Raw genomic sequence first — 106,333 nt, 5'->3', positions numbered from 1 at the left:
TGCAGGGGGGACCCTGTGGGAGAGTAGGACACCGCCGAACAAATCTTGAGAAAACCCCCGCATCGAAAGATGCGGGGGTTTTCTGCGTTCGGGGTCCTTTATGGTCGAGGCATGCGCTACGACCTCATCATCTTCGACAACGACGGCGTGCTGGTGGACAGCGAGCCGATCTCCAACCGGCTCCTGGCCGCCTATCTCACCGAGCTGGGGCACCCGACGTCGTACGAGGAGTCCATACGGGACTACATGGGGTCGGCGATGCACCGGATCCACGATCTCGTCCTGGAGCGGACCGGGAGGCGGCTGCCGGACGACTTCGACGACGTCTTCCACGCGCGCGTCTTCGCCGCCTTCGAGCGGGAGTTGAAGCCTGTGGCCGGCGTCGGGGGCGTGCTGGAGAAGCTGGCCGCGGACGGGGTGCCGTACTGCGTGGCCTCCTCGGGGAGCCACGAACGGATCAGGGTGGGACATCGGACGACCGGGCTCGACCGGTGGTTCGTGAAGGAGCGGATCTTCAGCTCGCAGGATGTGGGGCGGGGCAAGCCGGCGCCCGATCTCTTTCTGTACGCGGCCGAGCGGATGGGGGTGGCCCCGGAGAGGTGTTTGGTGGTCGAGGACTCGCCGCTGGGCGTCCAGGCCGCCGTGGCGGCCGGTATGGACGTGTACGGGTTCACCGCGATGACGCCGGCGCCGAAGCTCGCCAGGGCGAACCAACTCTTCTCCCGCATGGGGGAGTTGGCTGACCTGCTGGTATGACCCGAGCCATCGCTCTGTGCCTGACATTTGTCATGCGGACCTCCGGACGATCGTTTCTACTGGCGGACCCCCGCCGGCGGCGAAGCTGAGGGCATGACGAAGAACACGGGGACCCGGGGCCGGAGCGAGCAGCAGGAGCAGCGCCCCAGCTTGATGGACAACTTCAAGCCGCTGCTCGTCGACGTGGCGGTGCCGCTCGGCTCGTACTACCTCTTCACGGACGGCTTCGGGATGAGCACCTTCGCGGCGCTCGCCTGGAGCAGCGTGGTGCCGGCGGCGCGGACCGTGTGGGGCCTGGTCAAGGAGCGCAGGACCAATGCGCTGGCCGGACTCATCCTCTTCGTGAACGTCGTCACGCTGCTGCTGAGCTTCGTCTCGGGCGACCCGCGGCTGATGCTGGCCAAGGACAGCGGCGTCAGCAGCACGGTCGCCATCGGCATCCTGATCTCCGTCCGGCTCGGCAAGCCGATGATGACCGCTGGTATGAAGCCCTTCCTCATCAAGGGAGACACGGCGAAGGAGGCCGCCTGGCAGCGGCTGGCGAGCGGGGCGGCGGCCGGATCCGAGGCCTTCCGGCGGAAGGAGAACGCGTTCTCCGTGGTCTGGGGGCTGGTGCTGCTCACCGAGTGCGTCCTGCGGGTGGTGGGCGCGTACACCATCCCCGTGGACACCATGGTGTGGCTCGGCACGGTCATCATGATCGGTGCGGTCGCGATCGCCATCGTGCTCAGCGGCGGCCTGGCCATCGAGCCGATGGAGAAGATGCTGGCCGCCGAGGTGGATGCCGAGGGCGGCCAGACCGAGGCGCCCGTGGTGGTCGCCACCGCCTGAGGCCCGACCCGTGTGGGCGGTAAAGCTGAAGGAAACTCACCTTTGGCTGGATCTACCCACAGGTAGTCAGGGGCCCTACGCTCGCCGCCATGACTGATGTGCTGCGGCGCGGTAGGGCCTCGCTGGCGTTCGGCTTCTTCGCCCAGGGCGTCACGTTCGCCCTCCTGGTCACCCGTATCCCGGCCGTCCAGGACCGCTACGGAGTCTCCGACGCGCTGCTGCCGGTCTTCCTTGCCGCAGTGCCGATCCTTGCCGGTGTCGGCAGCGTGACCACCGAGCAGCTGGTGAAGCGGGCCCGGCCCAGCAGCGTGCTGCGCTGGTCCCAGCCGCTGGTGCTGCTGGCGCTGCTGGGGGTCGGAGCGGGCGGCCACGGGCAGGTGGCGGCGCTGGCGGTGGCGCTGGGCGCGTTCGGGCTGGCCGTGGGGGCGTTGGACGCCTCCATGAACATGCTCGGGGTCAGCCTGCAGCGGTCGTACGGGCGCAGCATCATGCTCGGTCTCCACGCCGCCTACAGCCTAGGCGGGATCCTCGGGGCCTCGCTGGCCTGGGTGGGGGCGCACTGGCATCTCGCGCTGGGAGTGTCGTATCTGCCGGTGGTGCTCGTTCTGCTGCCGGCGGTGCTGGTGGGGAGCCGCTGGTACGTCGACGGGGACGCCGTACCGGCCAAGGAAGAGCAGGCGCGGGGGAGCCGGGTCGCCTTCAGGCTGCTGTTGCCGCTGTGTCTGGTGATGACCTTCGCGTACATCGGGGACTCGACCGTCTCCAACTGGAGCGCGAAGTACCTGGAGGACGTGCTGGGCGGCTCCGAGCAGCTGGCGACCGTGCCGTACAACGTGTACATGGTGACGACGCTGGTGGGGCGGGCCGTCGGGGACTTCGGGGTGCGGCGGTTCGGCGCCGTGACGGTCGTACGGCTGGGGACGCTGGTCGCGGCCGGTGGATTCGCGGTGGTGGCCTCAGCGGCGGGCGCGTGGGTGGGGATGTTCGGGTTCACCCTGCTGGGGCTGGGGCTGTGCGTTCTGGTGCCGCAGACGTTCGCGGCGGCCGGGCGGTTGTTCCCCGGGGCGTCGGATGCCGCCATCGCGCGGCTCAACATCTTCAACTACCTCGGTTTCCTGGTGGGTTCGCCCTTGGTGGGGGCGCTCGGGGATGCGTGGAGCTACCGGGGCGCCATGCTCGTGCCGATGGTGTTGGTGCTGGTGACACTGGTGTACGCCAGGTCGTTCGCCGCTCAACCGGGCCGATACGGTGGCGGGCATGAGCGGCCGCGCACAGCTGATGTGGGACGAGGCAGTAACGGGCTATGACTTCGGCCCGGACCATCCGATGGATCCGGTCCGGCTGGAGCTGACCCGGAAACTGGTGGGTGCCTTCGGGCTCGACCGGGAGATGCAGGTCGTCTCGGCGAAACCGGCCGGGGAGTCGACGCTGCGGCTGGTCCACCGGGAGGACTACATCGACGCCGTCAAGGCCGCGTCCGCCGATCCGGCGGGGGCCCGGGGGGCGTACGGGCTCGGTACGGTCGACGATCCCGCGTTCGCCGGGATGCACGAGGTGTCCGCGCTGATCGCCGGGCAGTCGGTGGGGGCTGCGGAGGCGGTGTGGCGGGGGCACGCCGATCACGCCGTGAATTTCGCGGGTGGGCTGCACCATGCGATGCCGGGGGGTGCGTCGGGATTCTGCATCTACAACGACGCGGCGCTGGCGATCGCCCGGCTGCTGGAGCTGGGGGCCGAGCGGGTCGTCTATGTGGACGTCGACGTGCATCACGGGGACGGGGTGCAGGCGGCGTTCTGGGAGGATCCGCGGGTTCTGACGATCTCGCTGCATGAGCATCCCCATACGTTGTTCCCGCAGACCGGGTGGCCCCAGGAGACCGGGGCGGGGGCGGGCGAGGGGGCCGCCGTGAACGTGGCGCTGCCGGCGGGGACCGGAGACGCGGGGTGGCTGCGGGCGTTTCACGCGGTGGTGCCGGAACTGCTGGCCGAGTTCCGGCCACAGGTGGTCGTCTCGCAGCACGGGGCTGATACGCACTTCGAGGATCCGTTGGCGCATCTCGCCGTCTCGCTGGATGCGCAGCGGGCGGTGCAGGTGGCCTGTCATGAGTTGGCGCATGAGTACGCCGGGGGGAAGTGGGTCGCGCTGGGCGGGGGCGGCTACGCGGTGGTCGACGTCGTACCACGCTCATGGACGCATCTGGTGGGGATCGCGGCGGGGCGGCCCGTTGCTCCGGAGGCGGTGATTCCCGAGCAGTGGCGGCAGGCGGTGTTCGCGCGGACTCGGCAGTGGGGGCCGCAGCGGATGACCGATGGGCGGTGGCCGGTGAGTTGGGACTCCTGGGAGTCCGGGTACGACCCCGCCGACCGCTTGGATCAGGCCGTACTGGCTACGCGGCGGGCGGCGTTTCCGTTGCGGGGGCTGTTGCCCTAGCGGCCGCTCGGTGTCGGTGTCGGTGTCGGTGCCGGCCGGGGGTGGGGTCGCTCGCCCGCGCCGGCGGGGTGCCGCCTTCTTCGGGGCGGGTGCCGCTCCAAGCGGCACGACCGCCCGCGGCTCCGTTGGACCTCCATTACGCCAACCGTGCGGTAATTCCGTGTTCCGGCATCGCCTGCCCACCTGATGGGTCACCATCACACGCGTGTCGACCCCCGCGGAGCTTCGTGCGCATCTGCTGGCCGTTCGGCTGGCCGGGGTCGTGGGGACCTCGCGGGAGGACAGTCTGCGGAGCTATCGGCTGTTCGCGGCGCGGGATCCGCGCGTGCTGATCGGAATTGATCCTGAATGGCCTTGGGGCCAACGGGACTTACTCGCGCTGATGGCGGAGAAGTGTGGGGTTTCGGCCGATCCTCGGCACACTTCCGGCCCGGATGTGATCGATCCGGAGCGGACGCTGGCCGCGCTGGATGCCTTCGCGGAGCGGCTCCGCGAGGTCGCCCGGCGGGGCGCGCCCGTGCTGTTCGGCACCGGGCATCCGCAGCGGCTGCTCGGGTTCTACGCCGGCCTGGCGGACGCGCTCTCGGCGGCGGGATGTGAGGTGCTCACCCCGGCGCAGGGTCGTTGTGTCGACATATTGACCCGGTTCGGTCTACGTACACACCAGCTCGACTACCTACGAGGGGTTGCCTTGGTGCGGGAACCAGGGGCCGAGCGCCCCGGTTGTGAGCCGGGTGTCCACAGTCATTCTCCGCTCCCGGTTCGGATCGCGCTCGAGGCCGCGGCTCGGGGCGGGGGGCCGCTGCCCGAGCTGGTCGTCGGGGACCACGGGTGGGTCTGCGGTGCTGGTCAGCTGGGGTTCGAGGCGATCGGCCTGGCCGACACCAATGATCCCGCGCTGTTCGTGGGGGAGGCGGAGGGGCACGTGTCCGTCGTCGTTCCGGTTGATGACGCCGTGCGATCCGACCACTACCGCCCGCTTACCCGCTACGTACTCAAACGAGCGCGTCTGTCGCAGTAGGGCGGTGATGGGTGCACCTCTTCCCCACTCGCATCACCCGCCCCTACATTGGGGAGTGAGCACGCAACGACGAAGAGTCACCGGAAGGGGAAGCCGGTGGCCGTCGAGTGCGGAAGGTTCAGGTGTGTCATGGCTGCAGCTGGCGAGAGGCCTCTGAACGAGGTTCAGTTCCTTACCGTGGCGGAGGTCGCCACGGTGATGCGAGTGTCGAAGATGACCGTGTACCGGCTGGTGCACAGCGGTCATCTGCCCGCGATCCGGGTGGGGCGGTCCTTCCGCGTCCCGGAGCAAGCGGTACACGAGTACCTCCGCGACAGCTATGTGGGGGTGGAAACGGCCTGACGGCGCGCTCGGAAGACCCTGGAGCACCCCTCGATTACGACCTCGGCGCTCGGTTGGGTAGGCTAGCCCCTCGTAGGTCGTGTGGGCCCATGGCGCCCAAACAACCGAGTGATGAGAAGTGAGCGAGGGTAGTCGTGGGCTCTGTTATCAAGAAGCGGCGCAAGCGGATGGCCAAGAAGAAGCACCGCAAGCTGCTCAAGCGCACGCGCGTTCAGCGTCGCAACAAGAAGTAAGCGGCGCCGCCAGGGCGTGTACCTGTGGCCTCCCACCAGCAGTGGTGGGGGGCCACAGGCATGTCCGCGGGCGGTCCCCGGGTACTCGGCGTATTCCGATGGGGGACATTCGGTCACCTCGCGCAGCGGGCGGTCATCACAGCGCGACGCCGAACCGCTAAGTTGGCCGCACACGGGGAACGCGGGATACCGGTAACGCGGGAAGGAAGGCGCTGATCTTGGCGAAGGTCGTGCTCGTCACCGGAGTGGCCCGGCAGCTGGGCGGCCGGTTCGTGCGGCGGATCCAGCGGGACCCGGAGGTCGACCGTGTGATCGCCGTCGACGCGGTGCCGCCCGCGCACCATCTGGGCGGGGCCGACTTCATCCAGGCCGACATCCGGCAGCCGACCATCGCCCGGGTGCTCGCCGAGACGGGCGCCGACACGGTCGTGCACCTGGACGTGACGGGCACGGCCCTGGGCGGCGGCAACCGGGCCACGGTCAAGGAGACCAACGTCATCGGCACCATGCAGCTGCTGGGCGCGTGCCAGAAGTCGCCGACCGTGCAGCGGCTGGTGGTGAAGTCCAGCACGAACGTGTACGGGTCGGCGCCGCGTGATCCCGCCGTGTTCACGGAGACGACTCCGCCGAAGTCGCTGCCCAGTGGCGGCTTCGCGAAGGACGCCTGCGAGGTCGAGGGGTATGTGCGCGGGTTCGCCCGGCGGCGGCCGGACGTCGCCGTGTGCGTGCTGCGGTTCGCCAACATCCTCGGACTTGCCGCGGACACCCCGCTCGCCTCGTACTTCGCGCTGCCGGTCCTGCCGACCGTGTTCGGCTACGACCCACGGCTGCAGTTCGTACACGAGGACGACGTCATCGAGGTGCTGCGGATCGCCTCGCACGAGCCGCGCCGGGGCACCCTCAACAGCGGCACGTTCAACATCGCCGGGGACGGGGCGCTGCTGCTCTCGCAGTGCTCCCGGCGGCTGGGCCGCCCCACCGTGCCGCTGCTGCTGCCCGCGGTCACCTGGGCCGGCTCCCTGGTCCGTACGCTGGGAATGACGGACTTCTCACCCGAGCAGATCCGGTTGCTCACCCACGGGCGGGTCGTGGACACCGTGCAGATGCGCGAGACGCTGGGCTTCACGCCCAGGTACACGACGGCGGAGACGTTCGAGGACTTCGCGCGCGGCCAGGGCCCCGGGCTGCTGCCGCCGGAGGCTCTCGCGAGGGCCGTCGACCGGGTCGCCGCGCTGGCCGCGCCGGTCAGCGGCCGGCCCACGACGCACAGCGCCAACTGAGGAGCGCAGCAACGATGGCGGACGCCAAGGTCATTCCGTTCGACGACGACCGGTCCCGTGGGAACGCCGCGCAGCGCCCGGCGCGGCGCCGGGGCACGGGGAGCCGGCGCAAGGGCGGCGAGAGCGCGACGGTGCGCGCGGCCGGGGAGGCCGCGGAGATCGGCGAGGTCCAGCCTCTGCCGGGCCGGGCGCAGGCGCACCAACATGGCGGTGTGAGCCGCGAGGAGGAGCCGCCGGGGCAGTCGGGGGCCGGCGGGCGTGACGGCGCCCTGGAGCGGCGTGTGGCGGCCGGGCTGGCCTTTCTGCGGCGCCGGCTGACCGGGGAGTACGAGGTCGACGACTTCGGCTACGACGAGGAGCTGACCGACCAGGTCCTGATGTCGCTGCTGCGGCCGGTGTACGAGAAGTACTTCCGGGTCGAGGTGAAGGGCATCGGGAACATCCCGGCCGAGGGCGGGGCGCTGATCGTCGCGAACCACTCCGGGACGCTGCCGCTGGACGGCCTGATGATGCAGGTCGCCGTGCACGACCACCATCCGGCCGGCCGGCATCTGCGGCTCCTCGCCGCCGACCTGGTCTTCGTGCTGCCGGTGGTCAACGAGCTGGCCCGCAAGTTGGGGCACACCCTGGCCTGTACGGAGGACGCCGAGCGGCTGCTGGAGCAGGGCGAGTTGGTCGGTGTGATGCCGGAGGGCTTCAAGGGCATCGGGAAGCCGTTCAGCGAGCGGTACAAGCTGCAGCGGTTCGGCCGCGGTGGTTTCGTCTCGACCGCCTTGCGGCAGGGCGCGCCGATCATCCCCTGCTCGATCGTCGGAGCCGAGGAGATCTACCCGATGATCGGCAACGCGAAGACGCTCGCCCGGCTGCTGGGCTTCCCGTACTTCCCGCTGACGCCGACCTTCCCGTGGCTGGGCCCGCTGGGCGCGATCCCGCTGCCGACGAAGTGGACGATCCAGTTCGGTGAGCCGATCCCGACGGACGGCTATCCGCCGGAGGCGGCCGAGGACCCGATGCTGATGTTCAACCTGACCGACCAGGTCCGCGAACAGATCCAGCACACGCTGTACAAGCTCCTGGTGCAGCGGAGGTCGGTCTTCTTCTGAGAGGTGCGGTGGTACGACGATGGGGGCGCCCCGCTCGGGAGGGGCGCCCCCACTGTCATTCGTTGCCGTACGGCTTAGTCCGCGTCCTCGCCGTCGATGTCCAGGCGGGGCAGCAGGCCCGGGAGGAGCGGCGGCAGGGTGACGTCCGGTTCGCTCGTCGGGAGCTTGCTGGTGGACGGCGTACTGCTGCCGGTGCCGGTCCTGGGCGGGTCGAGCAGGCCGCCGGTGTCGCCGCCGATGAGGCCGTCGCCGGCGCTGCCGGTGGCCGAGCCGCTCGGGGCGCCGGTGCTCGTGTGCCGACCGGAGGACGGGGTGTCCCCGGAGCTGGGCGCGGTCGGCCGGTGGGTGTCGGAGGAGCCGGTGGACGCCGGGCCGGAGCCCCCGTGCCGCTTGCCGTCGCCGGGCTGGGCCGACGGCTGCGGAAGCAGGGACTGCAGCGGGGCGACTTCTTCGTCTATGGCGTCGAACGCCGACGACACCTGCTCTTTGACGTCCCCGAGCTGCACGGGCAGCCTGTCGCTGAGAGCGCTCCACATCTCGCGGTGGGACCGGGAGAAGGCGGAGAGCGCCTGGATGGGTCCCAGGGAGTCGGGGTCGGCCGCGTAGGCCGCGTGCAGCAGGCGGTGGCCCTCGGCGACATCGTGCCGCATGCCGGACAGGGTGCGGCGGATCTCGCCGATGGACTCGTGGTCGAGATGGCCGCCGCGGCCGCGCTCCATCAGCCGGCGGGCCTCGTTGAGCCGGGTGGAGGCCTGGTCGAGGTAGTTCTGGCCGCGCTGGTCGTCACCGTCGGCCAGGTAGTTGAGTTTGAAGTCCTCGATGCCGCGTTTGAGGCCGTACAGCGAGTCGCCGGGCAGGGCGTCGGAGCTGGCGGCGGCGATTCCGCCGAAGGCCCCGGCGGCCACACCGACGCTCAGCCCGCCCGCGGCGAGCCCCTTGGTCAGCCTGGAACGCGGGCGGAGTTTGCCCAGTGGGCTCGCCCGGTGGGCGCCCTTGGCCCGATGGGAACGCTGTTCCGGCACCGACGCATCCGCCGCCCCTGCCCCCTCCTGGAGCATGGCCTCCATCGCGGCCACCAGCTGGGCGCGCTGGACGACCTTGACCTCGGGGTCGAGCTGCGGCCTGGGCAGCGCGCCGAGACCCGCCGCCAGGGCCAGCAGCGGGCCCTGCTCGGTGTGTTCCTCGGCGGCCGGCGGCGATTCCGCCGGTGCTGCGGACTGCTCGGCCGCCGTGTCCCGGTCGGACTGCTCCTCCAGGGCCTGGGCGAAGGCGTTCGCCCGCCGGTGCGCCGATACGTTCGCGATCACTGGCGGCACCTCCTCTCGTCATGACGGTCGACTCCCCAGGGGGTCCTGAGGGTTGCACGTCCACGACCATTTCCCCCGATCGAGTGATCAGGGTCGGCCAGGACGTGACCACAGGGAGCCTGTATCCCGCACAACGACTGGCGTGGCACTTGGGTTACGGATGGCGGATGATCGGTTCAGAAAGGCAACCGGCGTTCACGCCGCGTGAGTTGAGCGTTGTCCTGCGTGGCGTGCCGGGTCGCCCGGTTCAGCGCGCGTCCTCCGGCAGGAGCCGGGCGAGGGTGCGCACGGCACGGTACTGGAGGGTCTTGATGGCGCCCTCGTTCTTGCCCATGACCCGGGCGGTCTCGGCGACCGAGAGGCCCTGGAGGAACCGGAGCGTCACGCACTCCTGCTGCTGCGGGTTGAGCCGGCGCACGGCGTCCAGCAGAGCGGCGTTCGACAGGGACTCCAAGACGGAGTCCTCGGGGGATCGCTCGACCTCGTTGGCGTCCAGCATCTCGCCGGTGGTGATCTCGAGACGGAAGCGGCTGGACTTGAAGTGGTCGGCGACGAGATTCCGGGCGATCGTCACCAGCCACGCCCCGAAGTCCCGCCCCTGCCAGGTGAAGGTGCCGATCCTTCTCAGGGCACGCAGAAAGGTCTCGCTCGTGAGGTCCTCGGCGGTCGCCCGGCCACCGACGCGGTAGTAGATGTACCGGTACACGGTGTCGCTGTACTGGTCGTAGAGGCGCCCGAAGGCCTCGGCCTCCCCCGCCTGGGCGCGTTCGACGAGGTCCATCATGCGGGCGCTGTCGCTGTCCGCGGCGGGGCGGCGGGCGGCGGGGGCGCCGGCGGAGCGCCCGCGTCTGCCGACCGCGGCGCCGCCGTCGGCCAGTGCGTAGCACGGGCCTACGGGCGCGGCGGTGGCGAAGGCGGGGACGGCGTACGCGGTGGGGACGAAGCCACGCAGCGTCTCTTTGACCGTTGCGCGCAGCGTAGCCAGGCCCGAGGCGTCAACCCCGACGTGTGGGTACACGGGACTCCCAGAGGCAGAGCTTCCATCACGTGCAGTGCGGGACCGTTCACCCGTCGTAGCGACGGAGGGGTACCGGTGTGCATTTGAGGAGAATAACGCTTCGTGCAGGCACTGCTACACCGAGTTGCTCAAATCATCGATTGCGTCGCTTCTGTAACCGATTGACGCCCTATCGAGTGCCGCAAAGTGATCGGTTGGTGAACGGAAAAAGGCGGGTTTCGGTGAACTACGGGGCGTGTTGAGGTGGCCGCGGCATAATCCGTGCGCGTGGGGCGGAGGCCGGGCGAGGGCCCCGAGGGGCGCGGTGGACTGCGCGACCACCCGGACGGGGCCGCGGCCGGAGGACGGGTGGCAGCGCCGGGGCGATCGGCCCCCCGCCCACGCGCCGAGCTATCGGCGGCGTCGGCTCAAAGCGATCGCGGCCGCGGTGCCACCGGCGACCGCGCCGACGCCGGCCGCCGCCGGGATGCCGACCTTGGCCGCCTTGCGCCCGGTGCGGTAGTCGCGCAGGCGCCAGTCCTTCTCGCGGGCGTGCCTGCGGAGCTTGGCGTCCGGGTTGATGGCGTAGGGGTGGCCGACGAGGGACAGCATGGGGATGTCGTTATGGCTGTCGCTGTAGGCCGCGCAGCGGGAGAGGTCCAGTCCTTCCGCCGCGGCCAGGGCGCGGACCGCCTCCGCCTTCGCGGGGCCGTGCAGCGGTTCGCCCACCAGCTTGCCGGTGTAGACGCCCGCGACCGATTCCGCGACCGTGCCGAGCGCGCCGGTCAGGCCGAGGCGGCGGGCGATGACCTGGGCGATCTCGACCGGGGCGGCCGTCACGAGCCACACCTTCTGGCCCGCGTCCAGGTGGGCCTGGGCCAGGGCGCGGGTACCGGGCCAGATGCGGCCGGCCATGTACTCGTCGTAGATCTCCTCGCCGATCGTCTCCAGTTCGGCGACGCGGTGGCCCTTGACGATGGACAGGGCGGAGTCGCGGGCGTCCTGCATGTGCTCGGGGTCCTCGACTCCGGCCAGCCGGAACCACGCCTGCTGCCAGGCGAACCTGGCCAGGTCGCGGGTCTCGAAGAACTTCCGCTTGTACAGGCCCCGGCCGAAGTGGAACAGCGCGGCACCCTGCATCACGGTGTTGTCGAGGTCGAAGAAGGCGGCCGCCTTGTCATCGCCGAGAACCGGGAATTCCGGCTCCTCCGCGGCGAGCCGCGGGGTCTCCTGCACTTCCTGCGAGGACTTGCGGGCAGCCTCCGCCGAGGCCTCGCCTGCCAACACGCTCCGCGCCGTGGCGGAGCGCCTACGGGGAGTGAGCCATCCGAGAGCGGCCATGTCGTGAGCATAGCCAGTCTGTTCGGTGCTTCCGGAGCCGAGAGGTCGGAAGGGTGTGAACTCTCGGTGGCGGGGCCGTTGACGAGGGGCGGGAAGCCGCGGGATGCGCGGTACCGCACGCGGGACAATGGCCGGTATGAGTCCCCTCTTCAGGCGTAGGACCGAGCCCCGTGAGCGGCTGGTCACCCTCATCCGCAAGCCCGGTTGTCATCTGTGCGACGACGCCGAGCTCGTGATCGACAAGGTCTGTGGCGAGCTCGGCGTGTCCTGGGAGCAGAAGGACATCACCGAGGACCGGGCCCTGTACGACCGGTACTGGGAGCAGATCCCGGTCGTGCTGATCGATGGTGAACAGCACACCTTCTGGCGCGTGAACGAGGAGCGACTGCGCCGGGCACTGACCGAGTAGTCCAAACTGGCCCGGAAAGTCGCTTAGGATCAACGGCGGTTTGGTCTCGGGGGCGGGATTCGTGAGGAGAGTGTGCGGTTTTGCCCCCAGTAACGAAGGAACGACGGTGCGTTCGTGCCGGTTCCTGTCGCGGGCGCCGAAGGTGCGTGACCCCGGTCACTTCTGCCGGGCAAATCGGACACCATCTTTGTGCACGCGTTCACAAAGACATAGCCTGCTGTCGACGGGGCGGTCTGGGGACGTATGACCGCCTGCAGCCCCGCTCTACCCGCAGGAGCACCGTGGCAACTGGCCGAACACACCGACCGGCGACCCGTAGCCGAGGGATTCCCGAGGCCACCGTCGCCCGGCTTCCGCTGTACCTCCGAGCCCTGACCGCACTGTCGGAGCGCTCGGTCCCCACGGTCTCCTCCGAGGAGCTGGCCGCGGCGGCGGGGGTCAACTCCGCCAAGCTGCGCAAGGACTTCTCCTACCTGGGCTCCTACGGAACGCGCGGTGTCGGCTACGACGTGGAGTATCTCGTCTACCAGATCTCCCGCGAACTCGGCCTGACCCAGGACTGGCCGGTTGTGATCGTCGGTATCGGCAACCTCGGCGCGGCCCTGGCCAACTACGGCGGCTTCGCCTCCCGTGGCTTCCGGGTCGCCGCCCTCATCGACGCCGACCCGGCGATGGCCGGGAAGCCGGTCGCGGGCATACCCGTCCAGCACACCGACGACCTCGAGAAGATCATCGAGGACAACGGGGTCTCCATCGGTGTGATCGCCACCCCGGCCGGTGCCGCCCAGCAGGTCTGCGACCGGCTCGTGGCCGCCGGGGTCACCTCGATCCTGAACTTCGCGCCGACCGTGCTGTCCGTCCCGGACGGCGTCGACGTGCGCAAGGTCGACCTCTCCATCGAGCTGCAGATCCTCGCCTTCCACGAGCAGCGCAAGGCCGGCGAGGAGACCGCGGCCGGCGACGGCGCCCTGCCCGCGGCCGCCACCCGTGAGGATTCCGCCGACCAGGGCCCCGAGGGCGACGTACCCGCCGTGATGCCGGCATGAGCCTTCTCGTCGTAGGCCTCAGTCATCGCAGCGCCCCGGTCAGCGTGCTGGAGCGGGCCGCGCTGAGCGCGGACGCCCTGACCAAGCTGCTGCACGACACGGTCGCCGCCGAGCCCGCAACCGAGGCGGCGGTGCTCGCCACCTGCAACCGCATCGAGCTGTACGCCGACGTGGACAAGTTCCACGCCGGTGTCGCCGAGCTGTCCACGCTGCTCGCCCAGCACAGCGGGGTCGGCCTCGAGGAGCTGACCCCCTATCTCTACGTGCACTACGAGGACCGGGCCGTCCACCACCTGTTCTCGGTGGCCTGCGGGCTGGACTCGATGGTCGTCGGCGAGGGGCAGATCCTCGGGCAGATCAAGGACTCGCTGGCCAGGGCGCAGGAGCTGCACACCGCCGGACGGCTGCTGAACGACCTGTTCCAGCAGGCCCTGCGGGTCGGCAAGCGCGCCCACTCCGAGACCGGTATCGACCGCGCCGGGCAGTCCCTGGTCACCTTCGGGCTGGAGCAGCTGGCCGCCGGCGCGGAGGTCGCCGCCTGGGCCGCGGGCAAGAAGGCTCTGGTCATCGGCGCCGGATCGATGTCCTCCCTGGCCGCTGCCACGCTCGCGCGGGCCGGGGTCGCCGACGTCGTCGTCGCCAACCGGACCTTCGATCGCGCCGAGCGGCTGGCACAGATCCTGACCGAGGGCGACGACACCGCCGTGACCGCCCGCGCGGTGACGATGGACGCCGTGCCCGGCGAGCTGACACGTGCCGACGTCGTCGTCTCCTGTACCGGGGCGACGGGCCTGGTGCTCACGGCCGAGTCGGTCGCGCAGGCGGTAGAGGGCCGCACCGGGCAGCCCGTCGCCGGCACCGGTCCCACGGCCGTGACGACCGAGGAGCCGCTGCCGCCCACCAGTGTCGGCACCGAGGAGAACTGCCCGCTGGACCTGGCTGCCGTGCAGGGCGCGACCGGCTTCTCCGTGCTCGGCGAGGCCGCCGTGGCCGGCTTGGACGCGGCCACGCTGGAGCAGCACGCGGCCTGGGTGGACAACGGGGCCGTCGACCGCCGGGAACGCCGTACCCCCGAGGCGGACGCCGAGCTGATCACCGCGCTCGCCGCGACCGCCGCCACGGTGGGCCGCATCCCCGAGCGGCGGAGGCCCGAGCCGGTCGCCGTGATCCCGCGTCCGGCGCCCTCCCTGTTCCTGCTCGACCTGGCCATGCCCCGCGACATCGACGCGGCCGTGCACCGGCTGGCCGGGGTGCGCCTGGTGGACATCGAGTCGCTGGCGGAAGCTTCCGCCGACGCTCCGATGGCGGCCGACGTCGACCTGGTCCGGCGTATCGTCTCCGACGAGGTCGCGGCCTTCGGGGCGGCCCAGCGGGCGGCGCACATCACGCCGACCGTGGTCGCGCTGCGCACCATGGCCGCCGACGTCGTCGCCAGTGAGATCGCGCGGCTCGACGGCCGCCTGCCCGACCTGGACGAGCGCCAGCGCGGCGAGATCCGGCAGGCCGTGCACCGGGTCGTCGACAAGCTGCTGCACGCGCCGACCGTACGGGTCAAGCAGCTCGCGGCCGAGCCCGGCGGCGCCGGGTACGCGGACGCGCTGCGCACCCTCTTCGACCTCGACCCCGAGACGGTGGCCGCCGTCTCCCGGGCCGGGGACAGCACAGAGACGAAGGACCGACCGGCATGAGTGAGAACGCTTTGAGGCTGGGGACCAGGCGGAGCAAGCTCGCCATGGCCCAGTCCGGGCAGGTGGCGGACATCGTCCGCCAGGTGACCGGGCGGCCCGTCGAGCTGGTCGAGATCACCACGTACGGCGATGTCTCCCGCGAGGCGCTCGCGCAGATCGGCGGCACCGGCGTGTTCGTCACGGCGTTGCGCGACGCGCTGCTGAAGGGCGAGGTCGACTTCGCGGTTCATTCGCTCAAGGACCTGCCGACCACGCAGCCCGGGGAACTGGTCCTGGCCGCCGTACCCGTGCGCGAGGACCCGCGGGACGTGATCGTCTCGCGCGATGCCCTCAAGTTCACCGATCTGCCCCGCGGGGCCCGCATCGGTACCGGCTCCCCGCGTCGCATGGCGCAGCTGAACGCGTACGCCCGCGCCCACGGCCTGGACATCGAGATGGTCCCGATCCGCGGCAACGTCGACACGCGGATCGGATACGTCCGCGGCGGTGAACTCGACGCGGTCGTCCTGGCCGCCGCCGGACTGAACCGGATCGGCCGGATCGACGAGGTGACCGACTTCCTGTCGGTCGACACGGTTTTGCCCGCCCCCGGCCAGGGGGCCCTGGCGATCGAGTGTGCCGCGGACAACGCGGACCTCATCGCGGCGCTCGGCGAACTCGACGACCCGTTCACGCGGGCCGCCGTCACCGCCGAACGGTCACTGCTCGCCGCCCTGGAGGCCGGTTGCAGCGCCCCTGTGGGCGCGCTGGCCGACCTGCTGGCCGACGGGCAGATTGTCAAGGAAATGCGCCTGCGCGGCGTCGTCGGCACGACCGACGGCACCCGCATGGTGCAGCTGTCCACCACCGGTCCCGTGCCCCAGACGCACGACCGGGCAACGGCACTCGGTCGCGAACTCGCCACCGAGATGCTCGCCCAGGGCGCGGCCGGTCTGATGGGGGAGCGAGCACAGTGAGCCCCACCACTCTTCCCGCCGCCGGTCCGGAACACGGGCACGTCACCTTCCTCGGTGCCGGACCCGGGGATCCGGGACTGCTGACTCTGCGCGCCGTGGAGGCGCTGTCGAACGCGGATGTCCTGGTCGCCGAGCACGAGGTGCTCGACGTGATCCGGACGCACGCCCGACAGGGTGTTTCCGTCGTGCGGACAGACGTCGTGCCGACAGATACAGCTCCCTCCGCGGTCTCGCCGCCGGGCACAGGCACGCCGCAGCTCACGGTCGTTGACGGCACGTCAACAACCGCCGCTGCCCCGGCACCTGCCCGGGATGCCGCTCATCTTGTCATGCAGGCCGCGCGGGGCGGCAGGCGGGTCGTCCGTGCGGTGTCCGGGGACCCGGGACTTGATACGTACGCGGCCGAGGAAATGCTCGCCTGCGCCGCCGCCGGTGTGCCCTTCGAGGTCGTACCGGGCGTGGCGGCCGCGGTCGGTGTGCCGGCGTACGCCGGTGTGCCGCTGCGGGACGCGCAGGGCGCGGACGTCCGGTTCGTGGACGCCCGCACCGCCTCCGACCGCTGCTGGACGGAGGTGGGCGTCTCGGACGGCACGGTCGTCGTCTCGACGACGCTCGATTCCGTGGCCGCGGCGGCGGGCGAGCTGGTCTCGGCGGGCCGTAAGCCGGACACGCCTCTGACGGTCACCATCGCCGGTACGACGACCCGTCAGCGCACCTGGACGGCGACCCTCGGCACGATCGCGCAGACGCTGAAGCAGGCGAAGGTGCTGCCGTCGCCGGACGGCGGCCGGCCGGTGATAGCCGTGGTCGGTGAGCGTTCCGCCGCCCGGCGCGACCAGCTGTCGTGGTTCGAGTCCAAGCCGCTGTTCGGCTGGAAGGTGCTCGTGCCGCGTACGAAGGAGCAGGCGGCGTCGCTCTCCGACCAGCTGCGGTCCTACGGTGCCGTGCCGCACGAGGTCCCGACGATCGCCGTCGAACCGCCGCGCACGCCCCAGCAGATGGAACGTGCCGTCAAGGGCCTGGTGACGGGCCGCTACGAGTGGATCGCCTTCACCTCGGTCAACGCGGTCAAGGCGGTGCGGGAGAAGTTCGAGGAGTACGGCCTCGATGCTCGGGCTTTTGCGGGTATCAAGGTGGCTGCGGTGGGTGAGCAGACCGCCAAGGCGCTGATCGCCTTCGGCGTGAAGCCGGACCTGGTGCCCAGCGGGGAGCAGTCGGCCGCCGGTCTGCTGGAGGACTGGCCGCCCTACGACCCGGTCTTCGACCCGATCGACCGTGTCTTCCTGCCCCGCGCCGACATCGCCACGGAGACCCTGGTCGCCGGGCTGATCGAGCTGGGCTGGGAGGTCGACGACGTCACGGCCTACCGGACCGTGCGGGCCTCGCCGCCGCCGGCGGAGACGCGGGAGGCGATCAAGGGCGGCGGTTTCGACGCCGTGCTCTTCACGTCGTCGTCCACGGTGCGGAACCTGGTGGGTATCGCCGGCAAGCCGCACAACGTGACGGTGATCGCCTGCATCGGCCCGGCCACGGCGAAGACGGCCGAGGAGCACGGGCTGCGGGTCGACGTCATGGCACCGGAGCCGTCGGTCCACAAGCTGGCGGAGGCCCTGGCCGACTTCGGCATGAAGCGCCGCGCCGCCGCGCTGGAGGCCGGCGACCCGGTGACGCGGCCGAGCGAGCGCAGGCCGGGTGCGCGGAGACGCCGTACGTCGACGTGACCTTCGGCTGACACCGACTTCGGGGGTGCCCAGGCTTGTCCGGGCACCCCCGAGGCGTTCAGTGCCGTCCGTGCCCGGAGGCGTACGGCAGGAAGGTCGCCCAGGTGGTGGGGGAGAGGGCGAGGCGGGGGCCGTTCGGGGTCTTGGAGTCGCGGACGAGGATGCGGGTCTCGTCCGGGGTGGCCACCTCGACGCAGTCCGGGCCGCTAGACGTGCTGTAGCTGCTTTTTATCCACTCCAGCTTCATGTCTCTCCAAGCACTTTCTGGATGAGGGCCGTCGACTCCCGTGGACTGAGAGCCTGCGCCCGGATGATCCCATACTGGATGTCGAGGAGTTGCACCTCTTTCGGATCGGCGATCACGCGACTGACGTGCACCACCTCGATGTGGCCGACCGTGGTGCCGTCCCTGAGCCTGAGCAACCTGAAGGATCCGTCGAGCCCCGAGTTCTCCTCGCGGCTCAGGGGCAGCACTTGGAGGTCGACGTTGCGGAACTCGGAGACCTCCAGCAGCCGTTCGAGTTGCCCGCGCATGACCATCTTGCCTCCGATGAGCCGGCGGAGCGTCGACTCACACTGGACAAAGCTGAAGACAGGTCGCGCCGCCGTATCGTCGAGAATTTCCTGTCGTGCCACGCGGGCGGCCACCTGCTGCTCCAGCTCGTCGGCAGTGAAGGATGGGCGACGGGCGCTGAGCACCGCACGCGCGTACTCCTTCGTCTGCAACAACCCATGAACGACCGAGATGTTGTACGCACACAGCTCAACGGCGTGCGTCTCCAGCTTCTTAAGATCCCGCACCTTCTTCGGGTACCGAACCTCCGCCACATCCCCCTTCATGGCAGCGATCTTGCCGCCCGCGCCCAGCACCTCGTCCGCCGCGTCCAGGTACTCCGGCCGGGGAATCCGCCGCCCCCGCTCCACCGAGGAGACCAACTCCTCCCCGTACCCGATGGCCGCCCCCAACTCGGCCTGGGTGAGGCCGGCCTCCTCCCGCCACAGTCTGAGTTGCCGTACGACCGTGCGCATCACGGCCCCAGCCTCGTCGTCTTCCAGCCCCGCGTCCCAGTCGCTCACGTTCGCTGTCCTCCCGCCGCGCCCTTCCTGGCCCAACCGGTCCCGCCCGTCACCGGTCACTCCGTACGACCCGGACGGAACCGGTCACCGCACGGACAGCCGCCGGTCGCACGGGCCGCCATGCTTCACAGGCTACGCACGCATGGACACGCTGAGTGATGTGAATGGGTGAATCTCCACCCCTCACACCCCGACGCACGAGTTCTTCGTCCCTCTCTCCGCGACCTGTCGTGGCGCCCGCCTCGGACGGTTGCTCGCGGCCGGGCAACTGCGTGCGCGGGCCCTGCCGTTGGACCCGGCCCGGCTGATCGTCGCCGTAGTTTCCGCCTCACGCTGCCGGTTCACCGCGCGGAGTGTCCTGCGCATCGAGGTGACCGACATCCAGGGTGATCACCTGCCGGTCCGAGGGCCGCGGCCGACGTGCCCGCCGAGTCCGGCTACGGACTGCTGCTGGTCGAGGGGCTGGCGGACCGCTTGGGGCGTGTGCTCGGGCTGCGGAGGGGGAGGGGCGTCAGACGCGTTCCAGGGGCCGGTGCGGTCCGCTGGGCAGCTCTGCCTCGATCATGTCGCCCGGACGCACCGTGCCGCCCTCCCTCACGATGCTCATGATCCCGGCCTTGCGCACGATGTTCCCGTTCTCGTCGCGGCCGACGACCCGCTTCAGCAGCCCGTCCTGGAAGTCGTCGATCTGCTGGCAGGGATTGCGCAGGCCGGTCACCTCCAGCAGCGCGTCCTCGCCGATGCGCAACAGCGTGCCGACCGGCAGGCCGAGCAGGTCGATGCCGCGGGTGGTGATGTTCTCACCGAGGTCACCGGGCGTCACCGTGAACCCGTCCGCGCCGACCTCGGCGAAGAGTTCCTCGTGGATGAGGTGGACCTGGCGCAGGTTCGGCTGGGTGGGGTCCTGTGCGACCCGCGAGCGGTGCTTGACCGTCACACCGGCGTGCACGTCGCCCTCCACACCCAGCCCGGCGAGCAGCGTGATGCTGTCCCGGTTCGGCTTGGTGAACGAGTACACGCCGTTGCTGCTGGCTGCTGACACTGTCCCGGTCATCCCGGAGCCCCCTCCTCGGCGACGACGTCTGCCACCCACGAGCCTATGTCCCGTCCTTCCGGAGCGCAGCGCCCATGTCCCTCCGGGCCCGACAGGGCGTCGGCAAAGGCGGGGGTCGGGCGGGCGTAGCGTAGAAGGCATGACGAAGTACGGATCCTTCCCCGGTACGCGTCCTCGGCGGCTGCGGACCTCGCCCGTCATGCGGCGGATGGTCGCCGAGACACGACTGCACCCCGCCGACTTCATCCTTCCTGCGTTCATCCGGGAGGGCGTCAGCGAGCCGGTGCCGATCGCGGCGATGCCCGGTGTCGTGCAGCACACCCGGGACAGCCTGAAGAAGGCCGCGCTGGAGGCCGTTGAGGCCGGGATCTCCGGGATCATGCTGTTCGGCGTGCCGGAGGAGCCCAAGAAGGACGCGCAGGGCACGGTCGGTACCGATCCGGACGGCATCCTGCAGGTCGCGCTGCGCGATGTGCGGGCCGAGGTCGGTGACGACCTGCTCGTCATGTCCGACCTGTGCCTGGACGAGTTCACCGACCACGGGCACTGCGGGGTGCTGGACGCCCAGGGGCGGGTCGACAACGACGCCACCCTGGAGCGGTACGCCGAGATGGCGCAGGTGCAGGCCGACGCCGGTGCCCATGTCGTCGGCCCTAGCGGCATGATGGACGGGCAGATCGGCGTCGTCCGCGACGCGCTCGACCAGATCGGGCGGGAGGACGTGGCGATCCTCGCCTACACCGCCAAGTACTCCTCCGCCTTCTACGGGCCCTTCCGCGAGGCCGTCGCGTCCTCGCTGCAGGGCGACCGGAAGACCTACCAGCAGGACCCGGCCAACTGGCGGGAGTCCCTGCGGGAGTTGGAGCTGGACCTGGCCGAGGGCGCCGACATGGTGATGGTGAAGCCGGCCGGGCCGTACCTGGACATCCTCGCCCGGGTCGCCGACAGCGTGGACGTACCCGTCGCCGCCTACCAGATCTCCGGCGAGTACTCGATGATCGAGGCCGCCGCCGAGAAGGGCTGGATCGACCGGGACCGGGCCATCTTGGAGACCCTGACCGGCATCAAGCGGGCCGGGGCGCGCACCATCCTTACCTACTGGGCCACCGAGGCGGCTCAGAAGGTCCGCCAGGCGGGCTGACCTTCACCCCGGGCGGGCCGGGCGCCGGGCGCCCGGCCCACCCGGCGGGACCGGGCCGGGCCCCGGGTCGGCGAGCGCGTCCCCGGGATCGCCGCCTTCTCGGGGACGCGTCGGTCGATGCTCACCCGGCCTCAGCCCCACCGGGCGGTCCGGGCCGGTTCGCCGATCAGCCCCTTCACGTACGCGCCGAGGGCGGCCTGCTCGCCCTGGAGGACGCGCGCCGGTGCCAGGAGCCGGCGTCGGATCACGGGCTGCCGGACTTCCATCCCAGGTACGTGCCGCTGGTGGCGGTCTTGTAGTGGGGCTTGAAGCCGATCGCGCCGTTGGGTGCCGCGTCCGTCATCCAGACGCCGCCCCTGCCGTCCGACAGGCCCACGTGCCAGTAGGGGCTCTGCGTCTTCCAGAACACGAAGGCCGCGGTGGGCGGGGTGCCCGTCGTGTGCCGGGCCCCGTCGTCGGACTGCCAGTGCTCCTTCGCCGAGTAGTGGACGATGTGGCGGTTCCAGGCCGCAGCCACCGCGTATTCGCAGCGGCCGTGGTAGGAGGTGTCGCCCTTGTGGGACACGAACCAGTTCATGGCCTCGATGACCGGGGATCCCTTGGGGAGCCTCGGAGCGCTGACGACGGATCGCGGTGCGGCGGCCGCCGTTCCCTCGGTCGCCGTTCCCCCGGCGGCCGATGCCACGCCGGACGCCGATGCAGTCAGCGCCAGACACAGAACGGTGCCGAACACGGCACCGTTCAGGCGGTTCTTGAGTTGTCTCGAGGTGTGCAAGAGTCCCCGTTTTCGTACAGGTCCGATGGTGGTCGCGCATCCTGGGATGCCTGGCCAGTATGACCGTTCACGCATACGGCCCGGGAACTTTTTTTCCAACTGCGGTCGTGGGCGGTGGCTTTGCCGGGTTCCACGGCACGGCGTCCGGATCGCGGAATTACCAGTGTAGATGGCACGTACTTATCTAGTGTGACGGGACCCGGAGCCAAGGAGAGCCGTGCCATGACCGTCACCGAACCCGCGCCGCCCGCTGCCCCCGTCCCGCCGCTCGCCGCCCGCGCCCTCGGCGTGGGCGGTTCGCCGGTCCGGGACATCCTCGCGGTCACCGCACGCCCCGAGGTCATCAACTTCGCGGGCGGGCTCCCGGCACCGGAACTCTTCGACCGGGACGGCATAGCCGCCGCGTTCCAGGAGGTGCTGGCGCAGTCCCCGGCCCAGGCGCTCCAGTACTCCACCACCGAGGGCGAACCGGCGCTCCGGGCGGGGCTGGCGTCCCGGATCACCGCCGAGGGCCTGCCCACCGGCCCCGACGACCTGCTGGTCACGACCGGTTCGCAGCAGGCGCTGTCCCTCCTGGCGACGGCCCTGCTCGAACCCGGCGACACCGTCCTGGTCGAAAGCCCCTGCTATCTCGCGGCACTTCAGGTCTTCGGGCTGGCCGGAGCACGGGTGGTGGCCGTGCCGGGCGACGCGGACGGAGTGGACCCGGAGGCTCTGGCAGAGGCGGTCCGCCGCGAGCGCCCGAAGCTGCTCTACCTCGTCCCCACCTTCCAGAACCCCACCGGCCGCACGATGCCCGCGCCGCGCCGCGAGGCGATCGCCGCCGTGGCCGCCCGCCAGGGCCTGTGGATCGTCGAGGACGACCCGTACGGCGAACTCCGCTACGACGGCGGGCGCGTCCCCTGGATCGCGTCCTTCCCCGGCGCCGGGGACAGGACGGTCCTGCTCGGCTCCCTCTCCAAGGTGATGGCTCCCGGCCTGCGCCTGGGCTGGCTGCGCGCCCCCGCCGGACTGCTCCGGGCGTGTGCGGTCGCCAAGCAGGCGGCGGACCTGCACACGCCGACGGTCAACCAGCTGGCAGCAGCCCGCTACCTGGACGTCCTGGACGCCCATGTCGAGAAGGTCAGGGCCGTCTACGGCGAACGCCGGGACGCGATGCTCGCCGGGCTGGCCGATGCGCTGCCCGAGGGTGCGTCGTGGACCCGTCCCGAGGGCGGCATGTTCCTGTGGGTCAGGCTGCCGGAGACGTACGACACCACGGCCCTGCTCCCGAAGGTGGTGGAGCAGGACGTGGCGTACGTCCCCGGTGCCCCCTTCTACGCCGGTGACCCCGACCGCTCGACGCTCCGCCTGTGCTTCGTGACGCAGACGCCGCAGGAGATCCGGGAGGGGCTGCGGAGGCTGGGCAGGGGACTGGGCTGACGGGGTGGGCGGCCCTGCTCTCGCAAGGGAAGCGGCAGTGCTCGCCGCCGCCCGATGCCGATCGTCGGATCGCCGGTGATCCAGCCCTGTCGCTGCCACCAGCCGATCGCCTTGCGCGCGATGGACAGCTCCCGGTTGACGGTGTCGGCGCCCATCTCGTCCGCCCGCGCCGCCGCCAGCCCGGCCGGCGCCTCCGGCGGTGCCGGGGCGTCGATCGCGGCGAAGCGGAAGACGGGCGGCTTCGCGCCCCGGCGGGCGGGACCGGTCGGCGCGGGCTCGACGGCGAACATCCATCCCCACGCCGTGAGCGAGATCCGGTAGACCCACGCGGAGGACTTCGCGATGCCCGCACCGGTGAGATACCGCTCGACCGCTGCGATGTACGACGACGGCGGGACGGACAGGAGCACCACCCGAGCGCGCGGCAGCCGGAGCGCGGCCTCGCTGGTCCGCCGCAGGTCGCGGTGATCACGGCAGGGGCTCCGCCGCAGTAGATCCGGCATTCACTGCGGCACCATCCTGGTGAGCCATCCGGCGCCGAAAGTCCGGTAAGCGGACCTCGAAGGGGAAGCCCTGCTACCGCCAATCGCTGTACCGCCGACCCTCGCGCCCGGTCCAGCCCCGAGCATCACCCTGCGCTACACGTCCGTTCGCCGTAGCCAAACGAGAACAGGGCCTGGGCGGGTCAGTCCCACCAGAAGTGCCAGACGCGCTCGCCGACGAGATCCTTGGCGTAGTCGCCCAGACCGCCCGAGCCGCTCTGCGTGACGTTGTCCGGGCAGAACGCGAAGTGCTCAGCCGCCAGCGCCTCGGCGCCGGCGAGGTCCGCGGGCGGGGCGGCCACGGACACCACCAGCGTGTCGAAGCCGAGCGCGACGACCCGTATGCCGAAGCGGTCCTCCCAGGAGCGCAGGACCGCGCAGAGGCGGGCCACGTCGTACTCGTGGTTGAGCGGGCCGGACCAGCCGATGGCGGCGGGGATGTCGGCGGAGCGCCGGGCCGGTACCAGGGCCAGCAGCGGCCCGCCCGTCGACCGGGCGGGGGAGCCGTCGGCCAGCGAGTCGGCCAGCCGGGCGGCACAGGTGTCGGGGTCGACGGTGAGGGGGCCGGCGGGCGCGAGGCCGGGCCAGTCGAAGCCGAACGGCGCGAGCAGCCCGGCCAGTTCGTCGTCGTGCCCGTACGCCTCCGCGTCCTCCTCTCCCGCAGGGGCCTCGTCCTCCCAGTACTCCGCGAGCACCTCCTCGGCGTCGTGGTCTCCGGGGTACGAGGTGCGCCCGGGCCGCAGCTGCCAGTCCTCGGGTCCGCCCTGGGAGCCGCCCGCGTCGATGAGCACCGGGAGCAGGCCCGCCCGGCGGGCCGGTGCGCCCAGGGCCGCCCAGTGCCCGGGCGCGGCCGCCCCGCCGGCATGCCACAGCAGTGGCTCCCGCCACGGACCGTCGATCGTCGCGTCGATCAGCCGCCCGGGCGGGAGCTGGAGCCCGGCGGAACGCCCGCTCGGGTCGGCCGCCAGTGCGGGCAGGGGGTTGGGAAGAGTCGCCATGAACGTGACTGTAGGGGCAGGCACTGACATGAGAGGCCGGTGTTCGCCCTGGACGCGCGACCGGGATCGAGGCCCGTCGGGCGATCGGCCGAGAAGGGCGCGCCCGCCTCTCACCGGCCGAGGCGGGTTCGTTCGGCCTCAGACGAGTGTGGTGATGCAGAACGGGTGGCCCGCGGGGTCGAGCAGGACCCGCCAGCGATCCGGGGCCGGCTGGAAGTCGGGCTTCTTGGCGCCCAGGGCCAGCAGCCGGGCCTCCGCGGCCTCCAGGTCGTCGACGCCCAGCTCGATGTGGGCCTGCTTCTCCTGGGCGGGGTCCGGCCAGGTGGGCGGGCGGTAGTCGGCCAGGCGGTTGAAGCCGAGCCCGGCCGCGCCCTCCTGGCCGAGCAGGACGAAGTCGTCGGTGGAGAAGAGAACCGGGAAGCCGAGCAACTCACCGTAGAAGCGGGCAAGTTGGGCAGGGTCGGCGCAGTCGAAGGTGACGGCGGCGTAGCGGAACGCGGGCGTGGAAGTGGTGTTCGTGCTCATGGAGGCGACGTTAGGCCATGACCAGGACAGTTCCGGTCCTGGTCATGGCAGACTTCGGCCCGTGATCAGCGCGTCCGCCCGCCTGCTGCGACTGCTGTCCCTGTTGTCCTCCCGGCCGTCCTGGACCTGCGCGGAACTGGCCGAGCGCATGGAGGTCACCGACCGCACGGTCCGGCGGGACATCGCCAGGCTCCGGGAACTGGGCTATTCCGTCGACTCCGACGCGGGACCCTGGGGCGGTTACCGCCTCCGTGCCGGATCCCGGGTGCCCCCGCTGATCCTCGACGACGAGGAGGCCCTCGCGGTGGCGGTCGGGCTGCGCGAAGCGGCGCTGAGCGGCGCGCTAGGCGGCGAGCAGGCCGCGCTGTCCGCGCTGCTGAAGCTGCGCCAGGTGCTGCCGCAGCGGGTCGCGGACCGCCTGGGCGAGTGGGACGACGCCTTCGTACGCCTCCCGGGGCCGGGGGAGCCGCGGATCCGGTCCGGCCTGCTGCTGGAGCTGGCCGCCGCCTGCCGGCGCGGAGAACGGGCCCGTCTGTGGTACTGCGACGGACAGGGCAGAGCCACGGTCCGGGACGTCGATCCGTACCGTCTCGTCCACACGGGACGGCGCTGGTACTTCGTCGCGCGGGACGTGGCCCGGGGGCAGTGGCGGACGTTCCGGGCCGACCGGGTCGAACGGCTCCGGCCCACCGGGCAGCCGGTGGACATCACCGACCCGCCCGACCCGGCGCTGCTGGTCTCCCGCAACACCGCGAACGGCCCCTATCCGCTGACCGCGACCATCCGCCTTCCGCTCCCCGTGGACCAGGCGCTGCGGCTCGTCCCCGGGACCGTCGGCACTCACCGCCCCGACGGCCCGGACGCCACGCTCATCGACATCGGCGGCCCCGACGCGGATGGCCTCGCCCGCTACCTCCTCGGACTGGCGACACCGCTGCGGGTCCTCGCACCGGAGTCGGTGCGGCAGGCCCTGCTGCGCCGTATCGAGGCCGTCCACGAGCACAACGCGAAGGCCGGGGAGCCCTCGGAGTGAGGGCTCACCGACAGGCCTCTTGGAGTGGGCGACCCCAGGAGAGCAGAGGAGCCGGGAGTACGGCGCACGGCCTCATCGGAACAGGACCGACGAGGCCGTCTTTCCGCGCCTCGGATCATCCCTCGCCGCGGAGCTTCCGCGTGCTGCGCCGGTACAGCACCGTCCCGCCCACCAGCGACGCCACACTCGCGGCGACGGCCGTCCAGGTGCTGTCCGCACCGGTGTGGGCGAGGGCGCCCACGGTCGGTGCTCCCGGCTTCGGTACCGCGTGCTCCGCGGGACGCGGCTGGGGCTTGGCCGGGGGCTCGGAGCGCTTCGGCGGAGTGACCCGCGTGGGCGGTTCGGGCTGAGGCTCGTCAGGACGGTCGGTGGAGGTGTTCGTGGACGTGTTGTCCTCGGCGGGATTGCCGATGCCCACCACGTTGACGCTGTTGCCGCTCACGTTCACCGGGACATGCACCGGCACTTGGATGTCGTTCCCGGAGGCGACGCCCGGCGAGTCGTGCGTGCCGCCCTCGGCGGTGGCCCCGCCCGGCGCCGGTGCCTGGTCCGGCGCCGGTGCCTGGGCCGCCCCGGACCCGCCGCCGCCCTGGTTGGCGCACCCGTTGCCCGTGGCGGGGTTGAGAAGCCCCACCACGTTCACGGTGTTGCCACACACGTTCACCGGGGCGTGTACCGGCACCTGGAGCGTGTTACCGGAGATCACGCCCGGTGAGCCGACCGCGGAACCGTCCGCGGCGGAGTCGGCGTACACCGGACATGCCACAGCCATTGCACCCGAGGCGGCTGCGATGGCGATCACACTGTTACGGGTAACCCGGTTCATAGGTTCCCTGCCTCTCCCAGAGATAGTCGCGGGCACTCACCCGCACCCGGTGAAACGCAGGAGAAGCCGTCCGAGTTATGGCTTATCGACCGTTCGCCCTCTGTCGTGGGATCTTCGCTGCTCAGCGCGGCGAGCCCAGGCACGAACAGGTGTGCCAGAGGGCTGCCTTCGCGTCTGCGGAGACGGGTCCCGACAGACGCGAAGGCTTGTGTGTCAGAGCTTCTCGGGCGTCCTGATCCCCAGCAGGGCCATGCCCTGGTGCAGCGTGCGGGCCGTCACGTCGCACAGGAACAGGCGGTTCTCCACCTGCTCCGGCGTCTCCGCCTTCAGGACCGGGCACTTGTCGTAGAACGTCGTGTACAGGGACGCCAGCTGGTACAGGTACGCGGCCAGCTTGTGCGGGGCGTACTCCGCCGCCGCCTCCCGCACCGTCTCCGCGAACGCGTCCGCGTGCAGGCCCAGCGCCCGCTCCGCGTCGGCCAGTTCCAGCTCCGGGTGCGCGGCCGGGCGGACCTCGCCGGCCTTGCGCAGGATGGACTGGATACGGGCGTACGCGTACTGCAGGTACACGCTCGTGTCGCCGTTGAGCGAGACCATCTGGTCCAGGTCGAACTTGTAGTCCCGGTTCGCCGACGTCGACAGGTCCGCGTACTTCACCGCGCCGATGCCCACCTGGGTGCCGCGCTCGGCGATCTCCTCCTCGGAGAGGTCCTGCGCCTTCTCCCGTACGACCGCGGAGGCACGCTCGATCGCCTCGTCGAGAAGGTCGACCAGGCGGACGGTCTCGCCCTCACGCGTCTTGAACGGCTTGCCGTCCTTGCCGAGGACCGTGCCGAAGGCCAGCTGGACCGCCGTCACGTCGTCGTTCAGCCAGCCGGCCCGGCGCGCGGTCTCGAAGACCATCTTGAAGTGCAGGGCCTGGCGGGCGTCCACCACGTACAGCAGGGTGTTCGCCTTGAGGTGGAAGACGCGGTCGCGGATCGCGGAGAGGTCGGTGGCCGCGTAGCCGTAGCCGCCGTCCGACTTCTGCACGATCAGTGGGACCGGCTTGCCGTCCGGGCCCTTGACGTCCTCGAAGAACACGCACAGGGCGCCCTCGGAGCGGACCGCGACACCCGACTCCTCCAGCAGACGGCAGGTCTCGGCCAGCATGTCGTTGTAGCCGGACTCACCGACGATGTCCGGGTCCCGGACCTCCATGTCCAGCTTCTCGAAGACGGAGAAGAAGTAGATCTTCGACTCGTCCACGAACTTCTGCCACATGGCGAGGGTGTGCGGGTCACCGGCCTGCAGGTCGACGACGCGACGGCGGGCCCTGGTCTTGAACTCCTCGTCGGCGTCGAAGAGTCTGCGCGCGGCCTTGTAGAGGCGGTCGAGGTTCGACATCGCCTCCTCGCCCGTCACCTGGGCGTCCTTGTGGTCCAGCTCGTGCGGGTGCTCGTCCAGGTACTGGATGAGCATGCCGAACTGGGTGCCCCAGTCGCCGATGTGGTGGCGGCGGATCGCGTTCTCGCCGGTGAACTCCAGGAGCTGGACCACCGAGTCGCCGATCACCGCCGAGCGCAGGTGGCCGACGTGCATCTCCTTCGCCACGTTCGGCTGCGCGTAGTCGATCACCGTCGTACCGGGGTTCGCGGCGGTCGGCACGCCGAGGCGGCCCGTCTCGTCCGCGTACCGCGCGGCCAGGTTCCCGGTGATCGCCCTGTCCGCGATCGTGATGTTGAGGAAGCCGGGGCCGGAGACCTCGACGTCCTCGATCATGTCACCGGTCACCACCTGGGAGACGACCTGCGTGGCCAGCTCCCGCGGGTTCGCCTTGGCCTTCTTGGCGAGCGCCAGGATCCCGTTGGCCTGGAAGTCCGCCCGGTCGCTACGTCGCAGCAGCGGGTCGGCGTCGGCGGCCTCCGGCAGGGTGGCCGAGAGGGCGGACGCGAGGTGCTGCTGGACGGAGTCGCTGAGGGACGTGACCGAGGCCATAGGAATGGGTGCCGTTCTCCTCGTGGGGATGGATAGTCCCGGCCAGTATCCCATGGGGGGTAAAGCGGTTTTCCCGGTCGCAAGTCGGTCTGTGACAATGGAGTGTCACCCGTTCAGAAAGAAGGACGTGCCGATCGTGGCTCAGAGCACCGAGACCACCGACTGGGTCTCCCGTTTCGCGGATGAGGTCATCGAGGAGTCGGAGCGCCGTGCCCCGGGCAAACCGGTCGTGGTCGCGTCCGGCCTCTCCCCCTCCGGCCCGATCCACCTCGGCAACCTCCGCGAGGTCATGACCCCGCATCTCGTGGCCGACGAGATCCGCCGCCGCGGACACCAGGTCCGTCACCTGATCTCCTGGGACGACTACGACCGCTACCGGAAGGTGCCGGCGGGCGTCGCGGGCATCGACGAGTCGTGGGCCGAGCACATCGGCAAGCCCCTGACCTCGGTGCCGGCCCCGAAGGGTTCCGCGTACCCGAACTGGGCCGAGCACTTCAAGGCCACGATGATCGAGTCGCTGGCCCAGATGGGCGTCGAGTTCGACGGGATCAGCCAGACGGAGCAGTACACCTCAGGCGCCTACCGCGAGCAGATCCTGCACGCGATGAAGCACCGCGGTGACATCGACGCGATCCTCGACCAGTACCGGACGAAGAAGGCCCCTGCCAAGAAGCAGCAGCAGAAGGCGGTCGACGAGGCCGAGCTGGAGGCCGAGGAGGGCTCGGGCGCCGCGTCCGAGGACGACGGCAGCTCCGGCTCCGCCGGGTACTTCCCCTACAAGCCGTACTGCGGCGACTGCGGAAAGGACCTGACGACCGTCACCTCGTACGACGACGACACCACCGAGCTGTCGTACACCTGCACCGCCTGCGGCTTCGCCGAGACCGTCCGGCTCAGCGAGTTCAACCGCGGCAAGCTGGTCTGGAAGGTCGACTGGCCGATGCGGTGGGCGTACGAGGGTGTGATCTTCGAGCCGAGCGGTGTCGACCACTCCTCGCCGGGCTCCTCCTTCCAGGTCGGCGGCCAGATCGTCGGCATCTTCGGCGGCAAGCAGCCGATCGGCCCGATGTACGCCTTCGTCGGTATCTCCGGCATGGCGAAGATGTCGTCCTCGCGCGGTGGCGTACCGACCCCGGCCGACGCGCTGAAGATCATGGAGCCGCAGCTCCTGCGGTGGCTGTACGCCCGGCGCAGGCCCAACCAGTCCTTCAAGATCGCCTTCGACCAGGAGATCCAGCGGCTGTACGACGAGTGGGACAAGCTGGTGGGGAAGGTCGCGGACGGCTCCGCCCTGCCGGCGGACGTGGCCGCGTACACGCGCGCGGTGGGCACGGCCGCCGGCGAGCTGCCGAAGACGCCGCGTCCGCTGCCGTACCGCACGCTCGCGTCCGTCGCCGACATCACCGCCGGGCACGAGGACCAGGCCCTGCGCATCCTCTCCGAGCTGGACCCGGAGCAGCCGCTGGCGTCGCTGGACGAGGCCCGCCCGCGGTACGACAGGGCCGAGGCGTGGATCAACACCCACGTCCCCGCCGACCAGCGCACGATCGTCCGCGGCGAGCCCGACGCCGAGCTGCTGAAGTCCCTCGACGAGGCGTCCCAGCAGTCGGTACGGCTCCTGCTCGACGGGCTCGCCGAGCACTGGTCGCTGGACGGGCTGACGCACCTGGTCTACGGCGTGCCGAAGGTGCAGGCCGGGTTCTCGGCCGACGCGACGCCGAAGGAGCTGCCGCCGGAGATCAAGACGGCTCAGCGGTCGTTCTTCGCGCTGCTCTACCACCTGCTGGTGGGACGGGACACCGGGCCTCGGCTGCCCACGCTGCTGCTCGCGGTGGGGCAGGAGCGGGTGCGGGCCCTGCTCGGGGAGTAGGCGGCACGGAGAAGGGGCCCTCTTTCCGGAGGGCCCCTTCTTCCTGCCGTGCTGCGGTTCTTCGCGCCCTTACGCGATGTGCTCTTCCTTGAGGTCCCGGGTGTGGCGCTCGGCGAAGCGGTTGACCATGCGGTCGGCCTCCCGCGGGGGAAGAGCGATACCGAAGGTCGCCTCGACGTCGTCCCGGAACTGGGCGGCGGTGGGATAGCTGCCGTCGATCGACTTGCGGAAGACCAGGTAGTAGTCGTCCTCGGTCGGCTCCGGCTCCGCGGTGCCGCCGCCCTCGCCGAGTTCCCGGGTGCGGTTCGGGCCCACCGGGATGGGGAAGCTGCCGGTCTCCTCGGGGGAGGGCTGCTGGAACTGCTCGGGCGGCTGCTCCTCGTACCACTCCTCGTACTGTTCCTCGGGCTCGTACTGAGGCTCGGGGGGCGGCTCGTAGGCGGGGTCGTAGCCACCGTGGTACTCGATCTCGCGCTGAGCCTGGAACCAGGGGCTCTGCTCGTCCACCGGGGGCTCGTCGGGGCGCTGCTCGCCGGGAGATGCCGCCTGCCGTGGGACGGACGCCGCCCCGGCGGCGCGACTGCCCGCGGCCGCGGCGGCATCGGCCGCCGCCAACTGCGGCTGTCGCGGGACCGGGGGCAGGAGCACCGGTTCTATGCCGGCCGCCGCCAAGCCGGCCGGGGCCGTCTCCGCCAGCGGTACGCCGTAGCGGGCCAGCCTCAAGGGCATCAACGACTCCACTGGAGCCTTCCTGCGCCATGCCCGGCCGAAGCGGGAGCGCAGTCGGGCCTGGTAGACGAGACGTTCCTGCTCCAGCTTGATGACCTGGTCGTAGGAGCGCAGCTCCCACAGCTTCATGCGGCGCCACAGGAGGAACGTCGGCAGCGGGGAGAGCAGCCACCGGGTGAGGCGGACGCCCTCCATGTGCTTGTCGGCCGTGATGTCCGCGATGCGGCCGATGGCGTGGCGGGCCGCTTCGACGGCGACGACGAAGAGGACCGGGATCACCGCGTGCATGCCCACGCCCAGCGGGTCCGGCCAGGCGGCGGCTCCGTTGAAGGCGATGGTCGCCGCCGTCAGGAGCCACGCCGTCTGGCGGAGGAGCGGGAAGGGGATGCGGATCCAGGTCAGCAGCAGGTCCATGGCCAACAGGACACAGATGCCCGCGTCGATGCCCACCGGGAACACGTAGGAGAAGTTCCCGAAGCCCTTCTTGATGGCCAGCTCACGGACGGCCGCGTACGAACCGGCGAAGCCGATGCCAGCGATGATCAACGCGCCGGTCACGACCACGCCGATGAGAGCGCGGTGCATCCGAGTCAGCTGCAGTGGCGCGGCCACTCGTACTCCCCTCCCTTGCGTGATGTTGCGCGCAACAGAGTGGCACACGTGTGCGGCGAACGTGTCGCCGGTCAGGCCTTCCGGCCCTCCGGTCAGGCCTTCTTGGCGGCCGACCTGGACGGGGACGCGCTGGAGGAGGGCGACTTGGACGGCGACTTCGACGGCGACTTCGAGGCCGGCTTGGAGGGAGACGCGGGGGCCGTCGTGCTCGAACCCTGCGCAGAACCTTCACCGTTGGCCGCCGAGACGGACGCGACCGCGTCCTTGAGCGCCTTCTCCGCGGCCTTCGTCAGGTCGTCGGCGTCCGGGGTCTTCTCGCCCGCCAGGCCGGCGCCGTTGTAGTCGAGGGTGACGACGACGTTCTCGACCCGGGCCACGACCGTCTGCTGCTTGAAGAGGCCTTCCTTCTTCTTCAGGTCGTAGCGCACCGCCGTCGCCTCCGCGCCCGTACCGGACAGCGGCACCACCTTGGGGTTCTTGGCGCCCTCCACCGCCTGGGCGTCCTTGACCTGCTGGGTGTAGTACGAGTGCGCCTGCGCGTCGCCGGCGCCCCGTGTGGTGTCCGAGTCGAAGCGGAGCAATGAGACGTTCAGCCAGCGGAACTGGGACCCCTTGACGCCGTTGTTGTCCAGGCTGCTCCAGGCGCAGGAGGAACGGGACGACGGATCGTCCGAACTGCCCTTCTTGCCCGACTTGACGCCCTTGGGTACCAGATCGGTCAGGGTCTTCTTCGGCAGCACCGCGCACGGATCCGGGAGCCTCTTGTACGCGGCCGCCCGCACGGTCGGGGATGCGCTGGCGGAGGGCTGCGTGGAACTGTCCGCGGACTGCTGGGTGGAGCCGCCGTCGCCGCCCTTGGCCTTGGAGTCGCCCGAGTCCGAGGAGCAGGCTGCGGTGATCAGTACCGCGGGAACGGCTGCCGCGCAGACAAGAGCGCGGCGAAGGCGCTTGGCTCGCTGGTCACTCCCCCGCTGCCTGAACGGCGTGGGAGGTACCCCCGTGGCACGGTCGTCTCGCTGGGCTGCTCGCTGCATGGTTCCTTCACTCATGACGCTCGGTGTTCGTGCGGGTTCCTGCGGGGCCCCACGGTACGCGGTGAGGGAGCTGTGCGGTTTCCGTTCGACTGCTTTGCGGGCGGGGCCGGGTGGGGCCGCGGCGGCCGTCAACCGTTGAGGGTGTCGGCCAGTTCGGAGGCCAGATTACGGGCCCTGTCCTGCATTTCCTTGCTGTCCGGGACCGTTCCCATGGCCGTCGGCTGCTCCTCGTACTCAAGGGTGACGACGACGTTGGACGTGCGGAACACCACAGTCACCGTGCGCTGTTCGGCCGTCGAGCCGGAGGTGCTCAGCTGGTCGTCGAGGTACGCCTCGTCACCGAGATCGGGGAGGACGCGCGGCTCCAGGCCGGCCGGGGTGGCGCCGGGGGAGGGCTCGGAGGAGGACCCCGAGGCGGAGCCGGAAGGGGTGCCCGAGGGGGGCGCCTCATCGCTCGCGGAGGCCGTGGGCGACGGGGTGGCGGACGAGGTCCCCGCCGTCGCCGAGCCGCTGCCCGGATCGGGCAGGTCGGCGGCCGTCTCCTTCTCCTGGAAGAGCTTCTGCGCCTGGTCGTCGTCGCTGACCGCGTTGTCGTACGACACCACGCGCTCGAAATCGACCGCGAGGCGGTCGGTGGCGGCGGCCGATTCCACCTTCCAGTGGCAGCCGACCTTGCGGTCGGTGTCGTAGGTGAGCGAGGCCTCGCCCTGGTAGGCCTTGTCCCGCTGGCTCGGGTCGGGGATCTGCCTGATGCCGGGCAACAGCGAGTCGAGCGTGTCGTGGCCGACCGCGCGGCAGGGCTCGGGAAGGGTGTGGTACTTGCCGGGCTCGGCGGTGGCCATGGTCGTCCCGGCGTCGCCCGGATTGGCGTCGTCCGTCGGGCTGTCACCCGCGGAACCGCTCGTGCAGCCGGCCAGCAGCGCCGCGAGGAGGGCGGCGGTGCCGGGTACGTACGCCTTGCGCTGCACGGTCGGGCTCCTCTCGACGGTGTGCGATCCGACGGTGGCCGATCGCCTGGTGCTCCAGTGTCCCCGCTGGTTATTCGCTTGCCGCGGCGGGGCGCCCCCTGGAGACAATGTGTATCGCACGCACTGCCGTGGACGCCGGTCCCTTGTCCCTTTTCATGGACCTTGGCGCCGCTTTTGCGTTTTGTTGCCGCTAAGCCTTTTGTTGCCTTTGCCGGGGGAATGAGGAACGTATGTCGTACGTGGAGATGCCGGGCGCGAAGGTCCCCATCCGGATGTGGACGGACCCCGCGACGGTGGAGGACGTGGCCCTGCGCCAGCTCCAGAACGTGGCCACCCTGCCGTGGATCAAGGGTCTGGCCGTGATGCCGGACGTCCACTACGGAAAGGGCGCGACGGTCGGGTCGGTCATCGCGATGCAGGGGGCCGTGTGCCCGGCCGCGGTGGGCGTGGACATCGGATGCGGGATGTCGGCGGTGAGGACGTCACTGACGGCGAACGACCTTCCCGGGGATCTGTCGCGGCTGCGGTCGAAGATCGAGCAGGCGATTCCGGTGGGGCGGGGGATGCATGAGAATCCCGTCGAGCCGGGCCGGTTCCATGGGCTGGCCACCGGTGGGTGGGACGAGTTCTGGGGGCGGTTTGACGGGATTGCCGAATCGGTCAAGTTCCGCCAGGAACGTGCCACCAAGCAGATGGGGACGCTCGGAAGCGGAAACCATTTCGTCGAGGTGTGCACGGATACGGACGGTTCCGTCTGGTTGATGCTCCACTCCGGCTCCCGGAACATCGGCAAGGAACTCGCCGAGCACCACATCGGCGTGGCCCAGAAGCTCCCGCACAACCAGGGCCTGGTCGACCGCGACCTGGCCGTCTTCGTCGCGGACACCCCGCAGATGGCGGCCTACCGCAACGACCTGTTCTGGGCGCAGGAGTACGCCAGGTACAACCGCACGCTCATGATGGCGCTCCTGAAGGACGTGATCCGCAAGGAGTTCAAGAAGGCCAAGCCCACCTTCGAGCCGGAGATCTCCTGCCACCACAACTACGTGGCGGAGGAGCGGTACGAGGGCATGGACCTGCTCGTGACCCGCAAGGGTGCGATCCGGGCCGGCTCCGGCGAGTACGGGATCATCCCGGGTTCGATGGGTACGGGTTCGTACATCGTGAAGGGTCTCGGCAACGAGACGGCCTTCAACTCGGCCTCGCACGGCGCCGGTCGGCGGATGAGCCGTAACGCGGCCAAGCGGCGCTTCTCGACGAAGGACCTGGAGGAGCAGACGCGGGGCGTGGAGTGCCGTAAGGACTCCGGTGTCGTGGACGAGATCCCGGGCGCCTACAAGTCGATCGACCAGGTCATCGACCAGCAGCGGGACTTGGTGCAGGTCGTGGCGAAGCTGAAGCAGGTCGTCTGCGTGAAGGGCTGACGCCCTCACCCTGTCAGGGCGGGCCGGACCGTACCGGCCCGCCCTATTTCGCGTGGCGGACCGCGTAGATCATCACGAAGGCCACGAAGTGGATGCCGAAGAGGAAGTAGGCCAGGAAGTACCAGACCTGGCGTTCGTCCTTCGTTTCCTGAGCCAGGCGGCGTTTCTCGAAGGAGTCGTCGTCGGGCATCACTGCTCCCGGTGCACCTTGGTGTTGGAGGCCTGGGCGCGGGGGCGGACGACCAGAAGGTCGATGTTGACGTGGCTGGGGCGGGTGACCGCCCACGTGATCGTCTCGGCCACGTCGTCGGCGGTGAGGGGCTCGGCGACGCCCGCGTAGACCTTGGCCGCCTTCTCCGTGTCGCCGCCGAAGCGGGTCAGCGCGAACTCGTCCGTCCTGACCATGCCGGGAGCGATCTCGATGACCCGGACCGGCTGGCCGACGATCTCCAGGCGGAGGGTCTCGGCGAGGACGTGGGCGCCGTGCTTGGCGGCCACATAGCCCGCGCCGCCCTCATAGGTGCCGTGCCCGGCGGTGGAGGACACCACGACGACCACGCCGTCGCCGCTCGCGACCAGCTGGGGGAGCAGCGCCTGGGTGAGGTTCAGGGTGCCGATGACGTTCGTCTCGTACATCGTGCGCCAGTCCGCCGGGTCGCCGGTGGCCACCGGGTCCGCGCCGAGGGCGCCGCCCGCGTTGTTGACCAGGACGCCGATCGTCTGGAAGGCGGTCGCGAACTCGTCCACGGCCGCGCGGTCCGTCACGTCCAGCTGGTACGCCACCGCGGAGTGGCCGGCCTTGGTCAGCTCCTCGGCCAGGGCCTCGATGCGGTCCTTGCGGCGGGCGGTGAGGACGACGCGGTAGCCGGCCTCGGCGAGCTGCCGGGCCGTGGCGGCGCCGATGCCGCTGCTCGCACCGGTGACGACGGCGATGCGGGAGGCGACGGACGGGGCTGCGGTGGCCATGGGTTGCTCCTGGGGGCGGCGGGTCGGTTCCGTCCAGCGTAGGCGAGCCTCAGGCGCCGTTCCTCGGCGCCCACATGATCACGGCCATGCCGGCCAGGCAGATCAGCGCTCCGGCGATGTCCCAGCGGTCGGGGCGGTAGCCGTCGGCGAGCACACCCCACAGGATCGAGCCGGCCACGAAGATCCCGCCGTAGGCGGCGAGGATGCGGCCGAAGTGGGCGTCCGGCTGGAAGGTGGCGACGAAGCCGTACGCGCCGAGGGCGAGAACGCCGCCGGTGACCCACAGCCAGCCGCGGTGCTCACGTACGCCCTGCCAGACCAGCCAGGCGCCGCCGATCTCGAACAGCGCGGCGACGACGAACAGGGCGGCGGAGCGGAGGATCGGCATGGGGGCAGCTTGGCACGCGGGAGGGGCGTCACCTGTTGGAGGGCGCCTGGTGCGCGGCTCGCGTGGCATACATCCGTACGGCAGGCGGAGCTGGTGCGTGCGGTGGCGAGGAGTGGTGCGGCGTGGGAGGAGTGGGCGGAGTGGGGAGGGGCCTGCGGCTGCGGGCGTGGGTGTTGTCCGGGATGTGCGCCGGCGCCGTCCTGGCGCCGGGGATCGCGGTGGCCGCTCCCGTGTCGGAGGCCGACCTGGCCTTTCACGGAACCGCGGTGATGACCTGGGACCAGGTGGAGGTCCAGCTGACCCCGCGGAACAACGGGCCCGCCGCCATTGCCGACGCCACGGTGCGGTTGCGCTGGTCGGTGGAGCTGGCGGACGGGCAGCGGCTGCCCGCCCGGTGCATCCGCGAGGACGAGCGGACGGTGGTGTGCGGGACCGGGGCGCTGGCCGCGGACGCGGTGGGGGAGCTGCTGCGCGTGCCGGTACGGCTGCGGGAGCGGACGTCGGAGGTGACGCTGGAGCTGGACACCGCGTGGAGCGGGGGCGTGGTGGACAAGGACCGGACGAACGACCGGGCGACGGTGCTCGTCCTCGCCACCGGGGACGCCTACGCCTTCTGAGCCGTCGGTCGGCCGGGGTTCTCCTCGTCGTAGTGTTCCCTGGCCGCGCGTACCTCCTCGAAGTGGTTCTCCGCCCACTCCTTCACCGCGGTCAGCAGGCAGGCGAGGCTCGTGCCGAGCGGGGTGAGCGCGTAGTCGACGCGGACCGGGACGGACGGGGTGACCGTGCGGCTGATGATGCCGTCCCGCTCCAGGGCGCGCAGGGTCTGGGTGAGCATCTTGGGGCTGACGCCGGCGATCTTGCGGCCGAGGTCGCTGTAGCGCATGGGGCCGGCGGCCAGGGCGGCGACGACGAGGCCGACCCACTTGTCGCTGAGCCGGCCGAGGAGCTGGTTGGTGGGGCAGCTGCGCAGGAACGCGTCGTAGTCGGCGCGGGCCTGTTCGCGTCGCTGGGCGGCGGTCGTGGTCGCCATGGCTCTCTCCTCCGGGTTACCAACGCACTCTCAGGTAACTACTTACCTCTGGATAGTAGCTCTCCTAAGGTTGGCGCTGTAGCCGGGAAACCGGTTGGGAATCCGACAAGTGTCTTTGAGTACGGGGAGAGTCGACATGCGTGCTGCTGTGGTGAGGACGTTCGGTGGTCCGGAGGCCGTGGAGATCGCCGAGGTGGCGGCGCCGGAGCCGGGGGCGGGGCAGGTGCGGATCAAGGTGGCTGCAGGTGCGCTCAACCCCGTGGACCTGGCGGTGCGGGCCGGTCTCTTCGGCGGGGCGGGTAAGACGATCGGGCTGGGCTGGGACGTCGCCGGGACGGTGGACGCGGTGGGCGTGGCCGCCGCCTGGCAGGTGGGTGACGAGGTGGTCGCGCTGGTGCCGGGGGTGGCCGATCCGCTGGGAGCGCACGCCGAGTACGTCGTGGTGGCCGCGGACGCGGTGGCCAAGGCGCCGGTCACGGTGGACGCGGTGCACGCGGGCACGCTGCCGCTGAACGGGCTGACCGCCGTCCAGGCCCTCGACCTGCTGGAGCTGGAGCCCGGCGCGTCGCTGCTGGTGACCGGCGCGGCGGGCGCGGTCGGCGGATTCGCGGTGCAACTGGCCGCGCGCCGTGGGCTCGTGGTGACCGGGCATGCGCGCGCGGCTGACGAGGAGCTGGTGCGGTCGTTCGGGGCCGCGCACTTCACGGCCGAGGGGGTGGAGCCGGGGAGCGTGGACGCGGTGCTGGACGCGGCGATGCTCGGTGCGCCGGCGCTGGAGTGGGTGCGGGACGGCGGGGTCTTCCTCAGTACCCATCCCGGCCGGCAGCCCGGGTCCGTGCGCGGGGTGCGGATCACGGCCGTGGAGGTGAGCGCTGACGGGGCGCGGCTGGCGGAGCTGGTCGGGCTCGTGGACGAGGGGGCGCTGAGCCTGCGGGTGGCGGAGACCTTCGCCCTACAGGACGCGTCCAAGGCGCACGCCCGGCTGGCCGAGGGCGGGCTGCGGGGACGGCTGGTGCTGGTGCCCTGAGGGATCGGGGTCACTAGACCTGCGGGGCCGGGGTCGCCGGGTCCGAGGGGGCGCAGAGTCAGGGCTGGGGGGTGAGGCGCCAGGCCTCAGGGGCCGTGGTCGCCGGGGCTGGCGGCCGGAGGCGACAGGGCCTGAGGGCGTGAGTCATCAGCCCTGAGGGGAGTCATCAGCCCTGAGGGGAGTCATCAGGCCTGAGGGGTCAAAGCCAACGGGCCTGAGGGGCGCAGAGCCAGGCCGGGCTCCCCAGGGCTGGGGGCCGGAGTCGCCGGGGCTGGCGACCGGGCCTGAGGGGGTGGGTCATCAGGCCTGCGGAACCCCAGTCGGCGGACCCGAGGGGTCGGATCGCCGGGCCCGAGGGGGTGAGTCACCAGGCCTGGGGGAGGTGCCAGGCCTGAGGGTTCGGGGGAGCCAGGCCTGAGGGTCCGAGGCGCCGGCCCGAGGGTTCGCGTCACCAAGCTGACGGGACCGGGCGGCGGGGGCTGAGTGGTCGGCGTCGCCAGGCCTGGGGGGAGCCAGGCCTGGGGGTGGAGTCGACAGCCTCGATGGTGTGGATTCACCGGACCCGAGGGGTTCGGGTCACCAGGTCCGCGGCGCTCGAGTGGCCGGGCCTGAGAGGCCGAGTCGCCAGGTTTTCAGGGGCCGGTCCGCCAGGCCTGAAGGGCCGGAGTCGCCAGGTCCGAAGGGCCGGGACAGTCAGGGCCTGAGGGGTGCATTCGTGGGGCTCAAGGGGACGGAATAACCAGGGGTGGGGTGGCTGTTGGCGGAGTATAGTTGAATCGTCAACAATCTGGAGGGTGAGCGGCCATGCAGTTCGGGATCTTCACGGTCGGCGATGTCACGCCGGACCCCACCACGGGGCGCACCCCGACCGAGCACGAGCGGATCAAGGCCATGGTGGCCATCGCGCTGAAGGCCGAGGAGGTCGGTCTGGACGTCTTCGCGACCGGTGAGCACCACAACCCGCCGTTCGTGCCGTCCTCCCCGACCACCATGCTCGGCTACATAGCGGCGCGGACGGAGCGGCTGATCCTCTCCACCTCCACCACCCTGATCACCACCAACGACCCGGTGAAGATCGCGGAGGACTTCGCGATGCTCCAGCACCTGGCCGGCGGGCGCGTCGATCTGATGATGGGCCGCGGCAACACCGGGCCGGTCTACCCCTGGTTCGGCAAGGACATCCGGGAGGGCATCAACCTCGCCATCGAGAACTACGCCCTGCTGCGCCGCCTGTGGCGCGAGGACGTCGTCGACTGGGAGGGGAAGTTCCGTACGCCGTTGCAGGGGTTCACTTCGACGCCCCGCCCGCTGGACGACACACCGCCGTTCGTCTGGCACGGCTCCATCCGCTCGCCGGAGATCGCCGAGCAGGCCGCGTACTACGGCGACGGCTTCTTCCACAACAACATCTTCTGGCCCGCCGACCACACCAAACGGATGGTCGAGTACTACCGGACCCGGTACGCCCACTACGGTCACGGCACACCCGAGCAGGCGATCGTCGGACTGGGCGGTCAGGTGTTCATGCGCCGCAGTTCGCAGGACGCGGTGCGTGAGTTCCGGCCGTACTTCGACAACGCGCCGGTGTACGGGCACGGGCCCTCGCTGGAGGACTTCACCGAGCAGACCCCGCTGACGGTCGGCTCCCCGCAGCAGGTCATCGAGAAGACGCTGTCCTTCCGCGAGTACGCCGGTGACTACCAGCGCCAGCTGTTCCTGATGGACCACGCGGGACTGCCGCTGAAGACCGTGCTGGAGCAGATCGACATGCTCGGTGAGGAGGTCGTACCGGTGCTGCGCAGGGAGTTCGCCGACGGGCGTCCGGCGGAAGTGCCGCAGGCGCCGACCCACCAGTCACTGCTCGCCGCGAAGGAGGCGACCACGGTATGAAGCTCGTCGTCGTGTCGGCGGGACTGAGCGTCCCGTCCTCCACCCGGCTGCTGGCCGACCGGCTGGCCGCCGCGGTGGACCGGCAGACACCGGTGGACATCCAGGTGGTAGAGCTGCGCGACCTCGCGGTCGAGATCGCGCACAACTTCACCAACGGGTTCGCCGGGAAGGCACTGGCCGCCGCGCAGCACGCGGTGGCGGCGGCCGACGGGCTGATCGTCGTCACGCCGGTGTTCAGCGCGTCGTACAGCGGGCTGTTCAAGTCGTTCTTCGACGTGCTGGACAAGGACGCGCTGGCCGGCAAGCCGGTGCTGGTCGCGGCCACCGGGGGCACGGGCCGGCACTCGCTGGTGCTGGAGCACGCGCTGCGGCCGTTGTTCGCGTATCTGCGGGCCGTGGTCGTGCCGACCGGGGTGTACGCCGCGTCGGAGGACTGGGGGGCGGAGGGGCTGGCCGAGCGGATCGAGCGGGCGGCGGGGGAGTTGGCCGCGCTGATGCCGTTGACCGTCCGGGCCGGTGAGTCAGCCGTCGTGCCGTTCGCCGAGCAGCTGGCGGCCTTGCAGCGCTGATCGTCGGGCGGGAGGGGGTGGTGCGTCCGCTGTGCCGGGCGGGCTGTCCGTGTGACGGTGAGAGGGCGGTAAAAAAGGGTGATCGTGGGCCGGCTAGGCCCGGCCTGACCGCCGGAGGCCTTGGCAGACTGGATGCGTGCCCCAGACTGTGCTGCTCGCCGAAGACGACCGCGCCATCCGTCATGCCCTGGAGCGTGCCCTGACGCTGGAGGGGTACGACGTGACGGCGGTCGCCGACGGCGTCGAGGCGCTGGCGCAGGCGCACAGGACGCCGCCGGACGTCCTGGTGCTCGACGTGATGATGCCGGGCATCGACGGGCTCCAGGTCTGCCGGGCGCTGCGCGCCGAGGGTGACCGCACCCCGATCCTCATGCTCACCGCGCTCGTGGAGACCGCCGACCGCATCGCGGGCCTGGACGCCGGCGCCGACGACTACGTGGTCAAGCCGTTCGACGTGGAAGAGGTCTTCGCCCGGCTGCGGGCCCTGCTGCGCCGTACCAGCCCGGTGCCCGCCGCGGCGGGCGGCAGCGGCGGCACCACCGACCCCGGCCGGGCCGATGTCCGAATCTCCGACCGGCAGCTGGAGGCCGCCGGCCTCCGCATGGACCTGCAGGCCCGCCGCGCCTGGCGCGGCAGGCGCGAGCTGGAACTGACCCGCACCGAGTTCGAGCTGCTGGAACTGCTCGTGCGGAACGCGGCCATCGTGCTCGACCACTCGACGATCTACGACCGGATCTGGGGCTACGACTTCGGGCCGGGCTCCAAGAACCTCGCCGTCTACGTCGGCTATCTGCGCCGCAAGCTGGACGAGCCGGGCGCGCCGCAGCTGATCCACACCGTGCGGGGCGTGGGTTACGTGCTGCGGGAGGACTGAGTGGGCCGCCCGCGGCGGCCGCCGGCCCTGCGCCGGCCCAAGCTCGTCTCCCTGCGCACCACCTTCGCCGTGTCCTTCGCGGCCGTGACCGCCGCCGTCACGATCCTCGTCGGCATCCTGTCCTACGGCTCCGCCGCCCGGCTGGTCCGCGTCGACCAGCAGTCGTTGTTCACGCAGGTCGTGCGGGACGTCCAGGACGAGGTACGACAGCAGGAGATGGTCCCCGAGGACTTCTCCTCCTCCCGCCCGGGGCACGACCTGGTCCGCCCCGCACGCACCGACGTACAGGTGCTCGGCGCGCAGGGGCAGATCGTCGACCACGGCAACCCGGTGCTGCCCGTCACCTCCCATGACCAGGCCGTAGCCCTCGCCCGGTCGGCCGGGAAGGTCGTCCAGCACCAGGACGTACGGGTCGACGAGGACCTGTTCCGCATCGCCACCGTCTCGCTCGGCGACGGACGGGGCGCCGTCCAGGTCGCGCAGGAGTTCAGCGACACCGAGGACCTGCTGCGGGCGCTGCAGCAGCGCACGCTGATCCTGATGGCGGCGGTCGTGGTCGCCGCCGGACTGTTCGGGTGGTGGCTGGCCCGGCGGATCACCCGGCGGCTGGTGATCCTCACGTCCGCCGCGGAGGACGTGGCCCGTACCCGGCAGCTGGGTATCGAGGTGCCGGTCGCGGGCCTGGACGAGGTGGGGCGGCTCGGGCGTGCCTTCGACCGCATGCTGGGCCGGCTCGCCCAGTCCGAGGAGGACCAGCGGCGGCTCGTCCAGGACGCGGGGCACGAACTCCGCACGCCGTTGACGTCCCTTCGTACCAACATCTCGCTGCTGCGGCGGATCGACGAGCTTCCGCCGGCCACGCGGGAGGACCTGGTCGCCGACCTCACCCAGGAGGCCAGGGAACTGACCGACCTGGTCAACGAGCTGGTCGACCTCGCCGCCGGGCAGTCCGACGCCGAGCCGCCGCAGCGGGTGGACCTCGCCGACATCGCCGAGGACGTGGTGGGGCTGGCCAGGCGGCGCACCGGCCGGGAGATCGTGCTGCGTACGAGCGGTGCCACGACGACCGACGGACGGCCCGGGATGCTCCAGCGGGCCGTCTCCAACCTGATCGAGAACGCGGCCAAGTTCGACCGGGACGGCAAGGCGCCGATCGAGGTCGCCGTCACCGGGCCGGCGCGGCCGGGCACCGTGCGCGTGGAGGTGCTGGACCGGGGACCCGGTATCGCCGACGGCGACCTCATCCGCATCTTCGACCGCTTCTACCGGGCCGCCGACGCGCGGTCCCTGCCGGGGTCGGGCCTCGGGCTGTCCATCGTGCGCGAGGTCGCCATGGCACACGGCGGAGCGCCGTTCGCCTTCCGGCGGGAGGGCGGCGGGACGGTCATCGGGTTCACGGTGGGCGGCGGGTTCACGGCAGGCGGCGGGTTCGCGGGCAGTGGTGGCGGTGTGCCCGGCGGGGGCGGCTGAGGGCGGGCCGAAGGGCGTGGGGCCGGAGGGTGTCGATGCGTCGGCCGCCCGGGCGGGCGGAGTCGATCGGCTGCGGGTTGGTACTCCACGTCCGCGTAGTAGGCGGAGAGGCTCCGGTAACCGTCTCGGTTGAGTACCCGTACCTACGCCCTGCCGGGTAACCGGACCCATCCGCCGCGGTCTCCCGCCGGAATACCGTCCCCACATGCCCGAGGAAACCGCACCGACCGACACCGCCACCACCGCCGCCACCGCTCCCACCGGAACTGCCCGAGCCGGGGCCGCCCTTGTCCGAGGGGTGCTCGGATGTGGCTGTGCCGTGTTCGTCGGTCTGCTCGTTCTGATCGTCACGCTCGTCTGTAACGCATGGGGGTCGACGGACTTCCCCCGTGTCCCGCGCGAGGACATGGCGGGCCGCGTGTTCCAGCGGTCCCAGGAGGCCTATGACGTCCTGGGTTTCCGGCGCACCATCGAGCCGGGAGTCGAGCGCGTCGGCGTCAGCACGGACAACACGTTCGGCTCCGGCCTCTGTTACGACGGTGGCCTGCTGGGACTGGAGGACAAGACCGTCGACGGCGCCTACCGGATGGACCACAACTGGGCCCTGGACCACGTGCCGGCGAGCGTGGCCGTGTCCGGCCTGCGCCGGCTGCACCGCCAGTTGCAGGACGAGGGCTGGGAGGTCACGTCGTACCGTGAGGGCGAGGCGGGTGAGGACTGGGATCTCTTCGTCCAGCGGGACGGCGGGGACGAGCGGATGTCCTTCACCTGGTTCCCGGAGCGGGAGTACTTCATCGGCGGTGCCGCCGGGCCCTGCGCCTACGACCCCGAGTGGAAGGACGGCGACGTCGATTCCTACGAGAGCCAGGAGCATCCGCCCGCCCTCGCGCCGTCGTCCCGGGGCTAGGTGTGCCGTCCGCGAGGTTGTGGACAGGGCCTCACCCGTCAGCCGCCGGTACCGCGCCGGGCCGTCGCCAGCAGCCAGGCCAGGTTGCCCACCGCCGCCCCGGCCGCCACCACGGCGACGATCACCCCGCCGGTCGCGAGGCCGTCGCTGAACAGGTGCGGGCGCCGGTCGAGGCTGTGCAGCCCGAAGCCGCACAGCTCGTACACGCCGACGGCGGCGATCGCGAGGCTGACGACCAGCAGGGCCAGCGTCGGCGCGAGGCTGTGGACACCGACCTCCCCGCCGGGCTCCGGTTCCGTTCCCTGCATGACTCCCCCGATGAACAGACGTGACGCCGTTGGCGGTTGGGAACCTACAATACGTAGGGTCGGTCGGGCCGATGCCGTGCGGATCCACCTCAGCGTGGACATGGAGGGCGTCACCGGCCTCGTCGGCGCCGATGGCGTCCGGCCGGGTGCCGGGCGGCCAGGACCACGGGCGGGGCCGCTCCATGAGGGCCGAGGACGTGAACGCGGCCGTGGCGGCGCACGGAGGTGGCGCTGTCGAGCCCCTGGCAACCGGGCGCCGTTCCGCCGGGGTCCGCGGGTGTGTTGTCGGCGTCCGTGGCTACGCTGCGCGCATGATCTCCGCCGAGGACGACCGCCGCTTCCCCGCCGCGCTCGCCGCCGCGCTGGCCCACCCGTTCGCGTACGACCACGGCGACGGGGTCGACTTCGAGCCCTTCGACGCCTTTCTCCCCGCCGAGGACACGACCGACTGGTTCCGGTCGTGGACCGGCAACCCGGACGTGCGCGGGGACGTCTTCCGGGTGTTCGGCAGCGACGGCACCGGTGGTTACGCGGCGTTCTGGCTGGTGCGCCCCGGCCGTGAACCCGCCGAGCAGCCGGTCGTCTTCCTCGGCTCCGAGGGGCAGACCGGCGTCGTCGCCCGCGATCTGGCCGACTTCCTGTGGGTCCTGGCCGACGGGCTGGGACCCATGGAGGCGATCGACGCCTACGGGGCGGGTGTCACCAGCCGCCCGGACGCCGGTCTGACGGCCGTGGCCGAGGGGTTCGCGCCGGGGCGCGGGCAGCCCGCCGCGACGCTGGTGGCGCTGGCCCGTGAGGAGTTTCCCGGCCTCGAGGACTGGGTCATGGAGTTGTGCCGCTGAAGGGGGCGCACCGACGGGACGCCGGCTACCGCCGGGCACCCTCGCCGCCCTGTACGACGCGCTGACCCGCGCCCGGCGACCTCCCCGCTGCACTGGTCCCCGGACCGGGGCCTGTACCGGGCCGCCGCGCACCCCACCACCCAGATCGTCGAGCACGGCCCTGGCCGCGCTCACCGCCGACGCCGCCGACCTGCTCACCGGCTCCGGCGCCGAGTTCCTCACCGGGCGGCCCGGAGGTCCTTCTCCCCCGGCCGGGGCCGGGAGCGGACCCCGAGGACGTCCAGCATCGCCAGGGTGGCCGGACTGGGGTTGAACCGGCTCCACGCCAGACACTCGACGCGATGCGGTCCGTCGGCCACCGGCACCAGCGCCAGTCCGGGATCACCGGCGGCCAGCGGCCGGATGAACGCCGACGGCAGCAGCGCGATGCCGAGCCCGCGCGCGATCAGCCGGGTGATCAGCTCGACGACACCGGCCTCGTACGCGACGTCACGGGCCAGGCCCGCGGCGGCGAACGCCCGATCGGACTGAGCCCGGCCGGGTGTTCCGCGCACGAAGTCCACGAAGGTCTCCTCGGCGATCTCCCGCAGTGTGACCTCGGAAGAGCCCGCCAGCCGGTGCCCGGCCGGCACGACCAGTACATGCTCGTCGTGATCGAGTACGACGGTCTCCACACCGGACGGCCGTTCGCCCTCCGGCAGACCGAGGAAGGCGATGTCCAGGTCGCCGTTCCGCACCGCCGCCGCCAGTTCGTCGCTGCGTCCGGAACGCAGGACGACGCGTACGTCCGGGTGCTGGGTGCGGTACCGCTGCAACAGCTCGGGTACGTCCACGGCGGCCGTCGTCACGATCACGCCGACGGCGAGCCGGCCGCGCACCACACCGGTCGCGGCGGCGGCGTCGGCGGCCGCGCGGTCCGCGGCGGCCAGACACTCCCGCGCGCCGGCGAGAAACGCCGCTCCGGCGCTGGTCAGCTCCACGCGGCGGCTGGAACGGGCGAACAGCTGGACCCCCAGCTCCCGTTCCAGGGCGGCGATCCGGTGACTGAGCGAGGACTGCACCACGAAGCAACGCTCCGCCGCGCGCGTGAAGTTGCGGGTTTCGGCGACGGCGACGACATAACGCATCTGCTGAAGGTCCACATGACCAATCGTCATCCTTCATAGCTGCCATGACAACCATGCTTTGGACTCATGGTGGGTTGCCGCCGAGACTCCTTGCATGGATTCCTCGACCGAGCGGTCTGCCGGCGCGCTGGGCAGCCCGTCCGCGCAGCAGGTGGCAACCGTCGCGCTGACCGCTCTCGCTCCTGCTTCGTGGGGCACCACGTACGTCGTCACCACGGAGCTGTTACCGCCCGGGCATCCGCTGTTCGCCGGGCTGATGCGCGCCCTGCCCGCCGGACTGCTCGGGATGGCGGTCACCCGCGTGTTCCCGCGCGGGGGCTGGTGGTGGAAGGCCGCCGTCCTCGGCGTGCTCAACATCGGTGCCCTCTTCCCCCTGCTGTTCCTGGCGGCCGAACGACTGCCCGGCGGTGTCGCCGCCACCCTCAGTGCCGCCCAGCCGCTGCTGGTCGCCGGATTGGCCGTCGCGGTGCTCCGCGACCGGCCGACGGCCTGGCGACTGACCTGGGGTCTGCTCGGCGTGCTCGGCGTCGGACTCGTCGTGCTCGGGCCGGAGGCCCGGCTGGACGCCGTCGGGGTCCTCGCCGGCCTCGGTGGTACGGCCGCCATGGCCGGCGGGGTCGTCCTCACCAAGCGCTGGGGCCGCCCCGCAGGAGTCGGTCCGCTGACCCTGGCCGGCTGGCAACTGACGGTCGGGGGGCTGCTGCTGCTCCCGCTCACCCTGGTGATCGAGGGAGTGCCACCGCGGATCGACGCCGGAGCCGCCGGCGGCTACCTGTGGCTGGGCAGCATGGGCGGGCTGATCGCGTACACGCTGTGGTTCCGGGGGATCGGCCGGCTGCCGGTCGGCGCGTCGGCTCCGCTGGTACTGCTGTCTCCGCTCGTCGCGACCGTCATCGGCATCGCACGGGGCGAGTCGCTGAGCCTGCTGCAGTCCCTGGGCTTCGTCCTCGCCCTGGCCGCCATGCTGGCCGCACAGCTCGATCCCCCGAAGCCGTCCGGCCGTGCCGTGCCGCGCGGCGGGCCGGCGCGAGGGCGCGCGCGAGAAGTCGAGCCGCACAGGCCCGAGTTCGACGAAGACCACCAACTCCGAGAGGACCGGGCCCGATGAAGACAGGCTCGATGAACGCAGGGCCGATGGAGACGGGCTCAACGGAGGCACGTTCCATGAAGGCAGGGTCGATGAAGGCAGGGTCGATGGAGGCAGGGTCGATGGAGGCGGGTTCCACGGGGCCGGACATGACGATCGCCGTGCTCGGTGCCACCGGGATGGTCGGCAGCCGGGTGATCAACGAGGCCGCCGCACGCGGACACCGGGTGCTCGCGCTCTCCCGGAAGCCCGCGAGCGCGGACCCCGCTGACCCGGACGTGACACCGATCGCGGTCGACGCGCAGGACCCACACGCCGTACGCGAGGCCCTCACGGGCTCCGCCTCGACCGGTGCCGTGGACGCCGTGGTGCTGACCCTGCGCACCGCACCGGTCGACGAGGAGTTCCTGGTCGGCGCCACCCGCACGGTGCTGGACATCGCCGCGCGGCTGGGTATCCGCGTCCTCGTGGTCGGAGGCGCCGGTGCGTTGCGCAGCCCCGACGACCGTGAGCTGCTCATCGCGGACAACCCCGCGTACGTGCCAGCCGAGGTGAAGGACGTGGCCGCCGCCGGCATAGCTCAGCTACGGACCTGCCGGGCCCACGGCGGTGCCGACTGGGTCTACCTGAGCCCACCGGCCCTGCTGCTGCCCGGTGAACGGACCGGCCGCTACCGGCGCGGTACCGACACCCTGCTCACCACCGCCGGCGGGCGGTCCTGGATCAGCGCCGAGGACCTGGCCGCCGCCGTGCTCGACGAACTCGAAACGCCGGGCCCCGAACACCACATCACGGTCGTCCATCACGACGAGGCCCGTCGGCCTGAGGGCGGCGCTTCGTGATGCCCTGACCGCCTGGCGGCCGCTGCGGCGCATGGCCGGGGGCAGGGGGCGAAAACCCCGCCCGAAACCAGCGAAACGGTGTCTCGCGGGGGCCACAGCGGTCAGGTGGCCGTGCCAGGGCGTGGCTCGCCGTGGAAGACCTGACGGGCGTGCCAGTCGCGGTGAGCTGTGGCGACAGGGCGCGCGCCGGGCTGTGGGCCGACGAGTGGGCGGCCTGCGAGGGCCACGACGTGCTCGCGGGCGGCGGGGCTGTGGCCGACGAAGCGCTGCGAGACCAGGATGCGGTGATCGTCTCCCACACCGAGGACGCCCTTGTCGAAGAGCTTGTGGTGCAGCGCGCACAGGCACAACCCGTTATCGATCTCGTCGGGGCCGCCGAACGCCCACCAGCGCACATGGGCGGCCTCCAACCCGACCGGTACCGCGCCGATCCTGCCGTCGTACCCGCAGAAGGCGCACCGGTACTCGTAGGCGGTCAGTACCAGTTCCCGCATCCGCGGGTCCCGCTGCCTGCGTACCGCCGAGAGCTGCTCGGCCTCCGCCAGCTCCAGTCCCAGGCCGACGGCTTCGCACAGTTCCCCGTGCAGGGAGGGCGCGAAGTGCAGGTCGAGCAGCAATCGCGCGACTCTCCCGAGGAGTTCCGGTTCCCGTCGCAGCGCGGCTCTCAGGTCCGGCGCCAACCGCCCATTGGCGCCCGTCTCCCGGAGGTCCCGTACCCCGCTTCCGGGACTGCCGGGCCCGCGATCGGTGCGCACCTCCCATACGCCGTCGCCGACCAAGTGGTGGAAGGGGTAGGCGGGCGTCGTCTTGTTCGGCGGGCCGTACTCGGCAAGGAGCCGCTGCAGATCCTGCTCCACCGCGCTGTATCGCAGGCCGCCCTCCGCATCCCGCTGGAACCGGCCGAGGGCGTACAGGAGCAGCAGCGGCTTGTGCGGAGCGCGGGTTCCGCTCCTGGTCCACTGCCTCAGCTTCGCGATCCGCTCCAGCCAGTCCATGACGGCTGATCGTAGACAGGCACTCCGCTCCGGCGCCCGGTGATGTGGATGGCCAGGCACGTTGCACACCCGGGAACAGGGCGCGGGCGCTGTCGAGGTCCGGGACGACGAGGATTCCGTCGGCCGTGACGAGGTTCGCGTCCGGGTCTCTCCGGCCGGCTGGTGATCGAGCCGCTCACGAAGAACTTGCGGTCGGCTGTGCCGGCGACGCGCCCGAGGGTCCGCAGGAGGGGGCCAGCGGGACCGGGTGGCGGCAATGTGCCCTCCTTGTGCCCTGGCCCGCCTGACGGCCCCTCCCGGCACATGACGGGGGCGGGGTCGGCAAACCCCGCCCGAACCAGCGAAACCCAGGTCAGGGCCACACCAGGCAGTAAGCCTGATGCCCCGCGTCATGCAACCGGTGCGAGAAGTCCTGCCACTCGTGGAGCAGCTGGTACACATTGAACGCGTCCCGCGGGCCGCCCCGGTCCGGGACCGTCGACCAGATGAAGGCCGCTGCGCCGACCGCCTCCTCGCCGATGCCGCGCAGGGGGTCGACGACCGTCATGGGGAGCTTGACGACCGCGTAGTCGGGGTGCAGGACGACCAGTTCCAGGGGCGGCACCTTGTGCAGGGGTACGCCTTCGATGCCGGTCAGCACCATCGCGGCCATGGTCTCCGGCTTGATCTTGGTGAACATGCCGTTCATGCCCAGTTCGTCGCCACCGAGTTCCTCGGGGCGCATCGAGATGGGGACGCGGGCCGCGGTCGCACCGTCCGGCGCGCCGAAGTATTTGTACGTCACCCCCACTCGACCACCCTTCCTGCTTCCCGCCCCGAGGCGGTCGGCCCGGTGGTCGAGCCGGCGGTCGATCGGTCGGTCCAGCTGCCGGTGCGGGTGCTGGTCGGCCTGCCGGTCCAGCTGCTGGTCGATCTGCCACTCCGGCTGCTGGTCGATCCGGTCGATCTGCCGGTCGTACCGCTCGGGCTCACTCGGTACACCCTGTGCCTGACGTGCGTCAGTCTGACGTGTTTCGGTTGTTTCCTCCGCGTCGCGCCGGTGCCTTCCCCGCCGGGCACGTCGAGGACCCAGGTCATCAGTCCCCTCGCCCAGTCCGCCACCGCGATGCATATCTCCACCCGACTGCTTTTCTAGGACGCGTGGCCCCCGCCGCGCAACCCGATCATCGTGTCAGTGACCTCCCCCACGGCCGCCCGCCGAAACGTGCGGTGGACAACAGTCCACGGGGAACTTCCCGGCCTCTGATCATTACGTGCGTAGGAGCTGTGTGTATCAGGTTTCAGTCTCGCAGATGGCGGACGGCAACGCTTTGATCTTGAGGTCGTCCGCTGTCCGGACGGGGCGCGGCCTACCCTGAGGGGGTCACCACGCAACCGGAGTCCGAGAAGTCGGAGAACTCGCACGTCATGAGTGCCCTGAGCGAAACGCCCTATCCGTACGAAGCGCCCGCGTCCCAGGCGCTCTTCGACCGTGCCTCCGCCGTCACGCCCGGCGGTGTGAACTCCCCGGTGCGCGCCTTCCGCGCCGTCGGCGGCACCCCGCGGTTCATGGTGTCGGGGAAGGGGGCCCACCTCACCGACGCCGACGGGCGCGAGTACGTCGATCTCGTGTGTTCCTGGGGGCCCATGATCCTCGGGCACGCCCACCCCGAGGTCATCGCCGCCGTCCAGGAGGCCGTGGCCCGCGGTACGTCCTTCGGTACGCCCGGTGAGGGCGAGGTCGCGCTCGCCGAGGAGATCGTCGCCCGCGTCGCGCCCGTCGAGCAGGTCCGGCTCGTCAGCAGCGGGACCGAGGCGACCATGTCGGCCATCCGGCTCGCCCGCGGGTTCACCCGGCGGGCCAAGGTGATCAAGTTCGCCGGGTGCTACCACGGGCACGTGGACTCGCTGCTCGCCGCGGCGGGCAGCGGTGTCGCGACCTTCGCGCTGCCCGACACCCCGGGCGTCACCGGTGCCCAGGCCGGCGACACGATCGTGCTGCCGTACAACGACCTGGAGGCCGTGCAGGAGGCCTTCCACCGGCACCCGGGCGAGATCGCCTGCGTGATCACGGAGGCCTCACCCGGCAACATGGGCGTCGTGCCGCCGGACCCCGGGTTCAACCAGGGGCTCAGGGACGCCTGCCACAAGAACGGCGCCCTCTACATCTCCGACGAGGTGATGACCGGGTTCCGGACCAGCAGGAGCGGCTGGTACGGGGTCGACGGGGTCACCCCCGACCTCATGACCTTCGGGAAGGTCATGGGCGGTGGCTTCCCCGCCGCCGCCTTCGGCGGACGCGCCGATGTCATGGCCCACCTCGCGCCCGCCGGGCCCGTCTACCAGGCCGGCACCCTCTCCGGGAACCCGGTCGCCACGGCCGCCGGGCTCGCCCAGCTGCGGCTCCTCGACGACGCGGCGTACGAGAAGGTGAACGCCGTCTCCACGCAGATCCAGTCCCTCGTCACCGAGGCGCTGAGCAAGGAGGGCGTCGCGCACCGGCTGCAGACCGCCTCCAACATGTTCTCCGTGTTCTTCACCGACCGGCAGGTGCGGAACTACGAGGACGCCAAGCGGCAGGAGTCGTTCCGCTTCACCGCGTTCTTCCACTCGCTGCTGTCGAACGGCGTCTACCTGCCGCCGTCGTCCTTCGAGTCCTGGTTCGTGTCCACGGCCCACGACGAGCGGGCCATCCAGAAGATCGCCGACGCCCTTCCGGCGGCGGCCCGGGCGGCTGCGGAGGCCACCGCGTGAGCAACAACACCGGCAACGCCGGCGACAAGGACATCACCGTCGTCCATCTCCTGCGGCACGGCGAGGTCGCGAACCCGGACGGGATCCTCTACGGGCGGCTGCCCGGGTACCACCTGTCCGAGCTGGGCCGGCAGATGGCCGACCGGGTCGCCGAACACCTCTCCCCGCGGGACGTCACCTATGTCTGCGCCTCCCCGTTGGAGCGGGCGCAGGAGACCGCCACCCCGATCGCCAAGGCGCACGGTCTCGACCTGGACACCGACGCGCGGCTCATCGAGGCCGAGAACGTCTTCCAGGGCAAGACGTTCGGGGTCGGGGACGGCGCCCTGCGCAAGCCGGACAACTGGAGGCACCTCGTCAACCCGTTCCGGCCGTCCTGGGGCGAGCCGTACGTCGACCAGGTCGTGCGGATGATGGGCGCGCTGAACGCCGCCAAGGACCAGGCGCGCGGGCACGAGGCCGTGCTGGTCAGCCATCAGCTGCCGATCTGGATCGTGCGCTCGTACGTCGAGCGGCGGCGGCTCTGGCACGATCCGCGCAAGCGGCAGTGCACGCTCGCCTCCCTGACGACTTTCACGTATCGGGGCGACAAGATCGTCTCGGTGGGCTACAGCGAGCCCGCCATCGATCTCGTCCCGGTCCATCTGCGGGCCGGTGCCAAGCCCCAGAAGGGCAAGGGCACGGTCCAGGGGAAGGCCTTCGGGGCCTGACGCGAACCGTTTCTGACGGTCCGTTTGAAGTGGCTTGGAGCATCTTTACGTAATTCGTTACGAAAAGCATACAAATTAGCGGAACCCCCCCGATCGTCGCGCCCTCTGACTGGGTGACCACCAGCAGGCGCGACGAATCGGGGATCTCCATGCGCACCACCTCCCGCACCTTCTCCCGGAGGGGCGTACTCGGCCTCGGCGCGGGCACAGCCGCCGCCGGTCTCGTCGGCTGCGGGAGTCTCGAGTCCTCGGACGGTGTCGGGCACCCGGGCGGTTCCGGCAAGGGGAAGGCCGAGCCGGGAGGGGAGAGCGGCGCGCGTCCGGCCCGGCCCATCGGTGACGGCTCCACCTCCTTCACCGGCAGGCAGCCCCACCAGCCGGCCAAGCCCGAGCCGATGGAGCCGGGGCAGACCCCGCCGCAGTTCGTGATCTTCTCCTGGGACGGCGCCGGCGAGGTCGGCAACGGACTCTTCCCGCGCTTCCTGGACCTCGCCAAGGAGCACGGCGCGAGCATGACCTTCTTCCTCTCGGGGCTGTATCTGCTGCCCGAGTCGAAGAAGCGGCTGTACGAGCCCCCGAACAACCCGCGCGGCGCCTCCGACATCGGCTACCTCACCGATGAGCACATCAAGGCCACGCTCACCAACGTCCGCCGGGCCTGGCTCGAGGGCCACGAGATCGGCACCCACTTCAACGGGCACTTCTGCGCCGGCCACGGCACGGTCGCCAACTGGACCCCGCAGCAGTGGCGGAGCGAGATCCGGCAGGCCAAGGCGTTCGTGAAGGAGTGGCGGACGAACACCGGGTGGACCGATCTGCCGTCGCTGCCCTTCGACTACGACAAGGAGCTGGTCGGCGGTCGTACGCCCTGTCTGCTGGGCCAGAACAACCTGCTGCCCACCGCCCGCGAGCTGGGCTGGCGCTATGACGCCTCCTCGCCGGGCGGCCGTCAGCTGTGGCCGGGGAAGCGGCTGGGGATCTGGGACCTGCCCTTGCAGCAGATACCTTTCCCCGGACGTTCTTTCGAGGTCCTGTCCATGGACTACAACATGCTCGCCAACCAGTCGGTCAACTCGACCAAGGCGCCCGCCTACAACTACCCGGGCTGGCGGAAGCAGTCCGCGCAGGCGTACATCCAGGGATTCAAGCGGGCATACGAGACAAACCGGGCGCCGTTCTTCGTCGGCAACCACTTCGAGCAGTGGAACGGCGGCATCTACATGGACGCCGTCGAGGAGGCCTTCAAGCACATCGCGCGGGAGAAGGAGAAGGGCGCCGATGTGCGGCTGGTCTCCTTCCGGCAGTTCGTGGACTGGATGGACGTGCAGAAGCCCGAGGTGCTCGCCAGGCTGCGGACGCTGGAGGTCGGGCAGCGGCCCGCCGGGGGCTGGAAGGAGTTCCTGCGGGGCACCAAGTCGGCGTCTTCGGACGCCGCCTGAGGGCATCCGGGGCATGCTGCCCGAAATATCCCGTGTAAATACGCCCTGAAATGCGGTTTTCCGCCCCGCAGGGGGGTGCGCGAGATCCCCGGAACAGGCATGCGAAACTTTTCACATGAGTACCCGTAGCCGCGCCGTCCTGCTCAGTGCCGTGGCCGCCGTCGCGTCGCTGACCCTGTCCGCGTGCGGTGAGGGCGGCACCTCCGGCGGCGGTGGTGACACCCACTTCGTCACCGGCCACAACGGCATCGACACCGCGCCCCGGAGCGAGCGGGCCACGGCACCGGACCTGTCCGGCGAGACCATCGACGGCAAGGCCCTGGACGTCGCCGACTACAAGGGCCAGGTCGTCGTCGTCAACGTCTGGGGCTCCTGGTGCGGGCCGTGCCGGGAGGAGGCGAAGTACTTCGCCAAGGTCTCGAAGGACTACGCCGGCAAGGGCGTGCAGTTCGTCGGCATCAACACCCGGGACACCAGCACCACCCCCGCGCTCGCCTTCGAGAAGGAGAACGGGATCGGCTACCCGAGCCTGTACGACCCCACGGGCAAGCTGATGCTCCGCTTCAAGAAGGGCACCCTCAACCCGCAGCTGATCCCCTCCACGCTCATCATCGACAGGGACGGGAAGGTCGCGGCGCGGGCGCTGGAGCCCCTCGACGACACGAGCCTGCTGAAGATGATCAAGCCGGTCCTGGCGGAGAAGTGACGTGAGCGCGATTCTGACGCTGGCCGCGACGGGTCAGAACGAGACCGTGCTCCACGGCGCCCTGCTGGTCTCCGCACCGGTCGCGCTGCTCGGCGGCCTCGTCTCCTTCTTCTCGCCCTGTGTCCTTCCGCTGGTCCCCGGCTACCTCTCCTACGTCACCGGGGTCGCCGGCACCGACCTGGCCGAGGCCCGGCGCGGACGGATGGTCGCCGGTGCCTCCCTGTTCGTCATCGGCTTCAGCGCCGTGTTCGTCTCGGGCGGGGCGCTGTTCGGCTACTTCGGCTCGACCCTGCAGGAATACAAGGACCCGCTGAGCAAGGCGCTCGGTGTGCTCATGATCCTCATGGGTGTGTTCTTCATGGGGCTGATGCCCTGGTTCACCCAGCGTGAGTTCCGCTTCCACAAGCGGCCGGCCACCGGACTGGTGGGCGCGCCCCTGCTCGGTGCCCTGTTCGGTATCGGATGGACGCCCTGTCTCGGCCCGACCCTCTCATCGGTGAACGCGCTCTCCTGGAACGAGGCGAGTGCCGGGCGCGGCGCCCTGCTGACGGTCATCTACTGCCTCGGCCTCGGCGTGCCCTTCGTGCTCACCGCCGTGGCCTTCCGCAAGGCCCTCGGCGCCTTCGCCTGGGTCAAGCGCCACTATGTCTGGGTGATGCGCATCGGCGGCACGATGATGATCGTGACCGGTGTGCTGCTGCTGACCGGTGCCTGGGACGGCCTGGTACAGCAGATGCAGACCTGGTCCAACGGCTTCACTGTGGGGATCTGACGCGATGAGCACGACTTCCAAGACCGAGCCCGGCAACTCCCCGGACGCAGCGGAGGGCCGGGAGCAGGAGGACCTGGGGGCGGCGGGCTCCCAGCTGTCCACCGCGCCCCGGGAGGAGCTGTCGAACGCGCCCGGCCTCGGCGTCATCGGCTGGGCCCGCTGGTTCTGGCGGCAGCTGACCTCCATGCGGGTCGCGCTGCTGCTGCTCCTGCTGCTCTCGCTCGGCGCGATCCCCGGCTCGCTGATCCCGCAGAGCGGTGCCGACGCGAGCAAGGTCGAGGACTTCCGCGCCGCCCACAGGACGCTGGCGCCGGTCTACGACAAGCTGGGCCTCTTCCACGTCTACAGCTCGGTGTGGTTCTCCGCGATCTACATCCTGCTGTTCGTCTCCCTCATCGGCTGCATCGTCCCGCGCACCTGGCAGTTCGTCGGCCAGCTGCGCGGTCGTCCGCCAGGCGCGCCCAAGCGACTGAACCGGCTGCCCGCCTACACGACGTGGCGTACGGAGGCCGATCCCGAGCAGGTCCGCGAGGCCGCGCTCGCCCTGCTGAGGAAGCGCCGCTTCCGCGCCCACGCCGCCGGTGACGCCGTCGCCGCCGAGAAGGGCTATCTGCGCGAGGTGGGCAACCTGATCTTCCACATCGCGCTGATCGTGCTGCTGATCGCCTTCGCCTCGGGGCAGCTGTACAAGTCGGACGGCACGAAGCTGATGGTGGAGGGCGACGGCTTCGCCAACGCGATCCCGATGTACGACGACATCCAGTCCGGCCGCCTGTTCATCAGCGACGACCTGGTGCCCTTCAGCTTCGACCTGAAGGACTTCGAGGGCACCTACGAGGTGAGCGGCCCCAACAGGGGCACACCGCGCACCTTCGAAGCGAAGATCAAGTACAGCAAGGGCGCCTACGGCAAGGAACAGTCGACCACCATCAAGGTCAACGAGCCGCTGAAGATCGACGACGCCAAGGTCTACCTCGTCAGTCACGGCTACGCGCCCGTCATCACCGTTCGCGACGGCAAGGGCAAGGAGGTCTTCCACGACGCCGTGCCGCTGCTGCCGCTCGACGGCAACATCACCTCCAACGGAGTGGTGAAGGTGATGGACGGCTATCGCAACGCCCAGGGCCAGAAGGAGCAGCTCGGCTTCCAGGCCTTCTTCGTGCCGACCTTCGACGCGAACAGCGGCACGATGCTCTCCCGGTTCCCGGCGCTGGTGAACCCGCTGCTGGCGGTGAACGCCTACCACGGCGACCTCGGCGTCAACGGCATCCCGCAGAGCGTGTACCAGCTCGACAAGACGCACATGAAGGCGTTCAAGGACGGCAAGGGCGCGCTGCTGAAGAAGCTGCTCCAGCCGGGCGACACGCTCACGCTGCCGAACGGTGCCGGGTCCATCACCTTCGAGAAGGACATCAAGGAATGGGCCGGCTTCGAGATCGTCCAGGAGCCGGGCGGCGGCTGGGCGCTCGGCGGTGCCCTCGCCGCGATCTTCGGTCTGGCCGGCTCCCTGTTCATCCAGCGCCGCCGCGTGTGGGTGCGGGCGGTGCGCGGCGCCGACGGCGTCACGGTCGTCGAGATGGCCGGGCTCGGCCGCAGTGAGTCCGCCAAGCTGCCCGAGGAACTCGGCGACCTCGCCGGAACCCTCTACGACCAGGCGCCGGGGGCAGCCGGCCCCGGCGAGGACCCGGACGACGACTCCACCGAACACTCCACCGACGACTCCGCCGAATCCCCAGTCGTACCTGCCGAAGGGGCTGAGAAGTGACTCTCGCCGCCGCAACCGATCTCGCCGTCGCGACCAACGAACACCTGGCGAGCACCAGCAACACGCTGATCTACTCCTCGATGGCCGTGTACACCCTGGCCTTCTTCGCGTACATCGCCGAGTGGCTCTTCGGCAGCCGCAGCAAGGTCGGCCGGACGGCCGCCGCGCTCACCGCCGCCGGCGCGCAGAAGGCGAGCGGGCCCGCCGTCACCGTCAGGCAGTCCGGCGGGACCGCCGTGCTGGAGCGACCCAAGATCGTCGTCCGCTCGGCGTCCGGCGCGCGGGACGTGCCGGACGGGCCCGGTGCGCACGGCGGGGACGAGCAGGGCGACCTCTACGGGCGTATCGCCATCTCCCTCACCGCGCTCGCCTTCCTGGTGGAGCTGGGCGGGGTCGTCTGCCGCGCGGCCTCCGTGGAGCGGGCGCCGTGGGGCAACATGTACGAGTTCAACATCACCTTCTCCACGGTCGCCGTCGGCGTGTACCTCGGGCTGCTGGCGCTGAAGAAGAACGTGCGCTGGCTCGGGCTGTTCCTGATCACCTCGGTCCTCCTCGACCTCGGTCTCGCCGTCACCGTCTTGTACACCGCGAGTGACCAGTTGGTTCCCGCCCTGCACTCGTACTGGCTGTACATCCACGTCTCCACCGCGATCTTCTGCGGCGCGGTGTTCTACGTCGGCGCGGTCGCCACGATCCTGTACCTGTTCAAGGACTCGTACGAGAACAAGCTCGAGGCCGGCGGCAAGCCCGGCTCCTTCGCGACCTCGGTGCTGGAGCGGCTGCCCGCCGCCGCGTCCCTCGACAAGTTCTCCTACCGGGTCAACGCGGCCGTCTTCCCGCTGTGGACGTTCACGATCATCGCGGGTGCGATCTGGGCGGGCGACGCCTGGGGCCGCTACTGGAACTGGGACCCGAAGGAGACCTGGTCCTTCATCACCTGGATCGCCTACGCCTGCTACCTGCACGCCCGTGCCACGGCCGGCTGGAAGGGCCGCAAGGCCGCCTACCTGGCGCTGCTCGCCTTCGGCTGCTGGCTGTTCAACTACTACGGCGTCAACATCTTCGTCAGCGGCAAGCACTCCTACGCGGGCGTGTAATCGTCTGGTCGGTGACACTGGTGTCATGAGCGGTTCCATCGAACAAGGCACCAGCCAGACGCACGGGAACACGCACATACTCCACTTCCTGGTGCGGATCCCGCGGCGCATGGAGGACGTCTGGTCGGCGGTGGCCACCCCCGAGGGGCTCGGGGGCTGGTTCACCGCCGTCGACGTACTGGAACCCCGCCTCGACGGTGCCGTCACCCTGCGTGACCTGGGTGCCGGGCGGGTCACCGCGTGGGACGTGGACCGGGTCGCCGAGTACACCGTCGGGGACGGCGGGCGGCTCCGGTTCCATCTCGAGCGGGACGGGGACCAGGGAACCGTGCTGCGCTTCACCCACGAGTTCCAGGACGAGGGGGAGACCGAGTCCGGCTGGCGCGCCCGATTCGAACGGTTGATCGCCGTCCTGGAGCCCTCGCCGGACGCTCCCGGACAGGAACCCTCGCAGCCCCTTCCCGGCCAGTTCACCTAGGACGGCGGCAGGCACTCCTTCCCCGGCGGCTTCCCTTCCGGCCAGGCGATCCGGACGAAGCGCGAGCCGCCCTGCGGGGTCAGCTCCACGATCGGCACGGCCTTGTCGTAGGGGTTGCCGTGCACGTCCAGGCAGATCCAGCCGCTCGCCCCGTCCACCCGCAGCGACCCCTTGACCTGCGGCCACTGCAACCCCACGTCCGCGAGTGCCGGAACGCTCCCGCCGCCCGGCACCGCCTCGCGGATGCCGTGCACGGCCAGCCGCAGGGTGTCGTAGCCGATGATCAGCTGCCCGTCGTCCAGGGCGACGGAACCGATCGGGCCCACCGGCTTGCGCCCGGCGGCCGTCAGCAGCTTCTTCAGCGACGTGAAGTCCGCCGCCGAGCCGCCCGTCCGCACCGGGTCCTCCGTCCAGGCGTCCGGGTGGGCCAGGGAGGTGTAGCGCACCGAGAGGTTGTGCCGCAGCGCCGCGCGGTCCAGATCCTTCTCGTGGGTCAGGTAGGAGGCCTCGTCGCCCGTCAGCACCGTGAACCTCCGGTCCTGGCAGCCGCGCCCGCCGAGCGCGTTGATGAACTGCCGCAGCTGGGTGTGCCGGCCCGCGAACAGGATCGTGTCCGTCTCACGGGAGGTGTCGCACACCAGATGCGTGATCTGCCGGAAGGTGTTCGCGGTCGTGCCCTCCGCACTGCGGTCGGCGGGCGGGGTGAACGGCTGCGGCTCGTACGGCGAGCCCTTGATCAGCGCCGCGAACGACTCCTGCAGCGTCCGCGTGTACGGGTCGCCGGGCTTGTCGTACACCAGCAGCGCCTTGCCCGCGCTCACCTTGGCGAAGGAGGCCAGCGCGCGCGCCTCGTCGGTGTTGGTCGGCGAGACCCGGGCGAGGCCGGGGTAGGGATCCTTGCCCCGCTGCCCGTTGGCGAGGTCGTCGGCGGTGATGGAGGAGCCGATCACCGGGATGTGGCGCCGGGCCAGCTCCTTGACGGCCTTCTTGTTGGCGTCGGTGCTCTGCCCGATGCCGGCGACCGCGCGCAGCCGGTCCGCGCCGGTCGTCATCCGGGTCAGCTGGTCGACCGTCCGCCGCCAGTGGCCGCCCGTCGCCCCCGGGTTGGCCAGCACCAGCCGGATCTGCGGGGCCTCCCCGTTGGCGTCGTGGTTGGCCTGGTACTGCGCCAGATAGGCGCCCTGGAGCTGGTGCTGGATGTCGTTCAGACTGGTCGGGGAGGTGGAGGTGTACGGCAGCATCAGCGCCACCGTCACCTGGCCGCCGGGTTCGAGCCGGTCGTTCTCCCGCCCGATCGCCCGTACCACATCCCGCAGTTGGGCCTGCCCGAAGTCGTACGGGCCGGTCGCCACGCCCACGCACTCCGGGCTGCCCTCCGGCCGGCTCACCCCGGGCGCGCACGAGCGGTCCTCGTGGGTGAAGGCCCGTACCGCGAACACCAGGCCGGTCACCAGGGCCGCCGTCACCAGCAGCGCGAGGTAGCGGCGCAGCGGGATCTCCCACACGCCCTCGCGCACCCACGTCCCCACACCCCAGCGTGCCATCAGGCCTCCCCGCTCCGGTCGTCCGGGCCGTCGTCCGCGTTGCCGGGGTCGTCGGGTCCGTCCATCGGACGCCCGGCGAGCACCGCCGCCGGCCAGTCCCGCGAGGCCCGCCACAGCAGCGCGTTGCCCGCCGGCCGCAGGTTGGACAGCTGCTCCAGCTCGAAGCGGGCCCGGTCGCACACCTGCGGGTCGGGCAGCACCAGCGGATCCGCCAGCTGCCACACCGCGTGCAGCAGCCGCCGTATCCGCAGATGCAGTACGGCGTCCGCGCCCTCCGGCACAGCTTGTTCGGCGTCAGTGCGGCCCAGCGCCACCGCGGCCCGCCGGTCGCCGGGGCCGCCGAAGTCGCGGCCCTCGGCGTCGTGCGCGTGGAAATAGGGCGCGGACGCGATGAACCGCAGGGTGCGCAGCCAGGCACCGGGATCCGCGGTCGGGAAGGTGTCGCGCAGATGGGCGACCGCCGACTCCGTGAGACCCAGGGCGAGTTCGTGGTGCAGCCGGTAACGGGCGTGTTCGGCGGCGGTGTAGTGGGCGATCAGCGTCTCGTGCGCGGTACGCCAGGACACATGGTCCGCGTCGCGCAGGTGCAGCCGGAGCAGCAGCAGGGTGCGTACGAACGGGTCGCCGACGAACCGGCCCGGCACGGCGGGCAGTCCCTCCTCGGCGAGCAGCGTCTGCAGGGCCCGTACGCTCGCCGGCCCGAAGGTGTCCGGGAGCAGTTCCGCGGCCAGCGCGCAGGCCGAGCCGTGGTCGTGGGCGGCGGCCAGCACGGTCAGCTCCTCCAGGTGCTCGGCTGGCACCAGCCGGTCCAGCAGCGCCTCGTAGACGGGCCGGCCGGGCCGGTCCTCGGCGGGCCGTGTCTCCGCGGTGAGTAGCTCGCCCAGCGCGGACGCCCCGGGCAGATGCTGCGCGGCCGCCTCGGCGAGCAGCACGATGCCCAGCGGGTTCCCGCCGGTCAACCGGTGGGTGGCAGGAGGGAGGTGGGGCGGCAGGGCCGTGTCCTCGCAGACCGCCCCGACGATGTGCAGCGTGTCGTCCGGGCTCAGCGGCGGCAGCCTGAGCAGCAGCGCCCGCGAGGAGGGCGCCACGTCCGGTGTCCAGTCGCTGCGCCGGGCCACCTCCGGCAGCTCCCGCCGGACCGCGCTGCGCAGTTCCTCGCGGCCCTCACCCCGCCGGGCCGCGACGAACGCCACCTGGTCGGCGATGCCCTCGGCGCGGTCGCGCAGCACGGCCGCCACGAGCCCCGGGCCCGGCGCCGACTGCGCGTTGTCGACCAGCACCAGCGGCCGGCCGAGCCGCTGCATCCGCGGCAGCACGCCGGCGTACGCCTCCGTCAGATCGGCCAGCAGCGCCCGCACCAGATGCCGTTCGGCGTGCTCCCGCGAGGTGCCGCCCGCCCGGAAGTGCCCGGACAGCAGGATCAGCCCGCGCTGGGCGTTCCCGCCCGCGTTCGGATACGTCCGGTACCAGACGGACGCCTTCTGGTGCCGGCGGCTGGTGAAGCCCTCCGCGACGGACTCCAGCGTCGCCTCGATGGCACCCGACACCAGCGGTCCGGTGCCGGTGGCCGCGGCGACCACCTTGGCCGCCACCTTCCCGGCCCAGCGCCCGGCCAGCCCGCTGATCCACGAGCCGCTCTCGTTCAGCAGCAGGATCCGCTCGACCTCGCGGCGGATCCGCTCGGAGTCGGCGTCGCCCCAGCCGCCCGCGGCCACCGCGACCAGGCCCGACATCAGCCGCGGGAAGGTGATCCGCCCGGCGCCCGTCACCGGCGCCGCGAGCTGCTCGGCGAGGACCAGCAGCGCCTGCGCCAGCGGCGACCAGGACTCGGCGGGCCGGCCCGCGGGCGGACCCGCGAACTGGTCCTCCGCGCAGTCGATCAGCGCGACCGGCGTATGTCCCTTGTAGGAGTCCCGCAACTCGGCGAGGACCGCGCTCTTGCCGAGGCCGCGCGCCCCGGTCAGCACCACGAACGGCGGCTCGTCCGGGTGCTCCAGCGGATGACCGCGATGGTGATGGGGGCGCATGCCCACCAGTCGCGGCGCCAGGCCGGCCGGATCGACATCGAACAGCGCCCCACGTCCGTGCAACCGTCTGTGCACCGCATCTCCCCCTCAACAGCAGTGTAGAAAGGGTGAGTTGCTTCGTACCAGGGTCAGTGGTGTCCGTTGTGTTACGAAACCGCCGGGAGACTCCCGTGGGCCACCGAGGCGACGCGGTCCCGCAGCCGCTCGACGTACAGCCGCGACTTCTCCGCCGCCACGTCCGTCTCCGGGCACCGGCTCGCCGGCCGCAGCCCTTCGTGCGGCAGGTTCACACCCACGGGTCGATGGCCGGGACCGGGACGGGTTCACGCACCGATGTCCTCGTTCCACAGGTCCGGGCTGTCCTTGACGAAGGCGCGCATCATCGCCACGCACTCCGGGTCGTCCACGAGCACGATCTCCACTCCGTGCCCGGCCAGCCAGTCGTGGCCGCCGTGGAAGGTCGTGGCCTCGCCGATCACCACCCGGGAGATGCCGAACTGGCGGACCAGGCCGCTGCAGTACCAGCAGGGGGAGAGGGTGGTGACCATGGTCGCGCCACGGTACGTGCGCTGCCGGCCCGCCGCGCGGAAGGCCGCCGTCTCGGCGTGCGCCGAGGGGTCGTCGTCCTGGACGCGGCGGTTGCGGCCGCGGCCGAGGAGGGCGCCGTCCGGGCCGTAGAGGGCGGCACCGATGGGGACGCCGCCTTCGGCGAGGCCGGCGCGGGCCTCCTCGACGGCGGTGGCCAACCACGCGCGGGCCTGCTGTTCGTCCATGCCCTTACTCTGCTGCGCCGGGAACCCCGGGGCAACGCGCGGGCACACCGAGCGGGGGGCGGCCGGCCGCGATCACCCGGGTGCTGGTCCCGGCCCGGCATCGAGGTGGTCGGCGTCGAGGTAGCCGGCCAGGGCGCCGGCGCCCTTGAGCATCGCCCGGGTGCGGGCCGTCAGGGTCCGCTCGCGGGTGTCGAGCGCGGCCCGCAGCGCCTCCCGGCCGCCCTCCCGGCGCAGCTCGTCGAGGATCGGGCGGATCTGGTCGAACAGATGGTGGCCGCGGCGCAGGGAGTGGATCACGCGAGCGTCGCGGAGGTCGGCGGGGGAGTAGGTCCGGTAGCCCGTGCCCCGCTCGCGGCCCGGGGCGAGCAGCCCGGCGTCCTCCCAGACCCGCAGCGTGGAGGTGCGGACACCGAGGAGGGCGGCCACCTCGCCGATGCGCAGGGCGCCGGACCGCGGCGAGGGGCGATCTTCGGCCAAGTTCTCCAGCGCCGCCCGGGTGGCCTCCAGGGCCTCGCGCTCACCGTGCAGGCCCGCGTGGGCCGCGTCCACCAGGGCCAGGGCGGCCGGGGTGTCGCGGGCGTGCACGGTCCGCATGATCCGGGCCGCGGTGGTGGTGCCATACCCCTGCGCCAGGGAACGGTACGTCAGCAGGGCGTGCCGGTGCGGTTCGCCGAAGCGGCGGTAACCGGAGGCGGTGCGCTCGGCCGGGGGCAGCACGCCCGCGTCCTCGTAGTTGCGGATCTGCTGCGTGGACAGGCCGGCCAGGCGGGCCAGGTCCACGGGCCGGAGCCGGTCACGGCCCGCCGCTCCGTCTGCACGGCCACCGGCGTTCATATCTCCTCCGCCCCGCCCGGGGTTCCTCTCGGCTCCGCCTCGGTGTGCACGAGGGGCGGTACGCCGCCGTCAAGCAGGTGCTGCCGTCGGTCGTCGGCGAGGACAAGGACTTCGTCCGCCGCTTCGGGCACGAACTCGACAACCTCGCCCGGCTGCCCGCCGGCGCCACCGCACCGCTGCTCGCCGGCGACCGCCGGCGGCCACGGCAGCAGGGCGATGAACCCGGTTGACGTACCGCTCACGCACCCACGCGCAGCAGCAGCTTGCCCGTGCTGGTCCGTCCCCCCATCAGCCGGTGGGCCCGTGCCGCGTCCTCCAGGGCGAACTCGGCCGTCACCGGGAGCGCCACCGTCCCGTCGGCCGCCTTCGCGAACGCCCGCTCCGTCAGCCGGCGCAGTGCGGCCGGGTCGGTCGCGGCAAGGGTGAGGATGGAGAAGCCGGATACGGAGACGCCGAGTGGGTACAGCTCGGGCTGGCCGACGGTCCACGGCTCGGCGGAACTCGCGTTGCCGAAGGAGACCAGGCGCCCGAAGACGGCCAGCGAGGCCAGTCCGGCGCGCAGGGTGTCGCCACCGACGGGGTCCAGGACGAGGTCGACGCCCCGACCGCCGGTCGCCTGCCGCACCGGCTCCTGGAAGGCGCCGACGTACACCTCGTCGTAGCCGTGCTCCTTGGCGTAGGCGGCCTTCGCCGCCGAGGACACCACCCCGTACACCGCTCCGGCGCCCGCCGCCCGCGCCAGCTGGCCGACCGCCGTGCCGATGCCGCCCGCCGCGCCCTGCACGAGCAGCGTCTCGCCGGGCTGGAGCCGGCCCACGGAGTGGACCAGCGCGTACGCCGTCGGCAGGACCGTCGGCAGGGTGGCCGCGATGCGCGCGTCCAGCCCGGCGGGCAGCGGGAAGACGGTCGTCGCGTCGGCCACGGCCACCTCCGCGTACGCGCCGCTCTCCGTCAGCGCCACCACCTCCTGGCCGACGGCCAGGCCGGTGACGCCGGCGCCGAGCGCGCGGACGCGGCCGGAAACCTCGAGACCGGGGACGTACGGCAGCCGGGGCACCCGGTACCCCTCCGCGCGGGCCTTCAGGTCCGCGAAGTTCACCCCCGCGTAGGCCACGTCGATGCTCACCTGCCCCGGCCCGGGCTCCGGCACGTCGACCGTCACCACCGTCAGCACCTCGGGCTCGCCGTACTTCTGGAACTCCACCGCGCGCATGGGCCGCCTCCCGTTGGCTGCTCGTCGGATCTCGACTGCTCTCCCAGGGACGAACACCCGGCGACGCCTCGCTGATTCCGCCGCATCGGCGGCACCGATGGGGTCATCGGCAGGGCGCCCCACTGGCGCGTGGACCGGCACCTCGGGCCGCTCGTAGCTTCTTGGGCATGACCCCGGAGAACAAGGGCACGGCCCAGCTGGCGATCGCGATGGTGCTCTCCGGCACCCTCGGTGTCTTCGTCGTCGAGTCGGGCGCCTCACCCTTCAACGTCGTCTTCTTCCGTGTCCTGTTCGGCGCCCTGGCGCTGGGCTCGTACGTCGCCGCCCGCGGCTGGCTGCGCGGCCACGGGTTCACTCCCCGCACCTTCGGACTGGCCGTTCTCGGCGGCGTTTTCATCGTCTTCAACTGGATCCTTCTCTTCCAGTCGTACGAGAACACGTCGATCTCGGTCGCCACGGTCGTCTATCACACACAGCCGTTCTACGTGGTCCTGCTGGGTGCCCTGTTGTTCCGCGAGCGCCTCACCGCCGCCAAGGCCGGCTGGATCGCGCTGGCCTTCGCGGGCCTGATCCTGGTCTCGGGCGTCACCCCGGGCGACTTCGCGAGCGGCGGCACGTATCCGACCGGTGTCGGCCAGGCACTCCTGGCCGCCCTGCTGTACGGCCTGTCCACGCTGGTCACCAAGCGGATCACCGGCGTACGCCCGCACCTGATCGCCCTCGTCCAGGTCCTGGTCGGTATCCCGCTGCTGCTGCCCTTCGCGGACTTCGGCGCGATGCGGGGCACGGGCGCCGACTGGGGCTGGCTGGCCGGGCTCGGTCTCATCCACACCGGAGTGATGTACGTCCTGATGTACGCCGCCTACGCCCGGCTGGCCACCGCGAAGATCGCCGTACTCGCCTTCGTCTACCCGGCCGTCGCCATGGTCATGGACTGGGCGGTGTACGGCCACCACATCGGGCTCGTCCAGGCGCTGGGCGTCCCGCTGATCGTGACGGCGAGCCTGAAGGTCACCCTTGCCCGGAAGTCAACTTCCGCGCCTGCTCCACGAACAGCCGGGCATGCGCCGGAAGCCGTTTCCCGGACCGCCACGCCAGCTGCGTGCGAAGCGTGAACGGCGGCTCCCACGCGAGCCGTACCAGGGAGCCCTCCGCGAGTTCGGCGGCGACCGTCACCTCGGGCAGCAACGTGATCCCGAGGCCGGCCGCCGCCGCGCGCTTGGTCGCCTCGATCGTGCCGAACTCCATGAACTCCACCGGCTTCAGCACCGACAGCTCCCGCTCGAACAGATCCCTGTAGGCGCAGCCCGGCTCGGTGGCCAGCAGGGGCCGCCCGGTCAGATCGGCCGTCGCGACCGGCTCTCCGGCCAGCGCGTCTCCGGGTGCCGCGACCAGCGCCAGCGGCTCCACCCCCAGCACCGCGCCGTCCAGACCCGGGTGCTCGGTCTCCTCCTCCATCGCAAAACCGACGTCGTAGGTCCCCTGCCGCAGCGCCCGCCGGGTCTCGTCGCCGATGGTGGTCCGCAGGGCGAGCCGCACCTTGGGGTGGCGGTGATGAAAGTACTCCAGCAGCGGGGGCAGCCGGTAGGAGGTCAGCGACTCCATCGTGCCGACGGTCAGGGTGCCGGACGGCTCCTCCGGCTCGGTGACGGCCGCCCGGGCCTCCTCGGCCAGCTCGATGATCTGACGGGCGTAGGGCAGCAGCCGCTCGCCCGCCTCGGTCAGCCGGATCCGGCTGCCGAGCCGGTAGAACAGCTCGACGCCGAGGGAGGTCTCCAGCGCCCGGATCTGGCCGGTCACGCTGGACTGCGCGTAGGCCAGCTCGGCCGCCGCCCGCGTGAGGCTCAGGACCGTGGCGGCCTTCTCGAAGGTGACGAGCAGCCTGAGTTCCATGGGGTCAGTCGTTGTTCCTCGGGTCGTCCTTGTCCAGGGACTTGAGGAACTCGGGGTTGTCGTCGGGGGCGACCCAGGTGGCGGCGGTGTTCCGGTGCCACTGCGACGGGGTGGAGCCGTTCGCGGGGACGTGCCGCACCTTGCCGGTGATCAGCCAGGCGACCGGGCCGACCAGCACCTCACCGAAGAGCAGGATGACGATCACCCACACCACCTTCGGCAGGTGGCGCACCTCTTCCTCGGGCGTGTTCAGGCAGTCCACGAAGGCGTAGATCCACAGCGCCAGGACCAGCAGGAACGGCAGATACCTGAGCATGGTCGTGCGATCTCCCGACGATGTGAGACGGCCCCGGTGACCGGGCCAGGGTAGCGGGTGGCCATGATGGTTGCTCCTTGATCGCTGATCGCTGATCGCCGGTCGGCGGCCGGGAGCGGGAAACGGGGGAAGGCACGATGGGGGATCGCAGGCGCAGGACCTGGGCGGCGGCCGGGGTGGCCGCGAGCGGCCTGGTGGTCGCGGGGGTGCTGGTGGCCCAGGAACTGTCCTCGCCGGTGTTCGGTATGCGGCAGGGCCCGCTGGCGATGGACCCGGCATGTGCGCGGATCGCCGGCCACTACCCGGACCGCCTGGACGGCAACCGGCGCGACCGGATCACCTTCGAGGGGCTCGCGGTGTGGGGCCACGGGGCGGTGCGGCTGCGCTGCGGCCTGATTCCGCCGGCTCCGACGAAGGATCCGTGCTTCGCCGTGAACGGGGTGGACTGGGTGCTGCGGGAGGCCGCCTCCCGGGGCGGCCGGAAACTCCTCGTCACCTACGGCAGACGGCCGGCCGTGGAGGTGTCGCTCGCGGACTCGGTACGGCAGACCGACGCCGTGCTCCTGGAGCTGAGCCGGCTCGTCGCACCGGTACGGCAGAACGATCGGTGCCTGACCAGCGGTTGACCGGTCAGTGGGCCTTCTCCCGCAGCAGCGGGCGCGTGATGTCCCGGACCTCCGCCTCCGTGAGCGTGCTGAGACACAGGCCCGCTATCTTCCCTTCCCGGTCGATGAGCAGCGTGTACGGCACCGCCTGGGGCCGGTATCCCCGGGGGAGCAGGGCGAGGCGCCGGCCGTCGGGATCGTGCAGGCTCGGGTAGGCCAGGTCGTGGTCGCGCTGGAACGCCAGGCCCCCGGCCCTCTGGGCATCCGTGTCCACGCCCAGCACCTGCACGCCCTTCGCCGACAAGTGCCGCTGTGCGCGCGAGAGTTCGGGCGCCTCGGCACGGCAGGGGCCGCACCAGGAGGCCCACATGTTGAGGACGACGACCTTGCCGCGGTAGTCGGAGAGGCGGACCGGCTTCCCGTCGAGGGTGGTGCCGGCGAGGTCCGGTGCGGCACGGCGGTCGGCGGCCGGTACGCGGGTCAGCGGCGAGTCGGAGGTGCCGCCCGCCTCCTGACCGGGCGAGCACGCGGCGAGAGCGGACAGCAGGGCGAGGACCGGCAGCCGACGGTGACGTCTCATGATCGACGAGTATCCCAGCCGCCCCGCCGCCCCTCGGTGCCGCCCCGGTGACCCGTCCGGGACGGCGGGTGGCCGATACTGGGACGCATGGCTTACGACGATCTTCGCTCCCTGCTGCGGGCGCTGGAGCGCGAGGGAGACCTCAAGCGCATCAAGGCCGAGGTCGACCCCTACCTGGAAGTCGGGGAAATCGTCGACCGGGTGCAGAAGTCCGGCGGACCGGCGCTGCTCTTCGAGAACGTCAAGGGTTCCGCGATGCCGCTCGCGATGAACGTCTTCGGCACCGACCGGCGGCTGCTGAAGGCGCTGGGCCTGAAGTCGTACGGCGAGATCTCCGAGAAGATCGGCGGCCTGCTGCGGCCCGAGCTGCCGCACGGCTTCGTCGGCGTCCGCGAGGCCTTCGGCAAGCTCGGCGCGATGACGCACGTGCCGCCGAAGAAGGTGAAGTCCGCGGGCGCGCCCGTGCAGGAGGTCGTCCTGCACGGTGACGAGGTCGACCTGGAGCGGCTCCCGGCGCTCTTCACCTGGCCCAAGGACGGCGGCTCCTTCTTCAACCTGGGCCTGACGCACACCAAGGACCCCGAGACCGGCATCCGGAACCTCGGCCTGTACCGGCTGCAGCGCCACGACAAGCGCACCATCGGCATGCACTGGCAGATCCACAAGGACAGCCGGAACCACTACCAGGTGGCGGCGCGGCGTGGCGAGCGCCTCCCGGTCGCGATCGCCTTCGGCTGCCCGCCGGCCGTGACGTACGCCTCCACCGCACCGCTCCCCGGCGACATCGACGAGTACCTCTTCGCCGGGTTCATCGCGGGCAAGCGGATCGAGATGGTCGACTGCAAGACGGTCCCGCTCCAGGTGCCGGCGAACGCCGAGGTCGTCCTGGAGGGCTGGCTGGAGCCGGGCGAGATGCTGCCCGAGGGCCCGTTCGGCGACCACACCGGCTTCTACACCCCGCAGGAGCCGTTCCCGGCGCTGCGGATCGACTGCGTGACCATGCGCAGGCGCCCGCTGCTCCAGTCGATCGTCGTGGGCCGCCCGCCGACCGAGGACGGCCCGCTGGGCCGCGCCACGGAACGCTTCTTCCTGCCCCTGCTGAAGATCATCGTCCCGGACATCGTGGACTACCACCTGCCCGAGGCCGGCGGCTTCCACAACTGCGCGATCGTCTCGATCGACAAGAAGTACCCGAAGCACGCGCAGAAGGTCATGCACGCGATCTGGGGGGCCCACATGATGTCCCTGACCAAGCTGATCGTGGTCGTGGACGCCGACTGCGACGTCCACGATCTGCACGAGGTCGCCTGGCGGGCCCTCGGCAACACGGACTACGCCCGTGACCTCACCGTCGCCGAGGGCCCCGTCGACCATCTCGACCACGCCTCCTACCAGCAGTTCTGGGGCGGCAAGGCGGGCATCGACGCCACCAAGAAGTGGCCGGAGGAGGGATACACCCGTGACGGCGGGTGGCCGGACATGGTCCTGTCGGACCCGGATACGGCGGCTCTGGTGGACCGCCGCTGGAAGGAGTACGGCCTGTGAGTTCCGCGTCCGCCGCAGTCCCCCGGCCGGGACGCACCAAGGCGTTCCTGCGCCTGGTGATGATCGAGCACTCGGTCTTCGCGCTGCCCTTCGCCTACATCGCCTCGCTCACGGCGATGTACGAGTGGGACGGGAACATCCACTGGGGCCGGCTGCTGCTGGTCACGATCTGCATGGTCGGGCTGCGTACGTTCGCGATGGCGGTCAACCGGATCATCGACCGCGAGATCGACGGCCGCAACCCCCGTACGGCGCACCGGGAACTCGTGACCGGCGCGATGTCCGTCCGGCACGCCTGGACGGGCGCCCTCGTCGCGCTGGTGGTCTTCCTCGGGGCCGCGGCTCTCCTGAACCCCCTGTGCCTGGCCCTGGCGCCGGTCGCGGTGATCCCGATGGTGGTCTACCCCTACGGGAAACGCTTCACCGACTTCCCGCAGGCCATCCTGGGGCTCGCCCAGGCCATGGGCCCGATCGGCGGCTGGCTGGCCATCTCCGGCTCCTGGTCCTGGGAGGCGGTGGTCCTGGGCCTCGCCGTGGGCGTCTGGATCGGCGGCTTCGACCTGATCTACGCCTGTCAGGACGTCGAGACCGACCGCGAGACCGGTGTCAGGTCGGTCCCGGCCCGCTTCGGGATCCCGGCCGCGATCTGGGGCGCGCGGGCCTGTCACACGGTGACGACGGCCCTGTTCGCCTGGTACGCCCTGGCCACCCACGCCGGTGCCTTCTTCTGGCTGGGTCTGGCGATCGTGGCGGGCGCGTTCGTCTACGAGCACCGCATCGTGCGCCCGCACGACCTGTCCCGCCTGAACCGGGCGTTCTTCTCGGTCAACGGCTTCATCGGCATTGCCCTGTTCGTGTGCGCGCTGCTCGATCTCCTGGTGCGTGGTCTGACCGTCTGACTGGCCCCGGTCGCCGCCCCGCCGCCCCGCGGCGTGCGACCCGGCCTGAGCCCTGGGCAACCCGCCGGTACGCTCAAGGTGTGAACGCAGGAGAAACGCAGCGCGCGCCTTGGATCGTGGGGGTGTCCGGAGCTTCCGGGACGCCGTATGCGGCTGCCGTGCTGCGGGCGCTGCTGGGGGCGGGGGAAGCGGTGGACCTGGTGGTCAGCCGGGCCTCGCGGCTGACACTGCTGGACGAGACGGGGATCCCGTTCCGGGACGCCCACTGGCAGGACGACCTGCGGGAATGGCTGGCCCGGGGCGCCGACGGCAAGCCCGGGACCTTCGATGTGGACGTCAGCGGGGTGCGGTACTGGGGCGCGGGTGACCTCGCGGCCGGGCCGTCCTCGGGGTCGTACCCGGCGAAGGGGATGCTCATCGTGCCCGCCTCCACGGCCTGTGTGGCCGGTGTGGCGCTCGGCCTGTCGAAGGACCTGCTGCAGCGTGCGGCGAGCGTCACGCTGAAGGAGCGCCGGACGCTGGTCGTCGCGGTGCGGGAGACCCCCTTGAACGGTCAGACGCTGCGGCACCTCGTCGCGCTGGACGATGCCGGGGCGGCGGTCGTGCCGGCCTCGCCCGCCTTCTACGCGGGTGCCGTACACATCCAGGATCTGGTGGACTTCGTCGCGGGGCGGGTGCTGGACGCGGCGGGCGTCGGGCACGGCCTGTACCGGCGGTGGCAGGGCGAACTGGGCGGCGGCAGGCCCGACCAGTAGAGCCCGGCGGAGCAAGGCGCAGTACCTCATCACACTTCGGAACTCTTCAGTGGAAGGCTTCGATCGCATGGACGCGGTGGACAGGCAGCTCATCCAGGCCCTGAGGGAGAACGGCCGGGCCTCCTACGCGGAGCTGGGGCGCCTCGTCGGCCTGTCGGGACCCAGCGTCACCGACCGCATCAACCGGCTGGAGGCGGCCGGAGTCATCACCGGCTACCGCGCCACGGTGAACGCGGCCTCCCTCGGCCTCGGCGTCACCGCCCTGATCGGCATCTCGCTCTCGGATGCCGCGGACCACGAGGACGTGGCGCAGCGGCTGCGGGACCTGCCGGAGATCGAGGACTGCTGGTTCATCGCCGGCGACGACTCCTTCATGCTCAAGGTGCGCTCGACGGACGTGGACGGCCTGGAGAAGACGATCCGGCGGCTGAGCGGGACCAGGGGCGTTTCGCGGACCCGCACCACGATCGTGCTCTCCACCAAGTGGGAGAACCGGGTCGGCGAGCTGCCGGAAGAGGTCTAGGGATACCGTTGGTCGGGCTGTCGGAGAAAGGTGTTGGCATGGACGTCGGGCTCAAGCGCGAGCTGGAGGAGAAGGTCCGCTCCGGTGAGCGGCTGACCCGCGAGGACGGCATCGCGCTGTACGAGTCGGACGACCTGGCCTGGCTCGGCGGCCTCGCGCACGAGGTGCGGACCCGTAAGAACGGTGACGTCGTGCACTTCAACGTCAACCGGCACCTGAACATGACCAACGTGTGCACCGCCTCCTGCGCCTACTGCTCGTTCCAGCGCAAGCCGGGCGAGAAGGACGCGTACACGATGCGCATCGAGGAGGCCGTCAAGCTCGCCAAGGCGATGGAGTCGGACAACCTCACCGAGCTGCACATCGTCAACGGGCTGCACCCGAACCTGCCCTGGCGGTACTACCCCCGGTCGCTGCGGGAGCTGAAGGCCGCCCTGCCGAACGTCTCGCTGAAGGCCTTCACGGCCACGGAGATCCACCACTTCGAGACGATCTCGGGGCTGAGCGCGAGCGAGATCCTGGACGAGCTGATCGACGCGGGGCTCGAGTCCCTCACCGGCGGCGGCGCCGAGATCTTCGACTGGGAGGTCCGGCAGCACATCGTGGACCACAGGACCCACTGGGAGGACTGGTCCCGCATCCACCGCTTGGCGCACGAGAAAGGCCTGAAGACCCCGTGCACCATGCTCTACGGCCACATCGAGGAGCCCCGGCACCGCGTCGACCACGTGCTGCGGCTGCGTGAGCTGCAGGACGAGACCGGCGGCTTCCAGGTCTTCATCCCGCTGCGCTATCAGCACGACTTCGTGGACATGAAGGACGGCAAGGTACGCAACCGGCTCCAGGCCCGGACGCAGATGGCGACCGGCGCGGAGGCCCTGAAGACCTTCGCGGTCTCCCGCCTCCTCTTCGACAACGTCCCGCACGTGAAGGTCTTCTGGGTCATGCACGGCGTGCAGACCGCCCAGCTGGCCCTCCAGCACGGCGCCGACGACATGGACGGGTCGGTCGTCGAGTACAAGATCACGCATGACGCGGACAACTTCGGCACGCCGAACAAGCTGACCCGCGAGGACCTGCTTGACCTGATCCGCGACGCCGGCTTCCGCCCGGTGGAACGCAACACGCGCTACGAGATCATCCGCGAGTACGAGGGCCCCGACCCGGCGCGTCGTGACGCCCCCCAGCCGATGCGCGTCTGACACCCGAAGGGGCGCGGGAACCGCGCGACCAGCCACGACGCAGCCGCCGGGCGACGGGCGAGCACCTCCTCGTTCGCCGCCACGGACGAGGGGTACCCGTGCGGCATGCCTACCGCAGAGGCGCCCGAGGATCAGTACACCGCGGAGCCCTTCGTTCCCGAGGGCGCCGGTCTCGCCGCCCTCCGCGAAGCCGCCGCCGGCTGTCGTGGCTGCCCCCTGCACCGGGACGCCACCCAGACCGTGTTCGGGACCGGGAAGTCCGACGCACGCGTGATGCTCGTGGGCGAGCAGCCCGGTGACCAGGAGGACCGCCAGGGCAAGCCCTTCGTCGGCCCCGCCGGCAAGCTCCTGGACCGTGCCCTGGAGGAAGCCGGTCTGGACCCGGCGGACGCGTACGTCACCAACGCCGTCAAGCACTTCAAGTTCACGCAGGCCGAGCCGCGCAAGCGGCGGATCCACAAGGCGCCGAGCCTGCGGGAGATGACCGCGTGCGGGCCGTGGCTCGCGGCCGAGCTGGCGATCGTGGAGCCCGAGCTGATCGTGGTGCTGGGCGCGACGGCCGGGAAGGCGCTGCTGGGTTCGTCGTTCCGGGTGGGTGAGGTGCGCGGGACCGTACTGGAGCGGGAGATCCATGGGCGGGCGGAGCGACTGGTGCCCACGGTGCACCCGTCGTCCGTGCTGCGGGCGGACGACCGGGAGGGTGCGTACCAGGGGCTGGTGGCCGATCTGAAAGTGGCTGCGCGCGCACTGGCGTAATAGCTAGGCTGCGCGCATGACCCTTACCTTCACGTTGGACCCCGCCCTCACCGCGCCCCTGCGCGACGGCATCCTGGACCTGTGGACGGACGTCTCCAACGCGGGCGGGGCCGTCGGCTTCGTGGCGCCCGTGACCCGCGAGGACATCCGGCCCGATCTGGTGAGCCACTTCGTGGCCATGGCCGAGGGCCGTCACCGGCTGCTCGTCGGGCACGACGCGGCGGGCGAGGTGGCCGCGACCGCGTTCCTCTCCTTCAACAAGCACCGGCTGCAGCGGCACTGGGTGTGGCTGTACACGGTGATGGTCCACCCCCGGCACCAGGGCAAGGGATACGGCCGCGAACTGCTGGCGGCCGCCGCGGAGGCGGCCCGCACCTTCGAGGGCATCGACGCGATACGGCTCGGCTGCCGGGGCGGCCACGGCCTGGAGCACTTCTACGCGTCCTGCGGCTACAAGGAGGTCGGCAGGGTGCCCGACGCCATCCGGGTCGCCCCGGGTGACGACCGCGACGACATCACCATGCTGCTGCCGCTCACGTGAGGCGTCCCACCCGCTGCCGAGATCGTCGATCCGGCATGCTTCACTGGACGATGCCCGATATGGGTTCTCCGACCGTACGACACGGAAGAGTGGATTGAGATGCTCCGCTACACGCTGATGCGCCTCGGCGTCTTCGCCGGCTGCCTCGTGGTCGTCTGGGGAGCCGTCTACTCCGGCATCTTCCCGCGCGGCTACGGCAACGCCAACTTCCTGTGGGTCCTGCTGCTCGCCATGGTGCTCTCGGCGCCGATCAGCTGGGTGGTGCTGCGCAAGGAGCGGGAGCGGGCCTCGGTGCAGGTCGCCGGCAGGGTCGACCGGATCAAGGCCAACCTGAATGCCAATCGCAGCCAGGAGGACGGCGTCGACGACACCGCCCACGCCCAGGGCCAGCCCTCCTGACCGAGTACACGGCTCCGGGTGCCCCGGGCCCCAACTAGTCTTGCCCCATGGGTGCCGTGAAGACCAAGCGGATGCCGCGTGCGGTGCGGGAGCAGCAGATGCTCGACGCCGCCGTACAGATCTTCGGCCGACGGGGGTACATGGCCGCGTCGATGGACGAGATCGCCGAACTGGCGGGCGTGTCCAAGCCGTTGGTGTATCTGTACCTGAACTCCAAGGAAGACCTCTTCACGGCGTGCATCCGCCGGGAGGCCGCCGCGCTGACCGAGGCGGTACGCACCGGTGTGCGGACGGACCTGCCCGCCGACCGGCGACTGTGGGACGGGCTGCAGGCGTTCTTCGCGCACACCGCCGAGCACCCCGACGCCTGGTCGGTGCTGCATCTGCAGGCCCGTACCCACGGTGAGCCGTTCGCGGCCGAGGTCGCAGCGATGCGCGAGGAGATCGTCGCGTTCGCGACCCGGCTGATCGCGATCGCGGCCCGGGAGGCCCTCCCCCGAACTCTCGGCTGTGCTCGGGCAGGGAGGGACCCCCATGACCCCGACCTGCCCGAGCGCGAGGTCGCCGGGCTGGCCGAAGCACTGGTCGGGGCGGCCGAGTCCCTCGCCGCCTGGGCCAACACCACGCCCGGCGTCACGGCCCGCCAGGCGGCGGCCACCCTGATGAACTTCGCCTGGGCGGGTCTGGGCAACCTGATGCGGGGACGCCCTTGGACCCCGTCGGCTGAGGAGGTCTAGCGCCGCCGAGGGCGCCTTGCCAGCCGGGTGCGGGTGTGCGCCGGGTCGCAGCCACGAACCACCCGCGCCCGGCAATGGCGACGCACCCCTACGGCGTCCGGCTCGGTGCCCCTCCCGGCAGTGGCCGTACCTCCCCGGCCAGATGGAGCCTGCCACCCGCGCCCCGGAGCTCGAAACGGCCGGCGCCGTCCGCACCGTAGTTCACCGTCCCCGGCAGCAGCACGGGCGCCCGGAACCCGGCCCGTACCACGGCGGAGCCGCCCGTGCCGTGGGCGGCCAGGCAGCGGGCCACGGTCCACATGCCGTGGGCGATGGCCCGGGGGAAGCCGAACAGGCGGGCGGTGAGCGGGTGCAGGTGGATGGGGTTGCGGTCGCCGGAGGCCGCGCCGTACCGGCGTCCCACATCCTCGGCCAGCCGCCACTCGGCGACGACGGGCAGCGGGGTGCCGTCCTCACGCGCCTCGGGTGCCGTACCGCCCGCGGCGCGGTGCCGGGCCAGGTAGGTGCTGCGGGACTCCCAGGCGAGGCCTCCGCCGGAGCGCAGTTTGGTCACCACGGTGGCCTCGGTCCCGCGCCGGTGCGGGGCGAGGCCGTCGATGTGCACGGCGAGTTCGTACTCCCCGCAGGCGGGCAGCTCGGCGTGGCCGGTGATCTCGACGGACGTGTGGACCAGGCCCAGCAGCGGGAGCGGGAAGTCCCCGCCGCTCATCAGGCGCATGGCCAGCGGGAAACCGAGGACGTGCGGGTAGGTGACGGGCAGCGCGGCCGCTCCGGTACCGCCGGCGGCACCCGTGGCGATGCCGCACACGCGCTCGTATGCGGCCAGCTTCGCCAGGTCGACACGCAGGCCGGGCAGCACGAGGCGGGTGCGCGGGAAGCCGGCGTCCGGGGCGGGGCGCTTGAAGGGGGAGCGCAGGGCGCCCCGGGCCAGCAGCGGGGCCAGTGCGGGGGCCGAGGTCAGGGTGACGGTGGTCATCAGGCCCCCAGCAGGCTCTGGCCGCAGACACGGACGACCTGGCCGTCGACGAGGGAATGGCCCGGTGCCGTGCGGGTGAGGCTCAGGCAGCGGTCGGCCATGTACAACTCCCGCGTGCAGTGGTTCCGGAGGGCTGACAAACTTACTGTTAAGTAAGGTTACCGGAGGTAAGTCGTGGGGGCCACTGCCACGGCGCGGGTGGGGAGAAGGCCGAGACGAGGCCCATCGAGCCACCCCGCGCAGGCGGGTCGCGGCCGTGAACCGCCGGCTCCGCACTGGGCGGAGGCGGGGCCGAGCGGGCGAGGCCGGGATCCGGGGCGGGGCCCTGTGGGTCCGTCCTCCGGCCGGCAGGGCGGACAAGGCACTGAAGTTGAATCCCCCTCACATGACCCCTGAGGCTGCACATCCCCGGCCCCGGACCGCCCCCGAACCCGCACAACCCCCTCACGGTGGACCCGTACGATCACCTGCCCAGCTGGCGATAACCGTCTCTGCGGCTCATCGCCGGTGTACGCACGCCTGAGGAGCCGCCCGTGTCCACCCCGCACCCGAATGCCCCCGTCTCCTCAGGCGCTCCCGTCTCCGCCACCGACTACGACGGCCTCCCGGTCCTGGTGGAGCCTGAGATCCGGCGGCTGGACGGAGCGGTACGGGAGGCGTCCGTACCGCCGTTCGCGCCACCGGTCACCCATGGCTCGCTGGCCGACCTGCCGTTCGAGAACGCCGAGGCGGCCCCCGGCGCGACCGTGCTCAGCCGCAGGCTGCCCGACGGCCGCTGGGCGGACGTGACGGCCGCGCGGTTCGCCGAACAGGTACGCGTGGTGGCCAAGGGACTGATCGCCGAGGGGCTGCTGCCGGGCGACCGGATCGCCGTCATGGCCCGTACCCGGTACGAGTGGACCCTGCTCGACTTCGCCGCCTGGGCGGCCGGCCTGGTCACCGTCCCCGTCTACCCCACCTCCTCCGTCTTCCAGACCCGCTGGATCCTGCACGACTCCGGCGCGGTCGCCCTGATCACCGAGACCGTGGGCCAGGCCTCCGCCCTCGGCCCCGAGCTGCAGCACCTGCCCGACCTCAGACATGTCTGGGTGATGGACAAGGAGCACGTGGAACGCCTCGCCGAGGCGGGTGCGCAGGTACCGGACGGCGAGGTGGATGTACGCCGGGGCATGCTGGGCCCCGACACGCTCGCCACACTCATCTACACCTCGGGCACCACCGGCCGCCCCAAGGGCTGCGCCCTCTCGCACGGCAACTTCTTCGCCGAGGTCGACAACGCCATCGAACTGCTCCACCCGGTGTTCAAGGCGCAGAACGACGAACCGTCGGTCCTTCTCTTCCTGCCCATGTCCCACGTCTTCGGGCGGATGGTGGCCATCGCCTGCGTCCGTGCGCGGGTACGCCTCGGCCACGCCCCGAGTCTGGCGGCGGAGGACCTGCTCCCGGACCTGGCCGCCTTCCAGCCCACCTGCCTGCTGACCATCCCCTACATGCTGGAGAAGGTCTACAACTCCGCGCGGTCCAAGGCGGAGGCGGGTGGCCGGGTGGCGGTCTTCGACCGGGCGGCGGCCGTGGCCCGGCGCTACGGCGAGGCGGTCGAGGCCAAGCAGACCGGCACCGGCGCCGGCCCGGGCCGCGCCCTGAGGACACAGCGCACCTTCTACGATCCCCTCGTCTACCGCCGCATCCGGGCCGCCATGGGCGGCCGCGTCCGGTACGCCATCTGCGGCGGCTCCCCCCTCGGCCGGCGTCTCGCCGCGTTCTACGCCGGCGCCGGCATCGAGGTCTTCGAGGGCTACGGCCTCACGGAGACCACCGGCGCGTCCACGGTCACCCCGCCCCTCAAACCCCGCCTGGGCACGGTCGGCTGGCCCATGCCCGGCACGCGGGTGCGGATCGCGGCGGACGGCGAGATCCTCCTCGCCGGCGACCACGTGCTGCGCGGCTACTGGGACCCGCAGGCGGGCGGAGTGGTCCCCGCGACCCGCGACGGCTGGCTGCCGACGGGAGACCTCGGCGAGCTGGACGACGAGGGCTATCTCACCATCACCGGCCGCAAGAAGGAGCTGCTGATCACGGCGGGCGGCAAGTCGGTGGCCCCGGCTCCGCTGGAGAACTGGCTGCGCCAGCACCCGCTGATCTCCCAGGTGATGCTGGTCGGTGACGCCCGCCCGTACGTGGCGGCCCTGATCACCCTCGATCCCGACGGCATCACCCACTGGCGCCAGATGATCGGCAAGCACCCGGTGCCGCCGGAACTCCTCACCGACGATCCCGAGTTGCGGGCCGTCCTCCAGCGCGCGGTGGACGAGACGAACCGACTGGTCTCCCGCCCCGAGTCCATCCGCCGCTTCGCCGTCCTGCCGGTGGACTTCACCGAGGAGGCGGGCCACCTCACCCCGTCGATGAAACTCCGCCGGGACCGGGTCCTGCGGGACTTCGCGACACAGGTCGAGGGCCTGTACGAGCGCTAGGCGGTCGGCACCCGCTCCTCGCCGGTCCCGCCTCGTCCGGACTCGGCGGGGCGTGGAGCGGGTTGCCGCCTGGGTCGGTCGCGGCCCGGACATGAGTCTCGTACGCCCCCCGGAAGCCAGTCAATCCTTGGGTTTCCTCGCCAAACCATAGTGTTAGCTTGGGTGTTGTGACTCTGGAGGACCTCCGTGTGTTCGTGGCCGTGTGCCGGGCGGGCAGTCTCAGCGCGGTCGCCCGTGACCTGGGCTGCACCCAGTCCGCCGTCAGCCAGCACGTCAGACGGCTGGAACGGGAGACCGGGGTGGCCCTGCTCGAACGCCAGCCGCGCGGGGTGATCCCCACCCGGGCCGGCCGCCTCCTGGAGACCGCCGCGGTCGAGGGCGTCAACGCCCTCGACCTCGCCGTACGGCAGCTGCGCGACCTGGTCGACGGCCACAGCGGCCACGTCCGCGTGGCCACCGGCGCCACGACCGTCCGGCACTTCATGTCCGACGCGGTCGTCACGTTCCGCCGCCGCCATCCCACGGTCAACCTGGAGTTCCGCACGGTCAGTTCGGGCCGCGACAGCTTCGACGCCCTCGCCGACGGCACGCTGGACCTGGCCTGGATCACCATCGGCCCACCGGTGCGGGGCATCGAGCAGCGGACGGTCGTGGAACTGCCGTGGCTGCTCGCCGTCCCCGCGGACGACCCGCTGGCCGGCCGCCCGCACCTGGACCCCGGGGAGCTGGCCGGTACCCGGCTCATCCGCCTCCCCCCGAACTCCACGTCCGCCGCCCACCTCGAAGCGGCGTGCGCCGAGCGCGGCGTCCGGATCGGGTACGAGCCGAGCGTCGCCGACTGGGACACGGCGCTGCTCCTCGCCGAACTGGGCGTGGGCCGGGCGGTCGTGCCCGCCGTGCCCGGCCTTCCCGTCCCCGGCGAGGGCCCGCTGCGCCTGGTCCCGCTGCCCGGCCTGCGACCCCTCCCCGTCGGCTGGGCCGTCCGCCGCTGGGACGCGCTCAGCCCTCCGGCGCGGGCCTTCGCGGACACGGTCGCCGCGATGCGCTGAGCGCCGGTTCCACCCAGACGGTCTTGCCGACGTCCCGCCTGTCGACACCCCGGAGGGACGCCGGCACCTGGGCGACGACCAGCCCTCGCGCGTAGACCGAGGAACTCGCCTGGTTCAAGTCCAGCTACAGCGGTGGTGAGGGCGGCGAGTACGTCGAACTCGCCTACGACCGGCACAACTCCAGCCACGGCAGCGGTGAGGGCGGCGATTGCCTAGAGGTCGCCCCCCACCCCACCGCCGTCCACATCCGAGCCTCCAAGCGCCCCTCCGCCCCCACCTCACCGTCACCCCCGCCGCCTGGTCAGCCTTCCTTCTGGGCGAGGAGGAACGCCTGCGGGACTGACTCCCCGAGTGCGTCCACGGGCTCCCGCACCGTGCTGGAGCGCAGGGTGAAGCCCGCCTCGGACAGCAGCTCCGCCATCCGCTCGGGGCGGCGCCGGTGGAAGTCCAGTACCACGGGACGGCCCCACGGACGGTCGAGCCGGAGCGGTGCCTCACCCACCTGGAAGGCGAGCAGGACCCGGCCGCCCGGCGCCAGCACGCGGCGGAACTCGGCCAAGAGAGCGGGGAGTTCGTCCACGGGTGTGTGGATGCTGGAGTACCAGGAGACGACCCCGGCCAGCGAACCGCTGGCGACGGGGAGCTCCAGCATCGACCCCTGCTCGAAGCGCAGCGCAGCGTACTCGCGGCGGGCGATTGCGATCATGGACTCGGAGAGGTCGAGACCGAAGACGGACAGGCCGAGGCCGGCGAGGTGCGAGGTGACCGCGCCGGGGCCGCAGCCGAGGTCGGCGACGGTGCCGCCGGGGCCGACCTGTCCGGCGTACGCGGCGAGTAGGGCCCGTTCGAGAGGCCTGTCGGCGAGCGGGTTCCGGAAGTGGTCGGCGTAGTCCTCGGCGACGGAGTCGTAGAAGGTGCGGGTGGCGGTGAGGAAGTCCTCGGCGTCGGTCATGGGCAGGGACCGTAGCGGGCCGCGGTGACACCCCCCTTGGGCTGCTTCCCTCGGTCAGGGCGTCCCAGCGGGGGATGCCGGGCCGATGAACCACGCGACGGCGGTGTCTTCACCTAGCCCATTCCCGCCAGCCGCAGCAGTGCCGTCGTCACCGCCGCGGCCAGGACCACCACGGCGAACGGCGCCCGGCGCCAGGCCAGGACTCCGCCGACCAGGACGCCCGTCGGGCGGGCCCATCCCGCGAAGCCCCCGTCCTCGGTCAACGCGCCCGTGGCCAGCAACGCGACGAGCAGCACCACCGCACCCGCCGACGCCAGCTCCTGTGTTCGGGGCGGGACCGTCACCCGGCCGTGCAGCACCGGCCCCACCAGCCGGAAGGCGTACGTCCCCACCGCCAGGGCCAGGATCACGGCGACCGTGGCGTTCATGCGGCGGCTCCCCGGGCAGGCCCGCGGTGCAGGAACAGTCCGGCGAGGGCGAGCAGCACCGGCACCCCGGCCGGCACGGCGGGCGTGGCCGCCAGGGCCAGGGCGGCGCCGAGCAGGGCGCACCGCCGTACCGTCGCGTCCGCGCGCAGGGCGGGCAGGACCAGGGCGACCAGGACGGCGGGGAACGCGGCGTCCAGGCCGTAGCGTGCCGTGTCCCCGAGGGCGCTGCCCGCGAGCGCGCCGGCCAGGACACCGATGTTCCACACGGCGAACAGCCCGAGCCCGGAGATCCAGAAGGCCCGCCGCTGCCGTGCCAGGTCCGGCTGGGCGAGGGCGAAGGCGACCGTCTCGTCGGTGACCAGATGGGCACCGAGGAAGCGGGTCGCGCGGCCGGTGCCGATGATCTCGGCCACGGCGAGGCTGAAGGCCGCCGTCCGGGTGTTCAGCAGCAGCCCGGTGGCCGCGGCGGCGACCGGGCCGCCCCCGGCCAGGAGCACGCCCACCGCGCTGAACTGCGCCGATCCGGCATATACCACCAGCGACATCAGCACCGGCACCCATACCGGCAGCCCGCCGGCGACGGAGACGGCACCGAAGGAGACGCCGACGATGCCGCTGGCCAACCAGACGAGCGAACTGTCCCGGAGCAACGAGTCGGCGCCCTGCGGTGTTCGTTGTAGCGAACGCATGTTTTCTAGAATGGACAGCACCTACCCTGTCCGTCAAGGCGAACGATCGTACCGATGGAGCGAACGACATGTCCGAGGTTCCCGCCCGGCTCCCGATGGAGTGGATCGCCGCGTCCCTCAAGCGTGAGCGCACCCGCGCCGGACTCTCCCTGTCCGAGCTGGCCAAGCGCGCCGGAATCGCGAAGTCCACGCTGTCCCAACTGGAGGCGGCGAGCGGAAACCCGAGCGTGGAGACGATCTGGGCGCTGGGTGTCGCCCTCGGCGTCCCCTTCAGCGTGCTGGTCGAACAGCCGACACCGAGCGTCCAGGTGATCCGCGTCGGTCAGGGGCCGGCGGTCGCCTCCGAGCAGGCCACCTTCGTCGGCACGCTGCTGTCGGCGAGTCCTCCCGGGGCCCGGCGGGACATCTACCAGGTCCGGGCGGAACCGGGCTCGGCGCGGGTGGCGGAGCCGCACATCCCGGGCACGGTCGAGCATCTGATCGTCGGCACGGGCCGGGTGAAGGCGGGACCGGCCGGGGAGGAAGCCGAACTGAATCCCGGCGACTACATGACCTATCGGGGGGATGTGGCCCACTCGTACGAGGCGCTGGCGCCGGGCACGACCTTCGTCCTCGTTATGCAGCACACATAGGGAATGCGCCAGGGATTCACGGAGGGAGTGGACGGGGAAAGGCAGGAGCCCCGTCGCCGGACGGCGCGGGGCTCCTTGGGTACTGCACTCAGGTTCTGCGATCAGGCAGTGATCAGACGGGGGTGACGTTCTCCGCCTGCGGACCCTTCGGACCCTGCGTCACGTCGAAGCTCACCTGCTGGTTCTCCTCGAGGGAGCGGAAGCCAGAGGCGTTGATCGCGGAGTAGTGAACGAAGACGTCGGGGCCGCCGCCCTCCTGGGCGATAAAGCCAAAGCCCTTTTCGGCGTTGAACCACTTAACGGTTCCGGTAGCCATAAGCCCTCCTTGGGCCCAAAAGGGTTGCCCTGCTCCAGAACCTGCACGTGCGAAACGGTGCTGCACAACTGCATTCGTCTGAAAACGACGAGAGCCTGCGGTTACATGCTCCGCAGGCTCTGTACTGCAAGGGAAACCAAACTGCAACTTGCGGCGAGCCTAGCACGCGGGCAGCCGAAAGCAATAGAGGTCAAGATCACGTCACCCGGATGTTTGAACGCTCGCTAGTCCGTTTGGCGGCGGGGCCGGTCCGGGCACCGTACCGCACGGGGTCTAGTCTCGCGATGTGGACAATTCTCGCACCCGGCCGCGCGTCGGCCACATCCAGTTCCTGAACTGCCTGCCCCTCTACTGGGGGCTCGCGAGAACCGGCACGCTCCTCGACTTCGACCTGACCAAGGACACCCCGGAGAAGCTCAGCGAGCAGATCGTGTACGGCGACCTCGACATCGGCCCCGTCACCCTGGTCGAGTTCCTGCGCAACGCCGACGACCTCGTCGCCTTCCCGGACATCGCCGTCGGCTGCGACGGCCCGGTGATGTCCTGCGTGATCGTCTCCCAGGTCCCCCTCGACCGGCTGGACGGCGCCCGGGTCGCCCTCGGATCCACCTCCCGCACATCCGTCCGCCTGGCCCAGCTCCTGCTGGCCGAGCGCTACGGCGTTCAGCCCGACTACTACACCTGCCCGCCCGACCTCAGCCTGATGATGCAGGAGGCCGAGGCCGCCGTCCTCATCGGCGACGCCGCCCTGCGCGCCAACCTCATCGACGGCCCCCGCTACGGCCTCCAGGTGCACGATCTCGGCGCGCTCTGGAAGGAGTGGACCGGTCTGCCGTTCGTCTTCGCGGTCTGGGCGGCCCGCCGGGACTATCTGGAGCGCGAGCCGTTCATCACCCGCAAGGTCCACGAGGCCTTCCTCGCCTCCCGCAACCTCTCCCTGGAGGAGGTCGGCAAGGTGGCCGAGCAGGCCGCCCGCTGGGAGGCCTTCGACGAGGCCACCCTGGAGCAGTACTTCACCACCCTCGACTTCAGCTTCGGCGCGCCGCAGTTGCGGGCCGTCGCCGAGTTCGCCCGCCGGGTGGGCCCGACGACGGGTTTCCCGGCGGACGTGAAGGTGGACCTGCTGCAGCCGTAGGAACCCCGGCGCCGCGCCGGAGGCAGCCGAGGAACCGGCAGGCGTCGTCCCTCGTCCGCCCCTGCCGTCCCGCCGTTCCCCGCCGTCACTACTGTGTGCGCGTTGGCGCACATCAGCCGCCCACCGTCACGGCGGGCGCGGTACGGCACACGACGGGGAAGGACGGGGACGACCCGCCATGGAGACACTGCAGCCGGACGATCCGCGCCAGTTGGGCAGCTACCGCATGCTGCGCAGACTCGGAGCCGGCGGCATGGGCCGGGTCTACCTGGCCCGTTCGCCCGGTGGCCGGACCGTCGCCGTGAAGGTCGTACGCCCCGACCTCGCCGCCGACACCGGCTTCCGCGACCGCTTCCGGCACGAGGCCGAGATCGCCCAGGCCGTCTCCGGCCGGTACACCGCCGCGGTCGTGGACGCCGACCCCGAGGCACCGCTGCCCTGGCTGGCCACCTCGTACGTCCTCGGCCCCGATCTGACCGAGGTCGTCACCGCGCACGGCCCGCTGCCCGAGCACACCGTCCGCGCCCTGGGCGCCGGGCTCGCCGCCGCCCTCCAGGAGATCCACGCGGCAGGGCTCATCCACCGCGATCTCAAGCCGTCGAACGTCCTGCTGGCCGCGGACGGCCCCCGCGTCATCGACTTCGGCATCGCGCGGGCGGTGGACGGCACCCGGATGACACAGACCGGAGTCGTGGTCGGCTCGCCCGGCTACATGCCCCCGGAACAGGCGCTGGGCAAGGACGTCGGCCCGGCGGGCGACGTGTTCTCCCTCGGCGCCGTGCTCGCCTTCGCCGCCACCGGCCGCAGCGTCTTCGGTGACGGGGCCGCCTCGCACGCGGCGATGCTCTACCAAGTCGTCCACGGCGAAGCCGATCTGACGGACATACCGCGGCCCCTGCTCGGCCTGGTCCGGGCCTGCCTGCTCAAGGACCCGGCCGGCCGCCCTGCCCCGGGCGAGATCGTGACGGCACTGGCCCCGCAGGGCGTCGAGGGCGTGCTCCGCGACTGGCTGCCGTCGGCGGTGGCCTCCACGATCGCCACGCACGCGGCCGGGATCCTGGATCTCGAGGCGCCGGAGCAGCAGCCGGCAGCGGGCGGCGCCGGTTTCGGACCGGCGCCGACCATGCCCGGCGGAGCGCACACCCCTGCGGGCACCCCGGCGGCGGGATACGGCCATCCACCGGCACCGCGGCCGGGATACGGCACGCCACCGGCGGGCACACCCTCACCCGGGCCGGGATACGGCACGTCAACTCCGGTCACCGCACCGGGTCACGGAACACCACCGGGCGCAACTCCCGCCCCCACCACGCCGCTCGGCGCCCAGCCCGGCACCGTGCAGCTGGACGGCGGCACCGCGACCGCCGCCTCGCCCTCCCGTCGCCGTGTCGTATCCCTCGCCCTCGGCGGTGCCGTCGCGGTCGCGGCCGTCGGCGGGGGAACGGCCTGGTGGTTCGGCCGGAACACCGAGAGCGGCGAGGCGTTGGCCGGCGCCGGCGGAACGGGCGGCAAGGGCGCCTCGGGCGAGCCCGCCGCCGAGAACTTCACCACCCCGCCCGCCGGAGTGGCCCCACAGCCGCTGTGGGCGAGCAGCGCGTCCGAGGACAGCACGGCGACCGACGTACCGCTGCTCTCCTGCGACGGCCTGCTCCTCGTCAGCGGCGACCCGCTGGTGGCGTACGACGTGAAGACGGGGAGGAAGCGCTGGTCCAAGGACGGCATCTGCCGCGCCGGAGCCCAGCTCCTGTTCCACGGCGGCAAGGTGTTCCTCGGTGACGGCGACTACGACGGCTATCTGGTCGCCTACGACGTCGCGACCGGCGACGAGGCCTGGCGCAGCCGGCTCGGCAAACGGCTGAGCATCGAGCGGACCATCGCCATCGACGACAGGAACGTCTACGTCGCCCTGACCGACTACGGCCAGGCCAACAGCGCCACCCGGTACCGCACGGCCGTCGCCGGGATCAGCCACACCACCGGCAAGGCGGTGTGGCTGCAGCACCGCGACTGGGGCACGAAGGACTACGACGTCCGGGGCTCCGTCTCCGGCAAGTACCTGGTCTACGCCGACTCCAACTACAACGTCACCGCCCGCGACACCGCCACGGGCGAGCAACTGTGGACCAAGAAGATCGGCGACGACTGGTTCTGGCAGCCGACGGTCGCGAACGGGCTGGTGTTCCTGCCGGGGGACAAGCTGACGGCCGTGGACGTCGAGACGGGCGCCACCCGCTGGACGCTGTCGCCGAACGGCCGCCGCGGCTTCAACACCCCCACGGTGATCGACGGCGTCGTCTACGTCAGCGACCACGACCGGGGCATCTGGGCCGTCGACGTCGAGAACGGCAAGCGGATCTGGCTGTCCACGGACGGGGACAGCCACCGGCCCCCGGAGACGTTCCTCAAGGCCGGCACGACGCTCTACGGCGCGTCCGGGGTCCTGCCCAACGGCGGGATCTTCGCCCTGGAGGCCAGGACGGGCAGACTCCGCTGGTTCTACGACGACAACGACGGCGACGTGGACGCCGAATGGCAGATGAGCCTCTCCGGCAACCGGCTGCTGGTGACGCACGGCCCGAAGATCTACGCGCTGCCGGCCGTCTGAGCCGGACACGGGTGCACGGGGCGGCCGAATGTCCGTAGGCTGCTCGGCGCACTTCCGGCAACCTTCGAGGACACCCGCCATGGCGCTGCGCAGCACGGTGAGTTCGACGGAAGACCGGACCGCGTGAGCGCGGCCGGGCTGGCCACGGGGGCGCTGGTGCTCATCTCGGCGCTGTGGGGCGCGGCGGCGGGCGCGCTGCTGCCTCGGGCCGCGTACCGCTTCGCCGTCCCGTCCGGCGAGTCCTGGCGGACCCGGTGTCCCGGCGGCCATCCGCTCCGCGGGTGGCTCGGAGGGACGGCGTGCCGGGAGTGCACACGTGACCGGGAGCGCGCACGAGACGTCGGGGGCGAGGGGCGGGCACGAGAGGCCGGGGGCGAGGTGCGCGCAAGGGGCCTCGGGGGCGAGGGGCGCGGGGGCGCGTACCTCACGGAGGACGCGCCGTACGCTCCCTCCGCCCCCCTCCTCGCCACCGCCACCGCCCTCACCTGCGCCGCCCTCGCCGCCGCCACCGGCACCCGGCCCGAGCTGGCGGTCTGGCTGCTGCTCGCGCCGGTCGGGGTGCTGCTGGCCGTGGTGGACTTCCGGGTGCAGCGGCTGCCCGACCCGTTGACCCTGCCGCTCGCCGCCGCAGCGCTCGCCCTGCTCGGCCTCACCGCGCTGCTGCCCGAGCACGCCGGCCACTGGCTCACCGCGCTCTACGGCGCCCTCGCCCTCGGCGGCGGTTACTACGTGCTGTACCGCGTCAACCCGGCCGGCATGGGCTTCGGTGATGTGAAGCTGGCCGTGGGCATGGGCGCCCTCCTCGGCTGGTACGGCTGGCCCACCGTGCTGCTCGGCACCTTCGCCGGGTTCCTGCTCGGCGCGCTCTACGGCGGCGCGCTCGTCGTCGCCCGGCGGGCGGGCCGCAAAACGGCGATCCCGTTCGGTCCGTTCCTGATGGCCGGCGCTTTCGCCGGGCTGCTGATCGGCGCGTACGCGGCCTGACGTCTTCCGCCGGAAACGGCTGGCGTAGGCTGGTTCGGTCTGCCCACCCGTCTCCCACCGCCACTCCGTACGAGCGCTTCGCGCACTGTCCATGATTCAACCCTTGACGAAAGGGACGCCCTGGTGACCGAGAAGGCCGACCTCCAGTCTGTCCTCGACCGTGCCGCCGCCGGTGGGCGGATCACCCCGGAAGAGGCGCTCGCCCTCTACCGCGACGCGCCCCTGCACGCCCTGGGCGCCGCCGCCGACGCCGTGCGCCGCCGCAAGTACGCCGGCGTCGAGCACATCGCGACGTACATCATCGAGCGCAACATCAACTACACGAACGTGTGCGTCACGGCGTGCAAGTTCTGCGCCTTCTACGCGGCCCCCAAGGACACGGCCAAGGGCTGGACCCGCGATCTCGACGACATCCTGCGCCGGTGCGCGGAGACCGTGGAACTGGGCGGCACCCAGGTCATGTTCCAGGGCGGTCACCACCCGGACTACGGCGTCGAGTACTACGAGAAGCACTTCCGGGCCATCAAGGAGGCCTTCCCGCAGCTGGTGATCCACTCGCTGGGCGCCTCCGAGGTCGAGCACATGGCCCGGATCTCCGGTGTGCCGGTCGAGGAGGCCGTCACCCGCATCCACGAGGCCGGTCTGGACTCCTTCGCGGGCGCCGGCGCCGAACTCCTGCCCGAGCGTCCGCGCAAGGCCATCGCCCCGCTGAAGGAGAGCGGCGAGCGCTGGCTGGAGATCATGGAGATCGCGCACCAGCTGGGCGTGGAGTCGACGTCCACCATGCTCATGGGCACGGGCGAGACGAACGCCGAGCGCATCGAGCACCTGCGCATGATCCGGGACGTGCAGGACCGCACGGGCGGCTTCCGCGCCTTCATCCCGTACACCTACCAGCCGGAGAACAACCACCTGAAGGGCCGCACCCAGGCGACCCTCTTCGAGTACCTGCGGATGATCGCGGTCGCCCGCCTCTTCCTCGACAACGTCCGGCACATCCAGGGCTCGTGGCTGACCACCGGCAAGGAGGTCGGCCAACTGTCCCTGCACTACGGCGCGGACGACCTCGGCTCGATCATGCTGGAGGAGAACGTGGTCTCCTCGGCCGGTGCCAAGCACCGCTCCAACCGCCAGGAGATCATCGACCTGATCCGCAAGGCGGACCGCGTCCCGGCGCAGCGCTCGACGACGTACGAGCACCTCGTCGTGCACGACGACCCGGCGAACGACCCCGTCGACGACCGCGTGGTCTCCCACTTCTCCTCCACGGCGATCGAGGGCGGCACGGCCCACCCCGAGCTGAAGCTGCTGGCGTCCAACTGAGCCTGGCATGCTGACGATTCACGCCGCGGACCTGCTCGTCACCGGCGATCCGCAGCGGTCACCGATGCCCGGGGGCGCGATCCTGGTCGACGGCCGGGTGATCGCGTCCGTCGGCCCGTACGCGGAGGTGGCGGCCGCGCACCCGTCGGCCCGGGTACGGCGCTGGCCGGGGCTCATCGCGCCCGGCCTGCTCAACCCGTACGGGCCGGAACTGCTGGAGCAGGCCTACCACCCCGACCCGCGCGAGGCCGCAGAACTGGGCACCGAGCCGATCACGGGCGAGGCACTGACCGCCCTCGGCATGACCGACGCGCGGTGGGGCGCGAGCGCCCGGCGCGGGGTGCAGCGGATGCTGGCGCACGGGACGGTGGCGGTGGCCGGGAACCTGTGGCGGCCCGCCGTGGCGGACGCCGTGCACCGGGCGGGGCTGTCGAGCGAGGAACGGTGCGAGGCCCCTGCGGGACCGCCGGGCCTGGACCCCCTGGCCGGGTCCCGCACCCTCGGCGAGGCGATCCTCATGCCGATCCCGCCGCATGAAGGGTTGCACGCCACCTTCGCCGTGTTCGACGTTCCCGACGAGGCCGCCCTCGTCGAGCGCGGAGCCATCACCTGTGTGGCGACCGTCATCGACGGCCGCCTGCTGTACCGCCGCCGCTAGACCGGCCGGAGCGCGCGCCGGGGGCGTGCGTCCGGCTCAGCCCGCGAGGGCCTGGCCGGACGCCCCCGAACTCTGCGGCACCCCACCGCGGTCGGTCACCGCATCGTCCTGCTGCGCGGCTGGGTGGAGGACCCCGCGGCACGCGGGAAGCCGAGGGCCCTGCCGTGAGGCCGTGCTGCCACAATGGACGGGTGACCCGCGCTTCCCTGAACAAGCAGCCGCACGAAGTCGCCTCGATGTTCGACGACGTGGCGGAACGGTACGACCTGACGAACGCCGTGCTGTCGCTCGGCCAGGACCGGCTCTGGCGCAAGGAGGTGGCGAAGGCCGTCGACGCGCGCCCCGCGCAGAAGGTCCTCGACCTCGCGGCCGGTACGGCCACCTCCTCGCTGCCCTTCGCGCAGACGGGCGCGTACGTCGTCCCCTGCGACTTCTCCCTCGGGATGCTGCAGGTCGGCAAGAAGAAGCACACCTGGCTGCCGTTCACGGCGGGCGACGCGACCAAACTGCCGTTCAGGGACGACACCTTCGACGCCGTGACGATCTCCTTCGGGCTGCGCAACGTGCAGGACACGGACGCGGCCCTGCGGGAGATGTACCGGGTGACGCGGCCCGGCGGGCGCGTGGTGATCTGCGAGTTCTCGCACCCCACCTGGGCGCCCTTCCGGACGGTCTACACCGAGTACCTGATGCGGGCGCTGCCTCCGGCCGCCCGAGCGGTGTCCTCGAACCCGGACGCCTACGTCTACCTCGCCGAGTCGATCCGTGCCTGGCCCGATCAGCCCGCCCTCGCCGAACAACTGCGCAAGGCGGGCTGGTCGAAGGTGGCCTGGCGCAACCTCACCGGCGGTGTGGTCGCGCTGCACCGGGGCTTCAAGCAGAGCTGACCCCCCGGCGTCTCACCGGTCGATCATCTCGAAGGCGTCGCCGGGCTCGCCCAGCTCCCGCTGGAGTCCGCCGGTGGGCGGCCGGGGGATGCGTGGTTCGCGCATGCCTCCGCCGCCCTCGCCCTCACCGAAGTCGAACCACACGTACACCATCGAGTCCGGCGGCACCTCGGCACCGGGCTGCGGATACTGGCGTACGACGTAGTCGACGACCATGCGGGGGAAGTCCGGGCGGTCCGGCGCGTTGAGGAACAAGCCCCGTGCCCGGGCCGTTTGGCGCGCGTCCATGGCCATCAGGCCGACCAGACGCGGAACGCGCACTTCGGGTGTTTTGGGTGTTATACGCACAGATGTCACCCCCAGTGGTACAGGAAGGGTAACTCCCGCGCACCCCGCCCCGGAAGAACCTGGTGGCTTTCTGTGACATATCGCTACTGTGCGTAATTAAAGGCGAGTCGGAAGCAGAGCGCCGGCCCCTGCGGCGTGGGGTGCTCGTAGGTCTCCGCCGGCTCCATGCCGAGTCGCCGGGCCACCGCGATCGACCGCTCGTTGCCCGGCCGGACCATCGCCACCACACCCGGCACCCCGGCCGCCCGCACCCGCCTGAGGGTCTCCCGTCCCGCCGCGGTGACGTATCCCTTGCCCCAGTGCGCCCGTCCGAGCCGCCAGCCGATCTCTATCTCGCCGGCCGGCCCCCAGTCAGGCCGCCAGGGCTGCGCCCCGGTGAAACCGATGACCTCTCCGGTCTCGTCCAGCAGCGTCCACAGGCAGAAGCCGCGCTCCGCGTCGTGACGCCGCTGGCGCGCGGTGAGTTCCTCGTAGACCGACAGCGCCGCGGGTTTGCCACCGTGGAACTCCATGACCTCGGGGTCGTCGAAGACCCGGTGCCAGGCGACCGCGTCCTCGTGGGTGGGAACGCGCAGCCGTACCGCGGGGAGAGGTCGGTTCACAGGGCAGCCCTTCAGACGGGTGATCAATTCTGCTGAATAGACTGCCCATGTCCAGTGCCGGTCGGCACGCATATTTCGAACCTTGGGGAGATCCCGCCGTGACCGAGCCCCTCTCCGACAACACCGCCGATGTGATCGTCGTGGGCGCGGGGCCAGCCGGCTCCACGACCGCGTACCACCTCGCCAAGGCCGGCCTCGACGTCCTGCTCCTGGAGAAGACCGAGTTCCCGCGCGAGAAGGTCTGCGGTGACGGCCTCACCCCGCGCGCGGTCAAGCAGCTCGTCGCCATGGGCATCGACATCTCCGAAGAGGCCGGCTGGCTGCGCAACAAGGGCCTGCGCATCATCGGCGGCGGCAGCCGTCTCCAGCTGGACTGGCCGGATCTCGCCTCCTTCCCCGACTACGGTCTGGTCCGCAAGCGCGACGACTTCGACGAGCAGCTGGCCCGCAACGCCCAGAAGGCCGGCGCCCGCCTGTACGAGCGCTGCAACGTGAGCGCGCCGATCATCGACGACCGCACCGGCCGTATCACCGGCGTCACCGCCAAGCTCGGCGAGGAGAAGCGAGAGGCCCGATTCCACGCGCCGCTCGTCGTCGCCGCCGACGGCAACTCCACCCGCCTGTCCCTCGCGATGGGCCTGCACCGCCGCGAGGACCGCCCGATGGGCGTCGCGGTCCGCACCTACTTCACCTCCCCGCGCCACGGCGACGACTACCTGGAGTCCTGGCTGGAACTGTGGGACCGCCGCGGCCCCCAGGACCGCCTGCTGCCCGGCTACGGCTGGATCTTCGGCATGGGCGACGGCACGTCCAACGTGGGCCTCGGCGTGCTGAACACCTCCGACTCCTTCAAGGAGCTGGACTGGCGCGAGGTACTGAAGGCCTGGTGCGCCTCCATGCCGGAGGACTGGGGTTACACCCCGGAGAACATGACCGGCCCGATCCGCGGCGCCGCACTGCCCATGGCGTTCAACCGGCAGCCGCACTACACCAAGGGCCTGCTGCTCGTCGGCGACGCCGGCGGCCTGGTGAACCCCTTCAACGGCGAGGGCATCGCCTACGCCATGGAGTCCGGCCAGATCGCCGCCGACGTCATCGTCCAGGCCCACGCGCGGGCCACGCCCGACCAGCGCGAGATCGCCCTGCAGCGCTACCCGCGCATCCTCAAGGACACCTACGGCGGCTACTACACCCTCGGCCGCGCCTTCGTGAAGCTCATCGGCAACCCGAAGGTCATGCAGATCGCCGCCCAGCGCGGCCTCACCCATCCGCTGCTGATGAAGTTCACCCTGAAGCTGCTGGCCAACCTCACCGACCCCACGGGCGGCGACGCGATGGACCGCATCATCAACGGCCTCAGCAGGGTGGCCCCGAAGGCGTGAGCACTCCCTGGGTCCGGCTCAGGGCCTCGGCCTTGGCGGATCGGCGGGCGTGCACCTCGTCCCGCCGGTCCGCCATCTGCCGCAGTGCGTCCTTTTTCTCCCGCTTGGAGATCCGGTCCAGGGAGACGTACCGCGTTGCTGTGGCCGGTCTCGTGGGCGAGGCGGCGCGCGAAGTACCCCGTGCCCTCCACGGCCGGCGCATGGCCGTCCTTGTCCCGGCCGCGTACGACGGCCCGCTCCGGCCGCGGCACGGCCATCACGGCCCCCGGCACCGACAGACACCCCTCGTCCTCGTCCAGCAGCCGTCGCCCGGTCAGAGGCGCTTCGAGCACCGGATGGATGATGTGCCCGACATGCCGGATATCTTCGCCATCGGGGCAGTCGTACGCAACGGGCGCGGATCGCCGCCGACCTGATCGGCCGTCAGCCCCGCCTCGTCGGCGACGTACGCAGCGGTCCGAGCCGAGCGTTTCAGGGAGGAGCCGAGCCGGGCAGCCCGGCAAGGAGCGGACCGGGCGGCCCGAAGAAGGAGCGGACCGGGGCAGCCCGGGAGAACCGCGAGCTGTGCGCCCGGCGAAGCCGCGAGCCGGGCGGCACGGGAAAGGCGCAAGGGCCGCTGCCCCCGAGCGGCTGCGGCCCTATGCGCGTGAGAGGTGCGAGGTGCGCTCAGAGCACCCGCACCGCGCCGGTGGGCGGGTCGTACGACAGCGGCCTCTCCACGACACCGGTGGAGGGGTTCTGCGCACCGACGAACATACCGTCGCCGACGTACACGCCCACGTGGTACGCGCTGCCGGCGCTGCCCCAGTACAGGATGTCGCCCGGCTGCAGGTTGCTCAGCGAGACCTGGGTGCCGGCGGTCGACTGGTCCTGGGAGACGCGCGGCAGGCTGATGCCGACCTGCTTGAAGGCCGTCTGCACCAGGCCGGAGCAGTCGTAGGCGGAGGGTCCGGTGGCGCCGGAGACGTACGCCTTGCCGACCTGTGCCTTGACGAAGCTGATCACGGCAGCGGCCGAGCCGGTGGCCGTGGAGGTGCTGGTGGAGGTGGTGGTGGAAGTGGAAGTGGTGCCGGTGCTCGCCGTGGTGGAGAGCGTCGTCCGCTCCGCGTTGCGGGTGGCGCGCGCGGCGGCCTCCTTGCGGGCGACCTCCTCGGCCTTCTTCTTGGCCTCCGCCGCCTTCTGCTTCGCCTCTGCGAGGTCCGCCTTGGCCTGCTTCGCGGCCTTTGCGGCGGCCGCGTCACGCTCGGCCTGCAGCTGGTAGTTCGCGGCGGCCTGCTGGGTCGCGTCCGCGGACCTGGCGGCCTGAGCGGCCAGATCGGCCGTGAGGGTGGGCAGTTCGAGGGTCTGCGTCACCGGCTCGGCAGCGTTCGCCGAACCGGATGCCCCGGCGACTGCCAGGGTGCCGAGGACGCCACCGGCAACTCCGGCCCGCATCGCGAGGGTCGACGCGCTGCGGCGGGGCTTCCGGTGGCTGCGTATGTGAGCGGTGTGGGACATGGGAACAACCGGTACCAGGGGCTCCTTCATATCTTCAAGAAACGTGTGCTGCGCCACAGTTGTTCAATCTGCCCCCGAATCCCGGGCGTGTTGTTCTTTATTGACGCCGTAACGGACATTGTGGACGCCTGTGATCAAGGCCTTGATCACGGTCTTTGATCATTACGTCCGAATTGCCCGTCGCTTACCACTGGTTGGACTGGTTGGCCAAGCCCGGCTCTTGGGGATCTCTCATCGGTGTGGCGGAGGTCACGGAACGGCCACCGGAAGGATGGCGTCCGGTGCGCGCCGAGCTCGTGAACGCGTGCACGTGCCGGGACCCGCGTCCACATCCCGCCCGGCCGTCCCTCCGATGTGTGAACGCCGTCCACTACCAGGGCTCCGCACCCCACACCAATTTGCATGCAACGGAAGTCTCTTGATATTGAGACGCCCCCTCCGGCCTGCGATGACAAGCCAGAATGTCACTTCTGGTGATCAAGTGAACGCTTCGAGTGCGAAGATCACTCATCATCCGCCTTCATGATCCTTCGTCAGGTGGTGGAGATCACAAAGCTTGTGGAATACCCCGTGTCGCAGATCACAGAGCGGCGGGCATAAGATGCGAGGCAGTTGGGCTTGTGACCTGCTTCACATGTTCTCGATCTTCGCCCGGGACGAGCGGGGCTCGTGGGACCGGTGAGGCAGGCGAGTCCAGTGCAACCGCCAGCAGTCAGCGCCGACTGAGAGGAGCGAGGAGCGGTGAACGCGTATGCGCCCATCCTCGTACTGGGAGCCCTCGGGGCAGGCTTTGCGATCTTCTCCGTGGTCATGGCCACGCTGATCGGTCCGAAGCGGTACAACCGCGCCAGGCTCGAGGCCTATGAGTGCGGTATCGAGCCGACCCCCACGCCGGCCGGCGGCGGGCGCTTCCCCATCAAGTACTACCTGACGGCGATGCTCTTCATCGTCTTCGACATCGAGATCGTCTTCCTCTACCCCTGGGCCGTCACCTTCGACGCCCTGGGGATCTTCGGGCTCGTGGAGATGCTGCTCTTCGTGCTCACCGTCTTCGTCGCGTACGCGTACGTATGGCGGCGCGGCGGCCTGGAATGGGACTGAGGGGCCTTTAGACATGGGACTCGAAGAAAAGCTGCCGAGCGGCTTCCTGCTGACCACCGTCGAGCAGGCCGCGGGCTGGGTGCGCAAGGCGTCCGTCTTCCCTGCCACCTTCGGCCTCGCCTGCTGTGCCATCGAGATGATGACCACCGGCGCCGGCCGGTACGACCTGGCCCGCTTCGGCATGGAGGTCTTCCGCGGCTCGCCGCGCCAGGCGGACCTGATGATCGTCGCCGGCCGGGTCAGTCAGAAGATGGCGCCGGTCCTGAGGCAGGTCTACGACCAGATGCCCAACCCGAAATGGGTGATCTCCATGGGTGTCTGCGCCTCCTCGGGCGGCATGTTCAACAACTACGCGATCGTCCAGGGCGTCGACCACATCGTGCCGGTCGACATCTACCTCCCCGGCTGCCCGCCCCGCCCCGAGATGCTGCTGGACGCGATCCTCAAGCTCCACCAGAAGATCCAGTCCTCCAAGCTCGGCGTGAACGCCGAGGAAGCGGCCCGCGAGGCGGAGGAGGCGGCGCTCAAGGCCCTGCCCACGATCGAGATGAAGGGGCTGCTGCGGTGAGCGACGCGAACGGCACCAACGGGGCGAACGGCTCCGCGAACGGCGTGAACCCCGAGAAGGACCTCGCGGCCTCCAACCTCCCCGGCCAGCGCGGCGAGGGCGGCGAGGAGATCCGTGTCCAGCGCGGCATGTTCGGCGCCGACAACGGCGGCGACACCTCCGGCTACGGCGGACTGGTCCGCTCGGTCCGGCTCCCGGGACCGGCGGCCCGCCCCTACGGTGGCTGGTTCGACGAGGTCGCCGACGAACTGGAAGGCGCTCTGGAGGAGCAGGGGCTCCTCCCCGCCAACGCCATCGAGAAGACGGTCGTCGACCGCGGCGAGCTGACCTTCCACGTGGAACGCGAACACCTGGTCCGCGTCGCCCGCACCCTGCGCGACGACCCGGCCCTGCGCTTCGAACTGTGTACCGGCGTCAGTGGCGTCCACTACCCGCACGACAAGGGCCGGGAGCTGCACGCCGTCTACCACCTGCGCTCGATCACCCACAACCGGCTGATCCGCCTCGAGGTCAGCGCCCCCGACAGCGCACCGCACATCCCGTCCCTGGTCTCCGTCTATCCGACCAACGACTGGCACGAACGCGAGACCTACGACTTCTTCGGGATCGTCTTCGACGGTCACCCGGCCCTGACGCGGATCATGATGCCGGACGACTGGCAGGGCCACCCCCAGCGCAAGGACTACCCCCTCGGCGGCATCCCCGTCGAGTACAAGGGCGCCCAGATCCCGGCTCCGGACCAGCGGAGGTCGTACTCGTGAGCACGCAGTCAGCATCCGCCGCGTCGGCGCGCGAGACCACCGAGGGCACCGTATACACGGTCACCGGTGGCGACTGGGACGAGGTCGTCCAGTCCGCGGCCCGCGCCGACGACGAACGCATCGTCGTCAACATGGGTCCCCAGCATCCGTCCACCCATGGAGTGCTCCGCCTGATCCTGGAGATCGAGGGCGAGACGGTCACCGAGGCCCGCTGCGGCATCGGCTATCTCCACACCGGCATCGAGAAGAACCTCGAGTTCCGCACGTGGACGCAGGGCACCACCTTCGTCACGCGCATGGACTACCTGACGTCCTTCTTCAACGAGACCGCCTACTGCCTCGCCGTCGAGAAGCTCCTCGGCATCGAGGACCAGATCACCGAGCGCGCCAAGATCATCCGGGTGCTCCTGATGGAGCTGAACCGGCTCTCCTCCCACCTGGTGTGCATCGCCACCGGCGGCATGGAGCTGGGCGCCACCACGATCATGATCTACGGATTCCGTGATCGTGAAATGATTCTCGACCTCTACGAGCTCATCACGGGCCTGCGCATGAACCACGCGTACATCAGGCCCGGCGGTCTCGCCCAGGACCTGCCGCCCGGCGCGGTGGACCAGATCCGCGAGTTCGTGAAGAAGATGAAGAAGAACCTCCCGGAGTACGACAAGCTCGCCACCGGGAACCCCATCTTCAAGGCCCGCATGCAGGACATCGGCTACCTCGACCTGGCCGGCTGCATGGCCCTCGGCGCGACCGGTCCGATCCTGCGCTCCACCGGCCTGCCGCACGACCTGCGCAAGGCGCAGCCGTACTGCGACTACGAGACGTACGACTTCGAGGTCCCGACCGCCGACAGCTGCGACGCCTACGGCCGCTTCCTCATCCGCCTGGAGGAGATGCGCCAGTCGCTCGGGATCGTCGAGCAGTGCCTGGACCGGCTCCAGCCCGGCCCGGTCATGGTCGCCGACAAGAAGATCGCCTGGCCCGCCCAGCTCGCCCTGGGACCGGACGGGCTCGGCAACTCCCTCGACCACATCAAGAAGATCATGGGCACCTCCATGGAGGCCCTGATCCACCACTTCAAGCTGGTCACCGAGGGCTTCCGCGTCCCGCCGGGACAGGCGTACGTAGCCGTCGAGTCGCCCAAGGGCGAACTCGGGGTGCACGCCGTCTCCGACGGCGGCACCCGCCCCTTCCGGGTCCACTTCCGCGACCCGTCCTTCACCAACCTGCAGGCCATGGCGGCGATGTGCGAGGGCGGCCAGGTCGCCGACGTCATCGTCGCCGTCGCGTCCATCGACCCCGTGATGGGAGGCGTCGACCGGTGACCACCAGTTCTTCGGAGCGGGGCGTCAGCCTGGGCATGCCCGAACTGCCCGCGCCCGCGTACCCGGACGACGTCCGGGCCCGGCTGGAGGCGGACGCGCGCGAGGTGATCGCGCGCTACCCGGACTCCCGGTCCGCCCTGCTGCCGCTGCTCCACCTCGTGCAGTCGGAGGAGGGCCACGTCACGCGCACCGGGATGCGGTTCTGCGCGGACATGCTGGGCCTGACCACGGCCGAGGTCACCGCCGTCGCCACCTTCTACACCATGTACCGGCGCAAGCCGTCCGGTGACTACCAGGTCGGCGTGTGCACCAACACGCTGTGCGCGGTGATGGGCGGCGACGCGATCTTCGAGACCCTCCAGGAGCACCTGGGCGTCGGCAACGGCGAGACCACCGGCGACGGCCAGGTCACCCTGGAGCACATCGAGTGCAACGCGGCCTGCGACTTCGCGCCGGTCGTCATGGTCAACTGGGAGTTCTTCGACAACCAGACCCCGGCGAGCGCCAAGCGCCTGGTCGACGACCTGCGCGCGGGACGCCCCGTCCAGCCCACGCGCGGGGCGCGGCTGTGCACCTTCAAGGAGACCGCGCGGATCCTGGCCGGCTTCCCCGACGAGCGGCCCGGGGCCGTCGAGGAGGGCGGCAGTGCGGGACCCGCGTCGCTGGTGGGCCTTCGCCTGGCAAAGGGAGAGGCCGCACCCGCGCGCGTGGTCCATCCGCGCGACGGCGGTCCGCACGATGAACCGCAGGACAGGGTGCACGAGCCGTCGCCGGCCGAACACCTCAGCTCGCATGACGCGCCGCAGGACACATCGGCCTCCGACCCGGCCCACCCGGCAGGTCCTACCGCCGAGGAGGGGAAGTGATGACCGTGGCAGCCGAACTCAAGGACACGAGCCCCGAGAAGCTGCTCGCACCCGTGCTGTCGGCCTTCTGGGACGAGGACCGGTCCTGGACTCTGGACGTCTACCGGAGGCACGAGGGGTACGAGGGGCTCCGCAAGGCGCTCGCCATGCCACCGGACGACCTGATCGCGTACGTCAAGGACTCCGGCCTGCGTGGCCGTGGCGGCGCGGGATTCCCGACCGGGATGAAGTGGCAGTTCATTCCGCAGGGTGATGGAAAACCGCACTATCTAGTTGTCAACGCCGACGAGTCGGAGCCCGGAACCTGCAAGGACATCCCGCTCCTCTTCGCGAACCCGCACAGCCTCATCGAGGGCATTGTGATCGCGTGTTACGCCATCAGGTCGTCGCATGCCTTCATCTATCTGCGTGGTGAAGTCGTCCCCGTCCTGCGGCGGCTGCACGAGGCCGTGCGCGAGGCCTACGCGGCGGGCTACCTCGGCGAGAACATCCTGGGCAGCGGACTCGACCTCGAACTCACCGTGCACGCGGGTGCGGGCGCGTACATCTGCGGTGAGGAGACCGCACTGCTCGACTCGCTCGAAGGCCGCCGTGGTCAACCGCGGCTCCGTCCCCCCTTCCCTGCGGTGGAAGGCCTCTACGCCTGTCCGACTGTGGTGAATAACGTCGAGTCGATCGCGTCGGTTCCCGCCATCCTGAAAAACGGCAAGGAATGGTTCAGGTCGATGGGCAGCGAGAAGTCCCCTGGCTTCACGCTCTACTCGCTCAGCGGCCACGTGGCCAGCCCCGGCCAGTACGAGGCTCCGCTCGGCATCACGCTCCGCCAGCTCCTCGACATGAGCGGCGGTATGCGGCCCGGGCACCGCCTCAAGTTCTGGACGCCCGGCGGCTCCTCCACGCCGATGTTCACCGACGAGCACCTCGACGTCCCCCTCGACTACGAGGGAGTGGGCGCCGCCGGCTCCATGCTCGGCACCAAGGCCCTGCAGTGCTTCGACGAGACGACCTGCGTGGTGCGGGCGGTGACCCGCTGGACCGAGTTCTACGCCCACGAGTCCTGCGGCAAGTGCACGCCGTGCCGCGAAGGGACGTACTGGCTGGTGCAGCTGCTGCGGGACATCGAGGCCGGCAAGGGCGTCATGTCCGACCTCGACAAGCTGAACGACATCGCCGACAACATCAACGGCAAGTCCTTCTGCGCCCTCGGCGACGGCGCGGCCTCACCCATCTTCTCCTCGCTGAAGTACTTCCGCGAGGAGTACGAGCAGCACATCACGGGCCGGGGCTGCCCCTTCGACCCGGCCAAGTCGACGGCCTGGGCGGACCGCCCGGAGGTGAACGCATGACCGTGACCACCAGTGCCCCCTCCGGAGGGGGAGAGGCGGCGGTCCCGCCGGAAGACCTCGTCACACTGACGATCGACGGCATCGAACTCAGCGTGCCCAAGGGCACCCTGGTCATCCGGGCCGCCGAGCAACTCGGCATCGAGATCCCGCGGTTCTGCGACCACCCCCTGCTGGACCCGGCCGGTGCCTGCCGCCAGTGCATCGTCGAGGTCGAGGGCCAGCGCAAACCGATGGCGTCCTGCACCATCACGTGCACCGACGGCATGGTCGTGAAGACCCACCTCACCTCGCCGGCCGCCGAGAAGGCCCAGCACGGTGTGATGGAGCTGCTGCTCATCAACCACCCGCTGGACTGCCCGGTCTGCGACAAGGGCGGCGAGTGCCCGTTGCAGAACCAGGCCATGTCGCACGGCAACGCCGAGTCCCGCTTCGACGGCAAGAAGCGCACCTACGAGAAGCCCGTACCGATCTCCACACAGGTGCTGCTCGACCGCGAGCGGTGCGTGCTGTGCGCCCGCTGCACCCGCTTCTCCAACCAGATCGCCGGCGACCCGATGATCGAACTGGTCGAGCGGGGCGCGCTGCAGCAGGTCGGCACCGGTGAGGGAGACCCGTTCGAGTCGTACTTCTCCGGCAACACCATCCAGATCTGCCCCGTCGGCGCCCTGACCTCGGCGGCCTATCGTTTCCGCTCCCGCCCCTTCGACCTCGTCTCCTCGCCGTCGGTCTGCGAGCACTGCTCCGGCGGCTGCGCGACCCGCACCGACCACCGGCGCGGCAAGGTCATGCGGCGGCTGGCGGCCAACGACCCCGCGGTCAACGAGGAGTGGATCTGCGACAAGGGACGCTTCGCGTTCCGGTATGCGCAGCAGAAGGACCGCCTCGACACGCCCCTGGTGCGCAACGCCGACGGCGTCCTGGAGCCCGCCTCCTGGCCGGAGGCCCTGGAAGCGGCCGCGCGCGGGCTGACCGCCGCCCGCTCCCGCGCCGGCGTCCTCATCGGCGGCCGGCTGACCGTCGAGGACGCTTACGCGTACAGCAAGTTCACGCGCGTGGCGCTCGCCACGAACGACATCGACTTCCGCGCGCGCGTGCACAGCGGCGAGGAGGCCGACTTCCTCGCGGCCCACGTGGCAGGCCGCGGCCGCGACCTCGACGGCAGGGGGGTCACGTACACCTCCCTGGAGAAGGCGCCCGCCGTCCTGCTCGTCGGGTTCGAGTCCGAGGAGGAGGCACCCGGCGTCTTCCTGCGGCTGCGTAAGGCCTGGCGCAAGCGCAAGCAGCGGGTGTTCGCAGTGGCCACGCATGCCACGCGGGGCCTGGAGAAGGCGGGCGGCACCCTGCTGCCGGCCGCGCCGGGCACCGAGACCGAGTGGTTGGACGCCCTCGCGAGCGGCGCCGGCCTGGAGGAACCCGGCACACGCGCCGCCGAGGCGCTGCGCACCGAGGGCGCGGTCATCGTCGTCGGCGAACGGCTCGCGTCGGTCGCGGGCGGGCTCACGGCCGCCGTACGCGCCGCCACCGCGACCGGCGCCCACCTGGTGTGGATCCCGCGCCGCGCCGGTGAACGCGGCGCGGTCGAGGCGGGCGCGCTGCCGTCGCTGCTGCCGGGCGGCCGCCCGGCGACCGACCCGCGCGCGCGGGAGGAGGTCGCCGCCGTCTGGGGGCTCGCCGAACTCCCGCCGCGCTACGGCCGTGACACCCACCAGATCGTCGAGGCCGCCGCCACCGGCGAACTCTCGGCTCTCGTGGTCGCCGGTGTGGAGGTAGCCGACCTGCCCGACCCGGCACGCGCGCGTGAGGCCCTCGACAGTGTCGGCTTCCTGGTGTCGCTGGAGCTGCGGCCGAGTGAGGTCACCGAGCGCGCCGACGTCGTCCTGCCGGTCGCCGCGGTCGCCGAGAAGGCGGGCACCTTCCTCAACTGGGAAGGCAGGGTGCGCTTCTTCGAGGCCGCCCTCAAGCCCGAGCAGATGACCCGCCGTCTCGCACCGACCGACACGCGCGTGCTGCAGATGCTGGCCGACGCCATGGACGTCCACCTGGGCCTGCCGGATCTGCGCACCACGCGCGCGGAGATCGACCGGCTCGGCTCCTGGGACGGCCCGCGCGCCGCCGCCCCCGTGGAGTCCGCGGGCGTACTGCCCCGCCCGGCCGCCGGCGAGGCCGTCCTCGCCGGGCACCGGCTGCTGCTCGACCAGGGCGTCCTGCAGGACGGCGACGAGGCGCTCGCCGGAACACGGCACGCCGCACGCGCGCGCCTGTCGGCCGCGACGGCCGCCGAGGCGGGCGTCAAGGACGGCGACGTCCTCGCCGTGACCGGTTCCACCGGCACGGTCGAACTCCCGCTGCAGATCACCGAGATGCCCGACCGGGTGGTGTGGCTCCCGCTGAACTCCGTCGGCGCGGGCGTCGCCTCCGACACCGGTGCACAACCCGGCTCCCTTGTCCGTATCGGGCCGGCGGCACTCGCCGAAGAGGCCCCCAAGGAGGTGGAGGCATGAGGTCGTACCTCGCCACTGAAGACCTCTCGATGTTCGGCCGCGACCCCTGGTGGCTGGTCGTCGTCAAGGCCGTCTTCTGCTTCGCCTTCCTGATGGTGACCGTGCTGTTCTCCATCGTCTGGGAGCGCAAGGTCGTCGCCTGGATGCAGCTGCGCATCGGGCCGAACCGGCACGGCCCCTGGGGCATGCTCCAGTCGCTCGCCGACGGCGTGAAGCTGATGCTCAAGGAAGACGTCATCGTCAAGCGCGCGGACAAGGTGGTCTACGTCCTCGCGCCGATCGTTGCGGCCATCCCGGCCTTCATGGCGATCGCGGTGATCCCCTTCGGCCCGGCCGGCAACGAGATCTCGATCTTCGGGCACCGCACCACGATGCAGCTGACCGATCTGCCGATCGCGATGCTCTACATCCTCGCGGTCGCCTCCGTCGGCATCTACGGCATCGTGCTCGCGGGTTGGAGTTCTGGATCCACCTACCCGCTGCTGGGCGGCCTGCGCTCCTGCGCGCAGATGATCTCGTACGAGATCGCCATGGGCGCCGCGTTCGCCTCCGTGTTCCTGTACTCGGGGTCGATGTCGACGTCCACGATCGTGGAGCAGCAGCACGACCGGTGGTACATCCTGCTGCTGCCGGTCTCCTTCATCCTCTACATCGTCACGATGGTCGGCGAGACCAACCGCGCCCCCTTCGACATGCCGGAGTCCGAGGGCGACCTGGTCGGCGGCTTCAACACCGAGTACTCGTCCATCAAGTTCGCGATGTTCATGCTCGCCGAGTACGTGAACATGGTGACGGTCTCGGCCGTCTCGGCCACCCTCTTCCTCGGCGGCTGGCGCGCCCCCTGGCCGATCAGCGCCTTCTGGGAGGGCGCGAACCACGGCTGGTGGCCGCTGCTGTGGTTCGTCATCAAGGTCCAGCTGCTGCTGTTCTTCTTCATCTGGCTGCGCGGCACGCTCCCACGCGTCCGCTACGACCAGCTGATGAAGCTCGGCTGGAAGGTCCTCATCCCGGTCTCGGTGACCTGGCTGATGCTGGTGGCGACCGTGCGGGCCCTGCGCAACGAGAACTACGACTTCGCCGATATCGCCCTCTACGTCGGCGGCGGTGTGCTCGCCCTGCTGCTGATCTCCTTCGTCGCCGACATGTTCCGCGAGAAGGCGAAGACGGCCGAGCAGCCCGCTGCCCAGCCGCCCGGCTTCGACCCGATGGCGGGCGGATTCCCCGTACCGCCGCTGCCCGGGCAGGAGCTGCCACCGGTGCCGAGGCGCCGCCCACGCCACGAGCGGGAGCTGATTGTCAGTGGCGGGCCGGACACTGTCAGTGACGGATCTTCGGATGGAAAGGAGGCGTCCGATGGCTGAGGAGCCCAAGGAGGCCGGGCAGGCGAAGCCTGGCTTCCAGAACCCCGTGGCCGGCTTCGGCGTGACCTTCAAGGCCATGTTCAAGAAGCGGCTGACCGAGCAATACCCGGAGCAGAAGAAGACCACGGCTCCGCGGTTCCACGGACGGCACCAGCTCAACCGCCATCCGGACGGCCTGGAGAAGTGCGTCGGCTGCGAACTGTGCGCCTGGGCCTGCCCCGCCGACGCCATCTACGTGGAGGGCGCCGACAACACCGACGAGGAGCGCTACTCGCCTGGCGAGCGGTACGGCCGCGTCTACCAGATCAACTACGCCCGCTGCATCCTGTGCGGCCTGTGCATCGAGGCGTGCCCCACGCGCGCGTTGACGATGACCAACGAGTTCGAGCTGGCGGACTCCAGCCGCGCGAACCTCATCTACACCAAGGAGCAACTGCTCGCCGGCCTCGAAGAGAGCATGGTCGACACACCCCACGCGATCTTCCCTGGGACGGACGAACAGGACTACTACCGGGGCCTGGTGACGCAGGCCGCGCCCGGCACGGTCCGGCAGGTCGCCACCTCCAAGGGCGAGGTCCCGCAGGAGGCCGCCACCACCTTCGGCGAGGACGAGCCGGCCTCGGAGAAGGTGATCGGTCAATGAGCGCAGAGCACCTCGCCGCCTACACCACCTCCACCGGTGAGGCCTTCCAGTTCTGGGCCCTCGGCACCGTCGCGGTGATCGGCGCCCTGAGCACCGTCTTCATGAAGAGGGCGGTGCACAGCGCGCTCTCTCTCGCCGGCACCATGATCGTCCTGGCGGTGTTCTACCTCGCCAACGGCGCCTACTTCCTGGGCATCGTGCAGATCGTCGTCTACACCGGCGCGATCATGATGCTGTTCCTGTTCGTGGTGATGCTCGTCGGCGTCACGGCCGCGGACTCGCTCAAGGA

The 106,333-nt window shown here is 71.0% G+C and carries 109 protein-coding genes and 3 pseudogenes (1 of these 112 cut by a window edge); 71 read left to right on the top strand and 41 right to left on the bottom strand.

The window, feature by feature from the left end; all coding sequences use genetic code 11:
* Positions 1-111 precede the first annotated feature (111 nt).
* The 9 genes from ABZ079_RS21085 (at position 112) to ABZ079_RS21045 (ending at position 7,996) form a co-directional block, all read left to right on the top strand.
* Positions 112-756: an HAD family hydrolase gene (locus ABZ079_RS21085; RefSeq protein WP_356940941.1), complete on the top strand. Its 645-nt coding sequence runs from the start codon at positions 112-114 to the stop codon at positions 754-756.
* Positions 757-849: 93 nt separating this feature from the next.
* The gene (locus ABZ079_RS21080; protein ID WP_356940940.1) at positions 850-1,587 is read left to right on the top strand and encodes a VC0807 family protein; all 738 of its coding nucleotides are present in this window, start codon (positions 850-852) and stop codon (positions 1,585-1,587) included.
* A gap of 89 nt (positions 1,588-1,676) precedes the next feature.
* Positions 1,677-2,894: an MFS transporter gene (locus ABZ079_RS21075; RefSeq protein ID WP_356940939.1), complete on the top strand. Its 1,218-nt coding sequence runs from the start codon at positions 1,677-1,679 to the stop codon at positions 2,892-2,894.
* On the top strand, positions 2,845-4,017 hold the full coding sequence (locus tag ABZ079_RS21070; protein ID WP_356940938.1) for an acetoin utilization protein AcuC: 1,173 nt from the start codon (positions 2,845-2,847) through the stop codon (positions 4,015-4,017). Before ABZ079_RS21075 ends, ABZ079_RS21070 begins: the two co-directional genes overlap by 50 nt.
* A 205-nt stretch (positions 4,018-4,222) precedes the next feature.
* Complete coding sequence (locus ABZ079_RS21065; RefSeq protein ID WP_356940937.1) at positions 4,223-5,038, top strand: phosphatase; 816 nt, start codon at positions 4,223-4,225, stop codon at positions 5,036-5,038.
* A gap of 129 nt (positions 5,039-5,167) precedes the next feature.
* Positions 5,168-5,380: a helix-turn-helix domain-containing protein gene (locus ABZ079_RS21060; protein ID WP_046417307.1), complete on the top strand. Its 213-nt coding sequence runs from the start codon at positions 5,168-5,170 to the stop codon at positions 5,378-5,380.
* Between the two features lie 134 nt (positions 5,381-5,514).
* Positions 5,515-5,613, top strand: a complete 99-nt coding sequence (locus ABZ079_RS21055; protein WP_003948845.1) for an AURKAIP1/COX24 domain-containing protein — start codon at positions 5,515-5,517, stop codon at positions 5,611-5,613.
* Between the two features lie 218 nt (positions 5,614-5,831).
* Entirely contained in the window at positions 5,832-6,893 is a 1,062-nt protein-coding gene (locus ABZ079_RS21050) for an NAD-dependent epimerase/dehydratase family protein (protein WP_356940936.1), read from the top strand.
* A 14-nt stretch (positions 6,894-6,907) separates the two neighbouring features.
* Positions 6,908-7,996, top strand: a complete 1,089-nt coding sequence (locus ABZ079_RS21045; protein WP_356940935.1) for a lysophospholipid acyltransferase family protein — start codon at positions 6,908-6,910, stop codon at positions 7,994-7,996.
* A gap of 74 nt (positions 7,997-8,070) precedes the next feature.
* Here ABZ079_RS21045 and ABZ079_RS21040 read toward each other — a convergent pair whose 3' ends face one another.
* The 3 genes from ABZ079_RS21040 to ABZ079_RS21030 form a co-directional block, all read right to left on the bottom strand.
* Positions 8,071-9,303: a DUF5667 domain-containing protein gene (locus tag ABZ079_RS21040; RefSeq protein ID WP_356940934.1), complete on the bottom strand. Its 1,233-nt coding sequence runs from the start codon at positions 9,301-9,303 to the stop codon at positions 8,071-8,073.
* Positions 9,304-9,550: 247 nt separating this feature from the next.
* Complete coding sequence (locus ABZ079_RS21035) at positions 9,551-10,321, bottom strand: ECF subfamily RNA polymerase sigma factor, BldN family (protein WP_356940933.1); 771 nt, start codon at positions 10,319-10,321, stop codon at positions 9,551-9,553.
* Positions 10,322-10,711: 390 nt separating this feature from the next.
* Positions 10,712-11,641: an HAD-IB family hydrolase gene (locus ABZ079_RS21030; RefSeq protein ID WP_356940932.1), complete on the bottom strand. Its 930-nt coding sequence runs from the start codon at positions 11,639-11,641 to the stop codon at positions 10,712-10,714.
* A gap of 136 nt (positions 11,642-11,777) precedes the next feature.
* Here ABZ079_RS21030 and ABZ079_RS21025 point away from each other — a divergent pair, with 136 nt between their 5' ends.
* From ABZ079_RS21025 to ABZ079_RS21005, 5 genes are all read left to right on the top strand, one after another.
* Positions 11,778-12,050, top strand: coding sequence for a glutaredoxin family protein (locus ABZ079_RS21025; protein ID WP_356940931.1), 273 nt, complete (start codon positions 11,778-11,780; stop codon positions 12,048-12,050).
* Positions 12,051-12,331: 281 nt separating this feature from the next.
* Positions 12,332-13,096 carry a redox-sensing transcriptional repressor Rex gene (locus ABZ079_RS21020; protein ID WP_356940930.1) on the top strand — a complete coding sequence of 255 codons (765 nt, stop codon included), beginning with the start codon at positions 12,332-12,334 and terminating at the stop codon, positions 13,094-13,096.
* The gene (locus ABZ079_RS21015; protein WP_356940929.1) at positions 13,093-14,784 is read left to right on the top strand and encodes a glutamyl-tRNA reductase; all 1,692 of its coding nucleotides are present in this window, start codon (positions 13,093-13,095) and stop codon (positions 14,782-14,784) included. Before ABZ079_RS21020 ends, ABZ079_RS21015 begins: the two co-directional genes overlap by 4 nt.
* On the top strand, positions 14,781-15,740 hold the full coding sequence (gene hemC / locus ABZ079_RS21010) for a hydroxymethylbilane synthase (protein WP_356940928.1): 960 nt from the start codon (positions 14,781-14,783) through the stop codon (positions 15,738-15,740). Before ABZ079_RS21015 ends, hemC begins: the two co-directional genes overlap by 4 nt.
* Positions 15,737-17,461, top strand: coding sequence for a bifunctional uroporphyrinogen-III C-methyltransferase/uroporphyrinogen-III synthase (locus ABZ079_RS21005; RefSeq protein ID WP_356940927.1), 1,725 nt, complete (start codon positions 15,737-15,739; stop codon positions 17,459-17,461). Before hemC ends, ABZ079_RS21005 begins: the two co-directional genes overlap by 4 nt.
* Before the next feature lie 58 nt (positions 17,462-17,519).
* Here the strand turns inward: ABZ079_RS21005 and ABZ079_RS21000 are convergent, their stop codons facing one another.
* The 3 genes from ABZ079_RS21000 to ABZ079_RS20990 all read right to left on the bottom strand — a co-directional run bounded on the left by ABZ079_RS21000 (position 17,520) and on the right by ABZ079_RS20990 (position 19,592).
* Positions 17,520-17,708, bottom strand: a complete 189-nt coding sequence (locus ABZ079_RS21000; protein ID WP_356940926.1) for a DUF397 domain-containing protein — start codon at positions 17,706-17,708, stop codon at positions 17,520-17,522.
* Positions 17,705-18,538 carry a helix-turn-helix transcriptional regulator gene (locus tag ABZ079_RS20995; protein WP_356940925.1) on the bottom strand — a complete coding sequence of 278 codons (834 nt, stop codon included), beginning with the start codon at positions 18,536-18,538 and terminating at the stop codon, positions 17,705-17,707. The genes ABZ079_RS21000 and ABZ079_RS20995 overlap by 4 nt, the downstream gene beginning before the upstream one ends.
* A gap of 511 nt (positions 18,539-19,049) precedes the next feature.
* Positions 19,050-19,592, bottom strand: a complete 543-nt coding sequence (locus ABZ079_RS20990) for an MOSC domain-containing protein (RefSeq protein ID WP_356940924.1) — start codon at positions 19,590-19,592, stop codon at positions 19,050-19,052.
* Positions 19,593-19,731: 139 nt separating this feature from the next.
* Between ABZ079_RS20990 and hemB the strand changes: the two genes are divergently transcribed.
* Complete coding sequence (hemB, locus tag ABZ079_RS20985) at positions 19,732-20,733, top strand: porphobilinogen synthase (protein WP_356940923.1); 1,002 nt, start codon at positions 19,732-19,734, stop codon at positions 20,731-20,733.
* 244 nt (positions 20,734-20,977) lie between these two features.
* On the opposite strand, the gene ABZ079_RS20980 is transcribed toward hemB, so the two are convergent.
* The gene (locus ABZ079_RS20980; protein ID WP_356940922.1) at positions 20,978-21,310 is read right to left on the bottom strand and encodes a hypothetical protein; all 333 of its coding nucleotides are present in this window, start codon (positions 21,308-21,310) and stop codon (positions 20,978-20,980) included.
* Between the two features lie 420 nt (positions 21,311-21,730).
* Between ABZ079_RS20980 and ABZ079_RS20975 the strand changes: the two genes are divergently transcribed.
* On the top strand, positions 21,731-22,930 hold the full coding sequence (locus tag ABZ079_RS20975; protein ID WP_356940921.1) for a PLP-dependent aminotransferase family protein: 1,200 nt from the start codon (positions 21,731-21,733) through the stop codon (positions 22,928-22,930).
* Here ABZ079_RS20975 and ABZ079_RS20970 read toward each other — a convergent pair.
* The 3 genes from ABZ079_RS20970 to ABZ079_RS20960 all read right to left on the bottom strand — a co-directional run bounded on the left by ABZ079_RS20970 (position 22,825) and on the right by ABZ079_RS20960 (position 24,995).
* Positions 22,825-23,433 (bottom strand): hypothetical protein, encoded by a 609-nt coding sequence (locus tag ABZ079_RS20970; RefSeq protein ID WP_356940920.1) that lies wholly within the window; start codon positions 23,431-23,433, stop codon positions 22,825-22,827. The genes ABZ079_RS20975 and ABZ079_RS20970 overlap by 106 nt on opposite strands.
* A 182-nt stretch (positions 23,434-23,615) precedes the next feature.
* Positions 23,616-24,470, bottom strand: coding sequence for a DUF4253 domain-containing protein (locus ABZ079_RS20965; protein ID WP_356940919.1), 855 nt, complete (start codon positions 24,468-24,470; stop codon positions 23,616-23,618).
* A gap of 138 nt (positions 24,471-24,608) precedes the next feature.
* Positions 24,609-24,995 (bottom strand): VOC family protein, encoded by a 387-nt coding sequence (locus ABZ079_RS20960; protein WP_356940918.1) that lies wholly within the window; start codon positions 24,993-24,995, stop codon positions 24,609-24,611.
* A 61-nt stretch (positions 24,996-25,056) separates the two neighbouring features.
* Between ABZ079_RS20960 and ABZ079_RS20955 the strand changes: the two genes are divergently transcribed.
* Positions 25,057-26,028: a YafY family protein gene (locus tag ABZ079_RS20955; RefSeq protein ID WP_356940917.1), complete on the top strand. Its 972-nt coding sequence runs from the start codon at positions 25,057-25,059 to the stop codon at positions 26,026-26,028.
* 115 nt (positions 26,029-26,143) lie between these two features.
* Here ABZ079_RS20955 and ABZ079_RS20950 read toward each other — a convergent pair whose 3' ends face one another.
* Together ABZ079_RS20950 and argS are read right to left on the bottom strand one after the other, a co-directional pair.
* Positions 26,144-26,830 carry a chaplin family protein gene (locus ABZ079_RS20950; protein WP_356940916.1) on the bottom strand — a complete coding sequence of 229 codons (687 nt, stop codon included), beginning with the start codon at positions 26,828-26,830 and terminating at the stop codon, positions 26,144-26,146.
* A gap of 237 nt (positions 26,831-27,067) precedes the next feature.
* Positions 27,068-28,831: an arginine--tRNA ligase gene (gene argS, locus ABZ079_RS20945; RefSeq protein WP_356940915.1), complete on the bottom strand. Its 1,764-nt coding sequence runs from the start codon at positions 28,829-28,831 to the stop codon at positions 27,068-27,070.
* A 127-nt stretch (positions 28,832-28,958) separates the two neighbouring features.
* Here argS and lysS point away from each other — a divergent pair, with 127 nt between their 5' ends.
* Positions 28,959-30,701, top strand: coding sequence for a lysine--tRNA ligase (gene lysS / locus ABZ079_RS20940; protein ID WP_356940914.1), 1,743 nt, complete (start codon positions 28,959-28,961; stop codon positions 30,699-30,701).
* 69 nt (positions 30,702-30,770) lie between these two features.
* Here lysS and ABZ079_RS20935 read toward each other — a convergent pair whose 3' ends face one another.
* The 3 genes from ABZ079_RS20935 to ABZ079_RS20925 all read right to left on the bottom strand — a co-directional run bounded on the left by ABZ079_RS20935 (position 30,771) and on the right by ABZ079_RS20925 (position 34,044).
* A complete protein-coding gene (locus ABZ079_RS20935) occupies positions 30,771-32,015 on the bottom strand; it encodes a DUF2637 domain-containing protein (RefSeq protein ID WP_356940953.1) in 1,245 nt (414 codons plus the stop codon).
* A gap of 119 nt (positions 32,016-32,134) precedes the next feature.
* Positions 32,135-33,091, bottom strand: a complete 957-nt coding sequence (locus tag ABZ079_RS20930; RefSeq protein ID WP_356940913.1) for a DUF3558 family protein — start codon at positions 33,089-33,091, stop codon at positions 32,135-32,137.
* Positions 33,092-33,204: 113 nt separating this feature from the next.
* Positions 33,205-34,044: a DUF3558 domain-containing protein gene (locus tag ABZ079_RS20925; RefSeq protein ID WP_356940912.1), complete on the bottom strand. Its 840-nt coding sequence runs from the start codon at positions 34,042-34,044 to the stop codon at positions 33,205-33,207.
* Between the two features lie 230 nt (positions 34,045-34,274).
* Between ABZ079_RS20925 and ABZ079_RS20920 the strand changes: the two genes are divergently transcribed.
* Positions 34,275-35,468: an RtcB family protein gene (locus ABZ079_RS20920; protein WP_356940911.1), complete on the top strand. Its 1,194-nt coding sequence runs from the start codon at positions 34,275-34,277 to the stop codon at positions 35,466-35,468.
* A gap of 43 nt (positions 35,469-35,511) precedes the next feature.
* Here the strand turns inward: ABZ079_RS20920 and ABZ079_RS20915 are convergent, their stop codons facing one another.
* Genes ABZ079_RS20915 through ABZ079_RS20905 form a run of 3 tightly spaced genes read right to left on the bottom strand, consistent with a single transcriptional unit; the run spans position 35,512 to position 36,822 of the window.
* Positions 35,512-35,658 carry a hypothetical protein gene (locus ABZ079_RS20915; RefSeq protein WP_356940910.1) on the bottom strand — a complete coding sequence of 49 codons (147 nt, stop codon included), beginning with the start codon at positions 35,656-35,658 and terminating at the stop codon, positions 35,512-35,514.
* Entirely contained in the window at positions 35,658-36,434 is a 777-nt protein-coding gene (locus ABZ079_RS20910; protein ID WP_356940909.1) for an SDR family NAD(P)-dependent oxidoreductase, read from the bottom strand. The genes ABZ079_RS20915 and ABZ079_RS20910 overlap by 1 nt, the downstream gene beginning before the upstream one ends.
* A 49-nt stretch (positions 36,435-36,483) precedes the next feature.
* Positions 36,484-36,822 (bottom strand): YnfA family protein, encoded by a 339-nt coding sequence (locus tag ABZ079_RS20905; RefSeq protein ID WP_356940908.1) that lies wholly within the window; start codon positions 36,820-36,822, stop codon positions 36,484-36,486.
* Between the two features lie 140 nt (positions 36,823-36,962).
* Between ABZ079_RS20905 and ABZ079_RS20900 the strand changes: the two genes are divergently transcribed.
* Complete coding sequence (locus ABZ079_RS20900; RefSeq protein ID WP_356940907.1) at positions 36,963-37,439, top strand: hypothetical protein; 477 nt, start codon at positions 36,963-36,965, stop codon at positions 37,437-37,439.
* Here the strand turns inward: ABZ079_RS20900 and ABZ079_RS20895 are convergent.
* Positions 37,427-37,852: a helix-turn-helix domain-containing protein gene (locus ABZ079_RS20895; RefSeq protein ID WP_356940906.1), complete on the bottom strand. Its 426-nt coding sequence runs from the start codon at positions 37,850-37,852 to the stop codon at positions 37,427-37,429. The two genes, ABZ079_RS20900 and ABZ079_RS20895, sit on opposite strands and share 13 nt — an antisense overlap.
* A gap of 136 nt (positions 37,853-37,988) precedes the next feature.
* On the opposite strand from ABZ079_RS20895, the gene ABZ079_RS20890 reads away from it, so the two are divergent.
* The 6 genes from ABZ079_RS20890 to ABZ079_RS20865 all read left to right on the top strand — a co-directional run bounded on the left by ABZ079_RS20890 (position 37,989) and on the right by ABZ079_RS20865 (position 44,589).
* Positions 37,989-38,879: an NADP-dependent oxidoreductase gene (locus tag ABZ079_RS20890; RefSeq protein ID WP_356940905.1), complete on the top strand. Its 891-nt coding sequence runs from the start codon at positions 37,989-37,991 to the stop codon at positions 38,877-38,879.
* A gap of 804 nt (positions 38,880-39,683) precedes the next feature.
* Positions 39,684-40,769 carry an LLM class flavin-dependent oxidoreductase gene (locus ABZ079_RS20885; RefSeq protein WP_356940904.1) on the top strand — a complete coding sequence of 362 codons (1,086 nt, stop codon included), beginning with the start codon at positions 39,684-39,686 and terminating at the stop codon, positions 40,767-40,769.
* Complete coding sequence (locus ABZ079_RS20880) at positions 40,766-41,338, top strand: FMN reductase (RefSeq protein WP_356940903.1); 573 nt, start codon at positions 40,766-40,768, stop codon at positions 41,336-41,338. The genes ABZ079_RS20885 and ABZ079_RS20880 overlap by 4 nt, the downstream gene beginning before the upstream one ends.
* Before the next feature lie 136 nt (positions 41,339-41,474).
* Positions 41,475-42,212: a response regulator transcription factor gene (locus ABZ079_RS20875; RefSeq protein WP_356940902.1), complete on the top strand. Its 738-nt coding sequence runs from the start codon at positions 41,475-41,477 to the stop codon at positions 42,210-42,212.
* The gene (locus ABZ079_RS20870; RefSeq protein WP_356940901.1) at positions 42,213-43,682 is read left to right on the top strand and encodes a HAMP domain-containing sensor histidine kinase; all 1,470 of its coding nucleotides are present in this window, start codon (positions 42,213-42,215) and stop codon (positions 43,680-43,682) included.
* 205 nt (positions 43,683-43,887) lie between these two features.
* Positions 43,888-44,589 carry a hypothetical protein gene (locus ABZ079_RS20865; protein WP_356940900.1) on the top strand — a complete coding sequence of 234 codons (702 nt, stop codon included), beginning with the start codon at positions 43,888-43,890 and terminating at the stop codon, positions 44,587-44,589.
* 38 nt (positions 44,590-44,627) lie between these two features.
* On the opposite strand, the gene ABZ079_RS20860 is transcribed toward ABZ079_RS20865, so the two are convergent.
* Positions 44,628-44,897, bottom strand: a complete 270-nt coding sequence (locus tag ABZ079_RS20860; protein WP_356940899.1) for a hypothetical protein — start codon at positions 44,895-44,897, stop codon at positions 44,628-44,630.
* A gap of 311 nt (positions 44,898-45,208) precedes the next feature.
* On the opposite strand from ABZ079_RS20860, the gene ABZ079_RS20855 reads away from it, so the two are divergent.
* Positions 45,209-45,739, top strand: coding sequence for an SMI1/KNR4 family protein (locus tag ABZ079_RS20855; protein ID WP_356940898.1), 531 nt, complete (start codon positions 45,209-45,211; stop codon positions 45,737-45,739).
* Positions 45,740-45,957: 218 nt separating this feature from the next.
* On the opposite strand, the gene ABZ079_RS20850 is transcribed toward ABZ079_RS20855, so the two are convergent.
* A complete protein-coding gene (locus tag ABZ079_RS20850) occupies positions 45,958-46,881 on the bottom strand; it encodes a LysR family transcriptional regulator (RefSeq protein ID WP_356940897.1) in 924 nt (307 codons plus the stop codon).
* A gap of 79 nt (positions 46,882-46,960) precedes the next feature.
* On the opposite strand from ABZ079_RS20850, the gene ABZ079_RS20845 reads away from it, so the two are divergent.
* Both ABZ079_RS20845 and ABZ079_RS20840 read left to right on the top strand, forming a co-directional pair.
* Positions 46,961-47,974, top strand: a complete 1,014-nt coding sequence (locus tag ABZ079_RS20845; protein WP_356940896.1) for an EamA family transporter — start codon at positions 46,961-46,963, stop codon at positions 47,972-47,974.
* 128 nt (positions 47,975-48,102) lie between these two features.
* On the top strand, positions 48,103-48,795 hold the full coding sequence (locus ABZ079_RS20840) for an NAD(P)H-binding protein (RefSeq protein WP_356940952.1): 693 nt from the start codon (positions 48,103-48,105) through the stop codon (positions 48,793-48,795).
* A gap of 101 nt (positions 48,796-48,896) precedes the next feature.
* Here the strand turns inward: ABZ079_RS20840 and ABZ079_RS20835 are convergent, their stop codons facing one another.
* Complete coding sequence (locus tag ABZ079_RS20835) at positions 48,897-49,790, bottom strand: phosphorothioated DNA-binding restriction endonuclease (protein WP_356940895.1); 894 nt, start codon at positions 49,788-49,790, stop codon at positions 48,897-48,899.
* 352 nt (positions 49,791-50,142) lie between these two features.
* Positions 50,143-50,580, bottom strand: a complete 438-nt coding sequence (locus tag ABZ079_RS20830; RefSeq protein ID WP_356940894.1) for a hypothetical protein — start codon at positions 50,578-50,580, stop codon at positions 50,143-50,145.
* Between the two features lie 42 nt (positions 50,581-50,622).
* Here ABZ079_RS20830 and ABZ079_RS20825 point away from each other — a divergent pair, with 42 nt between their 5' ends.
* The 9 genes from ABZ079_RS20825 (at position 50,623) to ABZ079_RS20785 (ending at position 59,490) form a co-directional block, all read left to right on the top strand.
* Positions 50,623-50,925 (top strand): hypothetical protein, encoded by a 303-nt coding sequence (locus tag ABZ079_RS20825; RefSeq protein WP_356940893.1) that lies wholly within the window; start codon positions 50,623-50,625, stop codon positions 50,923-50,925.
* Between the two features lie 281 nt (positions 50,926-51,206).
* Positions 51,207-52,523, top strand: a complete 1,317-nt coding sequence (gene hemL, locus ABZ079_RS20820) for a glutamate-1-semialdehyde 2,1-aminomutase (RefSeq protein WP_356940951.1) — start codon at positions 51,207-51,209, stop codon at positions 52,521-52,523.
* Complete coding sequence (locus tag ABZ079_RS20815) at positions 52,520-53,233, top strand: histidine phosphatase family protein (protein ID WP_356940892.1); 714 nt, start codon at positions 52,520-52,522, stop codon at positions 53,231-53,233. The genes hemL and ABZ079_RS20815 overlap by 4 nt, the downstream gene beginning before the upstream one ends.
* A 149-nt stretch (positions 53,234-53,382) precedes the next feature.
* Positions 53,383-54,672, top strand: a complete 1,290-nt coding sequence (locus ABZ079_RS20810) for a hypothetical protein (RefSeq protein WP_356940891.1) — start codon at positions 53,383-53,385, stop codon at positions 54,670-54,672.
* 115 nt (positions 54,673-54,787) lie between these two features.
* Positions 54,788-55,378: a TlpA disulfide reductase family protein gene (locus ABZ079_RS20805; RefSeq protein WP_356940890.1), complete on the top strand. Its 591-nt coding sequence runs from the start codon at positions 54,788-54,790 to the stop codon at positions 55,376-55,378.
* Position 55,379: 1 nt separating this feature from the next.
* Positions 55,380-56,150: a cytochrome c biogenesis protein CcdA gene (locus tag ABZ079_RS20800; protein ID WP_356940889.1), complete on the top strand. Its 771-nt coding sequence runs from the start codon at positions 55,380-55,382 to the stop codon at positions 56,148-56,150.
* 4 nt (positions 56,151-56,154) lie between these two features.
* Positions 56,155-57,915 (top strand): cytochrome c biogenesis protein ResB, encoded by a 1,761-nt coding sequence (locus ABZ079_RS20795; RefSeq protein WP_356940888.1) that lies wholly within the window; start codon positions 56,155-56,157, stop codon positions 57,913-57,915.
* Complete coding sequence (gene ccsB / locus ABZ079_RS20790) at positions 57,912-59,012, top strand: c-type cytochrome biogenesis protein CcsB (RefSeq protein WP_356940887.1); 1,101 nt, start codon at positions 57,912-57,914, stop codon at positions 59,010-59,012. Before ABZ079_RS20795 ends, ccsB begins: the two co-directional genes overlap by 4 nt.
* Positions 59,013-59,037: 25 nt before the next feature.
* Positions 59,038-59,490 (top strand): SRPBCC domain-containing protein, encoded by a 453-nt coding sequence (locus ABZ079_RS20785; protein WP_356940886.1) that lies wholly within the window; start codon positions 59,038-59,040, stop codon positions 59,488-59,490.
* On the opposite strand, the gene ABZ079_RS20780 is transcribed toward ABZ079_RS20785, so the two are convergent.
* The 5 genes from ABZ079_RS20780 to ABZ079_RS20760 form a co-directional block, all read right to left on the bottom strand.
* Positions 59,487-61,034: an ABC transporter substrate-binding protein gene (locus ABZ079_RS20780; RefSeq protein WP_356940885.1), complete on the bottom strand. Its 1,548-nt coding sequence runs from the start codon at positions 61,032-61,034 to the stop codon at positions 59,487-59,489. The two genes, ABZ079_RS20785 and ABZ079_RS20780, sit on opposite strands and share 4 nt — an antisense overlap.
* A complete protein-coding gene (locus tag ABZ079_RS20775) occupies positions 61,034-63,136 on the bottom strand; it encodes a hypothetical protein (protein ID WP_356940884.1) in 2,103 nt (700 codons plus the stop codon). Before ABZ079_RS20775 ends, ABZ079_RS20780 begins: the two co-directional genes overlap by 1 nt.
* Positions 63,137-63,207: 71 nt before the next feature.
* Positions 63,208-63,357: a hypothetical protein gene (locus tag ABZ079_RS20770; protein WP_356940883.1), complete on the bottom strand. Its 150-nt coding sequence runs from the start codon at positions 63,355-63,357 to the stop codon at positions 63,208-63,210.
* Between the two features lie 27 nt (positions 63,358-63,384).
* Positions 63,385-63,834: a nucleoside deaminase gene (locus tag ABZ079_RS20765; RefSeq protein WP_356940882.1), complete on the bottom strand. Its 450-nt coding sequence runs from the start codon at positions 63,832-63,834 to the stop codon at positions 63,385-63,387.
* Between the two features lie 72 nt (positions 63,835-63,906).
* Positions 63,907-64,668, bottom strand: coding sequence for a TioE family transcriptional regulator (locus ABZ079_RS20760; RefSeq protein ID WP_356940881.1), 762 nt, complete (start codon positions 64,666-64,668; stop codon positions 63,907-63,909).
* A gap of 44 nt (positions 64,669-64,712) precedes the next feature.
* On the opposite strand from ABZ079_RS20760, the gene ABZ079_RS20755 reads away from it, so the two are divergent.
* Positions 64,713-64,898: a hypothetical protein gene (locus tag ABZ079_RS20755; RefSeq protein WP_356940880.1), complete on the top strand. Its 186-nt coding sequence runs from the start codon at positions 64,713-64,715 to the stop codon at positions 64,896-64,898.
* 8 nt (positions 64,899-64,906) lie between these two features.
* On the opposite strand, the gene ABZ079_RS20750 is transcribed toward ABZ079_RS20755, so the two are convergent.
* Positions 64,907-65,881 carry a zinc-binding dehydrogenase gene (locus ABZ079_RS20750; RefSeq protein ID WP_356940879.1) on the bottom strand — a complete coding sequence of 325 codons (975 nt, stop codon included), beginning with the start codon at positions 65,879-65,881 and terminating at the stop codon, positions 64,907-64,909.
* 167 nt (positions 65,882-66,048) lie between these two features.
* On the opposite strand from ABZ079_RS20750, the gene ABZ079_RS20745 reads away from it, so the two are divergent.
* Positions 66,049-66,996 (top strand): DMT family transporter, encoded by a 948-nt coding sequence (locus tag ABZ079_RS20745; RefSeq protein ID WP_356940878.1) that lies wholly within the window; start codon positions 66,049-66,051, stop codon positions 66,994-66,996.
* Here ABZ079_RS20745 and ABZ079_RS20740 read toward each other — a convergent pair.
* Positions 66,893-67,774: a LysR family transcriptional regulator gene (locus tag ABZ079_RS20740; RefSeq protein ID WP_356940877.1), complete on the bottom strand. Its 882-nt coding sequence runs from the start codon at positions 67,772-67,774 to the stop codon at positions 66,893-66,895. The two genes, ABZ079_RS20745 and ABZ079_RS20740, sit on opposite strands and share 104 nt — an antisense overlap.
* Before the next feature lie 13 nt (positions 67,775-67,787).
* Positions 67,788-68,090, bottom strand: a pseudogene (locus ABZ079_RS20735) (PLD nuclease N-terminal domain-containing protein); the annotation flags it as partial.
* 137 nt (positions 68,091-68,227) lie between these two features.
* Between ABZ079_RS20735 and ABZ079_RS20730 the strand changes: the two are divergent.
* Positions 68,228-68,716, top strand: coding sequence for a DUF3515 family protein (locus ABZ079_RS20730; RefSeq protein ID WP_356940876.1), 489 nt, complete (start codon positions 68,228-68,230; stop codon positions 68,714-68,716).
* 4 nt (positions 68,717-68,720) lie between these two features.
* On the opposite strand, the gene ABZ079_RS20725 is transcribed toward ABZ079_RS20730, so the two are convergent.
* Positions 68,721-69,275 carry a TlpA disulfide reductase family protein gene (locus ABZ079_RS20725; protein ID WP_356940875.1) on the bottom strand — a complete coding sequence of 185 codons (555 nt, stop codon included), beginning with the start codon at positions 69,273-69,275 and terminating at the stop codon, positions 68,721-68,723.
* An 87-nt stretch (positions 69,276-69,362) separates the two neighbouring features.
* Here ABZ079_RS20725 and ABZ079_RS20720 point away from each other — a divergent pair, with 87 nt between their 5' ends.
* From ABZ079_RS20720 to ABZ079_RS20680, 9 genes are all read left to right on the top strand, one after another.
* Complete coding sequence (locus ABZ079_RS20720) at positions 69,363-70,820, top strand: menaquinone biosynthesis decarboxylase (RefSeq protein WP_356940874.1); 1,458 nt, start codon at positions 69,363-69,365, stop codon at positions 70,818-70,820.
* Positions 70,817-71,719 carry a menaquinone biosynthesis prenyltransferase MqnP gene (gene mqnP / locus ABZ079_RS20715; protein ID WP_356940873.1) on the top strand — a complete coding sequence of 301 codons (903 nt, stop codon included), beginning with the start codon at positions 70,817-70,819 and terminating at the stop codon, positions 71,717-71,719. Before ABZ079_RS20720 ends, mqnP begins: the two co-directional genes overlap by 4 nt.
* A gap of 80 nt (positions 71,720-71,799) precedes the next feature.
* Positions 71,800-72,474 carry a UbiX family flavin prenyltransferase gene (locus ABZ079_RS20710; protein ID WP_356940872.1) on the top strand — a complete coding sequence of 225 codons (675 nt, stop codon included), beginning with the start codon at positions 71,800-71,802 and terminating at the stop codon, positions 72,472-72,474.
* A gap of 67 nt (positions 72,475-72,541) precedes the next feature.
* Entirely contained in the window at positions 72,542-72,997 is a 456-nt protein-coding gene (locus tag ABZ079_RS20705) for an Lrp/AsnC family transcriptional regulator (protein ID WP_356940871.1), read from the top strand.
* 38 nt (positions 72,998-73,035) lie between these two features.
* A complete protein-coding gene (gene mqnE, locus ABZ079_RS20700) occupies positions 73,036-74,199 on the top strand; it encodes an aminofutalosine synthase MqnE (protein WP_356940870.1) in 1,164 nt (387 codons plus the stop codon).
* A 105-nt stretch (positions 74,200-74,304) separates the two neighbouring features.
* Positions 74,305-74,955, top strand: a complete 651-nt coding sequence (locus ABZ079_RS20695; RefSeq protein ID WP_356940869.1) for a UdgX family uracil-DNA binding protein — start codon at positions 74,305-74,307, stop codon at positions 74,953-74,955.
* A 16-nt stretch (positions 74,956-74,971) separates the two neighbouring features.
* A complete protein-coding gene (locus tag ABZ079_RS20690; protein ID WP_356940868.1) occupies positions 74,972-75,496 on the top strand; it encodes a GNAT family N-acetyltransferase in 525 nt (174 codons plus the stop codon).
* Between the two features lie 99 nt (positions 75,497-75,595).
* Positions 75,596-75,895, top strand: a complete 300-nt coding sequence (locus tag ABZ079_RS20685) for a DUF4229 domain-containing protein (RefSeq protein WP_356940867.1) — start codon at positions 75,596-75,598, stop codon at positions 75,893-75,895.
* 47 nt (positions 75,896-75,942) lie between these two features.
* Positions 75,943-76,632 (top strand): TetR/AcrR family transcriptional regulator, encoded by a 690-nt coding sequence (locus tag ABZ079_RS20680; protein WP_356940866.1) that lies wholly within the window; start codon positions 75,943-75,945, stop codon positions 76,630-76,632.
* A gap of 88 nt (positions 76,633-76,720) precedes the next feature.
* Here the strand turns inward: ABZ079_RS20680 and ABZ079_RS20675 are convergent, their stop codons facing one another.
* Positions 76,721-77,608, bottom strand: a complete 888-nt coding sequence (locus ABZ079_RS20675; protein ID WP_356940865.1) for a MaoC/PaaZ C-terminal domain-containing protein — start codon at positions 77,606-77,608, stop codon at positions 76,721-76,723.
* 533 nt (positions 77,609-78,141) lie between these two features.
* Here ABZ079_RS20675 and ABZ079_RS20670 point away from each other — a divergent pair.
* From ABZ079_RS20670 to ABZ079_RS20660, 3 genes and pseudogenes are all read left to right on the top strand, one after another.
* On the top strand, positions 78,142-80,082 hold the full coding sequence (locus tag ABZ079_RS20670; protein ID WP_356940864.1) for a long-chain fatty acid--CoA ligase: 1,941 nt from the start codon (positions 78,142-78,144) through the stop codon (positions 80,080-80,082).
* Between the two features lie 167 nt (positions 80,083-80,249).
* On the top strand, positions 80,250-81,131 hold the full coding sequence (locus ABZ079_RS20665) for a LysR family transcriptional regulator (RefSeq protein WP_356940950.1): 882 nt from the start codon (positions 80,250-80,252) through the stop codon (positions 81,129-81,131).
* 98 nt (positions 81,132-81,229) lie between these two features.
* Positions 81,230-81,474: pseudogene (locus tag ABZ079_RS20660) on the top strand (DUF397 domain-containing protein); the annotation flags it as partial.
* Here ABZ079_RS20660 and ABZ079_RS20655 read toward each other — a convergent pair.
* The 3 genes from ABZ079_RS20655 to ABZ079_RS20645 all read right to left on the bottom strand — a co-directional run bounded on the left by ABZ079_RS20655 (position 81,433) and on the right by ABZ079_RS20645 (position 83,200).
* Positions 81,433-82,083 carry a methyltransferase domain-containing protein gene (locus ABZ079_RS20655; RefSeq protein WP_356940863.1) on the bottom strand — a complete coding sequence of 217 codons (651 nt, stop codon included), beginning with the start codon at positions 82,081-82,083 and terminating at the stop codon, positions 81,433-81,435. The pseudogene ABZ079_RS20660 and the gene ABZ079_RS20655 sit on opposite strands and share 42 nt — an antisense overlap.
* Before the next feature lie 113 nt (positions 82,084-82,196).
* Entirely contained in the window at positions 82,197-82,511 is a 315-nt protein-coding gene (locus tag ABZ079_RS20650; protein WP_356940862.1) for an AzlD domain-containing protein, read from the bottom strand.
* Entirely contained in the window at positions 82,508-83,200 is a 693-nt protein-coding gene (locus tag ABZ079_RS20645; RefSeq protein WP_356940861.1) for an AzlC family ABC transporter permease, read from the bottom strand. Before ABZ079_RS20645 ends, ABZ079_RS20650 begins: the two co-directional genes overlap by 4 nt.
* 68 nt (positions 83,201-83,268) lie before the next feature.
* Here ABZ079_RS20645 and ABZ079_RS20640 point away from each other — a divergent pair, with 68 nt between their 5' ends.
* Positions 83,269-83,832, top strand: coding sequence for an XRE family transcriptional regulator (locus tag ABZ079_RS20640; RefSeq protein ID WP_356940860.1), 564 nt, complete (start codon positions 83,269-83,271; stop codon positions 83,830-83,832).
* A 112-nt stretch (positions 83,833-83,944) separates the two neighbouring features.
* Here the strand turns inward: ABZ079_RS20640 and ABZ079_RS20635 are convergent, their stop codons facing one another.
* A complete protein-coding gene (locus ABZ079_RS20635; protein ID WP_003992177.1) occupies positions 83,945-84,148 on the bottom strand; it encodes a cold-shock protein in 204 nt (67 codons plus the stop codon).
* Between the two features lie 286 nt (positions 84,149-84,434).
* Between ABZ079_RS20635 and ABZ079_RS20630 the strand changes: the two genes are divergently transcribed.
* From ABZ079_RS20630 to ABZ079_RS20605, 6 genes are all read left to right on the top strand, one after another.
* On the top strand, positions 84,435-85,283 hold the full coding sequence (locus ABZ079_RS20630) for a menaquinone biosynthesis protein (protein WP_356940859.1): 849 nt from the start codon (positions 84,435-84,437) through the stop codon (positions 85,281-85,283).
* A gap of 178 nt (positions 85,284-85,461) precedes the next feature.
* Positions 85,462-87,888, top strand: a complete 2,427-nt coding sequence (locus ABZ079_RS20625; protein ID WP_356940858.1) for a PQQ-binding-like beta-propeller repeat protein — start codon at positions 85,462-85,464, stop codon at positions 87,886-87,888.
* Positions 87,889-88,026: 138 nt separating this feature from the next.
* Positions 88,027-88,872, top strand: coding sequence for an A24 family peptidase (locus ABZ079_RS20620; RefSeq protein ID WP_356940949.1), 846 nt, complete (start codon positions 88,027-88,029; stop codon positions 88,870-88,872).
* A gap of 123 nt (positions 88,873-88,995) precedes the next feature.
* Positions 88,996-90,195, top strand: coding sequence for a cyclic dehypoxanthinyl futalosine synthase (mqnC, locus tag ABZ079_RS20615; protein ID WP_356940857.1), 1,200 nt, complete (start codon positions 88,996-88,998; stop codon positions 90,193-90,195).
* A gap of 7 nt (positions 90,196-90,202) precedes the next feature.
* Positions 90,203-90,853: a hypothetical protein gene (locus ABZ079_RS20610; protein WP_356940856.1), complete on the top strand. Its 651-nt coding sequence runs from the start codon at positions 90,203-90,205 to the stop codon at positions 90,851-90,853.
* A gap of 191 nt (positions 90,854-91,044) precedes the next feature.
* On the top strand, positions 91,045-91,740 hold the full coding sequence (locus tag ABZ079_RS20605; RefSeq protein ID WP_356940855.1) for a demethylmenaquinone methyltransferase: 696 nt from the start codon (positions 91,045-91,047) through the stop codon (positions 91,738-91,740).
* Positions 91,741-91,752: 12 nt separating this feature from the next.
* Here ABZ079_RS20605 and ABZ079_RS20600 read toward each other — a convergent pair whose 3' ends face one another.
* Positions 91,753-92,061 (bottom strand): PASTA domain-containing protein, encoded by a 309-nt coding sequence (locus ABZ079_RS20600; RefSeq protein ID WP_356940854.1) that lies wholly within the window; start codon positions 92,059-92,061, stop codon positions 91,753-91,755.
* A 110-nt stretch (positions 92,062-92,171) separates the two neighbouring features.
* Positions 92,172-92,690 (bottom strand): GNAT family N-acetyltransferase, encoded by a 519-nt coding sequence (locus ABZ079_RS20595; protein WP_356940853.1) that lies wholly within the window; start codon positions 92,688-92,690, stop codon positions 92,172-92,174.
* Positions 92,691-92,737: 47 nt separating this feature from the next.
* Between ABZ079_RS20595 and ABZ079_RS20590 the strand changes: the two genes are divergently transcribed.
* On the top strand, positions 92,738-94,072 hold the full coding sequence (locus ABZ079_RS20590) for a geranylgeranyl reductase family protein (protein ID WP_356940852.1): 1,335 nt from the start codon (positions 92,738-92,740) through the stop codon (positions 94,070-94,072).
* On the opposite strand, the pseudogene ABZ079_RS20585 reads toward ABZ079_RS20590, so the two are convergent.
* A pseudogene (locus tag ABZ079_RS20585) lies at positions 94,047-94,532 on the bottom strand (peptide deformylase); the annotation flags it as partial. The gene ABZ079_RS20590 and the pseudogene ABZ079_RS20585 overlap by 26 nt on opposite strands.
* A gap of 206 nt (positions 94,533-94,738) precedes the next feature.
* Positions 94,739-95,569: a C40 family peptidase gene (locus tag ABZ079_RS20580; RefSeq protein WP_356940851.1), complete on the bottom strand. Its 831-nt coding sequence runs from the start codon at positions 95,567-95,569 to the stop codon at positions 94,739-94,741.
* A 741-nt stretch (positions 95,570-96,310) separates the two neighbouring features.
* Between ABZ079_RS20580 and ABZ079_RS20575 the strand changes: the two genes are divergently transcribed.
* The 10 genes in view from ABZ079_RS20575 to ABZ079_RS20530 are tightly spaced (at most 13 nt apart) and all read left to right on the top strand, a layout consistent with a single transcriptional unit that may run on beyond the window.
* A complete protein-coding gene (locus ABZ079_RS20575; protein WP_030420561.1) occupies positions 96,311-96,670 on the top strand; it encodes an NADH-quinone oxidoreductase subunit A in 360 nt (119 codons plus the stop codon).
* A gap of 13 nt (positions 96,671-96,683) precedes the next feature.
* Complete coding sequence (locus ABZ079_RS20570; RefSeq protein WP_030610600.1) at positions 96,684-97,238, top strand: NADH-quinone oxidoreductase subunit B; 555 nt, start codon at positions 96,684-96,686, stop codon at positions 97,236-97,238.
* Positions 97,235-97,999, top strand: a complete 765-nt coding sequence (locus ABZ079_RS20565) for an NADH-quinone oxidoreductase subunit C (RefSeq protein ID WP_356940850.1) — start codon at positions 97,235-97,237, stop codon at positions 97,997-97,999. Before ABZ079_RS20570 ends, ABZ079_RS20565 begins: the two co-directional genes overlap by 4 nt.
* A complete protein-coding gene (locus tag ABZ079_RS20560; RefSeq protein WP_356940849.1) occupies positions 97,996-99,327 on the top strand; it encodes an NADH-quinone oxidoreductase subunit D in 1,332 nt (443 codons plus the stop codon). The genes ABZ079_RS20565 and ABZ079_RS20560 overlap by 4 nt, the downstream gene beginning before the upstream one ends.
* Entirely contained in the window at positions 99,324-100,193 is an 870-nt protein-coding gene (gene nuoE / locus ABZ079_RS20555; RefSeq protein ID WP_356940848.1) for an NADH-quinone oxidoreductase subunit NuoE, read from the top strand. Before ABZ079_RS20560 ends, nuoE begins: the two co-directional genes overlap by 4 nt.
* Entirely contained in the window at positions 100,190-101,539 is a 1,350-nt protein-coding gene (gene nuoF, locus ABZ079_RS20550) for an NADH-quinone oxidoreductase subunit NuoF (RefSeq protein ID WP_356940847.1), read from the top strand. The genes nuoE and nuoF overlap by 4 nt, the downstream gene beginning before the upstream one ends.
* Entirely contained in the window at positions 101,536-104,040 is a 2,505-nt protein-coding gene (locus tag ABZ079_RS20545; RefSeq protein ID WP_356940846.1) for an NADH-quinone oxidoreductase subunit G, read from the top strand. The genes nuoF and ABZ079_RS20545 overlap by 4 nt, the downstream gene beginning before the upstream one ends.
* Positions 104,037-105,401, top strand: coding sequence for an NADH-quinone oxidoreductase subunit NuoH (gene nuoH, locus ABZ079_RS20540; protein WP_356940845.1), 1,365 nt, complete (start codon positions 104,037-104,039; stop codon positions 105,399-105,401). The genes ABZ079_RS20545 and nuoH overlap by 4 nt, the downstream gene beginning before the upstream one ends.
* Positions 105,394-106,044, top strand: a complete 651-nt coding sequence (gene nuoI / locus ABZ079_RS20535; protein WP_356940844.1) for an NADH-quinone oxidoreductase subunit NuoI — start codon at positions 105,394-105,396, stop codon at positions 106,042-106,044. Before nuoH ends, nuoI begins: the two co-directional genes overlap by 8 nt.
* Positions 106,041-106,333: the beginning of an NADH-quinone oxidoreductase subunit J gene (locus ABZ079_RS20530; RefSeq protein ID WP_356940843.1), read on the top strand. It continues 553 nt past the right edge of the window; only the first 293 of its 846 coding nucleotides appear in the window; it begins with the start codon at positions 106,041-106,043; its stop codon lies beyond the right edge, outside the window. Before nuoI ends, ABZ079_RS20530 begins: the two co-directional genes overlap by 4 nt.

The sequence above is a fragment of the Streptomyces sp. NPDC006314 genome (assembly GCF_040613075.1).
GTDB lineage: Bacteria > Actinomycetota > Actinomycetes > Streptomycetales > Streptomycetaceae > Streptomyces.
This window is presented reverse-complemented; position numbering and strand designations above follow the sequence as displayed.

Coding starts and splice junctions, on each gene's coding strand:
- ABZ079_RS21085 (WP_356940941.1), top strand. CDS start 112: ATGCGCTACGACCTCATCATCTTCGACAACGACGGCGTGCTGGTGGAC.
- ABZ079_RS21080 (WP_356940940.1), top strand. CDS start 850: ATGACGAAGAACACGGGGACCCGGGGCCGGAGCGAGCAGCAGGAGCAG.
- ABZ079_RS21075 (WP_356940939.1), top strand. CDS start 1,677: ATGACTGATGTGCTGCGGCGCGGTAGGGCCTCGCTGGCGTTCGGCTTC.
- ABZ079_RS21070 (WP_356940938.1), top strand. CDS start 2,845: ATGAGCGGCCGCGCACAGCTGATGTGGGACGAGGCAGTAACGGGCTAT.
- ABZ079_RS21060 (WP_046417307.1), top strand. CDS start 5,168: ATGGCTGCAGCTGGCGAGAGGCCTCTGAACGAGGTTCAGTTCCTTACC.
- ABZ079_RS21045 (WP_356940935.1), top strand. CDS start 6,908: ATGGCGGACGCCAAGGTCATTCCGTTCGACGACGACCGGTCCCGTGGG.
- ABZ079_RS21030 (WP_356940932.1), bottom strand. CDS start 11,641: ATGGCCGCTCTCGGATGGCTCACTCCCCGTAGGCGCTCCGCCACGGCG.
- ABZ079_RS21025 (WP_356940931.1), top strand. CDS start 11,778: ATGAGTCCCCTCTTCAGGCGTAGGACCGAGCCCCGTGAGCGGCTGGTC.
- ABZ079_RS21015 (WP_356940929.1), top strand. CDS start 13,093: ATGAGCCTTCTCGTCGTAGGCCTCAGTCATCGCAGCGCCCCGGTCAGC.
- hemC (WP_356940928.1), top strand. CDS start 14,781: ATGAGTGAGAACGCTTTGAGGCTGGGGACCAGGCGGAGCAAGCTCGCC.
- ABZ079_RS21000 (WP_356940926.1), bottom strand. CDS start 17,708: ATGAAGCTGGAGTGGATAAAAAGCAGCTACAGCACGTCTAGCGGCCCG.
- ABZ079_RS20990 (WP_356940924.1), bottom strand. CDS start 19,592: ATGACCGGGACAGTGTCAGCAGCCAGCAGCAACGGCGTGTACTCGTTC.
- hemB (WP_356940923.1), top strand. CDS start 19,732: ATGACGAAGTACGGATCCTTCCCCGGTACGCGTCCTCGGCGGCTGCGG.
- ABZ079_RS20980 (WP_356940922.1), bottom strand. CDS start 21,310: ATGAACTGGTTCGTGTCCCACAAGGGCGACACCTCCTACCACGGCCGC.
- ABZ079_RS20975 (WP_356940921.1), top strand. CDS start 21,731: ATGACCGTCACCGAACCCGCGCCGCCCGCTGCCCCCGTCCCGCCGCTC.
- ABZ079_RS20970 (WP_356940920.1), bottom strand. CDS start 23,433: ATGCCGGATCTACTGCGGCGGAGCCCCTGCCGTGATCACCGCGACCTG.
- ABZ079_RS20965 (WP_356940919.1), bottom strand. CDS start 24,470: ATGGCGACTCTTCCCAACCCCCTGCCCGCACTGGCGGCCGACCCGAGC.
- ABZ079_RS20960 (WP_356940918.1), bottom strand. CDS start 24,995: ATGAGCACGAACACCACTTCCACGCCCGCGTTCCGCTACGCCGCCGTC.
- argS (WP_356940915.1), bottom strand. CDS start 28,831: ATGGCCTCGGTCACGTCCCTCAGCGACTCCGTCCAGCAGCACCTCGCG.
- ABZ079_RS20935 (WP_356940953.1), bottom strand. CDS start 32,015: ATGCACCGCGCTCTCATCGGCGTGGTCGTGACCGGCGCGTTGATCATC.
- ABZ079_RS20930 (WP_356940913.1), bottom strand. CDS start 33,091: ATGAGTGAAGGAACCATGCAGCGAGCAGCCCAGCGAGACGACCGTGCC.
- ABZ079_RS20920 (WP_356940911.1), top strand. CDS start 34,275: ATGTCGTACGTGGAGATGCCGGGCGCGAAGGTCCCCATCCGGATGTGG.
- ABZ079_RS20915 (WP_356940910.1), bottom strand. CDS start 35,658: ATGCCCGACGACGACTCCTTCGAGAAACGCCGCCTGGCTCAGGAAACG.
- ABZ079_RS20910 (WP_356940909.1), bottom strand. CDS start 36,434: ATGGCCACCGCAGCCCCGTCCGTCGCCTCCCGCATCGCCGTCGTCACC.
- ABZ079_RS20905 (WP_356940908.1), bottom strand. CDS start 36,822: ATGCCGATCCTCCGCTCCGCCGCCCTGTTCGTCGTCGCCGCGCTGTTC.
- ABZ079_RS20895 (WP_356940906.1), bottom strand. CDS start 37,852: ATGGCGACCACGACCGCCGCCCAGCGACGCGAACAGGCCCGCGCCGAC.
- ABZ079_RS20890 (WP_356940905.1), top strand. CDS start 37,989: ATGCGTGCTGCTGTGGTGAGGACGTTCGGTGGTCCGGAGGCCGTGGAG.
- ABZ079_RS20885 (WP_356940904.1), top strand. CDS start 39,684: ATGCAGTTCGGGATCTTCACGGTCGGCGATGTCACGCCGGACCCCACC.
- ABZ079_RS20880 (WP_356940903.1), top strand. CDS start 40,766: ATGAAGCTCGTCGTCGTGTCGGCGGGACTGAGCGTCCCGTCCTCCACC.
- ABZ079_RS20865 (WP_356940900.1), top strand. CDS start 43,888: ATGCCCGAGGAAACCGCACCGACCGACACCGCCACCACCGCCGCCACC.
- ABZ079_RS20860 (WP_356940899.1), bottom strand. CDS start 44,897: ATGCAGGGAACGGAACCGGAGCCCGGCGGGGAGGTCGGTGTCCACAGC.
- ABZ079_RS20855 (WP_356940898.1), top strand. CDS start 45,209: ATGATCTCCGCCGAGGACGACCGCCGCTTCCCCGCCGCGCTCGCCGCC.
- ABZ079_RS20845 (WP_356940896.1), top strand. CDS start 46,961: ATGGATTCCTCGACCGAGCGGTCTGCCGGCGCGCTGGGCAGCCCGTCC.
- ABZ079_RS20840 (WP_356940952.1), top strand. CDS start 48,103: ATGACGATCGCCGTGCTCGGTGCCACCGGGATGGTCGGCAGCCGGGTG.
- ABZ079_RS20835 (WP_356940895.1), bottom strand. CDS start 49,790: ATGGACTGGCTGGAGCGGATCGCGAAGCTGAGGCAGTGGACCAGGAGC.
- ABZ079_RS20810 (WP_356940891.1), top strand. CDS start 53,383: ATGCGCACCACCTCCCGCACCTTCTCCCGGAGGGGCGTACTCGGCCTC.
- ABZ079_RS20805 (WP_356940890.1), top strand. CDS start 54,788: ATGAGTACCCGTAGCCGCGCCGTCCTGCTCAGTGCCGTGGCCGCCGTC.
- ABZ079_RS20795 (WP_356940888.1), top strand. CDS start 56,155: ATGAGCACGACTTCCAAGACCGAGCCCGGCAACTCCCCGGACGCAGCG.
- ABZ079_RS20785 (WP_356940886.1), top strand. CDS start 59,038: ATGAGCGGTTCCATCGAACAAGGCACCAGCCAGACGCACGGGAACACG.
- ABZ079_RS20780 (WP_356940885.1), bottom strand. CDS start 61,034: ATGGCACGCTGGGGTGTGGGGACGTGGGTGCGCGAGGGCGTGTGGGAG.
- ABZ079_RS20765 (WP_356940882.1), bottom strand. CDS start 63,834: ATGGACGAACAGCAGGCCCGCGCGTGGTTGGCCACCGCCGTCGAGGAG.
- ABZ079_RS20760 (WP_356940881.1), bottom strand. CDS start 64,668: ATGAACGCCGGTGGCCGTGCAGACGGAGCGGCGGGCCGTGACCGGCTC.
- ABZ079_RS20750 (WP_356940879.1), bottom strand. CDS start 65,881: ATGCGCGCGGTGGAGTTCCAGAAGTACGGCGAGCCCGAGGTGCTGACG.
- ABZ079_RS20745 (WP_356940878.1), top strand. CDS start 66,049: ATGACCCCGGAGAACAAGGGCACGGCCCAGCTGGCGATCGCGATGGTG.
- ABZ079_RS20740 (WP_356940877.1), bottom strand. CDS start 67,774: ATGGAACTCAGGCTGCTCGTCACCTTCGAGAAGGCCGCCACGGTCCTG.
- ABZ079_RS20730 (WP_356940876.1), top strand. CDS start 68,228: ATGGGGGATCGCAGGCGCAGGACCTGGGCGGCGGCCGGGGTGGCCGCG.
- ABZ079_RS20725 (WP_356940875.1), bottom strand. CDS start 69,275: ATGAGACGTCACCGTCGGCTGCCGGTCCTCGCCCTGCTGTCCGCTCTC.
- ABZ079_RS20720 (WP_356940874.1), top strand. CDS start 69,363: ATGGCTTACGACGATCTTCGCTCCCTGCTGCGGGCGCTGGAGCGCGAG.
- ABZ079_RS20705 (WP_356940871.1), top strand. CDS start 72,542: ATGGACGCGGTGGACAGGCAGCTCATCCAGGCCCTGAGGGAGAACGGC.
- mqnE (WP_356940870.1), top strand. CDS start 73,036: ATGGACGTCGGGCTCAAGCGCGAGCTGGAGGAGAAGGTCCGCTCCGGT.
- ABZ079_RS20695 (WP_356940869.1), top strand. CDS start 74,305: ATGCCTACCGCAGAGGCGCCCGAGGATCAGTACACCGCGGAGCCCTTC.
- ABZ079_RS20690 (WP_356940868.1), top strand. CDS start 74,972: ATGACCCTTACCTTCACGTTGGACCCCGCCCTCACCGCGCCCCTGCGC.
- ABZ079_RS20685 (WP_356940867.1), top strand. CDS start 75,596: ATGCTCCGCTACACGCTGATGCGCCTCGGCGTCTTCGCCGGCTGCCTC.
- ABZ079_RS20680 (WP_356940866.1), top strand. CDS start 75,943: ATGGGTGCCGTGAAGACCAAGCGGATGCCGCGTGCGGTGCGGGAGCAG.
- ABZ079_RS20675 (WP_356940865.1), bottom strand. CDS start 77,608: ATGACCACCGTCACCCTGACCTCGGCCCCCGCACTGGCCCCGCTGCTG.
- ABZ079_RS20655 (WP_356940863.1), bottom strand. CDS start 82,083: ATGACCGACGCCGAGGACTTCCTCACCGCCACCCGCACCTTCTACGAC.
- ABZ079_RS20650 (WP_356940862.1), bottom strand. CDS start 82,511: ATGAACGCCACGGTCGCCGTGATCCTGGCCCTGGCGGTGGGGACGTAC.
- ABZ079_RS20645 (WP_356940861.1), bottom strand. CDS start 83,200: ATGCGTTCGCTACAACGAACACCGCAGGGCGCCGACTCGTTGCTCCGG.
- ABZ079_RS20640 (WP_356940860.1), top strand. CDS start 83,269: ATGTCCGAGGTTCCCGCCCGGCTCCCGATGGAGTGGATCGCCGCGTCC.
- ABZ079_RS20635 (WP_003992177.1), bottom strand. CDS start 84,148: ATGGCTACCGGAACCGTTAAGTGGTTCAACGCCGAAAAGGGCTTTGGC.
- ABZ079_RS20625 (WP_356940858.1), top strand. CDS start 85,462: ATGGAGACACTGCAGCCGGACGATCCGCGCCAGTTGGGCAGCTACCGC.
- ABZ079_RS20610 (WP_356940856.1), top strand. CDS start 90,203: ATGCTGACGATTCACGCCGCGGACCTGCTCGTCACCGGCGATCCGCAG.
- ABZ079_RS20590 (WP_356940852.1), top strand. CDS start 92,738: ATGTCCAGTGCCGGTCGGCACGCATATTTCGAACCTTGGGGAGATCCC.
- ABZ079_RS20580 (WP_356940851.1), bottom strand. CDS start 95,569: ATGTCCCACACCGCTCACATACGCAGCCACCGGAAGCCCCGCCGCAGC.
- ABZ079_RS20570 (WP_030610600.1), top strand. CDS start 96,684: ATGGGACTCGAAGAAAAGCTGCCGAGCGGCTTCCTGCTGACCACCGTC.
- ABZ079_RS20545 (WP_356940846.1), top strand. CDS start 101,536: ATGACCGTGACCACCAGTGCCCCCTCCGGAGGGGGAGAGGCGGCGGTC.
- nuoH (WP_356940845.1), top strand. CDS start 104,037: ATGAGGTCGTACCTCGCCACTGAAGACCTCTCGATGTTCGGCCGCGAC.
- nuoI (WP_356940844.1), top strand. CDS start 105,394: ATGGCTGAGGAGCCCAAGGAGGCCGGGCAGGCGAAGCCTGGCTTCCAG.